The sequence below is a fragment of the Pediococcus acidilactici genome, assembly GCA_024970065.1.
In the GTDB taxonomy this organism is placed as follows: Bacteria; Bacillota; Bacilli; order Lactobacillales; family Lactobacillaceae; genus Pediococcus; species Pediococcus acidilactici_A.
In genome coordinates this window covers 980,415-1,095,757 of the sequence record CP103908.1, presented here as the reverse complement: position 1 = coordinate 1,095,757, position 115,343 = coordinate 980,415, and the positions used below count along the sequence as shown (strand labels likewise).

100 protein-coding genes, 1 other RNA gene and 2 riboswitches (1 of these 103 only partly in view) are annotated in these 115,343 nt (G+C 41.0%); of the genes, 70 read left to right on the top strand and 31 right to left on the bottom strand.

What is annotated here, in order from left to right; translation table 11 throughout:
* The first annotated feature begins 44 nt into the window (after positions 1-44).
* Positions 45-395: a hypothetical protein gene (locus NYR25_05105; GenBank protein UWF32984.1), complete on the top strand. Its 351-nt coding sequence runs from the start codon at positions 45-47 to the stop codon at positions 393-395.
* Between the two features lie 129 nt (positions 396-524).
* On the opposite strand, the gene NYR25_05100 is transcribed toward NYR25_05105, so the two are convergent.
* Complete coding sequence (locus tag NYR25_05100) at positions 525-941, bottom strand: TIGR02328 family protein (protein ID UWF32983.1); 417 nt, start codon at positions 939-941, stop codon at positions 525-527.
* Positions 942-1,213: 272 nt separating this feature from the next.
* On the opposite strand from NYR25_05100, the gene NYR25_05095 reads away from it, so the two are divergent.
* From NYR25_05095 to ndk, 8 genes are all read left to right on the top strand, one after another.
* Positions 1,214-2,671, top strand: coding sequence for a helix-turn-helix domain-containing protein (locus NYR25_05095; GenBank protein UWF32982.1), 1,458 nt, complete (start codon positions 1,214-1,216; stop codon positions 2,669-2,671).
* Between the two features lie 217 nt (positions 2,672-2,888).
* Positions 2,889-3,545 carry a WxL domain-containing protein gene (locus NYR25_05090; GenBank protein ID UWF32981.1) on the top strand — a complete coding sequence of 219 codons (657 nt, stop codon included), beginning with the start codon at positions 2,889-2,891 and terminating at the stop codon, positions 3,543-3,545.
* Positions 3,532-4,593 carry a DUF916 and DUF3324 domain-containing protein gene (locus NYR25_05085; GenBank protein ID UWF32980.1) on the top strand — a complete coding sequence of 354 codons (1,062 nt, stop codon included), beginning with the start codon at positions 3,532-3,534 and terminating at the stop codon, positions 4,591-4,593. The genes NYR25_05090 and NYR25_05085 overlap by 14 nt, the downstream gene beginning before the upstream one ends.
* A gap of 328 nt (positions 4,594-4,921) precedes the next feature.
* Entirely contained in the window at positions 4,922-6,964 is a 2,043-nt protein-coding gene (locus NYR25_05080; GenBank protein ID UWF32979.1) for a hypothetical protein, read from the top strand.
* A gap of 245 nt (positions 6,965-7,209) precedes the next feature.
* Complete coding sequence (locus NYR25_05075; GenBank protein UWF32978.1) at positions 7,210-7,680, top strand: hypothetical protein; 471 nt, start codon at positions 7,210-7,212, stop codon at positions 7,678-7,680.
* A 7-nt stretch (positions 7,681-7,687) separates the two neighbouring features.
* Complete coding sequence (locus NYR25_05070) at positions 7,688-8,740, top strand: DUF916 domain-containing protein (protein ID UWF32977.1); 1,053 nt, start codon at positions 7,688-7,690, stop codon at positions 8,738-8,740.
* Positions 8,741-9,001: 261 nt separating this feature from the next.
* The gene (locus NYR25_05065) at positions 9,002-10,438 is read left to right on the top strand and encodes a helix-turn-helix domain-containing protein (GenBank protein ID UWF32976.1); all 1,437 of its coding nucleotides are present in this window, start codon (positions 9,002-9,004) and stop codon (positions 10,436-10,438) included.
* 167 nt (positions 10,439-10,605) lie between these two features.
* On the top strand, positions 10,606-11,031 hold the full coding sequence (ndk, locus tag NYR25_05060) for a nucleoside-diphosphate kinase (protein ID UWF32975.1): 426 nt from the start codon (positions 10,606-10,608) through the stop codon (positions 11,029-11,031).
* 140 nt (positions 11,032-11,171) lie between these two features.
* On the opposite strand, the gene NYR25_05055 is transcribed toward ndk, so the two are convergent.
* The 5 genes from NYR25_05055 to thiS all read right to left on the bottom strand — a co-directional run bounded on the left by NYR25_05055 (position 11,172) and on the right by thiS (position 15,268).
* Positions 11,172-12,377: a dicarboxylate/amino acid:cation symporter gene (locus tag NYR25_05055; protein ID UWF32974.1), complete on the bottom strand. Its 1,206-nt coding sequence runs from the start codon at positions 12,375-12,377 to the stop codon at positions 11,172-11,174.
* Between the two features lie 18 nt (positions 12,378-12,395).
* Positions 12,396-13,616: a M20 family metallo-hydrolase gene (locus NYR25_05050; GenBank protein UWF32973.1), complete on the bottom strand. Its 1,221-nt coding sequence runs from the start codon at positions 13,614-13,616 to the stop codon at positions 12,396-12,398.
* A complete protein-coding gene (locus tag NYR25_05045; protein UWF32972.1) occupies positions 13,613-14,386 on the bottom strand; it encodes a thiazole synthase in 774 nt (257 codons plus the stop codon). The genes NYR25_05050 and NYR25_05045 overlap by 4 nt, the downstream gene beginning before the upstream one ends.
* A gap of 21 nt (positions 14,387-14,407) precedes the next feature.
* Positions 14,408-15,004 carry a sulfur carrier protein ThiS adenylyltransferase ThiF gene (thiF, locus tag NYR25_05040; GenBank protein ID UWF34719.1) on the bottom strand — a complete coding sequence of 199 codons (597 nt, stop codon included), beginning with the start codon at positions 15,002-15,004 and terminating at the stop codon, positions 14,408-14,410.
* A 66-nt stretch (positions 15,005-15,070) separates the two neighbouring features.
* Complete coding sequence (thiS, locus tag NYR25_05035) at positions 15,071-15,268, bottom strand: sulfur carrier protein ThiS (GenBank protein UWF32971.1); 198 nt, start codon at positions 15,266-15,268, stop codon at positions 15,071-15,073.
* A gap of 92 nt (positions 15,269-15,360) precedes the next feature.
* Positions 15,361-15,452, bottom strand: a riboswitch (TPP riboswitch).
* Positions 15,453-15,540: 88 nt separating this feature from the next.
* Between thiS and thiE the strand changes: the two genes are divergently transcribed.
* The 22 genes from thiE to NYR25_04925 all read left to right on the top strand — a co-directional run bounded on the left by thiE (position 15,541) and on the right by NYR25_04925 (position 37,497).
* On the top strand, positions 15,541-16,170 hold the full coding sequence (thiE, locus tag NYR25_05030) for a thiamine phosphate synthase (protein UWF32970.1): 630 nt from the start codon (positions 15,541-15,543) through the stop codon (positions 16,168-16,170).
* Between the two features lie 381 nt (positions 16,171-16,551).
* Complete coding sequence (locus tag NYR25_05025; GenBank protein ID UWF32969.1) at positions 16,552-17,352, top strand: DUF4931 domain-containing protein; 801 nt, start codon at positions 16,552-16,554, stop codon at positions 17,350-17,352.
* A gap of 200 nt (positions 17,353-17,552) precedes the next feature.
* Positions 17,553-17,753: a hypothetical protein gene (locus NYR25_05020; GenBank protein UWF32968.1), complete on the top strand. Its 201-nt coding sequence runs from the start codon at positions 17,553-17,555 to the stop codon at positions 17,751-17,753.
* Positions 17,754-18,433: 680 nt separating this feature from the next.
* Complete coding sequence (locus tag NYR25_05015; protein ID UWF32967.1) at positions 18,434-18,610, top strand: hypothetical protein; 177 nt, start codon at positions 18,434-18,436, stop codon at positions 18,608-18,610.
* A gap of 380 nt (positions 18,611-18,990) precedes the next feature.
* Positions 18,991-19,473, top strand: a complete 483-nt coding sequence (gene purE / locus NYR25_05010) for a 5-(carboxyamino)imidazole ribonucleotide mutase (GenBank protein ID UWF32966.1) — start codon at positions 18,991-18,993, stop codon at positions 19,471-19,473.
* Positions 19,457-20,617 (top strand): 5-(carboxyamino)imidazole ribonucleotide synthase, encoded by a 1,161-nt coding sequence (gene purK, locus NYR25_05005; protein ID UWF32965.1) that lies wholly within the window; start codon positions 19,457-19,459, stop codon positions 20,615-20,617. Before purE ends, purK begins: the two co-directional genes overlap by 17 nt.
* Positions 20,595-21,329, top strand: a complete 735-nt coding sequence (locus NYR25_05000; GenBank protein ID UWF32964.1) for a phosphoribosylaminoimidazolesuccinocarboxamide synthase — start codon at positions 20,595-20,597, stop codon at positions 21,327-21,329. Before purK ends, NYR25_05000 begins: the two co-directional genes overlap by 23 nt.
* Positions 21,316-21,576: a phosphoribosylformylglycinamidine synthase subunit PurS gene (gene purS, locus NYR25_04995; GenBank protein ID UWF32963.1), complete on the top strand. Its 261-nt coding sequence runs from the start codon at positions 21,316-21,318 to the stop codon at positions 21,574-21,576. Before NYR25_05000 ends, purS begins: the two co-directional genes overlap by 14 nt.
* Positions 21,573-22,247, top strand: coding sequence for a phosphoribosylformylglycinamidine synthase subunit PurQ (gene purQ, locus NYR25_04990; GenBank protein ID UWF32962.1), 675 nt, complete (start codon positions 21,573-21,575; stop codon positions 22,245-22,247). Before purS ends, purQ begins: the two co-directional genes overlap by 4 nt.
* Before the next feature lie 17 nt (positions 22,248-22,264).
* Positions 22,265-24,469, top strand: coding sequence for a phosphoribosylformylglycinamidine synthase subunit PurL (gene purL / locus NYR25_04985; GenBank protein UWF32961.1), 2,205 nt, complete (start codon positions 22,265-22,267; stop codon positions 24,467-24,469).
* Entirely contained in the window at positions 24,454-25,926 is a 1,473-nt protein-coding gene (gene purF, locus NYR25_04980; protein UWF32960.1) for an amidophosphoribosyltransferase, read from the top strand. The genes purL and purF overlap by 16 nt, the downstream gene beginning before the upstream one ends.
* Before the next feature lie 109 nt (positions 25,927-26,035).
* Positions 26,036-26,971, top strand: coding sequence for a phosphoribosylformylglycinamidine cyclo-ligase (purM, locus tag NYR25_04975; GenBank protein UWF34718.1), 936 nt, complete (start codon positions 26,036-26,038; stop codon positions 26,969-26,971).
* On the top strand, positions 26,971-27,552 hold the full coding sequence (gene purN, locus NYR25_04970) for a phosphoribosylglycinamide formyltransferase (GenBank protein UWF32959.1): 582 nt from the start codon (positions 26,971-26,973) through the stop codon (positions 27,550-27,552). The genes purM and purN overlap by 1 nt, the downstream gene beginning before the upstream one ends.
* Before the next feature lie 12 nt (positions 27,553-27,564).
* A complete protein-coding gene (gene purH, locus NYR25_04965; GenBank protein ID UWF32958.1) occupies positions 27,565-29,100 on the top strand; it encodes a bifunctional phosphoribosylaminoimidazolecarboxamide formyltransferase/IMP cyclohydrolase in 1,536 nt (511 codons plus the stop codon).
* Between the two features lie 12 nt (positions 29,101-29,112).
* Entirely contained in the window at positions 29,113-30,372 is a 1,260-nt protein-coding gene (purD, locus tag NYR25_04960) for a phosphoribosylamine--glycine ligase (protein UWF32957.1), read from the top strand.
* Positions 30,373-30,633: 261 nt separating this feature from the next.
* Complete coding sequence (locus NYR25_04955) at positions 30,634-31,134, top strand: isochorismatase family protein (GenBank protein UWF32956.1); 501 nt, start codon at positions 30,634-30,636, stop codon at positions 31,132-31,134.
* A gap of 408 nt (positions 31,135-31,542) precedes the next feature.
* A complete protein-coding gene (locus NYR25_04950; protein UWF32955.1) occupies positions 31,543-32,124 on the top strand; it encodes a TetR/AcrR family transcriptional regulator in 582 nt (193 codons plus the stop codon).
* A gap of 99 nt (positions 32,125-32,223) precedes the next feature.
* On the top strand, positions 32,224-33,018 hold the full coding sequence (locus NYR25_04945; protein UWF32954.1) for a DUF4097 domain-containing protein: 795 nt from the start codon (positions 32,224-32,226) through the stop codon (positions 33,016-33,018).
* 29 nt (positions 33,019-33,047) lie between these two features.
* Positions 33,048-33,287, top strand: a complete 240-nt coding sequence (locus NYR25_04940; GenBank protein UWF32953.1) for a hypothetical protein — start codon at positions 33,048-33,050, stop codon at positions 33,285-33,287.
* A 266-nt stretch (positions 33,288-33,553) separates the two neighbouring features.
* Entirely contained in the window at positions 33,554-34,570 is a 1,017-nt protein-coding gene (locus NYR25_04935) for a YdcF family protein (protein UWF32952.1), read from the top strand.
* 16 nt (positions 34,571-34,586) lie between these two features.
* Entirely contained in the window at positions 34,587-34,958 is a 372-nt protein-coding gene (locus NYR25_04930; GenBank protein UWF32951.1) for a YxeA family protein, read from the top strand.
* Positions 34,959-35,382: 424 nt separating this feature from the next.
* Entirely contained in the window at positions 35,383-37,497 is a 2,115-nt protein-coding gene (locus tag NYR25_04925) for an ATP-dependent Clp protease ATP-binding subunit (GenBank protein UWF32950.1), read from the top strand.
* 380 nt (positions 37,498-37,877) lie between these two features.
* On the opposite strand, the gene NYR25_04920 is transcribed toward NYR25_04925, so the two are convergent.
* Positions 37,878-38,510 carry a GyrI-like domain-containing protein gene (locus tag NYR25_04920; GenBank protein ID UWF32949.1) on the bottom strand — a complete coding sequence of 211 codons (633 nt, stop codon included), beginning with the start codon at positions 38,508-38,510 and terminating at the stop codon, positions 37,878-37,880.
* 456 nt (positions 38,511-38,966) lie between these two features.
* Here NYR25_04920 and NYR25_04915 point away from each other — a divergent pair, with 456 nt between their 5' ends.
* From NYR25_04915 to NYR25_04860, 12 genes are all read left to right on the top strand, one after another.
* A complete protein-coding gene (locus NYR25_04915; protein UWF32948.1) occupies positions 38,967-40,145 on the top strand; it encodes an acetyl-CoA C-acetyltransferase in 1,179 nt (392 codons plus the stop codon).
* Between the two features lie 344 nt (positions 40,146-40,489).
* Positions 40,490-41,860: an FAD-dependent oxidoreductase gene (locus NYR25_04910; GenBank protein ID UWF32947.1), complete on the top strand. Its 1,371-nt coding sequence runs from the start codon at positions 40,490-40,492 to the stop codon at positions 41,858-41,860.
* Positions 41,861-42,450: 590 nt separating this feature from the next.
* The gene (locus NYR25_04905; protein ID UWF32946.1) at positions 42,451-45,888 is read left to right on the top strand and encodes a MucBP domain-containing protein; all 3,438 of its coding nucleotides are present in this window, start codon (positions 42,451-42,453) and stop codon (positions 45,886-45,888) included.
* A 1,977-nt stretch (positions 45,889-47,865) separates the two neighbouring features.
* Positions 47,866-48,084, top strand: coding sequence for a preprotein translocase, SecY subunit, secY (locus NYR25_04900; protein UWF32945.1), 219 nt, complete (start codon positions 47,866-47,868; stop codon positions 48,082-48,084).
* Positions 48,085-48,854: 770 nt separating this feature from the next.
* Complete coding sequence (gene ylqF / locus NYR25_04895; GenBank protein ID UWF32944.1) at positions 48,855-49,718, top strand: ribosome biogenesis GTPase YlqF; 864 nt, start codon at positions 48,855-48,857, stop codon at positions 49,716-49,718.
* Positions 49,705-50,472 carry a ribonuclease HII gene (locus tag NYR25_04890; GenBank protein UWF32943.1) on the top strand — a complete coding sequence of 256 codons (768 nt, stop codon included), beginning with the start codon at positions 49,705-49,707 and terminating at the stop codon, positions 50,470-50,472. Before ylqF ends, NYR25_04890 begins: the two co-directional genes overlap by 14 nt.
* Positions 50,473-50,517: 45 nt before the next feature.
* The gene (gene dprA, locus NYR25_04885; protein UWF32942.1) at positions 50,518-51,387 is read left to right on the top strand and encodes a DNA-processing protein DprA; all 870 of its coding nucleotides are present in this window, start codon (positions 50,518-50,520) and stop codon (positions 51,385-51,387) included.
* Positions 51,388-51,559: 172 nt separating this feature from the next.
* Positions 51,560-53,632 carry a type I DNA topoisomerase gene (gene topA, locus NYR25_04880; protein UWF32941.1) on the top strand — a complete coding sequence of 691 codons (2,073 nt, stop codon included), beginning with the start codon at positions 51,560-51,562 and terminating at the stop codon, positions 53,630-53,632.
* A 71-nt stretch (positions 53,633-53,703) separates the two neighbouring features.
* Positions 53,704-54,609 (top strand): tyrosine recombinase XerC, encoded by a 906-nt coding sequence (gene xerC / locus NYR25_04875; GenBank protein ID UWF32940.1) that lies wholly within the window; start codon positions 53,704-53,706, stop codon positions 54,607-54,609.
* Positions 54,610-54,623: 14 nt separating this feature from the next.
* Positions 54,624-55,178: an ATP-dependent protease subunit HslV gene (gene hslV, locus NYR25_04870; protein UWF32939.1), complete on the top strand. Its 555-nt coding sequence runs from the start codon at positions 54,624-54,626 to the stop codon at positions 55,176-55,178.
* A gap of 3 nt (positions 55,179-55,181) precedes the next feature.
* Complete coding sequence (gene hslU / locus NYR25_04865; GenBank protein UWF32938.1) at positions 55,182-56,594, top strand: ATP-dependent protease ATPase subunit HslU; 1,413 nt, start codon at positions 55,182-55,184, stop codon at positions 56,592-56,594.
* Positions 56,595-56,606: 12 nt separating this feature from the next.
* A complete protein-coding gene (locus tag NYR25_04860; GenBank protein UWF32937.1) occupies positions 56,607-57,491 on the top strand; it encodes an aldose 1-epimerase family protein in 885 nt (294 codons plus the stop codon).
* 45 nt (positions 57,492-57,536) lie between these two features.
* Here NYR25_04860 and plsY read toward each other — a convergent pair whose 3' ends face one another.
* Complete coding sequence (plsY, locus tag NYR25_04855; GenBank protein UWF32936.1) at positions 57,537-58,148, bottom strand: glycerol-3-phosphate 1-O-acyltransferase PlsY; 612 nt, start codon at positions 58,146-58,148, stop codon at positions 57,537-57,539.
* A gap of 169 nt (positions 58,149-58,317) precedes the next feature.
* Here plsY and parE point away from each other — a divergent pair, with 169 nt between their 5' ends.
* The 9 genes from parE (at position 58,318) to msrA (ending at position 71,369) form a co-directional block, all read left to right on the top strand.
* Positions 58,318-60,363 carry a DNA topoisomerase IV subunit B gene (gene parE, locus NYR25_04850; GenBank protein UWF32935.1) on the top strand — a complete coding sequence of 682 codons (2,046 nt, stop codon included), beginning with the start codon at positions 58,318-58,320 and terminating at the stop codon, positions 60,361-60,363.
* Between the two features lie 19 nt (positions 60,364-60,382).
* Complete coding sequence (gene parC / locus NYR25_04845) at positions 60,383-62,836, top strand: DNA topoisomerase IV subunit A (GenBank protein ID UWF32934.1); 2,454 nt, start codon at positions 60,383-60,385, stop codon at positions 62,834-62,836.
* Between the two features lie 95 nt (positions 62,837-62,931).
* A complete protein-coding gene (locus NYR25_04840; protein UWF32933.1) occupies positions 62,932-63,918 on the top strand; it encodes a LysR family transcriptional regulator in 987 nt (328 codons plus the stop codon).
* On the top strand, positions 63,911-64,843 hold the full coding sequence (locus tag NYR25_04835) for a manganese-dependent inorganic pyrophosphatase (protein ID UWF32932.1): 933 nt from the start codon (positions 63,911-63,913) through the stop codon (positions 64,841-64,843). Before NYR25_04840 ends, NYR25_04835 begins: the two co-directional genes overlap by 8 nt.
* A 181-nt stretch (positions 64,844-65,024) precedes the next feature.
* The gene (locus NYR25_04830; protein ID UWF32931.1) at positions 65,025-67,553 is read left to right on the top strand and encodes an excinuclease ABC subunit UvrA; all 2,529 of its coding nucleotides are present in this window, start codon (positions 65,025-65,027) and stop codon (positions 67,551-67,553) included.
* Positions 67,554-67,741: 188 nt separating this feature from the next.
* Complete coding sequence (locus NYR25_04825) at positions 67,742-69,034, top strand: GntP family permease (GenBank protein ID UWF32930.1); 1,293 nt, start codon at positions 67,742-67,744, stop codon at positions 69,032-69,034.
* A gap of 15 nt (positions 69,035-69,049) precedes the next feature.
* Positions 69,050-70,204 (top strand): glycerate kinase, encoded by a 1,155-nt coding sequence (locus NYR25_04820; GenBank protein UWF32929.1) that lies wholly within the window; start codon positions 69,050-69,052, stop codon positions 70,202-70,204.
* 193 nt (positions 70,205-70,397) lie between these two features.
* Positions 70,398-70,850, top strand: a complete 453-nt coding sequence (msrB, locus tag NYR25_04815; GenBank protein ID UWF32928.1) for a peptide-methionine (R)-S-oxide reductase MsrB — start codon at positions 70,398-70,400, stop codon at positions 70,848-70,850.
* Between the two features lie 3 nt (positions 70,851-70,853).
* Complete coding sequence (gene msrA / locus NYR25_04810; protein UWF32927.1) at positions 70,854-71,369, top strand: peptide-methionine (S)-S-oxide reductase MsrA; 516 nt, start codon at positions 70,854-70,856, stop codon at positions 71,367-71,369.
* Between the two features lie 62 nt (positions 71,370-71,431).
* Here the strand turns inward: msrA and yjeM are convergent, their stop codons facing one another.
* Entirely contained in the window at positions 71,432-72,934 is a 1,503-nt protein-coding gene (gene yjeM / locus NYR25_04805; protein UWF32926.1) for a glutamate/gamma-aminobutyrate family transporter YjeM, read from the bottom strand.
* Between the two features lie 456 nt (positions 72,935-73,390).
* On the opposite strand from yjeM, the gene folB reads away from it, so the two are divergent.
* From folB to folP, 6 genes are read left to right on the top strand one after another with little or no spacing between them, the layout of a single operon-like run.
* Positions 73,391-73,732, top strand: coding sequence for a dihydroneopterin aldolase (gene folB / locus NYR25_04800; protein ID UWF34717.1), 342 nt, complete (start codon positions 73,391-73,393; stop codon positions 73,730-73,732).
* Positions 73,725-74,234, top strand: coding sequence for a 2-amino-4-hydroxy-6-hydroxymethyldihydropteridine diphosphokinase (gene folK / locus NYR25_04795; GenBank protein ID UWF32925.1), 510 nt, complete (start codon positions 73,725-73,727; stop codon positions 74,232-74,234). Before folB ends, folK begins: the two co-directional genes overlap by 8 nt.
* The gene (gene folE, locus NYR25_04790) at positions 74,215-74,787 is read left to right on the top strand and encodes a GTP cyclohydrolase I FolE (GenBank protein ID UWF32924.1); all 573 of its coding nucleotides are present in this window, start codon (positions 74,215-74,217) and stop codon (positions 74,785-74,787) included. The genes folK and folE overlap by 20 nt, the downstream gene beginning before the upstream one ends.
* Entirely contained in the window at positions 74,780-76,084 is a 1,305-nt protein-coding gene (locus NYR25_04785) for a bifunctional folylpolyglutamate synthase/dihydrofolate synthase (GenBank protein ID UWF32923.1), read from the top strand. Before folE ends, NYR25_04785 begins: the two co-directional genes overlap by 8 nt.
* Positions 76,065-76,661 carry a non-canonical purine NTP pyrophosphatase gene (locus NYR25_04780; GenBank protein ID UWF32922.1) on the top strand — a complete coding sequence of 199 codons (597 nt, stop codon included), beginning with the start codon at positions 76,065-76,067 and terminating at the stop codon, positions 76,659-76,661. Before NYR25_04785 ends, NYR25_04780 begins: the two co-directional genes overlap by 20 nt.
* Before the next feature lie 12 nt (positions 76,662-76,673).
* Entirely contained in the window at positions 76,674-77,804 is a 1,131-nt protein-coding gene (gene folP / locus NYR25_04775) for a dihydropteroate synthase (GenBank protein ID UWF32921.1), read from the top strand.
* A gap of 675 nt (positions 77,805-78,479) precedes the next feature.
* Here the strand turns inward: folP and NYR25_04770 are convergent.
* Both NYR25_04770 and NYR25_04765 read right to left on the bottom strand, forming a co-directional pair.
* Positions 78,480-79,049: an NAD(P)H-dependent oxidoreductase gene (locus NYR25_04770; GenBank protein ID UWF32920.1), complete on the bottom strand. Its 570-nt coding sequence runs from the start codon at positions 79,047-79,049 to the stop codon at positions 78,480-78,482.
* 336 nt (positions 79,050-79,385) lie between these two features.
* A complete protein-coding gene (locus NYR25_04765; protein ID UWF32919.1) occupies positions 79,386-80,561 on the bottom strand; it encodes a multidrug effflux MFS transporter in 1,176 nt (391 codons plus the stop codon).
* 428 nt (positions 80,562-80,989) lie between these two features.
* Positions 80,990-81,161, top strand: a riboswitch (M-box (ykoK) riboswitch).
* Positions 81,162-81,278: 117 nt separating this feature from the next.
* Here NYR25_04765 and mgtA point away from each other — a divergent pair.
* Positions 81,279-83,936: a magnesium-translocating P-type ATPase gene (mgtA, locus tag NYR25_04760; protein ID UWF32918.1), complete on the top strand. Its 2,658-nt coding sequence runs from the start codon at positions 81,279-81,281 to the stop codon at positions 83,934-83,936.
* A 78-nt stretch (positions 83,937-84,014) separates the two neighbouring features.
* Positions 84,015-85,040 carry an LCP family protein gene (locus tag NYR25_04755; protein UWF32917.1) on the top strand — a complete coding sequence of 342 codons (1,026 nt, stop codon included), beginning with the start codon at positions 84,015-84,017 and terminating at the stop codon, positions 85,038-85,040.
* 443 nt (positions 85,041-85,483) lie between these two features.
* On the opposite strand, the gene NYR25_04750 is transcribed toward NYR25_04755, so the two are convergent.
* Entirely contained in the window at positions 85,484-86,995 is a 1,512-nt protein-coding gene (locus NYR25_04750) for a YfcC family protein (protein ID UWF32916.1), read from the bottom strand.
* Between the two features lie 119 nt (positions 86,996-87,114).
* Positions 87,115-87,390 carry a hypothetical protein gene (locus NYR25_04745; protein ID UWF32915.1) on the bottom strand — a complete coding sequence of 92 codons (276 nt, stop codon included), beginning with the start codon at positions 87,388-87,390 and terminating at the stop codon, positions 87,115-87,117.
* A gap of 161 nt (positions 87,391-87,551) precedes the next feature.
* Between NYR25_04745 and NYR25_04740 the strand changes: the two genes are divergently transcribed.
* Positions 87,552-88,484 (top strand): LacI family DNA-binding transcriptional regulator, encoded by a 933-nt coding sequence (locus NYR25_04740; GenBank protein UWF32914.1) that lies wholly within the window; start codon positions 87,552-87,554, stop codon positions 88,482-88,484.
* Between the two features lie 101 nt (positions 88,485-88,585).
* Here the strand turns inward: NYR25_04740 and NYR25_04735 are convergent, their stop codons facing one another.
* The gene (locus NYR25_04735) at positions 88,586-88,942 is read right to left on the bottom strand and encodes a YisL family protein (GenBank protein UWF32913.1); all 357 of its coding nucleotides are present in this window, start codon (positions 88,940-88,942) and stop codon (positions 88,586-88,588) included.
* Positions 88,943-89,123: 181 nt separating this feature from the next.
* On the opposite strand from NYR25_04735, the gene NYR25_04730 reads away from it, so the two are divergent.
* Together NYR25_04730 and crcB are read left to right on the top strand one after the other, a co-directional pair.
* Positions 89,124-89,525: a CrcB family protein gene (locus NYR25_04730; GenBank protein UWF32912.1), complete on the top strand. Its 402-nt coding sequence runs from the start codon at positions 89,124-89,126 to the stop codon at positions 89,523-89,525.
* Positions 89,525-89,875 carry a fluoride efflux transporter CrcB gene (crcB, locus tag NYR25_04725; GenBank protein ID UWF32911.1) on the top strand — a complete coding sequence of 117 codons (351 nt, stop codon included), beginning with the start codon at positions 89,525-89,527 and terminating at the stop codon, positions 89,873-89,875. The genes NYR25_04730 and crcB overlap by 1 nt, the downstream gene beginning before the upstream one ends.
* A 5-nt stretch (positions 89,876-89,880) precedes the next feature.
* Here crcB and NYR25_04720 read toward each other — a convergent pair whose 3' ends face one another.
* Positions 89,881-90,744 carry a DegV family protein gene (locus NYR25_04720; protein ID UWF32910.1) on the bottom strand — a complete coding sequence of 288 codons (864 nt, stop codon included), beginning with the start codon at positions 90,742-90,744 and terminating at the stop codon, positions 89,881-89,883.
* Between the two features lie 85 nt (positions 90,745-90,829).
* The gene (locus NYR25_04715; protein ID UWF32909.1) at positions 90,830-91,240 is read right to left on the bottom strand and encodes a transcriptional regulator; all 411 of its coding nucleotides are present in this window, start codon (positions 91,238-91,240) and stop codon (positions 90,830-90,832) included.
* 142 nt (positions 91,241-91,382) lie between these two features.
* On the opposite strand from NYR25_04715, the gene NYR25_04710 reads away from it, so the two are divergent.
* Positions 91,383-93,098, top strand: coding sequence for an NFACT RNA binding domain-containing protein (locus NYR25_04710; protein ID UWF32908.1), 1,716 nt, complete (start codon positions 91,383-91,385; stop codon positions 93,096-93,098).
* Between the two features lie 61 nt (positions 93,099-93,159).
* On the opposite strand, the gene NYR25_04705 is transcribed toward NYR25_04710, so the two are convergent.
* The 12 genes from NYR25_04705 to NYR25_04650 all read right to left on the bottom strand — a co-directional run bounded on the left by NYR25_04705 (position 93,160) and on the right by NYR25_04650 (position 104,485).
* On the bottom strand, positions 93,160-95,622 hold the full coding sequence (locus NYR25_04705) for a carbamoyl-phosphate synthase large subunit (GenBank protein ID UWF32907.1): 2,463 nt from the start codon (positions 95,620-95,622) through the stop codon (positions 93,160-93,162).
* Position 95,623: 1 nt separating this feature from the next.
* Entirely contained in the window at positions 95,624-96,709 is a 1,086-nt protein-coding gene (locus NYR25_04700; protein ID UWF32906.1) for a carbamoyl phosphate synthase small subunit, read from the bottom strand.
* A 28-nt stretch (positions 96,710-96,737) separates the two neighbouring features.
* Positions 96,738-97,271 carry a bifunctional pyr operon transcriptional regulator/uracil phosphoribosyltransferase PyrR gene (pyrR, locus tag NYR25_04695; GenBank protein ID UWF32905.1) on the bottom strand — a complete coding sequence of 178 codons (534 nt, stop codon included), beginning with the start codon at positions 97,269-97,271 and terminating at the stop codon, positions 96,738-96,740.
* Positions 97,272-97,351: 80 nt separating this feature from the next.
* A complete protein-coding gene (locus NYR25_04690) occupies positions 97,352-98,254 on the bottom strand; it encodes an RluA family pseudouridine synthase (GenBank protein ID UWF34698.1) in 903 nt (300 codons plus the stop codon).
* A 9-nt stretch (positions 98,255-98,263) separates the two neighbouring features.
* On the bottom strand, positions 98,264-98,716 hold the full coding sequence (lspA, locus tag NYR25_04685; protein ID UWF34697.1) for a signal peptidase II: 453 nt from the start codon (positions 98,714-98,716) through the stop codon (positions 98,264-98,266).
* A gap of 12 nt (positions 98,717-98,728) precedes the next feature.
* Positions 98,729-100,396, bottom strand: coding sequence for a formate--tetrahydrofolate ligase (locus NYR25_04680; protein UWF34696.1), 1,668 nt, complete (start codon positions 100,394-100,396; stop codon positions 98,729-98,731).
* Positions 100,397-100,402: 6 nt separating this feature from the next.
* Positions 100,403-100,786, bottom strand: coding sequence for an EbsA family protein (locus NYR25_04675; GenBank protein UWF34695.1), 384 nt, complete (start codon positions 100,784-100,786; stop codon positions 100,403-100,405).
* Positions 100,786-101,892 carry an FAD-binding oxidoreductase gene (locus NYR25_04670; GenBank protein UWF34694.1) on the bottom strand — a complete coding sequence of 369 codons (1,107 nt, stop codon included), beginning with the start codon at positions 101,890-101,892 and terminating at the stop codon, positions 100,786-100,788. The genes NYR25_04675 and NYR25_04670 overlap by 1 nt, the downstream gene beginning before the upstream one ends.
* Positions 101,893-101,902: 10 nt before the next feature.
* A complete protein-coding gene (locus tag NYR25_04665; GenBank protein UWF34693.1) occupies positions 101,903-103,033 on the bottom strand; it encodes a class I SAM-dependent RNA methyltransferase in 1,131 nt (376 codons plus the stop codon).
* 89 nt (positions 103,034-103,122) lie between these two features.
* An RNA gene (rnpB, locus tag NYR25_04660) (RNase P RNA component class B) lies at positions 103,123-103,498 on the bottom strand.
* An 18-nt stretch (positions 103,499-103,516) separates the two neighbouring features.
* The gene (gene gpsB, locus NYR25_04655) at positions 103,517-103,858 is read right to left on the bottom strand and encodes a cell division regulator GpsB (protein ID UWF34692.1); all 342 of its coding nucleotides are present in this window, start codon (positions 103,856-103,858) and stop codon (positions 103,517-103,519) included.
* Between the two features lie 75 nt (positions 103,859-103,933).
* On the bottom strand, positions 103,934-104,485 hold the full coding sequence (locus NYR25_04650) for a DUF1273 domain-containing protein (GenBank protein UWF34691.1): 552 nt from the start codon (positions 104,483-104,485) through the stop codon (positions 103,934-103,936).
* 155 nt (positions 104,486-104,640) lie between these two features.
* On the opposite strand from NYR25_04650, the gene recU reads away from it, so the two are divergent.
* Complete coding sequence (gene recU / locus NYR25_04645) at positions 104,641-105,240, top strand: Holliday junction resolvase RecU (GenBank protein ID UWF34690.1); 600 nt, start codon at positions 104,641-104,643, stop codon at positions 105,238-105,240.
* Positions 105,241-105,273: 33 nt separating this feature from the next.
* A complete protein-coding gene (locus NYR25_04640; protein ID UWF34689.1) occupies positions 105,274-107,595 on the top strand; it encodes a penicillin-binding protein in 2,322 nt (773 codons plus the stop codon).
* Positions 107,596-107,641: 46 nt separating this feature from the next.
* Here NYR25_04640 and NYR25_04635 read toward each other — a convergent pair whose 3' ends face one another.
* From NYR25_04635 to NYR25_04625, 3 genes are read right to left on the bottom strand one after another with little or no spacing between them, the layout of a single operon-like run.
* A complete protein-coding gene (locus NYR25_04635; protein UWF34688.1) occupies positions 107,642-108,358 on the bottom strand; it encodes a DnaD domain protein in 717 nt (238 codons plus the stop codon).
* Positions 108,359-108,372: 14 nt separating this feature from the next.
* Complete coding sequence (locus NYR25_04630) at positions 108,373-108,864, bottom strand: DUF5590 domain-containing protein (GenBank protein UWF34687.1); 492 nt, start codon at positions 108,862-108,864, stop codon at positions 108,373-108,375.
* A 30-nt stretch (positions 108,865-108,894) separates the two neighbouring features.
* The gene (locus NYR25_04625; GenBank protein ID UWF34686.1) at positions 108,895-111,678 is read right to left on the bottom strand and encodes an exonuclease domain-containing protein; all 2,784 of its coding nucleotides are present in this window, start codon (positions 111,676-111,678) and stop codon (positions 108,895-108,897) included.
* Positions 111,679-111,796: 118 nt separating this feature from the next.
* Here NYR25_04625 and mvk point away from each other — a divergent pair, with 118 nt between their 5' ends.
* The 4 genes in view from mvk to fni are tightly spaced (at most 15 nt apart) and all read left to right on the top strand, a layout consistent with a single transcriptional unit that may run on beyond the window.
* Positions 111,797-112,717, top strand: a complete 921-nt coding sequence (gene mvk, locus NYR25_04620) for a mevalonate kinase (protein UWF34685.1) — start codon at positions 111,797-111,799, stop codon at positions 112,715-112,717.
* Between the two features lie 15 nt (positions 112,718-112,732).
* Positions 112,733-113,740, top strand: a complete 1,008-nt coding sequence (gene mvaD / locus NYR25_04615) for a diphosphomevalonate decarboxylase (GenBank protein UWF34684.1) — start codon at positions 112,733-112,735, stop codon at positions 113,738-113,740.
* A 1-nt stretch (position 113,741) separates the two neighbouring features.
* A complete protein-coding gene (locus NYR25_04610) occupies positions 113,742-114,824 on the top strand; it encodes a phosphomevalonate kinase (GenBank protein UWF34683.1) in 1,083 nt (360 codons plus the stop codon).
* An 8-nt stretch (positions 114,825-114,832) separates the two neighbouring features.
* On the top strand, positions 114,833-115,343 hold the 5' portion of the coding sequence (gene fni, locus NYR25_04605) for a type 2 isopentenyl-diphosphate Delta-isomerase (GenBank protein UWF34682.1). The gene runs 473 nt beyond the window's last position; only the first 511 of its 984 coding nucleotides appear in the window; its start codon is at positions 114,833-114,835; its stop codon lies beyond the right edge, outside the window.

Sequence of the window (115,343 nt, the reverse complement as noted above, 5' to 3'; positions counted from 1 at the left end):
AAGTAAAATTTGACTTTACGGATGGGAGGAGCGGGAGGAGCATTTTGGATAATGATAACGATTTTATCATGAAGCAAGTGAAGTCTTTCGCGGAAGGCTTGAGTTACGTCCTTGGGAAGAAAAGAAACGGGGATATAGAGGTTGTGTTTAAGCAAGAAAACCAACAAAAAAATAAATTTTTTGCAGAAATAGATCACAACTTTAATAAAGAAAAATATTTTGAGGCAATTCAATCTTTTTTTAAATTGAAATATGAACTTGAGCCCAAACACTACCTCCAAATTGGATATCAGCTTCTAGATAAATTAAAGGAACGATTAGCTGACGAAGATGACCGGGTTTTATTCTTAGAAAAAAGATTACAAAGTTTTAAAGCGCGATGGGTGGAAAAATAGAATTATTTCATGGAACCAAAGATTGCCGTATTAGAAGGTTAGATAGCAAAAAAATTCAAAAATATAGATGATTTTTAAATAAGATAAGCCCAAAAAGAAGATAGTATTCGGGTAGAATTCCTTAAGTCACTAGCGCAGACCAGTTTTGTCTGCGCTTTTTTTAGTCTTTTTACCTTTTTCAATCAATATCTGAATTCCCTTAGACCTCAAATTTTCCAAGCATTCTGTCAAATATTGTTGGTCATGTTCGGGATAAATTGGGTCGGTGAGCGGACAAGGTGCCAATGCTAAATAAGCTGGGCAATGTAACCCGCGATAAGTAGGGTCGAACCACTTGGCATCAGGGTGGTATCCCCGCGCCTGCATTTCAGCCATTACTAACAAATGAAATTGGTACAACTTGTATGGCGAATGGGTGAAAACATAATCGACGGTTGCATGTTTTTTGCCCCAACCCTTGCCGCGGAGCGCCGCGACTTCCCGGTGCTGCCCTAAAAGCTGGGCCCGGGGCAGTTTGGAAATTAATTTTTCGTGCCATAAGCGCATAAACTTGCCTCCTGCATTAATTTAGTTTAAGAATAGCCTAATCAAAGAATAAATGGAATTATCTTGACTGAGGAATTTTTACTTAAGCTTTACTATTCAGCCCAGTTAAACCAGAGATGTATTTTTTTGATGAATATGGTATAAATAGCTACAAAAATAGCAATATTTGACTTATTTTCAATAGATAACCCACTAATTAAGTGAAAGAGTGTCTTAAATGGTGGGCTTTAGCTTACTATATTCAATTTGAACTTGACTTTTGGGGGGGAAAAATGAAAACGTTTTTGACAGCATCGTCTTTAAAAAAGGTGATTTTATTAGATTATTTATTAGAAAGTACTACCTGGCGCTCAAGCAAAGAGCTTGCAAACGTAATCGGCGTAACGGAAAAGTCGATTTTAAATTACCTCGAAGAATTTCAGCAATTATTTAAGGAAACCGGACAAAAAATTCAGCTATTTAACGACCATAATAAAAATTTTCAAATTGTAAAGGAAGAGGATTTCCCCATTTATTCTTTTTATTTAAAATTTTATCGGTCTTCTTATAATTATAAGTTAATTGACTTCATGTACCACCATCCGAACCAGCGGTTAACTGATTATGCAGAAAGCCAGTTTACGAGTTTATCAACGGTTTTTCGATACGCCAAACTATTAAAGCCCTACTTCAAACGTTACCAATTACAATTTTTGCCGTACCGTTTAGAACTAAAGGGCAGTGAAACCAACATTCGGAGTTTTTATTACTATTTTTATTGGAACTCGACTCGGGAGATAAAGAATAATTGGCCGTTTAGTACTAAGTTACCGGAAATTGAAACGGTTATTGCTAACTTTGAAAGGGTGTATGAGATTGTTTTAGAACCCCTCCAACACAAAACTTTTGCTTATTGGTTAGCAATTACGCTAGAGAGAAGTAAGGTAGCCACTGTATTAACGGATGAAACAAAGCAAATGGTGATTGATAGCGATCCAAATTTCAACCTAATGAAAAAATGGAATAAAATGTGCGACCTTCCGTTAAGCAGAGATGAGCTGTATTTTCTATATCAAGTGATATATGATTTTGGGATTATCGATGGTAGTCCTAACTACGAAAACAGCTATGCGTTAGCTCATCAGCAAAGTCAAACGGATTCCTACCTAGCCGTAATGAATTTGGCTAAGGTAGTCAAAGAAAATTTTGGTTTCCAACTAGCAACTGACGATCTAGAATTGATGTTTAACTTTATTGCGTTTCATGAACGGAGCGTTTTTTTTCACGGTAATCCCGACGTGTTTTTTAATCGATCTTACATTACGGAATTAAAAACGGAGCGCCCAAGGGAGTTTCAAATAATGCAGGAACTTCGCCATCGACTTTTAAAGCGTGCCCAACCGGCAGTTAAAGCTTTACTAGCTAATTGGCAGCAGCTATTTCTAAATTATTACTTTATTTTAGATTATTACGATCTCTTTGCTAAAAAAGTTACGCCTATCAAAATTTTAGTGCAGGATGATTTGCATCACACCCACCGATTGTGGTTGATGAATAAGGTGCGTACTTACTTTGGCCATTCCTTTGCGTTTGAGTTTTACGATTACCAAACGCCCATTGCAGAAGTAGATTTAGTGATCTCTAACTATTACATTGACACTGGAGGTACACCATTAATCTTAATGAAGAATTTGCCTACGGAACGTAACTGGCGACAACTAGGAGCAAAGCTTTATCAATTAACTAAATAAATCCAAGGACGAATTGTTTTTGGAGATCGTAAACCCCAATAGTTTCCAAACCTCTCAAGATAATAAACAGTCTTGGGAGGTTTTTTGCAAATATTAGACAAACGCCCTTTAATTTTTTTCCAAAACAAGAAAAAAGTTGGACTAGTAACTAAAAAAGGAGCGTGCGAGAATGTTTTTAAATCGATGAGGTTGATTAAATTTAAGGAGGAAGTATTCAATGAATAAGAAAGCAATGATCACAAGTCTTGCGTTAGGAATGTTAGTTTTAAACGCGCCCACGGTGATGGCGTCGCAGATTTCCGAGGCAACTAATAAAACGGACGTAACTCTGACCGCTGGTTCTGGTAAAGATATTCATCCAGTCGTTCCTGATGATACCCATGATGATGATTCTGGAATGGGTGACGTGGGTTCGTTATCAATCCCGTATGCTTCAAACATCACGTTTGGACAACAGGAAATTAAGGCAGAAGATACGGACTATTATGCCTTAAACAAAAAGCCTCACGTACAGGTTAACGACACCCGTGGCGGCGCGAAGGGCTGGAGTTTGGGTGTAGCAATTTCACCTTTCGTAGGTGCTAACGGAAAAGAATTAGTGGGGGCCAAGATGTCCCTTACGAATGGAAAGGTAGTGACTAAAAATAACCAATCCGCCATGCCTAAAATCACCCAAAACACTTTTGAATTAAATAAGGAATACCAAGAAGTAATGACGGCTAAGGAAGGCCAGGGAGCCGGAGCATTTGCAGCCGTATTTGAAGGAAAAGATGGGGAAAACGAGAATGTTAAACTTCACGTACCGCGTGCTGGCGTAGAAGCACAAAGTTATTCAGCTGATTTAACTTGGGTGTTGACCGATGCACCATCTTAATCCACTTAAGCAAAATCCAAAGCGATATTTTCTGCGCTTTGTTCTAGTCTACGTATGCAGTGTTTTACTAGCGTTAGTTTTTTCCGGCACTATAAATGCAAACGCAAAATCAAATAACCGGGTAACTTTTGATGCGAAAGCGATTTTGCCGAAGAATCAACAATCTGATGCCAGCTATTATGATTTACGGGTGCGCCCGGGAGCTAACGAAACGTTATTTATCAAACTGCGCAATCTTACTAGCGAAAAGCAAACGATTATTATTAAAACTAATAATGCGGTCACCAACCAGAACGGTGCCATTGATTATTCGAAATCTAAGGCTAAGCTACTAGGAGAACCGGCTTTCAAGCAAATGATTTCGGGTCCGCAAACCGTTACGTTGAAACCTAAGGAAAGCCGCAAAGTGGACTATCGTTTGAAAATCCCCGCGAAGGGATTTGAAGGTACGGTTCTAGGTGGTTTTTATTGCTACGCTAAACCTACGAAAACAAGTACCAAGCAACAAAGCTTAAGTTTGATAAATAATTTTGCATATACTATTGGGGCAAAGTTGCGATGTTCAAATAATAAAGTACAACCCAAGTTATCGTTAAAAAAAGCTATTCCAGGATTAGAGAATGGTTACTTGACGGTGTTTGCAACTTTACAAAATTCAGCGCCGACGTTGTTAAGCAAGTTGGACATGCGGGCTACCGTAACCAAAGCGGGACATCAAAAGGTGTTAAAGGAAACTAATAAGCAAATCTCAATTGCCCCCCGGTCGCGTTTTCGATTGCCGATTAGCTGGGACAACCAGCCCTTAAAAAGTGGCAGATATGTTTTAAAGATTGTTCTAAAAAGTGCTACTGGTAAAAAATGGCAACTTAGTAAAGAATTTACAATTACGGGTGCCGATACCAAACTAAACCAAAAGGCGGTGGAGCTTAAAAAGCTCGCTAATAACCTGCTGATTTACCTAATCATGGGTCTTTTAATCGGAGTGATTTTACTTCTGAGTGGTTATATTTATCGGATGAAACGGAAAGATAATAAAACGGAGAAATAAGATGAAATTTTGGGGTGGGTTAGTTGTATTAACATTACTGTTTAACGTAAAGGGGGTGGTGCTGGCCAACGAGCGCACCAATAGTGAAGTAGGTATTACCTTTTACCAAAAAACGACCGCAAACCAAGTGGTACCAATGCAAAGGATTCCCCAACCAAGCCCAAATTACCTAAAGCGGCCTCCTGCAAAAAATCCTCGATTTCAATTTTTACCACAAACTAACGAAGAGATAGGTTTAGGGCTAGCTTGGGCAGGAATTTGTTTAGTTTGCTACGTTTTAGTAAAAAAAGCGTACCCAAAAATTTTTAAAAGGCAAGGGGGATGACGAATGAAAAAAGTTCATGGCTTAATTTTAGCAACTCTATTCGTGAGCTTCTGGTGGCTAACGGTTAGCGTGAAGGCTAGTCTAAGACCATTGCCCACTTTTGGAAATTTTCAGTGGGCTAACCAAACGGTCACCCCGGCTGATAACACCTTTATAATGCATAACGGTGCACATACGGTGGTGACTCCCTTGAGCGGAGATGCAACTGTAAATCGGTTAGTGGTTGATCAAAAAACTAACGAAAGCCGAGCGCTGGTAAAAAACGTTGGTTTTTACAAAGGTAAGTCGGTAAATTTACTAGTCACGTTAAAACGTAACAAAAGTAATTTAAAAGGGGGTTCGTTGAGCTTTTCTAAAACTTATTTTCTGGGTATTGACGTCGATGGGGAAGTAAAGGTGACCTATAATTTTGTTGATGAGCACGAAAATCCCTTAACCATTAAAACGGCCTTTAATTACTATGGACTCAATACAAATAAATATATTGGATACCAAAACCCCGATTCCGTCATTAGTGCGATTTACGCAAATAATCCCACCAACATTATGTATGACACGGAAGACCAGTGGATGTATTTGAAAAATATTACCGCCGGCGTCCCGTGGCGAGACCCGCGCCAAAGTTTTGAGGTGGTCACTAAGGCAATCTCGCAAGTCACGTTTGTGGTGCACAACAATGACAGTACGACTTCGTCACTAGTTTATTTGACCGAATTCTTAGCAAAACCGGAACTCGCTCCTGCTTACGCCGTGGATGGTAAGTTTGACCAAGCCGATCGAGATGTCTATTTAGCTGCACAACAAACGATTCCTAACACTAGTAACTTGGAAACGGAAGTTAGTTTTGATTTAACCCAGGTACAAAACTCTGAGCAGTATGTACCAGAACGCGTGGTAGTCACTAATTTTAACGGTGAGGACGTAACCAAATACTTTACCAGTCAAATTGAGGATCAAAAAGTTCAGATTAAAACCAAAGGATCTTCTGCTGATCAAATAAGCGATACAGCATTGAATTATAAAGTATATTTAAAATGGCGGGGAAAAGAAAAGCCAGTTGATCCCAAAAAAGTGATTGATGGTAAATTAACGCTTCCATTTGACATAACCGCCACCATAAATGGTCAATCCGTCGGTAAAAGCGGAGCAGTAACGGCAGTTAATTACATTGGTAAAGTAACGACCATGTTTTTAAACGAAGATGATGAAAGAATCCACGACGACCAAGTAAAAAGCGGGATCTTAACGACCAACTTTGACTTGGCAAACAACTATCCAGAAATCAAGGGATATTTTCCCCTTAAAAATGATCCCAAGAAGGATAAGGGGGTTTTTCAGCCTAGCGCCCAAACAGTCATTCACCGTTACCGGAAGGGCCAAGGGCTTAAATTTAAGCTAAAGGATGCCGACCTGGAACTTTATATTTCTCGTTTCACTAACAAAGGTAGACTTGCATTCACCTTTACGCACGAAGACAGCCAGCCGGTGAAGTTAATCGCCAGTTATGATGGAGAAAAGCGAGTGTTAAAGGATTATGTTAGCGCCGCTTCCTCAGTTAAGGATGAAGTCGAGTGGCAATGCCCCAAAAACTGGATAGATAAAAAAGTGAGTTTTTACATTGAAGACGACCATCACCAATCATCAAACAAGGAAGACCGGGTAGTTAGATTAGAATCCGGTCCGCAACTAACCTTACCATATGAAATTAACTTTGGTATTCACGAAATTCCCGGAGAAAAGCGTACCGTTCCGCTAGCCACCAAAGCAATTTTACGAATTAAGGATCGACGTAAAATTGATCAAGGTCGCTGGACTTTAAAGGTTCGCGAACGTCATCCCCTTACTAATCAAGATGGCCAAGTGCTTTCCCGGCGGCTTCTTTATCAGGGTACGCCAATTAACAAAGATGAACAGATTATTTATCAAACTACCGGAGACGCCACCTTAGATCTAAGCAAACTTCTCAAATTACAACTTAACCCTGCGGATCAAATCGGTGACTATCAAGGGGGACTGGGGTGGACCATCGAGCAAGCACCTAGTTAAAAAGTTGGTTATCTTAATCACGTGAAATTAGGGGATAACGTTGTCAGGATTATTAACCAGAAATGTCTTATATAAATATTACCAACTGTTAGACAAGGAATCCGCAAATAGCGGGTTCCTTTTTAAATTTCCTATCCTTTAATATAGAAAATTTGTAAAAAGAAGAGAATCATAAAAACGTTATGCATTTAAAGTAAGGGTAGAGGAAATGTCAATACGCATGATATTTTAGGAGGGCATTAAAAATGAGGAAATTTACTTTAGCAGCAACCCTATTGATTACGTTGTCGTCGTTAGGAATTGCGGGCGGTGCCAAGGCAGCGATAGTCACGGGGCCTACTGATGCAAACATTACGGTTAGTGAAGGTAATTCTACGATTGAACTGAGCGGTGTTAAGGACGTTGCTTTTGACTTCAATAACATCACTAAGGAAACCAAAACCTTTAATGAGACCGAACCGATTAACGCTGACGTCATCAACAAAACGTTTGGCGAAAAAGAATATACGCTATCCGCCGAAAAACACTTTGTTTCTGCGGGGCTGGATGCTCAACTTACTGGAAGTAAAAAAATCGGTCAGGCGTTAAATGACAACGTTAATGGAGACCTTGTAGTTAGTTTAGACGCCATTAAGTATACCGTTCCTGGAAAGGATCAAAGTAATACGGTAAAGGTAGTGGTAACGGAAGCGCCAGTAGAAGATCCAATTGAGTAACGAATAAATGAAAACGATATCAAAAGCAAAAACACACTCTTTTATTAGGGTGTGTTTAATATTATTAGTTTCGTTATTAGGGATGGAATTAGCTGGGCTTGCCGTGCATGCTGCTCAACAAAATGGTTCCGCACTTAAAGTAACCGTTCAAGCCGGAGAGCTTTCTACTTCCTCAATCGATATCCGATTTTCGCCGAAAGTAAACCATAAATACGCGTTTGAGGTTACCGTTAATAACACGAGTAATAAAAAAATGGACGTAGCCGTTTTTCCAAGCACCGGAATTTCTACTAGCAGCGGGATAACTTACGTAAAATCTACAAAAAACTTATTAAATAAAAACTATGCGATCCCAAAATACGTGAAGATAACCCCAATTGGTGGCCAGTTTAAAAATGGAACATTAAAACTACAACCTAAGCAGCGTAGAAAGATTCGAGTGGTTATTAACGTGAATCACAATCTTCGTGGGGAACTTTTAGGGGGAATAAACTTTGCCCAGACTATTGGAAAAAAGGTAAATCGACAGGTGGTTAACGTTGTTAAGGTCTACCAAAAAGTGGTTGTGATTCGGTTAAACATGGGTGATTTAACTAACCGGAAGAATCCGACGTACGCAAATTTTAAATTTACCAGCGCTAAAGATGCCGCGTTGCTCAGTTATGATTTGTTAAATAATAACCCGCTAGTTACTTACGCGACGGCCGGTTCGTACCAAGTACTAAATCCTGAAGGGAGGATGATTGCTAAAGGTAAGCTGGCGAAAAATAAGGTTGTTTTGACACCTTATACTAAAACCCAATTAAGCGTCCCCCTTCTTGACGGGGCCAAATTGATTCCGGGGAACTACAAATTTATGGTTAGTGGCAATGGCAAGCGCCAGTCGTACAAGTTTACCTACACTAAAAAGCAATTAAATGATTTTACGAAAAAGAACGGTAACCCAACGCACGTAACGATAAAGACGGGCCACACCGGAATAATTATTTTCTGGGGCGTGGTTGCGGTAGTGATGATCCTGGCCGGGCCGTGGGTTTATGTGAAAAGGAAAGATACTTAACGTTCTTTGAAATGAAGAAAACCACCGGGCGACTAGCTACTGATAACAACTCATCAGTAAGTAGTCGTCCAATTTTATTTAACTAATAACTACCAAGTTAGAGGGCTTTATGGGCAATTATTTTTAGTATCCAAAAAATGCTAAATTTTGCTGATTTTGGGTAGGTAAATAGGCTATATTTAAACGTGTATGCAAATTAGAGAAGTATAATGACGGGTAATTGGGTTAAACATAAACAGTTTAATAAAAGGAGCTTGGTTTATGGATTTATGGCAGTTATTTTTGTCTTCAAGACAGGTAAGAAAGGTTAGATTTCTTGAGCAAATCATTGCAAAATCAGCGGTCTCTCCCGATGACTTAGCAATCAGACTCGCAACTACCAACCGCCAACTAAAGGACCTGGTTGAAGAATTGAACCTTGAACAACAACAATTTTACAACAGCTCCATAGATTATTACCCGTTTGAAAATCGGATGATCAAGTTAGCGAAGAAAGTACCAGTGCGGACGTACGTCCAATTTTATCTGCGTTTAAAATCGCAATACGTTAATCAAAGTGCAGTTTTTAAATTTTTACGTTTTTTTTTAAACACTCGAAAGGTTGGAATAATAAAATTATCTCACCATTTTAATTATAGCCAATCCTATTGTTATAAGTTGATTAACAAAGCTAACGGTTTATTGCAACGCTTGAACTTTAACTGTCGGATTAATAAAAGGTTGAATTATTTATTGGCTGAAGGCGACGAGAATCAAATCCGGTTGTTGACTTATCTTCTTGAAATCACCGCTAACCAAGTCGTCGAGGCTACGATAACTCCCAATGGTCGTCCGTTGGCGCTTAGTCATCAGTTAAAAACGCAAACACTGTTAAACGTTTTTGATAACGCTATCAAAAAGGGTGGGCTTGCTAGACAAGTGCCCCGTGAAGAATTAGAAGTTATGGTCGGAGTTTATCAAGAATTACACTTAGGTTTCCGTAATCATTTTAGTTACCTAAGTAAAAATGCCTTTTCAACTGAAAAGATGTTTTTTTACTTGGCAACAATGTATTACTCACCAGAAATTTTAACGCCTGATTTAATGAGAAAAGTTGGTGAACGACTAGGAGAATACCAAAACAATCGAATCATAACTAAGGCAAAGCGTTTTTTAGACACACTAGTAGAAAAATATGCCATCCCTAAAAAGTATTACCAGCTTTTCTTGTTCCACATTACCTTGCGGCTATTGGTTACAAAACAACTGTCGTTAGAAGTGCTATTTTTGGCGACTAACTCAATTAGTGATATTAACGCAAACGTCCGGCAGCTTAGTAGAGATGTCCAAAGGGCGTACAAAAACGAGTTGCCGGAAAAAGCACTGGAGGTATTTAGTTTTCAAATCGCTGAACTTTTCTACTCGTACCTGAGCCATCTGGTAGTGGCACCAGTAAAAATTGCAATCTATTCCTCGTATAGCGCAAATTACTTGATGATACTGAAAAATATTCTTCACGGGATGTACAAAAAGAAAGCCGTTTTAATCGTGGAAAAACCAGCGGATGCAGAAATTATTATTGCGGATAGTGCGGTTGACATAAATGACCATCAAGTTCTTTTTTATTTTGAAGACGTGCACCATATCGAGACGTGGAAGAAGTTAGCGGTTTATATCCAAACGGTTTTGATTAAGCGAAGGGCGCAGTTAAATATCTAACTATCTAAGAAAACTTGCTTTTGGGGAAGGGGGGAACTAATTAGCAGTATTTAAGTCGCAATGATTATTTAAAATTTGAAAACCAAATTTAATTAAAGATGGGTGCCGAGTGATTATTTTTCTAGTACAATTGAAATACGCTTAAACGGAAAATGGAGGAGCATTTAATGGACCAAGAACGTATTTTAATTTTAGTAAAGCCTGATGGAGTCAGTTTAGGACACATCGGCGAAGTAATTACGCGTCTAGAACGGAAGGGTTACGAAATTGATGCGCTTAAAGTTACTAAGGCTACGGATAGTCAACTACAGCGTCACTACGCTAAGTTAGTTGATAAACCATTCTTTAAGGAAATTGAAACATACATGTTGGAAGGCAAAATCGTGGCCATGATTGCTAGTGGAACTCGGGTAATTGAAGTGTTCCATCGGATGGCGGGAGCTACGAACCCGTCCGAAGCTGCCTTTGGAACGATTCGGGGGGATCTTGGTCGGGAATGGCCAGATGGACTACTCCGAAACGTTGTACACAGCTCTGATAGCGTTGAAAGTGCCGAACGAGAAATTAAAATTTGGTTCCCCGAATTAAGTTAATTTGGTTATCCAACTAAGGCATGTTTATAAGTATTTATGAATGAAAAATCTAGCTAACTAGTGGGATTGATTCCGGCTGGTTAACTAGATTTTTTTGTATAGATTAAAAAATTAACTCCTGAAAAAGCCAACCTCAGCCATCAACCAGCTTCTTCATGATCAATGATTACTGCTGTAGTTACGTCCCCAATTACGTTGGCTACGGTGCGAAACATGCCTACAAACCAGTCTATGCTAGCAAATAGTGCGATACTTTCCGCTGGCAAATGGAGGGTGGTTACCGCAATGGTCAGTGCCATGATTCCGCCGCCGGGTGCCGTGATCGTTCCCACGCATAGGAGAACTGCCAAAAGAATAAATTCGACTAATTTAGGGGTAGTGAGGGGAAGGTGGTAGATTTGAGCAATGGCGGTGCAAACTAAAGCAAGATACATTGCTAGACCATTACTATTTAAGACCATCCCTAACGGCAAAACTAATTCGCTGACTGATTTACTGACGCCAAGCCGGTGCTGAACATCCATTAACTCAACCGGAAGGGTAACTGCTGAAGAAGTAGTGGTAAACGCCACGAGCAGTATGCGGTTGAGCCCCTTGAACAATTTAACAAGCGGGATTTGCGTGCGCCAAATGGTGAGTAACGTTAAGAATACTAAAAATACAACGACACCGCTCCCGTATAAAAACAAAAAGTAAAGTAGCGGTAATAGTAGAGTGATTCCGTGAGTGGCAGTAGTTTTGACCATCAAACAAGCAATTCCTAATGGGGCAATCCGCATAATTAAGGTTATCAATTGGATAATTAAATCATTTAGTTGGGTAACCAAGGTAAGCAATTGGTCATAATGGTGCTGGCGATTGCTATAGCTTAGCAGGGTACCCAGAAAAATTGCAAAAATAATAATCTGGCTAACGTTTCCTTGGGCAAAGGCGTTAAAAATATTTTGCGGAACTAAATTAAGTAGAGTTTTTTGCCAATTTACGGACAAAGTAGCCTGAACTGCGGGTGGGGAACTATCCGCAGGCAATTTGGCATGCATCAAGAAACCTAGTCCGATTCCGATTATCCCGGCAAAGAAGGTGGTCGTCGAGAACCAAAATAATATTTTTGCACCGACTTTTTTAAGATTAGCGGCATCAAGGTGACCAAGTGCGTTAACCACGCTGCAGAAGACTAAGGGAACAATCGTCATTTGGAGGAGATTTAAGAAAAGCTCACCACCAATATTCAAGAAGGATAGTTGGCGACCAAAACTTAACCCCAAAAGGCTCCCCACTAGTGTACCCATAAAGATTAACAAGGTGAATGACGGAGCAAATTTTCGAGTCAGTAAACGTTGTGCCAAACGACCACCGCCTTTTAATTAATTTAAATACGCTTGCTGATATAAACTCTCGGTTAGTACATGAAACCCAGCTTCGAGATCAGCTTGGTCAGTACATTCGGTAAAAGTGTGACTAATGCCGGCTTTACTGGGGACGAAAATCATGGCCGTTGGTACAGATGAACCCATGATTTGGCTATCATGTCCCGCTCCAGAAGATAGAATCATCGTGGAATAGTTTAAATGGTGGGCAATGGTTTGGTTTAAGCGCAGTAAATTGGAAGCTAATTTAACGGGTTTGGATTTCGATGCGTAATCAATTTTTAGTTTAATTTCGGCATCTATTCGCTGGGCGGCCGCCTTATGAAGAAGCTGGTCAAAGTATTTTAAGTGTTCTTCGTTGGGATGGCGGAAATCTACGCTGAACTGCACTTCTCCAGGAATTACGTTGGCAACGTTAGGAAAGGTTACGAAGTGGCCGATCGTAAAGCGAAAGTCCGGGTCGAATTTAGTGGCAAATTGGTTAAACTGGTTAATTAACTCAAGGGCAGCTTGAAAAGCATCGTGCCGAAATTTGGGAGGGGTAGTTCCCGCGTGGTTAGCCTGTCCAATTAATGTGAATAGCAACCGCCGTTGGCCTACAATCCGGTTAACTAATCCGATTTGACGGTGAGTGGCTTCTAAAACGGGACCTTGCTCGATGTGCAATTCGGTGAAGGTGGCTGGAAGGGCAGGTTGTTGATGGTTAACTTGCGGTAATGCTAGCAAACTTTGAACAGCATTTTGCCGTGCCTCGTTAAAATCAATGCCGTTAGCATCGACCAAATTATTTAAGCGGGCCTTTTGGACATAGTACCTTGAGCCGCTAAAAGTGGTGGGAAAGCGACTACCTTCCTCTTCGCTAAATGAAATTGCACGTAAAGAAAGCTGGGGTTGTCCATAGCGTTGTTTAAGCTTGATCAAGGCATTTATTCCGGCTAAAACACCGTATAGCCCATCAAAAATCCCCCCGTCTTTGACCGTGTCAATGTGCGAACCCGTCGCCACTACCTTTGCGTCGTCTTTTCCGACTAAATCAGCATAGACGTTACCATAGTCATCAACACTGACGGTTAATCCGCCTGCTAGAGCCCATTGGATGAGCTGTTGCTGGGCGGTTGTCCATGCTGGACTATAGACTAACCGATTTTGCTTAGGAAAAGTGGGTGAAGCGTGGGCGATTAATTGCAATTGGTCATTTAAATCAGGGATGATGGTCATTGCTTACTAATTCCTTGCAGTGGGGAAGAAGCCACGGCTTTATGGTTAACTACCCGACCTAAACCTGCTAAGTAGGCTTTCCGACCGGCTTCGATTCCTATCCGAAATGCTTCTGCCATTAGGGGAATGTTATCAGCAGTAGCGATGGCGGTGTTAGCCATTACCGCATCCGCGCCCATTTCCATTGCTTCTGCTGCTTGGCTAGGACTACCAATGCCCGCGTCCACAATGATGGGGAGTTCGATTTCATCGATTAAAATTTGGATTAAATTTTTATTGGCTAATCCTAAATTTGAACCAATCGGGGAAGCTAGCGGCATGACGGTGGCCGCTCCCGCATCCACCAGTTGTTTTGCGGTGTTTAAGTCAGGAAGCATGTATGGTAAGACAATAAAGCCTTCCTGTGCAAGTATCCGAGTGGCTTTAACCGTTTCTTGGTTGTCGGGTAGTAAGTACTTTCTGTCTGGAATTACTTCCAGTTTGATAAAATCACTGCCACTAAGTTCACGAGCTATATGGGCAATTCGAACAGCTTCTTCGGCATTGGTTGAACCCGAAGTGTTAGGCAAAATTGTAACTTGATCAGGCAAGTAATTGAGAATGTCTTCCGTTGCATTAGTGGTTCGGCGAAGGGCCATGGTAATAATTTCCGCGTGGGCGTTCTTTACGGCCGCCTTAATCAAGTTGTAGTCGTATTTTCCAGAGCCTAAAATAAAGCGAGAATTAAATTGATGGCCTTTAATGGTTAAGCAATCATTATTAGATGTCATTTGCTTAGTTCCTTTCTTGGTTTAATCGGATGAATTACCTACAATTAATCGAACAATTTGGTTAGCTTGGTGCCCAGCCGCAACCATTACACGAGGAGCCATTAGTCCTTCCTGACCGGTTGAAACGCCATCGCCAACGATATAAACATGTTGGTTAAGTTGCTTAGTCTTAATTTGGTTAGCCGGATGAATTCCCGCCATCCCGCTAGCCATTACCAGCGGCTTTTGAGGAAATAAACGGCTACATTCCCGTAAAAGCAGTGCTTTGGCGGCGGGATCATCAAACGCCTCACAGATTACGTCAGCATTGGTAAACAAATCCGTTATATTAGCCGCGTTAACCCTTACTTGCAGGGCAGTCAGGGAGATGAAGGGATTAAACTCTTCAATGTTTTGCTTGAGAGCCATCACTTTTGCCATTCCGACCTGGTTCAATTTATACTGTTGACGATTCAAGTTACTCAATTCTACTTGATCAAAATCAATTAAAGTTAAGTGCCCAATTCCAATTCGTGCTAAAGCAATTGCAATGTTTGAGCCCAACCCTCCTGCACCTGCAATGGCGACGTGTGCATCGGTGAGTGGTTGGGTAGCGTGGATAACGTTTCGACTGGTCATTTGAGCTTGTAGGCTGTGAATTGAATGACCATAAAGTTGAAGTTCTGGTTCCGTTGCTTTTCTCATTTAACCTCCTCCCACAAAAGCAATTATTTCCAAATGGTCCGTCGGTTGAATGGTAACGGTACTTAATTGCTGATTGGCAATTATTTCGCCGTTTAGTTCAACCGCCAGATTGTCAGTTTTCGTGTAATTGTCTTTTAAAAAGACGAGTAAATTTTGCTTATTAGCTTGTAAATTTTCTGTGCCGTTAACGATTGCCATACAAAAACCCCCTTTCTTATGGATACAACCAAAGAAAGGGGTACGCAATTATGGGTGGCGTAATTCACCAAAAGTGAGTTACAGAATTATGCTATTGCGGTATTCGGTCTTCCTTCGGTAGTACGAACTACATCAGGTTCAATGGGTATGATCTCAGCCAAAAATGGCACCCCAGACGAACTTTAAAGTTTTGATTTATGTGGTAAAATTATTACCACGTATATTGTAAACGCTATCATAAAGAAAGTCAAAATTAAATTGGGGTGGATAAAATGTTGGAAAAGCCGTTACTTTACCTCGTTACGGGCCGGCTAGAATTAGACCAACAACAATTTTTAGAAAGGATTGAGTTGGCTTGCCAGGGAGGAGTTGATTTACTCCAGCTACGGGAAAAAGAAATTAGCAGTGGTGAATACTATAAATTGGCGAGTCATGTAAAAAAGATTACCGACCGTTACCAAGTTCCGTTAATAATCGATGACCAGGTGGCGATTGCGCAAGCTGTTGATGCTGCGGGTGTTCATCTTGGACAAGCTGATTTACCAGTGGCGGTAGCACGGCGAATTTTAGGGCCCGATAAAATTATTGGAGCGACTACTAAAACTGTTGCGCAAGCACGGCGCGCGGTTGAAGAGGGGGCTAACTACTTGGGAGTGGGAGCAATTTTTCCCACTACGACCCACGTTAAAACCGTCCACACCAGTGTTGCAACGCTAAAACAAATTAAGCAGGAAGCGAAAATAACGGTTTTTGCAATTGGCGGGTTAAATGCGGAAAACCTGTCCGTTTTGCGGAATACGAATGTCGACGGAGTTGCAGTAGTTTCGGCAATCATGAAGGCACCAGACATTAAGCAAGCAATCCAACATTTAAGAACTGCACTTAGTGATTTTTTGAATTAGGGACTATATTAGAAAACGTCTTAGTAAATTTAGTGCAAACAAATAATAATTTATAAAAAAGTATATATGAAAAGATCAATGGCTGTCTTTGTTAACCTTTGATGACGGTAGTCTAAAAATTGATACTGGTAAAGCCAATTTATTTCGAAAAAGTGTAGAAGTAAAAGCACGAACTAATAATGAAACTGGGAAGTGACTAATTTAGTTCTCAAGATGTTTTAAAAAATAGAGTAGCAAGATGCATATTTAGTTAGAAAATGACTAATGAAAAAATTGTAAACATTTCGACAGGGTAACAGGCTAATATAAAACATTTACATTAATATTTTTTAAATATGAATTACTTTATAAAAATAATTTAGAATATAGAAGGAAAAATAAATGAACAAGTTGATTTTTAACCCACGAATTGCTAAAAACAAGCCTAATGACGTAAACAAAAGTAATGAGAAATGTCCCTTTTGCAACGTGGATAATTTGGAAAATATTTTGTGTAGTAACGGTTCCAAAATATGGCTTATGAATAAGTACAGGACTTTAGAAAATGCCACTCAAACTTTGATAATTGAATCGGCAAAGCATAGAGGTGATTTTTCAAATTATTCTGAAAAAGAATGCTTTGAAATAATAAGCTTTGCATTAAGTAAATGGGAGGAAATGAATCAATCCCAAAAATACCAGAGTGTGGCTCTATATAAAAATTTTGGACCATTGTCGGGTGGCAGTTTACAACATCCCCATCTGCAAATAGTAGGATTTGAGGATTTAAATTGTAATGCAAACGTATGTAAATTGAATTTCAAAGGTCCACTAATTTTTTCAAAAATTGGAATAAGTCTAACAATTTCAGATTCACCAATAATGGGATTTACAGAAGTTAATGTTTGTTTAGAAGATGAACGACGGGTTAGATTTTTTGCTGAAATGATTCGAAAAGTATGTAAATATTTTGTGCAAGAATATTACGATGGCCGGTGCAATTCATATAATTTATTTTTTTACAAAATTGATACTAAAGTATTTGCTAAAGTGATTCCTCGTTTCGTTGATTCTCCTTATTTTGTTGGATATCGCATTCCACAAGTTAACGATGAAGAACGAACGCAAAAAATTGTGGAAGAGTTACGTCAGTACGTGAATAATGATGAAAATGAGATAACACTATCTGAAAATTATTTGTGAAACTGAGTTTTCTTAAGATAAAGACAGAGTACTTATAACGCGAAATAATTGAATACTCTAAAGGATCCTACATACTTGTTGATTAAGCAAGCGTGAGGATCTTTTTTAAGCTAATTAGGAACTAAAACGGACTGTTCAGGAATAGTTAATTTACTTAGTTATTTAGCTCTTGCAAGATAGAAGCAAGGAGGACGGTAAAAATGTTTAAAATTACGAAAATGTGTTCAAAACAAGTGGGTTCAAAAAGGCTTGTGGGTACTTTAACCATTATTTTAGGTGCAGCTTTAGTAATTACTACAGTGATTTTACATGGGTTAGTTAAGGAAAATAAATTGATGGAATTGCTTCCGGATTCCTTTATAAACGTCCCGAAGCTAGTCCAATATTGGGCCGTCTATTAGTGTGGGGAAAAGCTCTGATACTTCAATAATGCCAGCAGTCTTATCCTTAGCAGGAATAACCCTTTTGGAGCAGCTGGTGTTAAATTACTACGTGAATCATTTTTGGGAGAGGTGATGGGATGCATAAACAGATGGTGGAAGCATTGGGGGCTGGTTATCAATGGCACTAATATTCTGCTTACTAGGCATCCAAACTAATTCAGTCAACGCAATGCTGTTTGTAATGGGACTTTTAGTCCCTAGCTTACTATATCTTCCCGCTATAATTAACAGTTCGACAAGCCCTCCGTTATTTATCAAGGCTAATTTGGTAATGAGTGATGTTATATATATTCTTGGATTAATTGCGGGTTGCGCAAACGTATTTCAACACGGAAACTATTTAAATTGGGGTCAAATTGTATTCAGCATTACCGGATTAGGATGTAGTGGGATAGTTTGGTTAGCAGTTAGAAAATGATTTAGCAATAGTAAAGAGTCTTTGTTGTGAGCTGGTGTGAATCGCGTTTCTGCTTGATGAAATGGGTAAGATGACTTATTTAAATAAGTGAACTAGGGGAAGTTGGATGGCTAAGTATAAGAAATTGACGATAGTTATTATTTGCGTTCCAGAAGTATTCACGATAAAATGAAAGCGTTCACATATATAATGCTTTAAAATTGAGAAAGAAGGGATCAATATGGGACAAAAAGATTTATTAACGCTGGCCGTAATTTTAGGAAGCTTAGGACCTCTGGTTAACAGCAGTCACGTATTCGCTGACGCAAAGTCGTCAGCAGTCGGGACGGAAAAATTTTTACTAGTGGCTGCGCAAAAAATGCAAGTTACTAGCGGCCAAGAAAAAATAGGTGGGTAGTACCTTAAGATTAGTGATGCAACTTTTTTGATGATTAGTTACTAAATAATAACTTAAAGGGACCTACGGATGCATACTTTATTAATTGAGTTAGTGGTGATTGTTTTTTTCTCCAGACCCAGTTTCTGGTCATTATTTTTTAGCACTTATTCAAAAATTATTTATATTGGACCTCCTCGAGCAGCGGTTAGCGCTGATTGGGGAGGTTTTTACGTATAATTCGGATGATTAATGATGAAATATCTGTTTTTATGAGTTATAAACGAACTATAAAATGCAATTAAATAAAAATAGTTCGTAAAATGCATTGATTAAAGTTAACTAAGTTGGTACACTAAACGTGAAAACTAACCTTGGTTTTGCATTTGAAAGGAGCTGTTATGAAAAAAATTGCGGTAGTGATGGGATCAATTTCCGATTGGCCCACGATGAAGGAAACGGCAGCGATGCTTGATAAGTTCGGGGTGGCTTATGAGCGACACGTAATATCAGCGCATCGGATGCCTAGTGAACTTCAAAAATTTGGTGAGCAAGCTCAAAAAGATGGTTATGGGGTAATAATTGCAGGAGCTGGTGGAGCTGCGCATTTACCAGGAATGTTAGCGGCCAACACCATTTTACCGGTGGTGGGCGTCCCGATTGAAAGTCATGCGTTGCACGGTTTGGACTCTTTATTGTCGATTGTGCAGATGCCCAGCGGGGAGCCGGTAGCAACCACGGCAATTGGAGAGGCCGGGGCTAAAAATGCAGCTTTACTGGCAATCGAAATTTTAGCGGTTGCCGAACCGCGGCTTGCTAATAAAATGGTTGAATTTCGTCAAGAACAAACACAGGAGGCCCAAAATAGTGAAAAGCAGTGGTGAAGCGGGTATATACCTACCGCCAGCAACGATTGGAATTATTGGCGGCGGCCAATTAGGCCAGATGATCGCTCTGGCTGCCAAGGCAATGGGATATAAGGTGGGCATTTTAGATCCGACCCCTAACTGTCCGGCTGGTCAGGTTAGTGATTTTCAAATCGTGGCCGCTTATAACGACCAGCAAGCGCTATTAAAGATGGCCGAACGTAGCGACGTTTTAACTTATGAATTTGAAAATGTCGATTTAACTAGCTTAGAGGCTGCACAAAAGTTAGCGGCTCTTCCACAAGGAACTAATTTACTATACGTAACTAGTGATCGTCTTCGTGAAAAACATTTTCTTACTAGCCACGACCTCCCGACAACGCCTTATCTACCCGTCAGCAATCCTACTGAGCTAAATGACGCGATTACTAAGCTAGGATACCCTTGCATTTTAAAATCTTGTGAGGGCGGTTATGACGGACATGGTCAGCAAGATATTAATTCGGAGGCCGATTTGCCAGCGGGCCGGAGTTTAGTATCCCAAACACCGTGCATTTTGGAAAAGCGTCAGAAATTCAGCAAAGAATTATCGGTAATGGTGACGCGAAGTCGGGATGGCCAGGTGCGATGTTTTCCAGTAGCGGAAAATATCCATCACAACCATATTCTCCATCAAAGCGTTGTCCCGGCGCGGGTAACAAAAGAGGTTCAGCAAAAAGCACAAAAAATTGCTCGCCAAATTGCGCAAGGTTTATGTTTACGAGGAGTATTGGGGATTGAATTCTTCTTGTTAGCTGATGATCGTTTGTTAGTGAATGAATTAGCACCTCGTCCCCATAATTCGGGACATTACTCGATTGAAGCCTGTAACATTTCACAATTTGAAGCCCACGTTCGCAGTATCTGTGGACTTGAAATACCGAAAATTACGCAACCCGTCCCCGCAGTGATGGTCAATTTACTCGGACAACATTTAACATTAGCCCGCAAAAGGCTAGCACAACGGCCGCATTGGCATTTTCACGATTACGGCAAAGCGGAAGGTCGGGTAAACCGGAAGATGGGGCACATTACTTTGTTAGGCGAACTGCAACCAAGCTTAGATTCAATTCAAGCGGAAAAGATTTGGGAGATTAGCAATGAAGAAAACGACGTTAATTAAAGAGGGTAAAGCTAAACGATTGTATAGTACGGATGAGGCGAACGTGGTGTGGGTTGAGTACCTGGATCAGGCAACGGCGTTAAATGGTAAACGAAAGGACCAAGTTATTGGTAAGGGAGCTTTGAACAATCAGATCGATTGCATCCTTTTTAAAATGCTGGATGCAAAAGGGATTCATACGGACTTTATTAAAAAAATTTCCGATAACGAACAATTAAATTATAAAGTAGACGTTATTCCACTAGAGGTAGTCGTACGTAATGCAGCAGCGGGCAGTTTTCAACGAAAATTTGCGGTGCCGTATTTACAAGAGTTCGACCAACCGCTTGTGGAATTTTTTTATAAATCCGACGAATTGGATGATCCATTCATCAACACTAATCAAGCCGTTGCTCTGAAAATTATTAGTTACGCAGAAGGTGAAGTCCTTGAAAGATTAGCGCTCCAAATTAATCGGTTGTTAAAGGAACGGTTTCGGCAAGCTTGTTTGCAACTGGTGGACTTCAAGGTTGAATTTGGCAAAACCGCAGATGGAAAAATTATTCTTGCGGACGAAATTTCACCTGATTCTTGCCGTTTGGTAGACCTAACCACTAAGACTTCCTTAGATAAGGATGTTTTCCGCAAAAAAACGGGCGATCTGGTGACGGTTTATCAAGAGGTGCTCCGGCGTTTAATAAATTCACGGGAGGAAGCGCATGTACAAAGCTAAAGTTTACGTCACTTATAAAGAATCTATTTTGGATCCTCAAGGAGCCGCCATTAAAAAAGCACTTCATCATTTGAATTACCAAGAGGTCCAAAAAGTGACGGTTGGAAAATATTTCGAAATCCAGGTGGTCGATGGCGGACAAAACGTTAACGAACAAATCCAAAAAATGTGTGATGAATTATTAGCCAACGTTAACATGGAAACTTACCGTTTTGAGATTCAAGACGTTCAGGAGGACGAAAAATGATATATAGCATCCTTCGTTTTCCGGGCTCTAATTGTGACTGGGATATGTATTACGTTTTACGAGACGTCCTTAAGGTCACCCCACGTTTTGTGGATTATCGCGAGACTGCTTTACCAGCTGAAACCGTCGCCGTCTTAATTCCGGGTGGCTTTTCGTACGGTGACTACCTGCGAAGCGGCGCAATTGCCCGTTTTTCGCCCATCATGTCCGCGGTGCAGGAATTTGCGGAGGCTGGAAATCCAGTGATCGGAGTCTGCAACGGATTTCAAATTTTAACCGAAGCCGGGTTATTACCCGGAGCATTGCGGCCTAACGAGAGCTTGAATTTTATTTGCCGACCCCAGAAATTGGTTGTTGAAAATTGCCAAACGCCGTTTACCCGCCAATTTAGTTTAAAGCAAACCGTAACGTTCCCTATTGCTCACGGTGAAGGAAACTATTATTGCGATGAAACAACTTTACAAGATTTAAAGGAACACAACCAAATTGTTCTGCGCTACGTAAACAACCCTAACGGCAGTACTGATAACATTGCCGGAATTACTAACCAAGGGGGCAACGTCCTTGGGCTGATGCCCCATCCGGAACGAGCTAGTGAAGCAGTTTTAGGCGGGGCCGATGGAAAAATATTGTTCCAAAGTTTAGTTGCTAGTATCACGCAGCACGTTTAATAAGGGGAGATTTTACGATGATGACGGAATTAACACCGACCGAAATTCGGGATCAAAAATTATATGTCCAGTGGGGACTAAGCAAAGACGAATTTAACCAGATCAGGAACACTTTGGGTCGACTCCCTAACTTCACTGAAACAGGATTATTTGCTGCCATGTGGAGCGAGCATTGTGCGTATAAAAACTCTAAGCCACTTTTAAAACAATTTCCCACAACGGGTCAGCAGATATTACAGGGACCGGGAGAAGGTGCTGGCATTGTCGATATTGGCGACGGGCAAGCGGTAGTTTTTAAAGCTGAAAGTCATAATCATCCTACAGCAGTGGAGCCTTATCAAGGTGCGGCAACCGGCGTGGGTGGCATTGTACGAGACATTTTTTCCATGGGTGCCCGACCAATCGCGTTAATGGACAGTCTGCATTTTGGTGAATTGACTGACGCCCGGACAAAATACTTAGTGGACCAAGCCGTAGCGGGAATTGGCGACTACGGTAATTGCATGGGGATTCCCACGGTTGGTGGAGAAACGACTTTTGATGCAATTTACCAGAATAACCCGGTGATGAACGCCATGTGCGTGGGCTTGTTGAACGTCGCTGACCAACAGCGGGGAGCTGCCGCCGGGGTCGGCAATTCAATCTATTATGTGGGCGCTAAAACAGGCCGAGATGGGATTCAAGGTGCTATTTTTGCTTCTACTGAGTTTAATGATGCACACGCTACACAACGGTCGGCGGTCCAGGTTGGGGATCCGTTTGCAGAAAAACAGCTAATGGAAGCTTGCTTAGAATTAATTCATAACCATGCCGAATGGTTGGTAGGGATTCAAGATATGGGGGCGGCGGGCTTAGTTTCCTCATCAGCAGAAATGGGTGCCAAGGCGGGGTTTGGAATGCGCTTGAACCTTGACTTGGTTCCTCAACGTGAAGCAGACATGATTCCCTACGAATTAATGCTTTCTGAATCCCAAGAACGGATGTTGCTATGCGTTAAGCAGGGGCACGAACGTGAAGTAGAGGAAATTTTTGCAAAATATGACAGTACCGCTGTAAAAATCGGGGAGGTCACCGAAGATCAGCGATATCAGCTGATTTTTAAAGGGGCCATCGTAGCCGATGTGCCAATTCATGCGTTAGTTGATGAAGCACCAACTTATCATCGACCAAGTCAAAAACCGCAACGTGTTAAGAGCGCTGGAAAGCAATTCCAACCGCAAGTTAAGGATTTGACGGCAACTTTTAACGCTATGTTGCGTCAAGCCACGATTGCTAATAAAGTAGCAATCTTTGAACGCTACGATGCACAGGTACAAACTAACACAATTTCAACCGTCCAAAGCGACGCTGCAGTAGTTCGAATCCGCGGGACCAAAAAAGCACTCGCAATGACTACCGACGCGAATCCCCGTTACTTATACTTGAATCCTTACCTTGGCGGACAAATTGCCGTTAGCGAAGCCGCCCGCAACGTGGTGGTAACGGGAGGAAAGCCTTTAGCAATTACCGATTGCCTGAATTTTGGGAGTCCAGAGGATCCGGAAAGTTACTACGAATTAGCCCAGGCCATTAATGGAATGACCGTGGCCTGCGATGTTTTTGATACTCCCGTGATTTCGGGCAACGTTTCACTGTACAACGAATTTAATCGGCAACCAATTTACCCTACGCCCATGGTGGGCATGGTCGGAATAATTGAAGATCCAGCTTGGATAACCACCTTAGATTTTAAACAAACGGGTGATTTGATTTACATTCTAGGTGAAACTACGGACGCCTTTAACGGCAGTGAGCTCCAAAAAATGCAATTAGGCCACGTGGAAGGTAAACTGTTCGACTTTGATTTGCAATACGAAATTGACCAACAACGCTTAGTAAGCGACCTAATTCATGAAGGACTTTTGGCTAGTGCACACGATTTGGCAGAAGGGGGATTAGCGATCGCCCTCGCAGAAAGTGCCTTCGCAGGAAAAATCGGGTTTAACGTGCAAACTGACTTAACGGCCGCCGAACTCTTTGCTGAAAACCAATCGCGGTTTCTCGTAACCGTTACGCCAGCAAATCAAGCACTTTTTGAAGCTAAAACTGCTGGCAAGGCGGTGCTACTCGGCCATGTAGGGGGTGATCGGCTTAAAATCTTAACCACCGATGACATGTTGAACGTTGATTTAACGGCGGCCGAAACTAGTTGGAAGGAAGCACTCGCATGGCAACTGAATTAAAGGGACTCAACGAAGAATGCGGCATTTTTGGGGTTTGGCAAGATCCAGATGCAGCGCAACGAACGTATATCGGATTACACAGCTTACAGCATCGCGGGCAAGAGGGGGCGGGCATCGTAACCCGCACTCCCACGGGAAAGTTTGCCATCCACAAAGGGCTGGGGCTTTTAGCGGACGTGTTCAATAACCCGGATGACTTAACGAACTTAATTGGGCGCAGTGCAATTGGCCACGTCCGTTACGGTACGGCTGGAAGCCGCGGGGTTGAAAATGTGCAGCCGCTGCTTTTCCACTACCTACAAGGGGACGTGGCGATGGCCCATAACGGTAATTTGACAAATGCAATTACGCTACGCCACCAATTAGAAGAGCAGGGCGCAATTTTTCAATCCAATTCGGATACCGAAGTTCTAATGCACCTGATTCAGCACCAAAAGCAGGCAAGCTTTAGGGAAAAATTAAAGGCTAGTTTGCGACAAATTAAGGGTGGGTTCGCGTACCTGATTCTTACGGAAAATGCTTTATACGCAGCATTGGATCCTAATGGTTTCCGGCCTTTGGTGATTGGGCAATTAACTAATGGTGCATTCGTGATCGCTAGTGAAACTTGCGCGTTAATGGCGGTGGGTGCCAAAGTTGTCCGGGACGTAGAACCTGGCGAACTGGTCCAAATTGATGACCAGGGAATTAAAATTAGCCACTTTACGACCGAGACTCAGCTAGCAATTTGTTCGATGGAATTTATTTATTTCGCCCGTCCAGATTCGAACCTTTACGGGGTGAACGTCCATCGCGCGCGACAACGAATGGGTAAGCGATTAGCCCAAGAAAATCCGTTAGACGTGGACATTGTCGTTGGGGTACCCAATTCTTCGCTATCAGCAGCGGCAGGGGTGGCAGAGCAGTTAGGAGTCCCAAATGAAATGGGTCTGATTAAAAATCAGTACAGTAGCCGCACGTTTATTCAACCCACCCCTAAGTTACGTGAACAGGGGGTCGAGATGAAGTTGACAGTGTTATCCGCGGTGGTTGCTGGAAAAAGGGTGGCTCTCGTTGACGACTCGCTTGTTCGGGGGACCACCAGCAAGTACATTGTAAAAATGTTGAAAAAAGCGGGGGCTAAAGCGGTGCGTTTGATGATCAGTTCACCACCGTTGAAATACCCTTGCTTTTACGGAATTGATATCGAACATACACGTGAATTAATGGCGGCAAACCTTACGGTAAAGGAAATGTGCGTTGCAATCGGGGCGGACTCGTTGCACTTTTTGAGCTTGCCCGGTTTGATTGAAGCCATCGGTTTACACCAAGATGCCCCTAACGACGGACTTTGCGTAGCGTACTTTGATGGAAAATATCCTACACCGCTTTACGATTACGCGGCCGGTTTTGAAGTTCCTAAAACCGTTAAAGACACTACGTTATCGGCAACGGGAGCCGCAAAGGAGAAATACTAATGACCAAAAATGCTTATGAACAAGCGGGAGTAAACATTGCAGCGGGCGAAGAAATTATTGAAGGTTTAAGGCAAGCGGTTGGTGAACAAGACCCCACATTCTAAATGGGATTGGCAATTTTGCCGGATGTTACCAACTCTCCGAAGATCAATTAGACGATCCGGTTTTAGTGGCGGGGGCTGACGGAGTGGGAACTAAAGTACTGTTAGCTGCCCAAACTGGAAAAGTCGAATCGTTAGGGCAAGATTTGGTAGCAATGTGCGTTAACGATTTGTTGGCGCAGGGCGCATTACCGCTATTCTTTTTAGATTATTTGGCGTTTTCACGTTTAGAAAGCGACCAAACAGCCGCAATTTTAAAAGGGATTTTGAAAGCTTGCCAGGCCCAATCCATCCCGTTACTAGGCGGAGAAACGGCCGAGATGCCGGGGCTTTATCAAGACCAGCGTTTTGATTTAGCCGGTTTTGCGGTTGGTTTGGCAGCTAAAAGAGAGCTCCTCAGTTCAGCCATGGTAAGTGAAGGAGATTACTTGATTGGTTTACCTTCGACTGGCTTACATAGTAACGGTTACTCATTAGTGCGTAAAATCCTTTTTACGGATCATCATTACCAATTTGACGACTATTTGCCAGGAATCGCCCGTCCATTAATCGAAGAACTTTTGGAACCGACCCGGTTATATGGTAACGTGATCCGACCACTGTTACAAAAAAGGTTATTAAACGGGATTGCCCACATTACGGGTGGTGGTTTACTGGAAAACGTACCGCGGATGTTACAACCCAATCAACAGGCTGAAATAAAGTTGGCTAGTTGGCCTAAACCAGCTATTTTTAACGTTCTCACTAAGCTTGGAAAACTTTCACAAACCGACCGTTACCAAACTTTCAATATGGGAATTGGAATGGTGTTGACCGTGAGTCCTCAGCAATATCAGCAAGTAAGGGACGAACTCGACCGCCAAAAAGAACCGTATTTTAAGATTGGTCAAGTGAAGAGGCGCCCAGAAAATGCACCAGCCGTCGTACTTTTAGGAGCTGATTAATGATTAAGATCGCAATATTTGCGTCGGGGACCGGCACCAATTTTGTTGCACTTGCCCGCCACATCGAAGAAACTAACGTACCAATTCGCATTGCATGTTTAGTTTGTGATCAACCAGATGCACCAGTAGTTGGAAAAGCGGTCAAATTGGGGGTTCCAGTTTGGACCCACCGTTTGGGCGAGTTTGCTGACAAAACGGCTTACGAACAAGCAATTCTGCTCGAGTTGCAAAAATACGATTTAAAACTAATTGTATTAGCCGGTTACATGAAAATTATTACGGGAGTGCTACTAGAAGCCTACCCACAGGCCATTATTAATATTCACCCTGCGTTGTTGCCTGCCTTTCCGGGACGACATGGAATTGAAGACGCTTTTGCGTACGGCGTGAAAATTACCGGGGTCACCGTGCACTGGATTGACGACGGAATTGATACCGGCCCCATCATTGCGCAGCGGGCGGTCCCCATTTTGCCCAATGATGATGTGACAAAATTAGCGCAAAGAATTCATCAAGTCGAGCATGAATTATATTTTGTTAGCCTATGCGAAGTTCTAAAACAACGAAAATTGATTAAATAAGGGAGCGTGCTCATGAAAACTGCATTATTAAGCGTGTCGGATAAAACTGGAATTGTTGAATTTGCCAAGGGCTTAGCGGCTCAAGAATATAGAATAGTCTCTACTGGCGGGACTAAGAAGGTTCTTGAAGAAGCGGGGCTAACGGTGACAGGAGTAGAAGAATTAACCGGTTTTCCAGAAATGCTGGATGGTCGGGTAAAGACGTTACATCCCGTAATTCATGGTGGACTATTAGCTCGACGCGATTTACCGAACCACTTGCAAGCGTTAAAAGAACAGCAAATTGGTCTGATTGACTTAGTCTGTGTGAACCTCTACCCATTCAAAAGCACCATTATGCAAGACGGAATCACTGAAGCAGAAGCAATTGAACAAATTGACATTGGCGGACCCAGCATGTTGCGTTCCGCGGCTAAAAATTTTGCGTCGGTTTGGGCGGTGGCGGATCCTGCAGATTATCAAGCAGTTTTAGACCAGCTGGCGCAACCGGACGATGCAATTGCTTTTCGGCGGGCGCTAGCTTTGAAAGTTTTCCAGCATACGGCCGCGTACGACACGCTAATTGCCCAATATCTGGGACGTGCGGATGAAAAATTTCCTACCCAACTCACGCTGACCTATACCAAGAAACAAGCAATGCGCTACGGTGAAAATAGTCACCAGAACGCCGCTTTCTACGAGAATGCCTTACCCGTGCCGTTTTCGATTGCCCAAGCTAAGCAATTACATGGAAAGGAACTTTCGTATAACAATATTAGAGATGCTGACGCGGCTTTGAAAATGAGTGCCGAGTTTGAACAGCCTGCGGTGATTGCCGTTAAGCACATGAATCCTTGCGGAATTGGGCTAGGCAAGTCGATTGAGGAAGCGTGGGATCGGGCGTACGCTGCTGACCCAATTTCTATTTTCGGCGGGATTATTGTATTAAATCGTCCAGTTGATTTGGCGACTGCCCAGAAAATGCACCAGCTCTTTTTGGAAATTATAATTGCTCCTAGTTTTGAAAGGGAAGCTTTTGCAGTGTTGGCGCAGAAGAAAAATCTACGAATAATGACGGTTGATTTTAGTAAAGAACAAGCGTCTAAGGAACTCGAAACAGTCTCCGTAATGGGCGGGCTTTTAGTACAAGAACCTGATGAAGTCGCTGAAAGCCAGGCTGATTTTAAGGTGGTTTCTAAGCGCCAACCGACAGAGGCCGAACTAAGAGCCATGGTTTTCGGCCAAACGGTGGTTAAACACGTTAAGAGCAATGCAATCGTGATTGCTACGGAAAATCAGACTTTAGGAATCGGCGCAGGCCAAATGAATCGGATTGGCTCGGTTGAAATTGCTATTGAACAGGCAGAAAAGGCTGCTGGATTTAAAAATGCAATTATGGCGTCCGACGCCTTTTTCCCAATGGATGATTGCGTCGAGTTTGCAGCTAAACACGGGATTAAGGCCATCGTCGAACCTGGTGGTAGCATTAAAGATCAAGCGTCGATTGACAAGGCAAACGAGTTAGGCATCACGCTAGTCTTTAGCGGTCGGCGTCATTTTAGACATTAGGGGGCTTAATTTGTGGTAAAAGTACTAGTTATTGGGCAAGGCGCCCGCGAACACGCAATTGGCCGCCAGTTATTGTTAAGTGAGCGGGTTGAAGAAGTTTATTGCGCGCCCGGAAATCCCGGGATGTTGCGCAGCGGAATTAAGACCGTTCCCATCAAGGAATTAAACTTTGAAAAGTTGGTTGAGTTTGCCCGCAAGCAAGCGGTTAGTCTAACGGTTGTCGGTCCGGAATTGCCGCTGCAACAGGGAATTGTTGATTATTTCAATGCGGCAGGGTTAGCCATTTTTGGTCCGACTCAAGCGGCAGCAAAATTAGAGAGTTCGAAGCAATTTGCCAAAAAGGTTATGCAGGAGGCGGGAGTGCCAACCGCGCGCTACGCCAGCTTTCAAGACGAAAGCTCTGCAATCCAGGCGTTATCCAAGGTCTCTTATCCGGTGGTAATTAAAGCTGACGGATTAGCCGCCGGGAAGGGGGTTACGATTGCTAAAAATCAAAGTGATGCCGTAGCAATAATTCATCAATTGCTAGGTGAGCACCAATTTAATACCACGTCGATCGTTATCGAGGAATACTTGGAAGGACAAGAATTCTCGCTAATGGCATTTGTTAACGGCGACCAAATTATCCCAATGCCGCTTTCCCAGGATCATAAGGCAGCTTACGATGGCGACCGTGGGCCTAATACGGGTGGAATGGGCGCATATAGCCCGTTACCTCAATTTCCAACAGAGCTGGGGAAACGGTGTGTGGATGAGGTTGTCCGTCCAATCATTCATGCTTTACGTCAACGGGATATTATTTTTTGTGGGGTTTTGTATGCCGGTTTGATTATGACTAAAACTGGGCCCAAGGTAATTGAATTCAACGTCCGCTTTGGAGATCCCGAAACGGAAGTTGTATTACCACAGCTGCAAAGTGATTTCTACGAGCTTATTCTGGGGTTACTGGATCAGCAACCGCCCCAAGTGAAATGGCAAAATAACGATATTTATTTAGGGGTGGTTGTGAGTTCAGAAAATTACCCACAATCTTCGGCTGCAGGGATTAGTTTATCCAGCTTTAATAGCGTTCCAGCAGACCTTACCGTCAACTATGCTGGCGTGGCACAAGATTTGAAGGGCGAATTGGTTAGCGACGGTGGCCGGATCCTCTGTGCAACGACCAAAGCTAGTAATATTACGCAAGCGCGAACAATTTTATATTCGTGGTTAAATCAACAGAAGTTAGTGGGGATGCGTTATCGGAATGACATTGGAAAACATGGAGAGTAGGCAGTTGGATTATTAGCGGATAAAAGGGCGAGCTATTCGAGTTTGAATAGCTCTTCTTTTTAAGTATTTCAACTACAAGTATTCTAGACACATTGTAATTAGTATAAAAACATCCCCTATAAAAACGGTTGCCATAGTGCCTGAACGGTGATAATATTTAACACTATTAACAATCTGACATCAATTTTACAACCTCCAGCATCTTTAAAAATTGTTCTTAGTAGTACTTAACGTCATAAAAAGAAAAGAAATTTTAAACCTATGGCTCAGGCTTTAATCGTTATTGATATGCAACGAGCATTAAGTAAAATAGCTAATCGCAATCAAGTTATATCAAACATTAACAAACGGATTAATAAATACCGAGAAAATAATCTCCCAATTGTATTTATTCAGCATACTGAACCGGGAATGGAAGTTGCAAGTGAACAATGGAGACTCTTTGAGGAGCTTAATTCGTTAGGTACTGATACTTATTTTAATAAAATACGGCCTGATGCTTTTTACCAAACGGGACTTGAAGCATTTCTTAAAATGAACCATCTGAATTATATAGAAATTTGCGGTGCACAAGTCGAATTTTGCGTAGATACAACCATTCGAGTCGCGTTCCATCTGGGCTTTAAAACCGATATATTAATTGATGGAGTTGCAACTATTAACGGGGATGTGCTGAATGCGGAACAAATGAAGAAGCACCACGCAAATATATGGGATAATCGATTTGGCAGGTTAATTACGGTGGCCAATCCGCTAAAATGACGAATCTATAATCGTTAATAAAGCGGTGAATTTTTTAAAGAGCTGCCTGAATGGGTAGGGAGTCCCTTAAAACGGGGCTTTTTGTTTTAAAAAAAATTCAGTATAAATGTTTACTCATCTACTAATGATTGATAGCCTTAAATTAACGCTAAGTTAAACTTGGAATTTTTAGTAATTGGCCTAGCGTAAAACGGAAGAAAGGTCTACAATTGATTAAAATAGTGAATGGGGTTAATTATTAGGTGGCGCGTATTGGATGGTGATGAAAAAAGAATGTGTAGATTACTTAAATTAGCAATAAAGAGATTGTTTAAATCGAACTAGATTCGTAGGAAATATTTTTTTAGCTATTTTATGACTACAAATTTAAAATTGGTCATACATTTTTAAATTTAGGAGGACTAAGGGATGACAAGAGGTTTTTCAACGGCAGAAAAAGCCCAAATTAAAGCTAACTTATATGCAGCATGTGAAAAAAGTTGGGTGAACGTTGGTTATCGAAAGACTAATGTTGACGCACTTTGTAATAAAGTCGGGATTTCAAAAGGCGCGTTTTATATTTTTTTTAATAGTAAAGAGGAGCTTTTTGCGGACGTAATGGACCGAGTGCAAAATCGGATGATTAACCGCATGAACGATGCAATCGCCGATTCTCCAGATAAAAGGGGATTTATCGAGGGATTTAAACGGTTATACGAAGAATACGATAAGGGAAATTGGATTAAAACTCTGGCTAGTGAGGATTTTAAAGCATTGTTGAGCCGCTTGCCGAGGGAAAGATTAGCTGCGCATAATGCTGACTACACACTAGAGGAATTAGGTGTTGCAATTAAGAAAAGCAATCTAGTTTGTAAGCAGCCAATGGAAAAAGTAGTGGGGATTTTATCCGCATTATTAGCACTATCTGCGGAGAAAGACGCAATTGCTTATGACCATGAAGAAGTATTTGATTATATGTTGAAACATCTTGTTGATTCGCTATTTGAGTGATTAGCATTATGGACGATCAGAACTGAAAAGATTGGTAATGTTACCAGTTTTAAAATTGTTGGAGATGAACCAATTTGGTTAATGAAAGGATGTTTAAAAATGAAAACGATTACATTGATTTCGGCATTATCATCGGTAACAATTTCTTGTTGGTTAGCAAAAAAGATTTATAAGAATCAGCAATTTCAGGGTGTGAACTCTGCAAAAAGGCACTACCACTACGATATATCTGCCGTTCACAAAATTAATTTGTATTTTGAAAGGGGAACGGGAACTATTGAACAGATTGCGGGGGAACAGCTTAAAATTGAGTATTATTTCGCAAATGCCGCACATGAAAATTCATTTGTGTATACGGAGAATGCGGAGTTTGGTCAGCTAGATTTACAACTAAAAAGGAAAAAACCTTTAGCTCCATTAAATTTTTTTGATGGCATTTTTGTTAAGGTGGGGGTTCCGGCGGCTTACAAGGGTCAAATAAATGTTAAAACGATTACCGGATCTCTGCGAGCCGAGAACTTAAGTTTAGAAAAGGTTTCATTAAAATCTGCTACGGGTGACATAGCGGTGCATACGCTACAAAGCAATCAGGTACTAATAAAAACAACCACAGGGGCAATTTCAATTGATGAGTTGGTTAATATCGGTCACTCCGCAAATTCGGCAACGTTTGTTAGCACTACCGGAGCGATTACCCTTATGCATAATAATAAGCTCTTTACTAAAGAATCCGTTAAAACCACGACTGGCAACGTTCATTTAGGTATTGATCAAAAATTAAGCGATTATTTGATTACCTACGAAGGAACGAGAAAAAAAGATTCTGAACTAGTTGGAAATCCGGTTAACAAGATTGTGGTGAAAACCATGGAAGGTAACGTAAGCAAATTTTAAAGGCGCATAGTCGAAATGGGGATCGAGAGATGAAATTATTTGGACTGACGATCTCGTTTTTGGGTTCAAAGGTGAGTTCTAAAACTATTCAAACGGGCAACCTTATTTTTATTGTTTGGGGGATTGGTTGTATTTTAATAGGTATAGTTGTCCTGCTGGGTAACCAAAAGAAGCGTAGTAAAGTTCAACATATCGTAGGCCTTGGTTTATTAAGCGTTGGCATTTTGGCGATGATCAATAATTTATTACAATACCTTTTCTGGAATTAAGCTGCGATGTAACCACTTAACGCCCTACCTTCTAATGAGCATTGCATTTAAAATCGAAAGCCAGCTAATAAGCGTATGGCCTTGGAATGGCTTATGACTGGAATGCGCAGAAAAGTTAACGGCGAGAAAAGATTTTTGCATATTTGTTCAAGCCTTTTTAGAGGTAAGAGCCTCCTCTAGTTGATATAATAACGTGTAGTCAATAGCAATTTACCAAAAGTTTTAATGGCTGCTTCGTATTTATTAAATAATTCGCGGAGGTTGCAATGCTTACTTACCTTTTTTTAATTCTTACTATTTTAGTTTCTAGCATTTACCTGTATAAAGATCGGCGTAATTTTATTGCAGGAATCTTTTTTGCGGGAAGCTGTATTAATTTAACTTTACTAACGACTTTAGGGATTGCCGCTTATCTAGCTGGGGATTCTAGGATTGGAATCATTAGCCTTGCAGTGTTTTTACTATTAGGGATCATCGTGGTTCCGTTACTAGTTGGATTTAGTTTAATTATTAATACTTACGTCATGCAAACGCGCGAAGGCAAAAGTTTGACAGCTAAATTGTCGCTAATTTTTGGGGTTAACCTGTTACTTGTATTGGGTGCGGGTGCGGCTATTTTACTTGCCAACCAGTACTTGGGTCGGTTAACAGGCATATTGTTCGTTTTTATAGGAATCGACGTAACTTTTACGTTTATCTTTAGTTGTTATTTGTTCTATTCTTTTCTGTATCAAATAATTCCTATAAGAGAAAAAGTTGATTATATTATTACGTTAGGCGCTGGAATAAGGTCAGAAACCGTAACTCCGCTCTTAAAAGGGCGACTAGACAAAGCGTTAGAATACTTTTGGAAACAGGATGGAAATCCCAAGTTTGTAGTTAGTGGTGGGCAGGGACCTGATGAACCCGTTTCAGAAGCCTATGCCATGGCGAAATACCTTAAATGTCAACATGTCCCCGAAGATAAAATCATTTTAGAAGACCAATCCACCACTACATTACAAAATATGAAGTTTTCAAAGCAAAAGATTGAAAAGGATTGGAAAAGGTCAGGAATGCCTAAGGTTATTTTTGCTACTAACAACTATCATGTATTGCGCAGCGCAATTTATGCTCGTAAGGCGGGGTTAAATGCAAACGGAGTGGGTTCACCAACTTCATTTTACTTTTTACCTAGCGCGCTAATTCGTGAATATATCGCTTTGTTAGTGATTTATAAGAAAACTACCATTGCGATTGTGTTAGGATGGATTTTGCTTGGACTCTTGTTAGCATTTTTTTAGAATGGGAGAATAGTTTATGCGTAAACGAGTTATAGCTAGCGGTATCGTTGTTGCAATATTTTTATTCATTTTCGGGGGTGCTTATTTCTGGTATAAGTCCAACTACGGCACCGAAAATTATTACACTCAAATAACTAATCAGGGAACCAAAATTGTTGAAAAAGATGGCTCGGGCAGCCAAGTCGTGGATTACATGTATCATCAACCGATCTATGATCAAAATGGCCAACAAGTAATGGCTAAGTTTAGAGGCGGGCTAGAACGGCCCTTAAAACTACATGCATATTTAAAGGTTGGATATAACACCAAGCGGCACCAAGTGATTTCTTGGGAAAAGGTTGCTAAAAAGGACGTCCCTAAAGCAGCTTTAAAACAGCTGCATGAGTAAGTTACTAAAAATATTCAATAACTAAAAGGAAATCATTTCGTCTAGTGACGAGTGGTTTCCTTTTTTATTTCCAAGCCAAATTTTTAATAGCTATCGATTGTAAAAGCTAGTGGCAGGTTGGAGATATTTCTAAATTTGCCAATGGGTTTCGACTTGCTGTACGAAAGTGAAATTTAAGGATCCAAAATGTTTAAATTTAGATATCAAGGCGCAATATTTAATCCTTACGGAAAACTTTTAAAGCCGGAAAATCCCGCTAATAAGGTATTTGACATCCCAAAATATTATACAGGGTAATATAATTAGCACTTTGCTTAACAGAGTGCTAAAAAGGGTGTATACTATAGTTGTAAGTGAAAAGAGTGCTTCTAATTAATATTGCAACACGATTTTTACTTCATTTAATTAACGGAGGTGTTGTTACATGGCCAATTTTTACGGAAATGATCCTTTTTTCAACAATGATATGGATGATATTTTTAATCAAGTTTTCAAACGGATGGGAAATCCCAACGCGGATTCCGCTCGTTACTTGGTCAATGGGCAGTCGTTAACACCAGATGAGTTTGCTCAATATCGAGCAACTGGCAAACTACCAGAAAATGCAAAAACAATCGAAGTATCCAAGGACGGACAACAGGCCCTTAAAAAGGGTGGTATTTTGGAGAAGTTAGGAACTAACCTAACGGAACAAGCCCGCGACGGTCTGCTAGATCCAGTTATTGGACGTGAAAATGAAATTCAAGAAACGGCGGAAATTTTGAGCCGGAGAACGAAGAATAACCCCATTTTAGTTGGGGATGCCGGAGTCGGTAAAACTGCAATTGTTGAAGGTTTAGCCCAAGCAATTGTAAATGGTAACGTTCCGGAAGCTATTCAAGGCAAAGAAATTTATTCAATCGATTTATCCTCTCTAGAAGCAGGAACCCAATACCGGGGGTCGTTTGAAGAAAACATCAAAGACTTAGTCAAGGAAGTTAAGGCAGCTGGGAATATTATCCTATTCTTTGACGAAATTCACCAAATTATTGGCGCAGGTTCAACCGGCGGCGAAGACGGTGGCAAGGGAATGGCAGATATTATTAAGCCTGCATTGTCCCGGGGTGAATTAACCGTCATTGGGGCAACTACCCAAGACGAGTACCGTAATACAATTTTGAAGAACGCAGCGTTAGCTCGTCGGTTTAACGACGTAGTGGTCAATGAACCAAGCGCGGAAGATACGTTTAAAATTTTGCAAGGTGTTAAGGACTTATACGAAAAACATCATCACGTAAAACTCCCAGATGATGTTTTGAAGGCAGCGGTGGATTATTCGGTTCAATACATTCCACAAAGAACTCTACCAGATAAGGCGATTGACTTAATCGATATGACCGCTGCCCACTTAGCAGCTCGGCAGCCTGAAAGTAATCAAGCAACTCTAAACGAGAAGCTCAATAAGCTTGAAAAAGAAAAGGAACAGGCTGTTAAAGAAGAAGACTTCAAACGTGCTGCTGACCTAAAGCAACGGATTGAAGAGACCAACAAGCAAATTAAGAATGCAGATAAGAAAGAAGAAGTCGTTGCAACAGTGGACGACGTTGCTCAATCGGTAGAACGGTTAACCGGAATTCCAGTTTCTGACATGGGTGCTAACGATATTGAACGGCTAAAGGATTTAGATAGTCGTTTGAAGAGCAAGGTCATCGGTCAAGACGAAGCGGTAGAAATGGTTGCTCGGGCAATTCGGCGGAACCGGGCTGGATTCTCCGAAGGTGAACAACCAATTGGCAGCTTCCTATTCGTCGGCCCGACCGGGGTTGGTAAAACTGAATTAGCTAAACAGTTGGCTTTGGATATGTTTGGCAATAAGAATGCGATTATTCGGTTGGACATGAGTGAATATTCGGACCGGACGGCGGTTTCTAAATTAATTGGTACGTCAGCTGGTTATGTAGGATACGATGATAACTCAAATACCCTAACCGAACGTGTACGGCGGAACCCATACTCAATTGTGTTATTAGATGAAATTGAAAAAGCGGATCCCCAAGTCCTAACACTTTTACTTCAAGTAATGGACGACGGACGTTTAACGGACGGTCAAGGAAACGTAATCAACTTCAAGAACACAATTATTATTGCAACGTCAAACGCCGGATTCGGTAACGAAAAATTAACCGGTGACGATGCTAAGGACCAATCCCTAATGGATCGACTTGCACCGTTCTTCCGTCCAGAATTTTTAAACCGGTTCAACGGCATTGTAGAATTCTCGCATCTAACCAAGAAAGATTTAAGTCAAATTGTTGATTTAATGATCGCCGATGTTCAAAAGACGTTGGCAAAGAAGGATTTGACTTTGGAAGTAACTAAACCAGCTAAGGATTGGTTGATGGAACAAGGTTACGATGAAGCAATGGGCGCTCGTCCATTAAGAAGAGTGATCGAACAACAAATTCGAGACAAGGTTACTGATTTCTATCTTGATCATTTAGATGTGAAGAACTTGAAAGCTGATTTGGTTGATGATCAAATCGTCATCGAAGCTAAATAATCATAGCTTAATTTAGTGTTTTCCACATTCAAAAGTCACGCTATTAGTAAGTAGTGGCTATCAAGGAAATCATTTCGTTTAACGACGAAGTGGTTTCCTTTTTTATTTTAAAAAATTCAGGGAGGGGCAATTTTAGATATTAACCAATGGAATTAAGGCTGGCTAATCGTTTAGCTGCGTGTATTAGTAGTCAGGTGAAATGGTAAAGCTAAGAATGGGTAGTATTTTGGCAAAAAACAAAAAAGACCTTAAAGATTGAAATAAAATCCTCAAGGTCTTTTCATTCGAAAAAATAGATACCTTACTTGAAAAATTGGGCATACTTGACTATATTCGCAGAACCAACAAGCGCTATTCAACTAAACTATCACCTTAACTAATTACTGTTTCTCCTGAATAGCCACTCGTAAAATAGTTTTGCGTTTAGCTTCCTCAACCCGGCGAAAATCGCTCATATAGATTTCCGTATGTTCTTTTTCACCACGTTGATAACCAGCTTCATCAATAAATTGTTCTAATTTTTGAAAACTTTCTGGTTCAGTATCAAATGAGCCAACGTGTACGATTTGGGCTACCAGTTGTGCTGGACGATGTTCGAAGTAGATTTGTTCAAACAGGGAAGCATCAATCTTAGGCTTGGCGCGTTCTAAAGCTTCCTTAGCAATCTCATCAGTTACAAAACTTGGTTGTTTAATGCTGATAATGTATTTAAAGTGTTCTTTCTTCATTACCGGAGCATTTAGATATTGGTCTTGAATTCCCCAGTATCCTTGGAGTGGGTACACCGTATATAGCTTAAAGTTAGGGATATCCCAACCTTTCTTTTGACTCATCCGAATAGTATAAGACACAGAATATAAGGTTTGGACCCTTTTCTGAAAATCTGGCAAATTAGGATCACCTTCGCCGGCAATACTAAAATAATTTTGTTCGGGGATGGTTAATATTTGAGGCTTTTTCCTAAGGGAAAAGCCTTTTTCTTCCTTCCGCCATTCAATTTTTTCACTACTCATAAAATTCTCCATTCACTTAAATAATATAGCTCAGCCTAGATGGACTAAGACGTTACAAAAATCAACAATTGCTGAACTTCCAGACGAGACGCATTAGTGTTTTGTACGCTACTATACACGTAAAAACTGTTACTACTGTGATTTTAGCATATTTTAGTTTATCGAATATGGGGCAAATTTCTGGGAGAACTTTTTGAAGGTTTAATGGAACTAAGAACGCGTTTTATAAAAAAACGTAATGATTTTGTTTGGTAGATAAATAATATATGTAAAGAAATATAACAAATGGTAATATTAATGCTTAATAATAGGGAATTAAATCGTTTTTTGAAAGAATTAGTTTGTCCTAGATAAAGGATAACAATAGTTTTTTATTAATATTGCAAATTTTTTAAGGTTAATGATGGTGCAGATTATTTTAACTGTATTTATCAAGATTTTTGGGGTGAACAAGGATTGGATGAAATTTATATAGTTGCAGCCAAACGAACTGCAATTGGCAAACTAGGTGGGAGTTTAAAAGGATTTACAGCCGCTGAACTGGGTGGTGTTGCAATAAAGGCGGCAATGGATCAGGCTAATTTAAAAGATGATTATATTGATCAAGTACTAATGGGAAACGTGATTCAAGCAGGTAATGGTCAAAACCCGGCAAGGCAAGCGGCGGTATCCGCAGGCATTAATTATTCTGTGCCGGCCATTACTATTAATGATGTGTGTGGGTCAGGTCTATCTAGTATTAATTTAGCGGCAAGCCTTATCGCTTCGAAACAAGCAAAAATTGTAATTGCCGGAGGAATGGAAAGCATGTCGGAAGCACCTTTAATTTCGCATAAATCGAGATTTGGGCAGCGACTTGGTAATCAAGTTTTAGAAGATGCAATTCTAAGTGATGCACTAACTGATGCCTGGGGCCACTATCATATGGGGATTACTGCTGAAAATGTTGCTTCGGAATACCACGTTAGTAGACGTGAAATGGATGAGTTTGCTTTAGCTAGTCACCGGAAGGCAGTTGATGCGCAAAATAATGGTCGCTTTGATAAAGAGATTGCACCAATAACCATTAAACAAGCCGGTGGTAAATATTTGTTTAACAAAGATGAGGCTCCACGAAAGGACACAACCATTGAAAAATTGGGAAATTTAAAACCAGCGTTTAAACTAGATGGGGAGGTTACTGCTGGCAATTCTTCGGGGATTAACGATGGGGCTGCAGCGCTAATCCTTGCTTCTAAGGAAGCGGTTATCGCACACGGATTAAAGCCATTAGCAAGGTGGGTGAACTGTTCCCTGATAGGTTTAAGCCCGGATATGATGGGCATGGGACCGTACTATGCTGTTAATGAAGTTTTAAAAAATGCAGGATTAACGAAAGAAGACGTTGATTTATATGAGCTTAACGAAGCTTTTGCAGCGCAATCGATTGCATGTATTAGAAAATTAAAGTTAAAAACAGAGAACGTGAATATTAACGGTGGTGCGATTGCTTTGGGACACCCAGTAGGTGCTTCGGGAGCAAGAATATTAGTGAGCTTAATATACGAGTTAAACGATCAAAAATTAAAGAGGGGCCTTGCTAGCCTTTGCGTTGGTGGCGGTATGGGCGTAGGTACAATAATTGAAGCTGTTTGATTTTTGTGATGAACAGCTTTTTTATTAGGAGGTTTGCTTGCTACTTCTATGCTTTTTAAAAGATAATTTTTAGCGTGCAGCTACCTTTGTTTAGATAAGGGCGTGATTACTAAACGCTGGTGCAAAAAAAGATGTTTAGGACTCTCATCCAAACAGTAACAAGTAACCCATGTTGGTTTAGTTTTAACTTATCTAATAATAAGTACTTTATAACTACATTTAAACGATTGCTTTTAATACATTAAAGTATATTTTTTGGTAAAATTACTGTCGTTTTGTTTGTAAGCGGTTTACAAAAAGAGTTACACTATAGCTGTAATATTATGAATAGGGGGATATTATAGATGGATAAAGCAAAAGTTATTATTGTTGGGGCGTCACACGGCGGGCATGAGTCGGCAATTGAGCTGTTGGATAAATACGATAACGTCGATGTTACGATTTATGAAATGGGTGATTTCGTATCGTTCATGTCCTGTGGGATGCAACTTTACTTAGAAGACCAAGTTACAGATGTTAATGACGTAAGGAACTTCCGACCAGAAGACATCACTTCCAAAGGCGGAAAGATTTTTAATAATCATCAAGTTACAGCAATTGATGTTGACCAAAAACAGGTAACCGTTAAGGATTTAAAAGAAGGTACAGAAGAACAAGTTGCTTATGATAAATTGATTCTTAGTTCAGGAGTGACGCCTAAGAATTTGCCAGTCCCAGGTACAGACCTTGAAAATGTATATTTAATGCGTGGTTACGACTGGGCTACAAAGATTAAGGCAGCGCTAACCGATGATAGTATTAAAAATGTTGCGGTGGTTGGTTCAGGATACATCGGGATTGAAGCAGCTGAAGTATTTGCTAAGAAAGGTAAACATGTCACTTTATTTGATTTTATCGATCGTCCCCTCGGCAATTATCTCAACCCTGAAATGACTGAAATTATCGATAAAACGTTGACTGACAACGGCGTCCAAGTAGAAATGAGCCAGAGCATTACCGCATTTAAGGGTGACGGAAAAGTTGCCAGTGTGGAAACTAAGAAAGGCAGTTATCCTGCGGACCTTGTAATTCAAGCTGCCGGGGTACAACCTAATACAGAATGGCTCAAGGGCGTAGTGGACCTGACAGATCGCGGATTCATCAATGTGGATGGCTACTTGAGAACCAACGTGCCCGACGTATTTGCAGTCGGAGATGCCATCTTACCACTATCTATCCCGGCTGGAAAACCATCTCCAATTGCTTTAGCTACAACTGCACGGCGTGAAGCTCAATACGTTGTAAATCATATTTTCGAGAAGAAACCAACCCAAATCTTTAAAGGCGTAGTTGGCTCATCAGCATTGCATGTATTTGACGAACACTTTGCTTCTACGGGTGTAAATGAATTTACTGCAGAACGTTCTAACGTTGAAATTGTTAATTCACACTATGTCGATCACATTCGTCCGGCATACGTTCCTGAGTCAGAGGGAAATGTTCGCGTGGATGTCGATATCACATTTGACCCCCATACTCACATCGTTTTAGGCGGCGCAGTTCTTTCAACATGTGATTTAACTGCTCAAGGTAATGTTTTGGCTTTAGCGGTAGAACACCGGCTGACAGTTGAAGACTTAGCCGAAGCTGACTTCTTCTTCCAACCTGGTTACGACCGGCAATGGAGTTTAATTAATTTGGCTGCGCAACATGCTTTAGGATATGCACGCTTCTAAAGTAAATTAATCGGTTTATACGTAGTATGAAGTGTCCGAGAAAGTTAGATTATTGATCTAGCTTTCTTGGACATTTTTTATTTTTAAAAATATAACAGTATTCTTCGTTTGCGAATGAAGAGTAATTCAAACCGGTATACGATAGGTAAGTAAATGTAATTATCGATTGCTTTATTTTTTCTTATAAAGTATATAATAAAAGTTTAATTGCCCAATTAACGCACTTCAGCAAGTGCTTTTACATAAAGTTTAGGCTCAATACATTTTAATTAGTTATTTTGAATAAATAAGACAGGGTTAATCATTTGTAAAATTTTCCTTTTGGAGTGGTAATTTTTATACATTATTAAGATTAGGACATTTGATACACCTTAAATTATATATGGTTAGATGATAGATGTTTTGGTAGTGATGAGCTTTTATTAAGATAATTGAAGTTTTAGTTGATATTTGTCTAATATGTGTTATTAATAATATTGTTTATACCAAGCTTGTTTATTTTTATGCTTTCGAAAGTGGTTTAAACATATTGTGCAGGTGCGGTAGTAAAAATTATATCTTTTTAAAATACTTTATGGGAGGTTGATAATTTGTTGCAAAAGAAATACGGTTTTGAAAGGAAGACCCATTATAAGCTCTACAAACGAGGAAAGAAATGGGCTGTAATGGCCATCACAGTACTTTCAATAGGAATTGGGGACATTATAGTTAGTGAACCCAAAGTTTTTGCTGACGTTGTTGTAAAAAACAGCTCCAGTAGTATAAATAAAACCGTATTAAAGCCCAGTTCATCTGCTTATGTTTCTAAAGCAAGTAACGAACTTCATACTGAGTCTGATTTGAAAGCTCATAGTTCTAGTGCAGCTGCTGATTCCCAAGCTAAAACTAAAGCCGTAGCTCATAGTTCTAGTGCAGCTGCTGATTCCCAAGCTAAAACTAATATTGGAGATCATAATTTCAGTTTGGGCCATAGTTCTAATAAACTTAACAAAACTACAGTTAATGCTAATTCACCAATTCATACCGGTAAAATTGATACGAGTACTAACAAAAAAAGTAAAGTATTACTCCCCAATTTTGCTAAGCAGCTCCCTAATAGTGTTACCGTCACGAAAGATAACTTTTTAAATTACTTCCAATTATTAAATGGGGCTACTTACGACTCCAAGACTGGAATTATTACTTTGACCGAAGATGTAGGAAGTAAGGTTGGCGAAGCCGTTTTAAAAAACAAAATTAACTTAAACCAAGATTTTACTTTAGAAGGTAAAGTTTATTTAGGGTCTCACAATGGTGCCGATGGATTGGGGATTTTTTGGCATCCCGGGGAAACGACGTCTATTGGAGGAGCTGGAAATGGATTTGGCCTGAATGGACTAAAAGATTCTTTTGGTTTTAAATTAGATACTTATAAAAATCCAGAAGATCCAAGCAGTGTCAACGGTCCCTTCGGCAGTTATTACTACACTGATTCCAAAGGTCAATATAAATCTTACGATGGCAAAGATGCACCAGCCCAAATGTTTGGCAAAGTCGATGGTACTTGGAATCCAATTGTCTTTAATTATTCTGGTCAGACTAATGTATTGTCAGTTACGCTAGTACGTGGTAATAAAACTTACGAGTGGTCAAAAGATATTACGAAGTTAACGGACATAACTAATTTTGCGTATGCTTTTGGTATAGTGGGTTCTACAGGAAGTTATCATAATTTACAACAATTTCAGTTAATTGATTTTTCTTACGTTGCCTATGGGATAACACATATAAAATATGTCGATGATACTACGGGTAAAGAGATTATCAGGCCTAATGAAATAAGTGGAGATATTGGATCTACTGCTGATATAACAAATAATATAAATTCGGAAAATAATATTATATTAAATTTAGGTAAAGGGTATAAATATGTTAAGACGTCTGCTAAAGCCGGTACTTTATTTGATGAAAAAGATAATATAATCACTTTTGCAACTTATCCGGGTGAAATTATTGTTCATTATACCCGGACCCCCGCTGCCGATGTTTATGTACAATATGTTTCTGATAATGGCAATGTGTTACGTAAAGGCATTGTGAATTATCCAGATGGAACCAAATATGTAGGCGATAGATACAGTACTGATAAAATAAATTTTGAGGGCTATACATTTAAGCGGATGGGAAGCGGTAGCTTAGCTAAGAGTGGCATCTTAACAGAAAGTGGAGGCACTGTAACGTATGTTTATGAATTAAATAAAGAAAAAGCAACTGTGACTTATATTGATGACACAACTGGACAAATTTTGCATGTTCAAAGCTTGTCAGGTTCTTATGGCACAACGGATGCCTATCGAACAAATAAAAATATCGAAAATTATATAAAACAAGGTTATAGTCTGAACTCAGATAATTATCCAGTCAATGGAGTAGTCTATGATCAAGATGGAATAATCAAAAGTTATCAAGTTCACTTGAAACATGATATGGTACAAAGTAAAGATATTAGACAAGTAAATGAAACAATTCATTATTTATTTCAAAACGGTTTAAAAGTTACAGAAGACTATCATGCTAATTCAGTAGGATTTGTTAGAAACGTTGTTACAGATAAGGTAACTGGGGAAAAGACCTATGGTTCCTGGTCGGCAGCCCAAACGTTTGCGGCCGTAGATAGTCCAGTTATTAAAGGTTACACGGCAGATCAAGTACGAATTGGTGCCCAGACGGTAACTGGTGACAGTAAAGACCTTGAGTTTACCGTAGTGTATAAAAAGAAAGCGCCAGTCGTGACGACGGAAAGCAAAACCATCAATGAAAAAGTTCATTACGTATACGCAGATGGCCAGCAGGCCCATCCAGATTATGTAGCAAAACCGGTCACCTTTACCCGGACAGTTTCCACTGATGCAGTAACGGGAGTGAAGACCTATGGTGCTTGGTCGGCAGCCCAAACATTTGCAGCCGTAGATAGTCCAGCTATTAAAGGTTACACGGCAGATCAAGTACGAATTGGTGCCCAAACGGTAACTGGTGACAGTAAAGACCTTGAGTTCACCGTAGTGTATAAAAAGAAAGCGCCAGTCGTGACGACGGAAAGCAAAACCATCAATGAAAAAGTTCATTACGTATACGCAGATGGCCAGCAGGCCCATCCAGATTATGTAGCAAAACCGGTCACCTTTACCCGGACAGTTTCCACTGATGCAGTAACAGGAGTGAAAACCTATGGTGCTTGGTCGGCAGCCCAAACATTTGCAGCCGTAGATAGTCCAGCTATTAAAGGTTACACGGCAGATCAAGTACGAATTGGTGCCCAAACGGTAACTGGTGACAGTAAAGACCTTGAGTTCACCGTAGTGTATAAAAAGAAAGCGCCAGTCGTGACGACGGAAAGCAAAACCATCAATGAAAAAGTTCATTACGTATACGCAGATGGCCAGCAGGCCCATCCAGATTATGTAGCAAAACCGGTCACCTTTACCCGGACAGTTTCCACTGATGCAGTAACGGGAGTGAAAACCTATGGTGCTTGGTCGGCAGCCCAAACGTTTGCGGCCGTAGACAGTCCAGTTATTAAAGGTTACACGGCAGATCAAGTACGAATTGGTGCCCAGACGGTAACTGGTGACAGTAAAGACCTTGAGTTTACTGTAGTATATAAAAGTAATAAACTTCCAGTCAAAACAGTTCAAACATTCATCCCTGATAAACCTGTTAAATTGACTAAGCTAACAAATCCTACTAGGACAGTTGAATCAACTCAACCAAGAAAATCAACTAGGATGGATCAGCTAACAAATTCAAATAAATTAGTTATAGAAGATTCAACGGCAAATTCAACTAATCTATCTAAAACTGTTCAGCCAGTTGTTTTGACCAAACCGAGAGAAGTAGGCAAAGCAGCAAAAACAAAATTTACACAAAGCAAGTTACCACAAACTGGCGAAAAAAAGGAAAATACTGCAACGCTGAGCGGAGTTATATTGATATTTATAAGTAGCCTACTTGGAGTTGTGAGAGTATGGAAAAAACAACGTAAAGATTAGAATAAAAAATAGCGTAATTTCGTTTTCTTTTAAACTAATTTTTATAAAATAATTAAGGGAACCACTTTATCTGATGATGAATTGGTTCCTTTTTTAATAAAATACTTTCATCGGATAATAATATTATTATCAAGGATTGCAGCACAAATTAGGTGATTTGCCTGTTAGGGATGACGACAGAAGCTATTAAAAAACCGATAGTTAGTGAATTAAAAGTAGGCTACAAAGGCGGTTTTGCCAAATTAATTTAAGAGGTGTTTTGGTGTAAAATGTTGGACCAGAAGCGTTTAATACTGAATTCAGTGACATGGCGCAAGAAGCGGTTGAAACAATGCAAAAGAATGCAGAATTAAATTCTTCTGGTTTAATGGGCTCCTGTTTGGTAAAGCGACACTCGATATGGTATAGTTACATTTTAAAATATTGATATCATCGCGTAAGGAGGCGTTTAGTAAGTGCAGATGTTATTGCTTGGTGCGTCTATTTTTCTTTTATTACTGTTGACATTTAGTTCAATAAGTATAGACAAACGGATAAGTTCAAATATAGAGGAAGAAAAGAAGACAATTAAAGATTTTGAAAAAACTCTAGAAAAGTTGCAAGATTAGGAGATTAATATGGAAGTTGATTTAGTTTGCTAGTGAATTTTCTTGATTTTTTGTTTTTAATAGCAATGCTGGTTAATTTAAGAAAAGGAATTCGGCTAGCAAAAGAATTACAAGAACTACGTACAAAAAAACTAACCTTGAAGGAAAAATTTTAGCTAAAATAGTTGAAAATTTAAATGAAAGGTAATTCGTATTAATTACCATAAAAAAATTTATTCTGAATAAAAAGTGCTGATACATATATTGGCTTTTTGCCAAGTACAGGTAATAGTAGAACCTGTTAAGGAAATCACTTCGTCTAACGACGGATTGGTTTCCTTTTTTAGTTTTGAGTAAAATTCAAAAAATATGTAATACTTAAGTACTACGGATCTAGTCGTCTATAAGCTAATTCACTAATCTATCTAAACTAAAGTATATTTATAGTTTTTAACATCATTAGCAAATTTCCGCAATTCATTTGCATGTTCGGTAAAGCTTAATTTATCAAGAGGTTGAATTGTACTATCAACATTTGAAACAATTCCCAATTCTCGACTTAATAATACTTGGTAAAAATTACACATTAAGCAATCATAAATTTTTCTGGGGGATTTGGAGGCTATTCTTCTTAATTGTTTAATGTAGTACGCTGCATTTGAAAAGCGACCTCTTTCTAATTCGAGGACAATGCAGTTATTTAGGAAAATAGATATATCGTTTTGATAAGTTGGAATTGAACTAACTAGTTTAGTACGTCTAAGTATGGTAGTGAAGGATCCACGAATATGTTCATTAGAGAAAATGTACAAACAATTAGAAAAGATTGAGGTTTCAAAGTATCTCCATCTGTTGAACGCGGTTTAAATGTACTTTGATTATATGCATATCTTACTCAGTGTTAAATACAGGTTTATTACGCTGTTTAATAACCTCGTTAAAAAAATACTAAGATAGAACTTTCTTTTCAGGAGTAACATTATTATTCAAATAAAGGGTGTATCCTTGATTATTGACGATGGTTAATCAAAAATGTTTGATAAATAAAAATAAGATGTGGATTCTTTTTAGTGGCTTAAAAGTTATTGTAAAAAGCATATTTGACTAAATGTTAAGTTTTTTTCTAAAATACGAAGCCTTATGTTCATGCTGAAAAAACGCTTGCAAACGCATGAAGAAAGATTACAATTAAAGCGGAAAAGTAGGAACGGTTTTTAATTCAAAAATGTACTATATAAGTATGGATAGGATAAAAGACAAATTTTAAAAGTCGAAATTCAGCAAATATTTGAACCTAATAGAAGTTTCAATAACAATTGTTAAAAGGGGCTTTGTGAATTAAGAAATATTGGAATAGTTAGCATGTATGAAGTAAAGAGAGTGATTCATCATGAAATTAAAAAAGGCAAATCTAACGAAAAGAACTAAAAAGTTGTATATTGTTTGGATAATTGCTAACTCATTAATGTTAGTAATGACTACGTTTACGCCACTTAAGGAAAGTGCAGATTTTGTGGTTGGATCATTTTTCGTAATGTTATTCTTTTCCGTTTACGTGTTTTGTATGGCAATGAAGGATGAGTTTGGTAATAAAGACCGCTTAGGATAGAAAAATCAATTTCACGAGTGAAGGGAACGATTTCGGTTCTCTTTTTGTTTGTCCTAGTGTATGTATGAATCTTTATGAATAGACTTGATGCACACAAAAACAGAAATCAGATTGTCGAGGAATTGATTTCTGTTTTTTGATTTATTTAGGACTAGTAAAAATTAGTTAACCGCTAATTAAATATTGAACATCGTGTAAACAGCTTATTTTCGACTTACTTAATTTGCCCAATGCTCGTTATTAGAAACAATATGGATGCTCAAGATGTGGTAGCAAACAGCTTTGAAGATGGTAAAATTGATTTGGCGATTACTAGATTTGAGGTTTGCCCAATTTTTGCCCAATTTCAATTAATACATCCCCAATGGGTATTCGGATTTGAAAATTTCAATAAATTAGGTAACATAGGTACTTGATGCTAAAAAAATAATTAGCGATCCGATGACTCACGGATCCATTAAAGAGTTAGTTTATTTTTTTTAGACAAATTTGCCCAATTTTTGCCCAATTTCCCAAGAAATTAAATAAAAATAGGGCTTAGTACCTTGATATAAAAGGGATTAGAAAATATACCTATTATACAGTGAACGTATTAGTGTTTTTAAGTGTAGTAAAAGGTTGCTGATACAATAACGTTTAGCTAATCTAAGCAATGCTAATCAGCAAGTTTAAGCGGGCTAATTTAACGGTTTAAAACCGGATTGCCCAATTTTTAAAAAAATAAAACAAACAAGGTGTTTAAAGTCTTGATATAAAAGGAGTTAGAGAATATGCCTATTATACAATGGTATCCGGGCCACATGGCCAAAGCTATTCGGCAAGTTGAGGAAAAGTTAAAGCTCGTTGACGTTGTTTTTGAACTGGTTGACGCGCGGATCCCGGTTTCGTCACGCAATCCGATGATTGAGTCGGTTATTAAGGATAAGCCGCATTTGTTAATTTTAACCAAGGCGGACCTAGCCGATCCCCAAGAGACCCAACGGTGGTTGGAGTACTTCCGCAAAAACGGCGAACATGCCGTGGCGTTGAATTCCAAAGAGCCTTCAACGGAAAAAATTATCCTAAAACATACTCGCGCAATTCTAGCGGATAAGCTTGAAAACTGGGAAAGTCGGGGCATTAAGAAGAATGAGATTAAATCGATGTGTATCGGGATTCCTAATGTAGGAAAATCGACCTTACTAAATCATCTGGTTAACAAAAAAGTTGCCATTACTGGGGACCGTCCTGGCGTTACTAAAAAACAACAGTGGCTTAAATCACGGCAAGGTTTGTACCTATTAGATACTCCCGGAATTTTATGGCCGAAGTTTGAAGACCAATCGGTTGGCAGCAAGTTAGCATTTACGGGGGCAATTAAGGACAACTTATACGCCAATGATGACGTGGCGTTATTTGGCTTGCAAATTTTTGGCGAAAAGTATCGCAGTGGCTTAATGGAGAGGTACCATTTAACGGATGAGGACTTTGACCAGCCGTTGCCAGAACTTTTGCTGTTGATTACCCAGAAGTTAGGAATGCGAGACGACTACGATCGTGCTAGCCAACGAATCCTATTGGATGCCCGAAAAGGCAAACTGGGTCGTTTTAACTTAGATTTTGTGGAGGAGCTTAACGACCGTGGCGACGATTAAAGAAATTAAGGAACGCTTAGTAACCGTTCAAGACGTTAATGATCCTTACTTTTTGGCTCTAGCTGACGATAGCCGGGCCGGAGTACAAAAACTATTACGGCAAAAGGAAAAGGCGCTCCAAAAAGTGGCTGAACAACGCCTCGCTTTTCAAAAGCGGTTTTCCTTGGAAAATGAGTTATGGCAGTCCGGCAAGCAGTTTGTGGCTGGAATTGATGAAGTAGGCCGCGGATGTTTAGCTGGACCAGTGGTGACGGCGGCAGTGGTCTTAGACGACCGTTTTGATTTGGTAGAAGTTAACGACTCCAAACAGTTGTCCTTAAAACTTAGGGAATCTCTGTACGCCCAAATTCTATCTGAAGCAGTTAGCGTTGGTATCGGGGTGCGTTCTAACCAGCAAATTGATCAAATGGGAATTTTGAACGCCACCAAAGCGGCGATGAACGACGCAATTAGCCATTTAAACGTAACGCCGGAACACTTGTTAATTGATGCAGTTCAGGTTCCTACGAGCATCCCTAAGACGGTGATGTATAAAGGGGATGCTAAGAGTATTAGCATTGCGGCAGCTTCAATTGTGGCTAAGGTGTACCGGGACCATCTCATGCGCTCGTACAATAAAATTTACCCCGGCTACGGTTTCGACCAAAACGTGGGTTACGGAACCAAGCAGCACTTGGAAGGTTTAAGGGAGTTGGGAGTTACCCCGCTACACCGGTTGACTTTTGAACCGGTTCCGGAATTTGTCCGACAATAAAATATTATTTACTAAAATCACGTACTGTACATTCGAGGTGAAAGAATGGAACTTCGTGATTTTTTAATTCGCATTAAAATCGGTACTAACTTTAGTATTAAAAAGCAATCCCAAATTTATCAAGCAGTCCACAATCAAGCAGAATTTTCATTAACTGAGTGGGTTCAAACAAGTCCGTTAATTGCTGATGAACAGCGAAGTGATTTAGTTAACTGTTTGCATAGTGCAAAATTAAAGCGTAAGATTCATGAAAATGAGCAAAACGGGGGAATCCTAACGATTGCGGATCCAGCATATCCCGACCTTTTACGTGAGATTTATTGTCCGCCGACCGTATTGTTTTACCGGGGCCGGTTAGATTTACTCCAAGAACCGCGAACGGTTGCGATTGTCGGTGCGCGAAACATGACCCGATACGGAATGGCGACGGTTAAAAAACTGGTGCCAGGGCTTCTTGAGCACCAGCTGGTTACCGTTAGCGGTTTGGCGCGCGGTGTCGATGCGATGACTCACCAAGCTACTGTGGATGGAGCCGGGAAAACAATTGCGGTAATTGGCAACGGCTTAGACGTTGTTTATCCCAAGCAAAACGCAATTTTACAGGACCAGGTGCAACAAACTGGGCTATTAATTAGCGAGTACCCTCAGGGAGCACGTCCGTTACGTCATCACTTTGTGGAACGCAATCGAATTATTGCTGGTTTAGCTCAGGCTACCTGTATTATTGAAGCTAAACAAAAATCGGGCAGTTTAATTACTGCTAGCTTAGCTTTAGGGGAAAACCGCAACGTTTTAGCGGTGCCCGGAAGTATTTTTAGCGAAAATAGCCGGGGAACTAACGAGCTAATTGCTGCGGGAGCGCGGCCATTAATCTCTTTAAATGATGTTCTTGAAGAGGTCGGTTTACAAAGATAAATATACATTTTAAAAAAGTCGTGCTAAGATGTAAACTTGATTAGCACCGTTGTAGTAGTGGCGATTAGACACTACGTCAATTGTTTAGGGTGGTACCCGTTATTTGACAATATAGATTCTAATGCAATAACATGGTGACTATAAATTCTAATTCAAGGCAAAGGAGCAACAAATGCCGACTACTAAAAAAAACCTGGTGATCGTGGAATCACCTTCTAAGGCAAAAACCATTGAAAAATACTTGGGTCGCTCTTATAAAGTCGTGGCTAGTTTAGGCCACATCCGGGATTTACCGAAAAGTAAAATGGGAGTCGATATTGAAAACGACTACGAACCCCACTACATTTCGATCCGCGGTAAGGGTGACACCATTAAAAATTTACGTAAAGAAGCCAAAAAGGCTAAAAAAGTTTACCTTGCTTCTGACCCGGACCGGGAAGGAGAAGCAATTGCGTGGCACCTTTCCTACCTATTAGGATTAGATCCGAAAGATAAGAATCGGGTGGTATTTAACGAAATTACTAAAGACGCGGTTAAAAACGCCTTTAAAACCCCTCGTAGCATTGACACAACCTTAGTTGATGCCCAACAAGCGCGCCGAATTTTAGATCGGTTGGTAGGTTATTCAATTTCACCATTACTTTGGCAAAAGGTTAAAAAGGGCCTCAGTGCGGGCCGGGTACAATCCATCGCCTTAAGTTTAATCATCAAACGGGAAAAGGAAATCAACGCCTTTAAACCTGAAGAGTACTGGTCAATTGATTCCGAATTTAAAAAAGGTCGTTCAAAGTTTAAGGCTAGTTTTTATGGCATGCATCACAAAAAGATGAAGCTGCCAAATAACGAAAGGGTTCAAGAAGTCCTAAAGAACATTGACCCTAAAGGCGACTTTGACATTACGGAAGTTAAACGGCGTGAACGGAAGCGGTACCCAGCAGCGGCGTTTACCACGAGTTCTATGCAACAAGAGGCTAATAAAACCCTTAATTTCCGGACTCGTAAAACCATGATGACTGCGCAACAGCTTTATGAAGGAATTAACATTGGTAAAGAAGGAACGGTTGGGTTGATCACCTATATGCGGACGGACTCGACCCGAATTTCAGAAGTTGCTAAGCACGAAACTTCCTTATTCATTCACGACCAATACGGCGCGGAATACGCGGCTACTAAGCCACGGAAGGGGAAGATGCCGGAAGGAGCGCAAGACGCCCACGAAGCGATCCGTCCTTCTTCGGTCAAGCGGACTCCTGAACAAATTAAAGAGTACCTTAACAACGATCAATATAAACTCTACAAATTAATTTGGGCCCGGTTTGTCGCAAGTCAAATGACGCCCGAAGTTTCCGATACAATGACCGTTACAATTGAACAAAACGATGTTCAGTACCGAGCAAACGGTTCGAAGACCAAGTTTGAAGGATTCACGAAAGTATATAAAACTAATAAGGACAAGGATAACGTTTTGCCGAACCTTGCCGAAGGTGACCAAGTTAAGTTGGTTAATAATAATCCAAACCAACACTTCACCCAGCCACCAGCCCGCTATACTGAAGCTGCTTTGATTAAGGCTTTGGAAGAAAACGGGGTCGGTCGGCCATCTACCTACGCACCAACCCTGGATACGATCCAACGTCGCTACTACGTCAAGTTAGTTTCTCGGCGCTTTGAACCAACGGAACTAGGAGAAATCGTCAACGAAATTATTTACGACTTCTTCCCAGACATCGTTAACATTGACTTCACCGCTGGTTTAGAAAAGGATCTTGACTCTATTGAAGAAGGTAAGGAAAACTGGATTAAGGTAGTTGACCGGTATTATAAGCCGTTCGCTAAAGAGCTGGAAAAAGCTCAAGGACAAATTGAAAAGATTCAAATTAAAGACGAACCAGCCGGCTTTAACTGTGAGATCTGTGGGGCACCAATGGTGGTTAAAATGGGGCGCTACGGGAAATTCTTTGCTTGTAGCCGGTTCCCTGATTGTCGTAACACCCAAGCAATCGTTAAGGAAATTGGGGTAACCTGCCCACAATGCCATAAAGGACAAATTATCGAACGCAAATCCAAGCGTGGACGCGTATTCTACGGTTGCTCGCGTTACCCAGATTGTGAATTTGTCTCGTGGGACAAACCAATCGCGCGGGAATGCCCCGTATGTCACAGCTTCTTAATTGAAAAGAAAATTAAGGGCGGTAAACAAATCGTTTGTCCAAACCATGACTATGAGGAAGAACCTCAAAAATAGCTTAAAAAACAATAAATAAATTGAGTTTCCCTCCACAATTTGCTACAGTGTCAATTGTTGGAGGTTTTTTTATGGACTGGATAGAGCAATTTAAAAGGTATTTAACCGTGGAGCGGCAATATTCTGATAAAACGGTTACAGCTTATCTGGAAGACTTGCAGGAATTTCAAAAGTTTCTTCAGACTACCGGAAATAAGCCGGAGCTTTTAGCGGTGGATCGTTTTGACGCGAACGTCTTCATGAGTTACCTCTTTGACCAAAATTTAAAACGAACCTCAATCTCACGGAAAGTTTCGTCTTTACGTGCTTTTTACCGTTTTTTAATAAAAAATGAGGTAATTGATAAAAATCCTTTTGAATTTGTTCAATTAAAGAAACATGCCGATCACCTTCCACGCTTCTTCTATGAAAAGGAAATGAACCAGCTTTTTGATACAGTTTACCAAGCACAAGGACCATTGCATTTGCGAGACGTTGCTTTGCTAGAGGTGCTTTACGGTACCGGAATGCGAGTTAGTGAGTGCACCAATTTGCGTTGGACGGACATTGACTTTTCTATGCAAACCATCTTGGTTTTAGGGAAGGGAAACAAGGAACGCTACGTGCCCTTTGGACGCTATGCTAAGCATGCTCTAGAAGACTACCATCAAAATGAATGGACACCATTACTGGCAAAATACCATCAAACGCACCAGTACGTCTTCGTTAGTCATTACGGGCAGCCAATTACCGCGTCGGGGGTTGAATACGTCTTAAATCAAATTATTAAAAAAAGTAGTTTGACCGGCGAAATTCATCCCCACATGTTGCGGCATAGCTTTGCGACCGCCATGTTAAACAATGGCGCAGACCTTCGAACTGTTCAAGAGCTCTTAGGCCACGCCAGCCTATCAACAACCCAAATTTATACACACGTTACTAAAGAAAAACTACAAGAGAGTTACCGGAAATTCTTTCCACGCTCGACTAAGTCTTAATTAAGGAGAACATTATGCCAGTAAAATTTGACGCAACAACCATAATTGCCATTAATCACAATGGAGAAAACGCTATGGCCGGGGATGGTCAAGTTACCATGGGTGAAAAATTCATTATGAAAGGCACTGCACGAAAAGTTCGTAGAATTTACGATGGAAAAGTCATCGTGGGATTTGCGGGTAGTGTAGCCGATGCTTTCAACCTGGAAGAAAAATTTGAAAAGAAATTATCCGAGTATAGTGGCAATTTACAACGTGCTTCCGTTGAATTGGCCAAAATTTGGCGGGGCGACCAACAATTACAAAAGCTGGAAGCCATGTTAATCGTAATGGACCAAAAGGAAATGTACTTGGTTTCCGGGAGTGGAGAAGTGATTGCCCCAGATGATGGTATCTTAGCCATTGGCTCGGGTGGTAACTTTGCTTTGGCAGCGGCCAAGGCTCTAAAACAACATGCTAAAGACATGACCGCTAAAGAAATTGCTAAAACCGCAATTAACGTTGCTGGTGACATCGACATCTTTACTAACCATAACGTGATCGCTTTAGATTTCAAGGAGGAAGATTAAGCAATGTTAAAAGAAAACTTAACCCCACAAGAAATTGTTAACCAATTAGATGAATTTGTAATTGGTCAAAAATCAGCTAAGCGTGCCGTTGCGGTTGCTTTACGGAATCGTTACCGGCGGCTCCAGCTTTCTGCCGATATGCAAGAAGACATCACCCCAAAGAACTTACTAATGATTGGACCAACCGGGGTCGGAAAAACTGAAATTGCCCGGCGATTGGCCAAAATCGTTAACGCTCCCTTTGTGAAGGTCGAAGCAACTAAGTTTACCGAAGTTGGTTACGTCGGACGGGACGTCGAGTCGATGGTGCGTGACTTAGTTGAAAACGCCGTGCATTTAGAAGAAGAACGGGCCTTTAAGGACGTCCGGATGGAAGCAGCTAAAAACGCGGATCACCGCATTGTCGAATTGCTTGTACCAGTGCCAGAAGATCCTAAGCAAAATTCAGCGGTAGACTTCCAAAACATGATGAACATGTTTACGCAAATGCAACAGGGAAAGACACCAACTGATTTTCAACCAAGTGGACAAAATGTGCCGGATGACATCAAGGAAAAGCGGATGGACACGGCAAGCAAGTTAGCTAAGGGACTCCTCGAAAACGAGATGGTCACCATTGAAATGGACGATCCTAAGCAAAATAATAATAACAACATGATGAATCAAATGGGCATCGACCTTAACGAATCGTTGAGCGGGCTCTTGCCAAAGAAGAAAATTAGTCGAACGGTACCCGTGCGGGAAGCTCGTGAAATTCTAATTAAAGAAGAGTCCGACAAATTAGTTAACCATGGGGATTTATACCATAATGCAATCCAACGGGCGGAAAATACCGGAATCATCTTCATTGACGAAATTGATAAGATTACTGGTTCAGGACAAAACACTTCTAGCGACGTGTCCCGGCAAGGTGTGCAACGAGACATTTTACCAATTGTAGAAGGGTCTCAAGTTAACACTAAGTATGGTTTGGTGGACACCAGCCACATCCTCTTCATCGGTTCGGGGGCGTTTCACGAAAGTAAGCCTAGCGATTTAATTGCTGAATTGCAGGGCCGTTTCCCAATTCGGGTTGAACTAAACGACCTTTCGAAGGACGACTTTGTTAAGATCCTTACCGAACCAAAGAATGCATTGGTTAAGCAATACATTGCCTTAATTGGCACGGATAACGTGAAAGTTACCTTCACTATCGAAGCGATTGAACGAATTGCCGAAATTGCTGAACAAGTTAACCACGAAACGGAAAACATTGGTGCACGGCGTTTGCATACCATTCTAGAAAAACTATTGGAAGACATCCTTTTTGAAGGACCATCCATGGAAATGGGCGAAGTAACCATTACCGAAAAATACGTTGATAGTAAGATTGGTAGCATCGCGGGTAACAAAGACTTAAGCGAGTTTATCTTGTAGGAGGCAACTTTTATGACGGCAGTTTTAAAAAATGAGTTTTTAACGGTCACAATTGATGAATTAGGTGCGGAATTAACCAGCGTTAAGTCTAACGACGACCAAATTGAATACATCTGGCAAGCTGATCCCCAAGTCTGGGGAAGACACGCTCCCGTTCTTTTTCCGTTCGTGGGTCGCTTAAAAGACGATCAATTTAAGGTCAACGGCAAGCGTTATCCGATGGGGCAACATGGGTTTGCTCGAGACATGCGCTTTACGGTGATTTCAGCAAGTGCCGACCAAGTGGTAATGGAATTAAAGAGCACCGCGGAAACGCGCGAAAAATTCCCGTTCGATTTTGAATTACGGTTGCATTTTGAATTACAGGATCACGAGTTAACCGAACGTTACGAAGTACGTAATCCAGCTGCAGAGGACGACCTCTGGTTTGCGATTGGCGGGCACCCTGGATTTAATCTTAACTTAGGTGATCCAAGAATCGGGATGGCGGAAAGTCAAATGCGGATTGCTCCTAAACAGGTATTTAAGCAAATTCCGTTGCAAGCTCCGTACACGGATCCCAAGCACCTGCAGGATCTAGATGCTACCCAGCCGTTAGCCTTAAGCCATGAACTTTTTGCTAACGACGCTTTAATCTTAGATTTGCAGCAACGATCAACAACCGTAATGTTAGAAAACGACGTTAACGACCACGGGGTGGCCTTGACGGTGGCGGATGCTCCTTATCTAGGAATTTGGTCTCCATATCCTGCTGAAGGTGAATTTATTTGTTTGGAACCTTGGTGGGGAATTGCGGATACCGTTGATTTCAATGGTGAATTGAACGAAAAGCTAGGAATGAACCGGTTGGCTGCTGGAGCAACCTTTAACCACGAATTTACAATTTCATTCTTTTAAAAATTAAAACCCCTGAAACTATTTTAAGTTTCAAGGGTTTTTAGTTTAGCCTTTGTGCTTAAGGCGATAGTAGATTCCAAAGGGAACCAGATTTTCATTGCCGCTCAAAATGCGCTTAATGTTGGAGCGGTGGCGATAAATGATAAAACTAGTTAGTCCAATGGCCACTACTGAAAGCACCCAATCATGGTAGAAAAACGAAATAATAACGAGTAAGATTGCCGAAACGATGCTCGAAAAGCTAACCATGCTGGAAATGTAAATGAAACCGACGAATAGGCAACAAGCGGTAATAAAATAGCTAGGATTATACGCTAGCAGCATGCCCGCACTGGTGGCCACTGCCTTTCCGCCCCGGAATTCATCGAAAACCGAAAAAGTGTGCCCTAAAATGGCCGCGAGACCAATAATAAGGGGATTAATCGTGGTGACGTGAAAGACAATCGGCTGTAGGGTGGCTAAGGTTCCTTTTAAAAGATCCATTAACAAGACTAGTAAACCAGGTTTAACGCCGAGAACCCGGAACGTATTGGTCGTCCCGGTGTTTCCACTACCTTCTTTATGTAAATCTTTGTTAAAATGTTTGGCGACCAACACTCCCGAGGGAATCGAGCCTAACAAGTAGGCAATCACCAACATGATGAAAATTTTTAACATGGGACTTCCTCTTTTCTGATTAATAATTTAAGTTTCAATAAATTTTAGCACGGATTTTATGAGTGATAAAATTTCAGTCACAATGCAGTATTATAACATTTATCGAAATGTTTTCATCAGAATAAAAATAAGTTATGATAATAGTACTGACCTTAAAGGAGTAACGTGAATGGCAAAAACAAGTAAAACAACATATGATGATTCTTCCATCCAGGTGCTTGAAGGGCTTGAAGCCGTTCGAAAGCGTCCCGGAATGTACATCGGATCTACCGATGGACGTGGATTACATCATCTCGTTTATGAAATTGTTGATAATGCAGTCGATGAAGCGTTAGCTGGGTACGGAAAAGAAATTAATGTCACAATCCGCCCAGATAACAGTATTACGGTCGTGGACCACGGGCGCGGAATGCCGGTCGGGATGCATAAGTCTGGCAAACCCACTGCCGAAGTAATTTTTACCGTCTTACATGCCGGAGGAAAGTTCGGTCAAGGTGGTTATAAGACTTCCGGTGGATTGCACGGGGTTGGTGCAAGCGTCGTTAACGCGTTGTCCGAAAAATTAACGGTCGAAATCGTCCGCGACAAGATGAAGTACGAAGAAAATTTTGTGAACGGCGGTCATCCTGTCGGAACGTTAAAAAAGGTGGGAAAAACTAAGGAATCGAATGGAACTACGGTAACTTTTAAACCGGATCCAGCGATTTTTACCACGACGGTTTTTAACTTTAATACGTTAGCGGTTCGGCTACGTGAATCAGCCTTCTTATTGAAGGGAGTTAAGATCACCCTTACTGACGAGCGGGCGGGCCATGAACAAACCGAAGAGTACCTTTATGAAGAGGGAATTAAAGAATTTGTTGAGTACCTTAACGAAGATAAGGATACTTTAGGCAACATCATGTATTTTGATGGTTCTAAGCACGGCATCGAAGTCGAAATTGCTGGACAATACAACGACGGTTACTCTGAAACCGTGTTATCGTTCGTTAATAACGTCCGGACCAAAGATGGTGGGACCCACGAAGTCGGCATGCGTTCGGGATGGACCAAGGCCTTCAACGAATTTGCCCGAAAAGTCGGCCTCTTAAAGGAAAAAGACAAAAACTTGGAAGGCTCCGACGTTCGGGAAGGTTTGTCAGCAGTGATCTCTATCCGGGTTCCCGAAGAGCTGCTTGAATTTGAAGGACAGACCAAGGAAAAATTAGGAACTCCGGAAGCCCGTCCAATTGTTGAAGCCGTGGTTAGCGAACAACTAGGGTTCTTCCTGATGGAGAATGGGGAATTTGCCCAACAGTTAGTCCGTAAAGCCATTAACGCCCGGGATGCCCGGGTAGCGGCACGTAAAGCGCGTGACGAATCCCGGACCGGAAAACGGCGGAAAAAACAAGACCGGATTTTATCCGGAAAACTAACTCCAGCCCAATCTAAAAACGCGAAAAAGAATGAATTGTTCCTTGTCGAAGGGGACTCGGCGGGAGGCAGTGCCAAACAAGGACGTAACCGTAAGTTCCAAGCCATTCTACCGTTACGTGGTAAGGTTTTAAATACGGAAAAAGCCAAGTTACAAGACATTGTTAAAAATGAAGAGATCAATACAATCATCTACACCATTGGCGCTGGCGTGGGTCCTGAATTCAAAGTAGAAGACAGCAACTATGATAAAGTCATTATCATGACCGATGCCGATACTGATGGAGCCCACATTCAAACGTTATTATTAACGTTCTTTTATAAATACATGCGCCCAATGATTGACGCAGGCAAGATTTACATTGCCTTGCCACCCCTCTACAAATTGCAGAAGGGCGTCAATAAGAAGGCTAAAATTGAATACGCGTGGACCGATGAGGAACTTGAAGAAGTTAGCAAAAAGATGGGCCGCGGTTTTTCCCTGCAACGCTTTAAGGGGCTTGGTGAGATGAACGCCGATCAGCTGTGGGAAACTACCATGAATCCGGAAACTCGAACCTTGGTACGGGTGCGGATTGATGATGATACCTTAGCCGAACGCCGGGTAACCACGTTGATGGGTGATAAGGTCGAACCCCGCCGGAAATGGATTGAAAGCAACGTTTCCTTTACCTTAGAAGAGGATGGCAGTTTGCTAGACAATGAGGCGGTTAAGGCTGAACACGACGTTAAGCAAACGTCCCCCAAGGAAAAGGGAAACGAAACGTTTGAAGAACTAAAATTAGATTTAGAAAATAACTAAGAGTAAAAGGGGAATCCGAATGGCTGATAATCAATCAAAAATTCAAGAATTAGCACTTGAAGATATTATGGGCGACCGCTTTGGACGGTATTCTAAATATATCATCCAAGAACGCGCGTTGCCTGACGTTCGCGATGGCTTAAAGCCGGTGCAACGGCGCATCCTCTTTGCGATGAATAAAGATGGCAACACTCATGATAAAGCCTTTCGTAAATCGGCTAAATCAGTTGGTAACGTAATGGGTAATTTTCATCCGCATGGTGATAGTTCGATTTACGAAGCCTTAGTGCGCATGAGTCAAGACTGGAAGTTGCGCGTACCGCTAATTGAAATGCATGGTAACAATGGTTCAATTGATAACGATCCTCCGGCTGCAATGCGGTATACCGAAGCGCGGTTGAGCCAAGCTGCCGAAGAGATGCTTCAAGATATCGACAAAGACACGGTTGACATGGTGCTAAATTTCGATGATACGGAATACGAACCAACCGTTTTACCAGCACGTTTTCCAAACCTACTGGTAAACGGGGCAACCGGGATCTCTGCTGGATACGCAACGGAAATCCCCCCACACAATATTGGGGAAGTAATTGACGCCGTTTTATATACCATCAAACATCCGGATCCTTCGTTAGAAAAACTGATGGAATTTGTTAAAGGTCCCGATTTTCCCACTGGTGGAATTGTCCAGGGACGTGACGGCTTAAAACAAGCTTATAAAACCGGTCGGGGCCGGGTGGTAGTGCGTTCCCGTACCACTATTGAACAACTTCGGGGAAGCAAACAGCAAATTCGGGTTACGGAAATTCCTTACGAAGTTAATAAGGCGCAGTTGGTTAAGAAAATTGACGAAATTCGGGTAATGAAGAAAATTGACGGAATTGCTGAAGTCCGTGATGAATCTGATCGCGAAGGTTTGTCAATTGCCATTGAGTTGAAAAAGGACGTCGATGCACAAGGGGTTCTTAATTACCTCCTAAAGAACACCGACTTACAGGTTTCGTACAACTTTAACATGGTGGCCATTAATAACTTGCGTCCGGAACGAATGGGACTTAAACCCATTATTCAAGCTTACGTGGACTTTCAAAAAGAAGTGATTACCAAGCGGACGCAATTTAATTTACAAAAAGCGGAAGCACGGCTACACATCGTTGATGGTTTAATTAAGGCCCTTTCAATTCTGGACCAAGTAATTAAAACTATCCGAGGCAGCAAAGACAAGAAGGATGCTAAGCATAACTTAGTGGAACGGTTTGATTTTAGTGAAAAGCAAGCCGAATCTATCGTTTCCTTACAACTTTATCGCTTAACCAATACCGACGTGACGGAATTGAAGACGGAAGCTCAACAGTTAAACGATTCAATTGCTGAGTTTAACCAAATCCTCAACGATCCGGCGAAATTATCGCGAGTTCTTTCGGCAGAACTGCGCAAAGTTAAGAAACAATACGCCACACCACGCTTATCAGAAATTCAAGATCAAATCGAAGAAATTAAGATTGACCGCACGGTAACCGTACCAGAAGAACAGGTAATGGTGTTGGTCAGTCAAGCCGGTTATCTAAAACGCAGTAGTTTACGTTCTTACAAAGCTTCTGCTGATGAAGATGGGCTGAAAGACGGCGATCAACCGGTATTTAAGCATGAATTGAGCACGTTAGACCATCTATTAATGTTTACCAACAAGGGTAACCTGATTTACCGGCCGGTATACGAAATTACCGAAGCGCGTTGGAAGGATACTGGTGAGCACGTTTCTCAAACGATTGGGTTGGCAGATGATGAAATTATCTTAAAGGCTTACGACGTTAAAAACTTTGCTCAATCAATTAATTTCCTAATTGCAACAGACGATGGGTACATTAAGCAAACCGCTTTGCAAGACCTCAAACCGGGGCGAACTTACCGTAAAAAGGCCATTACTTACGCTAAACTAAAGAGTTCAGATGCTAAAGTGGTTAACGTTGTCCAAGTGGATCCAAAAGCGACACCAGCGACCATCCTATTGGCAAGTGAACACGGATACGGTTTAAGATACGATTTAGTTGAAATTCCGACCGTAGGACCACGAGCTGCCGGGGTTAAATCAATGGATTTGCGGGATGACCAAGTGGCCAACTTCGTTTTGGTTAATGAGAATGATCAAATTGGTTTAATTACTAACCGGGGATCCTTCAAACGAATGAAGGTAAGCGAAATCAGCGTAACGAGCCGGGCCCGTCGAGGAGTACAAATTTTACGTGAACTTAAGAAAGATCCTCACCGGGTGGTCGATATCGAGGTAGTTAACGAACATCAAGCCTTTGAGGTGTTGACTTCCCGTGGGTTAGTTCATGACATTCTACCGATGGAACATCCACTAAACGAACGCTATTCCAACGGTAGTTTTGTGATTGATATTGACTCCGAGGGTTATCCGCTTTCAATGCGCTTGAAAACATTGGATCCAGCAGTCAACGAAGCGAAATAAAGCGATTACCCCTTGCTCTTTATAGGGAGTAATATTAAACTTAATTATAATGATTATTAGACGATTAAGCTTAATGAAACTCGAGGTGTACGAACATGCGGACTAAACAAGAAAAGATCTTTTCTTCAAAAGCGTTGACATATTTTTTGCAACTTTCAGATACGATGAACTACACGCAAGCTGCGCAAATTCTTGGAATTACGCAGCCGGCGCTAACCCAGCAAATTAAAAAGCTAGAGCACACCATTGGGGCACCGTTATTTTACTCAGTAGGGAAAAAATTACGGCTTACCGATGCGGGATATACCATGTTAAGTGCTAGTCACGAAATTAACCGCGTTTTGAACAATGCGACTGATGAAATTCAACAGTCGTCAAACGCTAGCCAAGGTGAGATTTCAATTGGAATTCTGTCGTCGATTGAAACCCAAATTTTCGAAGACTTTATTGCACACTATTACAAAAAAGAACCCGGCATTAAGATTATTGTCCACATGTTGACTAGAAAAGAAATTTGGGAAAATCTAGAAAATAACAAAGTGGATCTAGCAATTATGTATTTGCCAGATGACAGCATTAAAAACTGGAAGCCATATCAATCGCGGAAAATCACGAGCGAAAGTTTAGTTTTTATTCATCATGATGAAAAAATCGCGCGCCAAAAGCGGATCAAACTGCAAAAAACTATCAACTATAATTGGGTAACTTACCCCGAAGAATTCTATTTAGACGGGGTAATTAAAGAGGCGTACAAGAACGCCCTCGTCAACCGTCCGCACAGTGTCGCTTGTTTTACCACCCCGGATCAGATTCGGCACTTTGTTAACGCAACCGACGTTGTAACTGCATTGCCAGAATCATACGTAATGGCCCACCCCCGGAAGAAGGGAGTCTTTACGGCTAAGTTAGATCCAGTGATTTCGTTTGATTTAGATTTCGTCTTTAGAAGGGATAAAGATAGCATTCCCCGGATCGAAAGCTTTTTAAATGAATTTGAAGCATACTTAGCCAAAAAAGGGTATACTGAAAGATTAGAAGAGATAACTAATAATAGATTAAAGGAGCATTCAGATAATGACTAAACAACTTATTTTTGGACATTCTAACCCGGATACAGATGCCATTGTTGCGGCAAAGGCGTTTGCATATTACCAAACTCAAATGGGCGTAAAGGACGTTGAAGCCGTTGCATTAGGTAACCCTAATCCAGAAACGGAATACGTTTTAAATCACTTTAACGAACCAGCTCCTCGGGTAGTTGAAACCGTGGCTAACGAAGTGGACTCCGTAATGTTGGTTGACCACAACGAAAAGCAACAAAGTGCCCAAGATGTAGATCAAGTTACGGTAACGGCCGTAGTTGACCATCACCGGATTGCTAACTTTGAAACTGCTCAACCACTTTTCTACCGTGCTGAACCAGTGGGTTGCACAAGCACCATCTTAACCAAGATGTTCAAAGAAGCGGGGATTGAAATTCCAGCTAAGATTGCGGGACTAATGCTTTCAGCAATTATTTCCGATACGCTTTTACTTAAGTCACCAACCACTACGGATGACGACCGGAAGGCTGTAGAAACCTTAGCTAAGATTGCGGACGTTAATGTTGAAGAGTACGGTTTGGCAATGCTAAAAGCAGGTACTGACTTATCAAGTAAGAGTGAACTTGAACTAGTTGATGGCGATGCAAAGAGCTTCGACATGGGCGGTAAAAAAGTTCGTATTGGTCAAGTAAACACCGTTGATTTAGACGACGTATTCGCTCGTGAAGCTGCCTTAGTTAAGACAATGGAAGACGAAAACCAAAAGAACGGTTACGACATGTTCTTACTTTTGGCAACTAACATTTTGACAAGCGATTCACGTCTATTAGTAGTTGGCGAACCTAAGGAAATGGTTGAAAAGGCCTTTGACGTTAAGTTAAGTGACCATAACACTGCCGACCTTCCTGGCGTTGTATCCCGGAAGAAGCAAGTGGTACCACCACTCATGAAGGCTTTCGAATAAGCATTAATAGCAAAAATTATTAAACAGGCCCCGAAATTTAATTTCGGGGCCTGTTTTTAATGACGCAATAAAGATTTATTGCTGGTTTTTCTTTCCTGTAATAAAGTGGGCTTACTTTGGATAAGTGCTAATTTTAGATATAATGAAGGTGTTGTATTTGAAAGGAGATCCATAAGCAGTAATGGAAAATCAAGCAGTCTTACCAACCCAAATTAATGTTCGGGGAGGACGGGTTCATAATTTAAAAAATATCGATGTAGACATTCCTTTACACCAATTTGTCGCGATTTCGGGCCTTTCCGGATCCGGGAAGAGCTCGTTAGCTATGGGAATTCTCTACGAAGAAGGTTCTCGAAGGTACTTGGAAGCCCTGTCGACCTATACAAGGAGACGGATTAAGTTAGGTTCACAAGCGGACGTCACTAGTGTGGAACACATCCCGTCTGCCTTGGCGCTTCGTCAGCGACCGAGCGTTCCATCCGAAAGGGCGACGGTCGGGACGATGAGCGAAACTTTAAACGTAATCCGGTTAATTTTTTCTCGTTTAGGTTCGCCCGTTTGCCCCAATGGTCACCGAGTAAAACCTAGCTTAGCGATTGCCCAAGCAATGAGTGAAAGTGGTGATGCAATGGGAAGAATCACCTGTCCCGTCTGTGGGGTTGCCTTTTACGTTCCCAGCGCGGAACAGTTCTCCTTTAATAGTGAGGGAGCTTGCGAGCGTTGCCAAGGAACCGGAAGAGTACGCCAGCTAGACGAAGATAAGTTAATTGGAGACCCTAACCTTAGCGTTGCTGATGGCGCAGTCGCATCTTGGCATCTTCCTGGTCGAAATTTTATGCCCAAGGTCGCCGAACAGGCCGGGGTGCGAATTAACGTACCTTACAAAGAATTAACCCCTAAGGAAAAGGACTTTATCCTAAACGGCCCGCAGAAAAAATACCGGATGGACTTTCATTCGGGAACTGGTCGAGTTTTCCACGATTTTAATGCACTATACGAAAATGCCCATCAAGCCGTGCTTGAATCAGCAAAAACAAGTAAAAGTGAACGGGCACAGGCCCGAATCAGTCAATTCTTTAACTATTCAACTTGTCCCGTTTGTCATGGAAGCCGTCTCAAACCGGAGTTAATGAAGCAAACGGCCGGCGAGAAAAATATTGCGGAAGTTTCGGACCTCGCGCTTGGCGACCTAAACGTCTGGATGGAAAGGGTTCTTGCCGAACTTCCGGAGGATATGCAAAAGATGGCGGATAGTTTATTTGCGGAATTTAGCCATAACTTACGGCCCTTATTGGATCTTGGCTTAGATTATCTAACCCTTTCCAGAAATGGGAATAGCCTTTCAACTGGGGAATTGCAACGGATTCAATTAGCCCGAACCCTACGTACGAAAACTACCGGAGTTTTATACGTGCTTGACGAACCTTCCATCGGGTTGCATCCGGACAACGTCAGCGGACTGTTAAAGGTTTTTCGCGAGTTAGTTGATCAAGGAAATTCACTGGTGGTAGTTGACCACAATCTCGCCGTCATTCGCGCTGCTGACCAAATTATTGAAATCGGACCTGGTTCCGGTAGGGAAGGTGGTTACGTTTTAAATCAGGGAACGCCAGCTCAGCTAGCCGCAAATCCCGATTCCCTAATCGGTCCTTATCTCAAAGGAACGGCAAAAATTCACGTCCGTAAAATAAATAAGCGCGAGTCCGCTGAGTTAATTGATTTTACCGTAAAGAACTACTATAATCTGCGAAAAGTGCGGGCCCACATCCCCGTTAACCGACTCACCACGGTTACCGGATTTTCCGGAGCGGGCAAAACTAGCTTGATATTGGATAGCTTAGTATCCGCTATTACAGCACAAGCTAAAAAACAGCAATTGCCAAAGCAAGTTGCTCAACTTAAGACGCCACTTAAAAAGGTGGTCAGCGTCAATGCTGAACCGATTGGTAAAAGCGTACGGTCGACAGTGGCTACGTACACTAATATTATGAACAACCTTCGGAAGCTATACGCTAGCCAACCCGCAGCGAAGAAACGGAAGTACACGGCAAGTTACTTCTCTTACAACAACAAACAGGGTGCCTGTCCAACTTGTGGCGGAACGGGGAGTATTACGCTAGATATTCAATTCCTACCGGATATGCAACAAGTGTGTCCAACTTGTCATGGAGAGCGGTATAATCCTGAAATCCAACAAATCAAATGGCACAACTTATCCATTGTCGATGTTTTGAACCTAGATGTAAAATCTGCAATAGACGTCTTTAAAGACGTACCTAAAATTCAACAAGACCTCCAAAATTTAATTGAAGTTGGGTTAGGTTACTTGCATTTGGGTGAAAACACCCCTAGCTTATCGGGCGGGGAAGCGCAACGCTTAAAATTGGTAAAGCATCTTAATCAGCAACAAGCCAACACCCTATTTGTTTTTGACGAACCAACCATCGGCTTACACCCGTTAGATGTCCGCGTACTTTTACAAGTCATGCAGCGTCTAATTGATCGACAGGCAACCATTATTGTAATTACTCATGATCTTGATCTGATGGTAAACGCAGATTATCTAGTTGATCTAGGACCTACCGGGGGACAAAATGGCGGGAGAATCGTTGCTACGGGAGCACCAAAAGATTTAATTAAAAGCCCCCAAAGTTTGACGACCCAGTATTTAGCTAATTATTGGCATCGCTTTACAGAAGAGTCTATTTAAAATATAACGAAAATGGTTCCGGGCGACCTCGAATTCACAAAAATGTGTTTTAGAGGGGCCGCGGGACCATTTTTTGCTAAAAAATATTATTTCATTAGTTAAGCGCTTACTTTTAAAAAGGAGGTTATTTTACTTTGTGATTAGCTGTATAATATTATGTGAATTAGTTGACAAGAAAGGAGCATTTTATGCACTTATTACCATGGTGGGCAGCGCTAGTGGGGTTAGCCGCTGCCATTATTCTTATTTTACGGAAATTAAACCCTGTTTATTCGTTAATGTTAGGAGCGATTTTAGGATGTCTATTAGGCGGAGCTGGGCTTAGTCAGACGCTCGACGTACTCATTCAAGGTTCACAAAGCGTGATGGGAACTGTTCTACGGGTGATTGCTGCCGGAATGCTTGCCGGGGTGATGATGGAATCTGGCGCAGCTGACGTGATCGCTAAGACCATTGTTAACAAATTGGGCGATCAATTAGCGTTATTTAGTTTAGCGTTAGCAACAATGGTGATTACGGGAGTAGGGGTTTTTATCCCGGTTGCCGTCTTAATCGTTGCACCGATTGCACTCGAAGTTGGTCAGCGCATGCACATCTCGAAATTAGCCCTCCTCGTTGCCCTTTCCGGAGGTGGCAAAGCCGGAAATATTATTTCGCCTAACCCAAATTCAATTGCTGCTGCAAAAGGATTTGGCATTAATCTAAGTCAAATCATGATTGCCGATTTTATTCCCAGCGTGGTGGGATTAATTGTGGCTGTTTTAGTGGCCTCCTTTTTGAAACATCGGGGAAGTGCCGTTTTGGATACTGACATTGCAAATTTAACCAAACCTAAACAACCTGCAGAGTTACCATCCTTAACCACGGCACTGGTAACTCCTATCTTAGCAATCGTGTTGTTACTGCTAAATCCGTTAAGCTCACTTTTACATATTCATGGTTTAGCTAGTTTGAATTTAGATGCTACCTACGTGCTTCCGTTTGCTGCCGTAGTGGGTACCTTAGCAATGCGGAAAGGCAGCCAGTTAAAAGCCTATGCCCAATCTGGAATTGCCCGAATGACCGATGTAGTCATGATTTTAATTGGTGCTGGAATGGTTGGAGCCTTGATTACCACCTCTAGTTTGCCAAATAAAATCATTGATTTAATCAAAATTAGCCACGTTTCCGGAATTTTCTTGGCGCCGTTAGCCGGAATCTTAATGGCGGCGGCAACTGCTTCAACATCGACCGGGGTTATCCTCGCGACCGGTTCCTTTAGCAAAGCTATCTTAGGTTTTGGGGTAAGCCCGTTAGCTGCCGCAGCAATGGTACATACCGGAGCAACGGTAATCGACCACTTACCACACGGCAATTATTTCCACGTTACGGCCAACGCCATGCATATGGAAATTAAGGAACGTTCTCGTTCAATTATTTACGAAACCCTAGTGGGACTATCAATGACCATTGTCGCAACCGTAATGTACGGATTCTTTTAACAAAGGAGTAAAATAATGAAATTTGTAATTGCACCCGATTCATTTAAAAATGGTATGACAGCTAAGCAAGCTGCTAAAGCCATTAAAAAGGGGCTTCAGCGCGTTTTCCCAGAAGCTGCTTACACGCTGGTTCCCATGGCCGATGGTGGTGAAGGGACCGTGCAATCTTTAGTGGACGCGACTAACGGCCGTTTATTAACTGCTCAAGTCACTGGCCCACTTGGTACGCCGGTAAACGCAACTTATGGTATTTTAGGTGACCGTCGTACCGCGGTAATCGAAATGTCCCAAGCAAGTGGGATTCAGTACGTTACTCGCGCGACCCGCAATCCGTTAAAGACAACCACTTTTGGAACCGGAGAGTTAATTTTAAAAGCGTTAGACCAAGGCATTGAACGTTTGATTATTGGGATTGGTGGCAGTGCAACTAACGACGGCGGAGCCGGAATGGCGCAGGCACTCGGTGCTAAATTACTAGATAAAAACGGAAAATCCATCCCGTTAGGCGGGGGGAATCTAAACCGGCTTAACCAAATTAAGACCGCCGCAATGGATTCCCGAATTAAAAAAACGGAAATCATCATCGCTTCCGACGTAACTAATCCCTTAGTTGGTGAAAAAGGAGCCTCCGCCGTTTTTGGTCCGCAAAAAGGGGCTACTCCTGAGATGGTTAAGCTCTTGGATCAAAATCTTACGCACTACGCAAAAATTTTGCAACGTGATTTAGGTATCGACTTGGCTAACCGCCCAGGTACTGGTGCTGCGGGTGGTTTGGGAGCTGGTTTAATTGCTTTTACCAACGCCGATATGCAAAAGGGAATTGATTTAGTAATTAAATACAGTGGTTTGAAAGACAAGGCCCAAAACGCCGATTACGTATTTACTGGTGAAGGTGGAATTGATTTTCAAACTAAGTATGGCAAAACTCCCTATGGGGTGGCGTTGACGACTAAGACAGTTGCCCCTCAGGCACCCGTAATTGTAATTGCTGGTAACGTTGGTAAGGGAATTGACGAGCTTTACGCGGATAACGCAATCGACGCAATCTTTACCAGCGTATCCGGAGTTAAAACATTACGAGAGGCCTTAGCAACCGGACCCCACGACGTTGCTCAAGTTGCTGAAAACATTGCCCGCTTAATCAAAAAGAGTTCCGGTTCTACCAAGTAAGCCGCATTTGACTAGCCTCGTCCTAGCCAAGCCAAATTATTTGCTTTTTGGAAGCTTCAGTCTATAATGTAGCCACAATGGGTGATGGTTTAATTTGTTCTTAATGTTCAATTTGTATATTTAGGGGCTTAATTAGGCAAATTTACTCATAATTATGTATTTATATTCATTTTAGTGGTTAGGAGAACTGCAAATGGCAAAGAAAAAACTTTCTAAAGCAGAGTTAAAGGAAAAACTTAGCCCTGAAGAATATGCAGTAACACAAGAATCAGCTACTGAACGCCCTTTTAGCGGGAAATACGATAATTTCTATGAAAAGGGTATTTACGTCGACGTGGTCAGTGGAGAACCGTTATTTAGTTCTACCACCAAATATGACGCCCACTGTGGTTGGCCAGCTTTTAGTCAACCAATCGACCCTCAATTAGTTGTCGAACACCGGGACCGATCCTGGGGAATGGAGCGGGTGGAAGTGCGTAGCAAGGAAGCCGATTCGCATTTAGGTCACGTATTCCTCGACGGTCCCGCAGAAACCGGTGGGACGCGCTATTGTATCAATTCGGCTGCCCTGAAGTTTATCCCGTATGATGAGTTAGAGCAGCATCAGCTAGGTTATTTGAAAAAAATTTTTGATAAAGAAGGGTAATTTATGACATCAACGGCTATTTTTGCGGGCGGTTGCTTCTGGTGCATGGTTGAACCATTTGAAACTCAGCCTGGGATTTTGCGCGTAGTTTCTGGCTATACTGGCGGACACGTACCAAACCCTACGTATGAACAGGTAGCATCCCATACCACGGGCCATACGGAAGCAGTACAAATCACTTTCGATCCAGAAATTATTTCCTACCGACAATTAGTGGAAATTTATTGGCAACAGACTGACCCTACGGATGCCATGGGACAGTTCCAAGATCGGGGAGATAGCTACCGTCCGGTAATTTTCGTTAACAGTGAAGAACAGCGTCAAATTGCGTTGGCCTCCCGCAAAGCACTTGCGGAATCAGGTAGGTTTGATGAACCAATCGTAACTAAAATTGAAGATGCACAGCCATTTTATCCAGCAGAAGAAGAACATCAACAATTTTACAAGAAGAACCCTTGGAGATACCAAATTGAAGAAGCTGGTGGGCGAAGTCAATTTAAACAAACCCACTGGCAATAAAAATGGTCAACAAAAAAAATCGTAAGTTTCAAGCAAATGCTTGAACTTACGATTTTTATTTATTAAATGTTCTTATTCTTTTCACGTCTAACCAAGAATGCCCAAGCAATTAGACCGAAGAATAGTGGTCCAGCCACCGTCCATAATCCGGTAAACAAGTCTCCGGAAATGAATGGTGAAATTGCGGTAAAGACAATTCCGACGCCGACGGTAATCAGTACGACCGTGACGATGGTTAACATCCAAGGCCGACTACGGTAAACTTCAAACGGCCGGTCAAGGTCTTTTTTAGCCTTGAAGAATGGGAATGCTCCTACTAAGAAAATGTATGGCAAAGTAGTAGAAACGTTACTCATTGAAGTCAACACATTGTAGAAGAAGGTTGCTTCTTTATGGGTAATGGAAGCTAGAATAGAAATTCCTGCGATAAATACACTAACCACGATTGCTTGTAACCACATTGAGTTAGCAGGCATTCCGTTTTTATTTAGTTCAGTCATTTTCTTTGGCCACAATTCTTTAGGTGAACCTAAGATAAATGATTTTAATGGAGAGTAGCTTAAAACGAAGAACGAACCAACGTAAGCTAACAACATACCTAAACCAGAGAATCTTGAGAACGCCGTTCCTAAGGCAACTGCACCCGAGCTACTCAAGCCCATTGCCTTACCTAATTCTAAACCTAAGTTCTGCATCATTACGTATGTAATGTTACCTAAGTTAGCTTTTTGTTCCAAAATTACGGTATGCCAGTTTGCTGAAACACCCCAGAGGAAGATTGCAAATGAGTAGCCAACCGCAATAACGATTCCACCAATCATAACGCCCTTAGGGAAGGTTTTTTCAGGCTTATCCAAACTATCAGTAATTCCACCCATAGATTCCAAACCACCGTAAGCAAAGATCGCGTAAATTACGAAGGAAATCATCGCGATGGGGTTCTGGAATTGAACGCTTGGCGATGTTGCAAAATCACTCAAGTGGTTAATTGGTTGCGCCAAGTGACCGTGGTTAGCGATTAAAATGAACACACTAGCTAATAGTAAGATTACGTTCATTGCCATTACGGCTAAACCACCTAATGAGGAAACCTTTGCTAAGGTATTAATTCCCCGAGAAGCAGCCCAAGTTACAAACACTACCCATAGAATGGCAAGCAACCCAATTGTCATGGTCGAATTCATCCCAAATAGTGACCAGCTGCCAGTAGTATCATGACCTGAGATAATGGTTGCCAAGGTGATCCAAATCTTTTGCGCAATCATTACCATCCAAATAATCCAAGAAGCTAACCACATAAACGTGGCGATGAAGGCCCATTTTTCACCAATTGATTGTTCCAACCAAGAGTAAAGGCCCCCCTTAGCTTCCTTAAACGTAGCCCCGTATTCCGCAAACATTAAGCCAGCGGGAATAAAGAATAAAATTGCACCTAAAATGTACCAAAAAATTGCTCCGTATCCCATTTGCTGGAAAGCAGTGGGGGTATTACCAAATCCAAAGATAGTGGTAAATATCATTAAAACTAAAGCGCCGAGCGATAGTTTTTTCTTTTGTTCACCCATATTGAATATCTTCTCCTAACTTTTCCTTTTATGAATAAAAATAAATTAAATATGAGTATAATTGTAGCAGAAAAAAAAGTCAATAGAATGTATGTAATTAAATTTTAATCTTTCGTGAACTAAAATCTAATTTTGCGGATACTTTTTTAATTTATACGGTTGGAATATGCCCGATTAATTAAAATTTGCTTATATAAGCTACCGCTAAAAAGGTTTTTAGTAGGTATTTTAAATGATTTATTGAACTAACATCTTCATCTGCCACTTTCTTTAGAGCGTTAACTAATAAAACGTATATGCTGGTCCCTTGATAAGGAGAAAATCATTAACTTAAATTTTTAGCCACAGCATCCCCAGAAGGCAACATAGTTTTTAGGGCCTATTTTTAATGGTATCATTATAGCTATTAACGAAGATTGGATGTGAGTTTTGTTGGGGAAGATTAGAATTAACAACATGCAGTTTTATACTTACAACGGTGTTTTACCGGAAGAAAAGAAGCTAGGACAAAAAATCGAGATTGATGCCGAGCTAACTTATCCAATTGAAGAACGGGTTAAACACGACGATTTAACCGAAACGGTTAGCTATTCGGCGGTTTATAAAACGATTGAAGAATTTGTTTCAACGCATAACTACGACCTGATTGAAAGTGTGGCTAATCATCTATTAAGATTGATTTTACGTGAGTACCCCAGTCTTCAGGCCGTGCGGTTGAAAATTAGAAAATATAGTGTTCCCATTAACGGGCATTTTGATAACGTAGAAATAGAAGTGAGTGGTCAGCAAAATGGTTAATACTGCTTATTTAAGTATTGGCAGCAACTTAGGGGATCGTGAAAACAATTTAAGGTTAGCAATTGAGAAGTTAAAACAAGTAGCCCAGGTTAGCCGACTTTCCCATATTTATGAAACTGAACCAGTGGGTGGTGTCAAACAAGATGACTTTCTTAACATGGCAATCCGGATCAAGACCCCTAAGAGTGCTGTCGAACTACTAAATGATTTACACGCCATTGAAAAGGCTTTAAAGCGTAAAAGGATTATCCACTGGGGACCGAGGACGATCGACTTAGATATTTTATTTTTCAATAACGACCATATATCCTCTCCAGAATTGACGATTCCCCACCCGGAAATCCCTAACCGGCGATTTGTTTTAATTCCAATGTTAGAAGTCAGTCAGGATGACCCGGAACTTCACCGGACAATCCAAGCTTTGCTTGACGTAACGCCGGACAATAATATGGTCAGAATATATAATTCAGGAAGTGAAGATATTGAACCTACCCAAAATTGAAAAAGCAGTTAGTGATTTATTAGAAGGGATTGGAGAAGACCCCCAACGAGAAGGCTTGGTGGAAACGCCTAAAAGAGTGGCAAAAGCTTATGCAGAGCTTTTTGCGGGGCTAAACCACCAGGCGACCGATTTTACCGATTATAAGATCTTCCACGTAGACGAAGAGCCCGAAATGGTTTTAGTTCAAAAGATTCCGTTTTATTCGGTATGTGAGCACCATCTGTTACCGTTTTTTGGTAACGTCGACGTCGCTTACGTCCCTAAGGATGGTAAGGTCATTGGCATTAGCAAAATCCCCCGGTTAGTTGACTTTGTTGTTAAACGGCCCGGCATGCAAGAAAAAGTAACTACCCAAATCAGCAGCGAATTAACTAAGATTTTAGATCCTCAAGGGGTCGCAGTCACCGTGTCAGCACGGCATTTATGTATGGAAATGCGTGGCATTAACCAATCAAACTTGTTTACCTATACTTCAAAAATGACCGGGGTATTTAAAAATGACCAAGCCTTACGGGCTAACTTTTTCCAACAGGTCGGACAACAAAATGCCTAAAATGACTTATGAAGACTTAATTCAAAAGCTAAATCATAATATGCTGGTTAGTTACCAAGAGCGCGTCCCGTTGCTAAAAACAGTCCTCGCAGCCCTAGGACATCCCGACTTAAATTATCGAATCATCCACTTAGCGGGGACCAATGGGAAGGGGTCTACAGGCGCCATGCTTGCAAAAAGCCTCGAAAACGCGGGCTACCGCGTGGGTCATTTTTCAAGCCCGGCAATGATTGACCAACGCGAACAAATTCAAATTAACGGCTCGATGATTGAAAAAGAAGCTTTTGTGGCTTTATACAAAAAAATCACGCAAAAACTTCCCCAAACTATCACACCGGCAAGTATTTCAATCTTTGAATGGTTTACGTTGATTATGTTGGAATATTTTGCTGAAAATGGTGTGGAGTGGGCAATTATCGAAGCAGGACTCGGCGGTGCAAATGACGCAACCAACATTATTGAACATCCCGCAGCGGTCGTTTTCACCCACATTGATTACGACCACGTACAAATTTTAGGTGATACCCTAGAACAAATTGCGCAAAATAAGGCGGGAATTATCAAAAAAGGTGCGCCAGTCTTTATCGCTCCCAAACAAACCCAGCAGGTACGCGTAACCCTTGAGAAAGTGGCAGCCCAAAAACGTGCTACCTCAGTAACCCAAGCAGCTCCGGGAACAATTCAAGTGATTAACCGTGCGGTAACTGGTTTCAAAGTCAATATTCATACCAAGACCACTACCATTGCAGAAACGGCGTTTAAATTGCTGGGCGATTACCAGATTGATAATTTAACGACCGTGGTAACGGTTTACGAATGGCTGTTTAATCAGCAAGTAATTAACGATTGGCAACCACTAATAGAAATGATGCAGCAAATTCAGATTCCGGGTAGATTTCAAGTTTTGCAACGGAATCCGTTGGTTATTTTAGACGGGGCTCATAACGTGGACGGCACTCAAGCCCTGATTAAGGGATTATCCAATTTGAACGCCAATCACAAATTATTTTTTATTTTAGGGTTCTTAAAAGACAAAGATTACTCAGGAATGTTGCACTTGTATGCTAAAACGGCCGATCGGATTTTTGCGGTTCAACCAGACAATCCATCCCGAGCACTACGTCCGACAACGATTCAGAGCATGTTAGGCAATAAAGTCGGGGGTAGTTATCGGAACCTACATACCGCTTTGCAACAGGCTTTGACATTAGCTGATGCAGATACGACCATTGTAGTTACCGGTTCGTTTTATTTGATCAAGGATCTGGAGGTACCGAATGTTTCCAATGCCAACTAACTTCATAATTGCTTCCAATAATAAAAATAAAACTAGGGAACTGATTCAGATTTTTGAATGGTTTGGGCAGCAGGCAATTTCTTACCAGTCTCTGATAGGGCGAGTTGACTTTCCGGCGGAAGGCACCACAAGTTATTATGAAAATGCACTTACCAAGGCCAACTGGATTGCTCAAAAACTTCCGGGAAAGTGGATCGTGGCTGACGATACTGGGATGATGTTAGAAGCGTGCCCCCAAAGTTTAGGAATCACTACTTCGCGAGATTTACACATGGACCAAACTACGGATTCGGCGTTAAACCAACAAATTTTAAAGATGGTTGCCAATCAAAGTAGGGCAGTAACCATGCAGTCTACTTTGGTGGCGGTAAACCAACCTCACGTCCTTAAGGCAACCGGGAAATTTGTTGGGCAAATTAGTGCCGAGCCCCGCGGAAACAATGGGAAAAGTTTTGATTTGATATTGGAAGTTCCGGGAAAAAACGCTACGCTAGCGGAACTGCCTAACGACGAAAAAATACCGCTACTGCACCGGGCAAAGGCGGTTCAGAATTTATTGAACAGCTACTTTATATAAAGGAAATCAGTCATGGAAATCTACGAACGGCATTTGCAATTTAGCAGTCAATTGGAAAATAAAATATGGGATGACCTACTTAACCGGCAGCGTAATTTAGCGTTAAAGGTAATTGCTGATGACACTACGAAGTTAAGGTTGTTAGCCAAACTATTAGACCAGATGGACTTAATTCATACAGTGGAGGGGCTGAAAGTAGACCTGCTTTTACCACGGGTTAACTTAGCCCTTTTTAAGAAAAAGTTGACGGAAATTTTTAATGACCCGAGTTTAGATCGACAAATCGACGAACTAAATCAAAAATATCGGGTACTTTGGCAAGCTGGTCGTTTTGAATTTAACCTTACTGAACGTCCCGTAATTTATGGGATTTTAAACGTCACTCCCGATTCTTTTTATGACGGCGGCTGGTACCAAAGCAAAACTGCAATCTTAAAACGGGTCACTGAAATGGTTAACGCCGGAGTAGACGTTATCGAAGTCGGTGGTCAAACTACTCGGCCAGGCTTTGTAGAAATCACCCCGGAAGAAGAGCTCAAACGAGTTACCCAGGTACTTGACCTAATTCAAAAGAACTTTAATCAAGTGGCGGTGGCAATTGATACTTACAAATACGCGGTAATGGAACGGGTGATCGATTATGTCGACATCATTAACGACGTCAACGCCTTTACCGATGATCACCGAAAGCTGGAACTGCTGCGTAATTCTAATGTTGGACTGCTAACGATGCACAGCGCGCGTAATAAAGATTACGATAACCTTACGGCAGAAATGAAGGCGTTCTTTGAAGAAAATATTGCTACGCTAGTTCAAAACGGAATTAATATTAATCGAATTGCGTTAGATCAGGGGATTGGTTACGCGAAAAAAGCGGATGGTTACCAAGACTACGCAATGATGAAAAACATCGACCAGTTTAATTACCTAAACCGGCCCATGATGATTGCCATTTCGAGAAAAGGGTTTGGGGCTAAATTGTTCGGGTTACCAAAAGAAGATCGGCTCCCGGTAACGCTGGTGGCTGAGGCATATATGTATCTGCATGGCGGCCGGATTCTGCGAGTCCACGACATTGCCGAAACGGTTCAACTAGCTAAAATGTTGGACGTCATCCAAAATGGGTATTGGTTTGGTAGTTAGCTTTAATCACACTAAATGATGAGTAATTGGATAAAAATCTTAAAAAGCTATTTCAGTGAGAGTGAGACAAAAGTTAGTTTGTTTCGCGCTCTTTTTTATTTAATAAAGCTGGGAAGATTTAAAAAGCAGAAGGGAATGTGATCAGCCGGAACAAAATGATATAATCGGATACGTAATTAAGTAGGGGATCTGCAACCCCCGAAAAATTACCGCCGTTTGAGTTTTTATATGGCACCCCTCAAAAAATCCAGAGGCGTGGAGGTGTCAGATATGAATAACTTGAAAGGGATTGTTAATGGCGTGGGCGCTTGCTTTCTACGTGGTATGCCGGGGCATTTTGCTTCTGGCTAAAGCTTACGAGATAATAAAAAAAGCTAATCACATTAAGTAATTAGCTCGCACATTAAAACCCATCGGCGTGGCAAGGGAGGCACCCCTTGCCTTTTCTATTATGATATCATCAATCAAAATAAAATCAAGCAAAGGGAGCGTGAGTTAAATGCCAGGTATCATTACCGGAGCTTTAATATTTTTAGGGCTATCTTATTTAGTATTTTTTGGCGCTCAGGTGTATTTTAAAGTTAAAACTGGTCACTGGAATAGGTAAGCATCGTTATAAATAGTAAAAAAAACAACCCCAGTCATTATTTCTAATGGCCAGGGCTGTTTTTATATTTAATCAAGTATTTTTTCTAAGAACGCAGTATGTTCTTCTGGAGATGCAGTTTCCACGTTTCCGAAATGCAGCCAGTTAACTTTATCAGGCGTGATCCCAACGGATCCTAGGGTACCGTTAATAAACAGTCCTTGAATTGGATCACCGCTAGCTTTTAAAATTTCCTTAGTCATGGAAGCCGTGGTAATGACGGTTACTTTCTTAATATTGGTTAAGAGTCCCGTCCAGGTGCCTTGCTCGTCGACTTGGTAAGCAAACTTTTTCAACATTACTTTGTCAAAGAAGCCCTTTAAGATTCCTGGCAGGTAGAACCACCAAATTGGGAAGATGAAGACCAATTCTGAAGAATCTTTGATCATTTTTTGATACTCTTTAACCTTTAGATAAGGAGTATCTCCAGCATTGAACATGCTCAGTTCTTCAGCGGAAAAAGTAGGGTTAAATTGATCCTTATACAAATCGATTACTTGGTAATCCTCATGTTTTTGGTCAAATTTCTTTTTCACATTTTCAAGAATTGCGTGATTAAAACTACCTTCCCAGGGATGTACGTAAATGATAGTTTTCATGAAATGTCGCCTTCCTTTTTGTTTATATCCTAAGTGTATCCCTTGAAAGCGTTTCATTCAATAGAGGGTATTGTTTTTATTTTATGTTCTAAATGTCAACTAGGCACTTTTTGTATAAAGTCTTAGAATCCAAAAATCATCTACCGTTTTAATCTAATATAAAAAGACCATCCCCGAACAATATCCAAAATTATAAGCCGTAAAAAGGACAACTTAGGAGCACGCAAGGTACTTACTAATTAATCCATTTGCTTAATAATTTGTATATCCTCAGTTGATGGTCTTTCATTAACCAAATTAATAGCTAATCATTATTATTTTTAAACGAATTAGGCTTTACTGATTATTAAACCTAAGCCAATAAACCAGGGTCATGATCCCAACTACTATAAGAATATAAATTGGTAAGGTGCCGACCCAGCCGGTGTGGAACATGCTAATTAGATAGGTTAGAAAACTAATCACGAGGTAATAAGCAAAGCTAAAAATTCCACTAGCCACCCCAATGATTTTTTCATAACCTACTAAAGCAAGGTTTAAGGAAAGGGGGAGTACAGTGTATAAACCTAAGAAAACAATAAAGGTACCAATAATAAATCCAATTATTGAATCTTGTAAAACTGTTAAGAACATAAATAGTCCGCCCAATAAAGAAAAAATCAAACCTAATTTAATAATCTTAGTGGGCGACCAGATTAAGACTAACTTGTTAACCATTATGGCACCAATAATGCTGGACAGGGCAATAATAATCCCTATGATTCCATATTGGACTGGTGAGAAACGAAAATGATCAATAAAAATAAACGGTGCTTCCGCGTAGAAACTAAATAAAATTCCGTTAATTCCGCTGATCAATAAACCATAGGCCAATACATTACGATCTGTAAAAAGACGCCGAACTACCGCAATCAAAGAAATTTTGGGCCCTTTCACACCGATTGCCGGATTGGTTTCTGGCAACCGCGCCCCGGTATAAATTATCAATGAAACTGCAATAACGATTAGCACACCAAAAACGCTTCGATAGCCAAAGTAAGTTTGGGCGTATCCACCAAGCAGTGGGCCAATAGCAGGGGAGAGGGCTAAGGCTGCGCCCACGTTTGCGAAAACCTTAGCTCCCTTACTTCCCGAGAAACTTTCTCGCATGATTGTTTGGGTCACTACCGAACCCACGCTAGCTCCGAAAGATTGGATCAATCTAAAGAAAATTATCGTTAGAAAATTAGGCGCAAAAAATAGTCCGACGTTGCCGACAAGGTAGACTAATAAGCCTTCTAACATTGCAGGTTTGCGGCCCTTAGTATCCGAACGCTTACCCCAAAATAATACCCCCACCGCAAAAGCAATAAAGTAAGTGCTCATTACTAACTGACCAGTCCGATCGGCTACATTTAAATTAGCGCTCAAGGCAGGGAGGACGGGAGTGAAGATGGATTCACTAATTTGTGGGAAGCCCACTAATGCGATGATAATCATTAAAGATGGAACTTGTTTTTGGACGTTTTTCATTTTTATACTTCCTTTATTTATTATTTTTTAAGAAAAACGTCCTAATTTAATTACTGTCACACATGAGATAAAGTCTTTATATTCGATTATTCAAACCTTCTTTCTACACTTATCTTCACGTTTTGCATATCTTTATTAGGGTAACAATTAATTATTTTACATGCAACAGTTGCCAGGTCCCGCGAGTGAACCTCTTGGAGAGCAGCTTTATAAAAACTAAAAAACATAATCAAAAAAGTGTTTTTTTAGTCAGTCTTTTTATATAATTTAGGCGGGATTTAGCAGGGAAGGCCCCCTTTCCCAAAATTATTACTATTAATAACCGTCAAGAAAAAAATATAAATAATTAGTTAAGTGTTTGGTTTGCATTAGTTTTATTTGCGAATATAAAGTATGATGAAACCATGACAGGGTACTCTGTTTTAATTGAATACATTTGTTAGGTGAGGCTCCTATACAAACATAGGCTACTGCCCAAAAATGTCGAGAGACACTAATGGGTAGAACAGGAATTGTCGAATTCAAGGCTTTTCTTAAGGTAGCTAAAATTGGAAAATTTTTACGTTGTATAGTGCTAAAGCTCAACGAATAGATCAGCGTTTACTTACTATAAACTAAATGCGGCTTTTTGCTGAGCTTCAGGGCAAAAAGTCGTTTTTTATTTGCCCTGAAGTCTCCACCTCAACAACTTTTATAGGTTTTTAAGGAGGGAGAAAAATGAGAAATGTAGGTAAAACCAATTTAAAACCCAATTACGAAAAGTTTGCTAAGGCAAGTATTCGTGAGTTGTTTAAAGATTTTGATATCACGACGACGGGCCTTAATCAAACCCAGGTTCAAAAAATGCGCAATAGATTTGGTCCTAATAGACTAACGGATAATGCCAAGAAATCAATTCTTAGTGCTATCTTAGGAGCTTACGTCACGCCGTTCACAATCGTTTTAGTTTGCATTGGCTTAGCGTCTTTTACTACCGACGTGGTTTTAGCTCCACCTGGGGAACGTAACTATTTGGGCAGTGGAATAATTTTTGGAATGGTAATTATAAGCGGAACGATGACCCTTATACAGTCATTACGATCTACAAAAGCCGTAGAACAACTAAAAACCATGATTAAATCCGTCACCAAAGTTAAAAGAGCGCACGGAACCCAAAAAATTCCAGTAGATCAAGTGGTTTGTGGGGATATCGTACGACTTTCTGTTGGAGACATGGTTCCTGCTGACATGCGATTAATTAAGTCGAAAGATTTATTGGTTTCTGAAGCATCACTCACCGGCGAAAGCTATCCAGTGGAAAAGAACCATTTGCAATCTAAAAAAACCGTCAAAAGCGAAACGGACTATGAAAATTTAGTTTTTATGGGAAGCTACGTTACTAACGGGCAAGCTGAAGGTCTGGTAATAGCGACTGGAAACCAAACTTTGTTCGGTGGGATTGCTCATTCGGCATCAGTTACGCCAACCGAAACTAATTTCGACCTAGGAATACGAAAAACTTCGTATCTATTTATAAAATTCACTGTAATAATGACTACCGTTATTTTCTTGATTAACGGACTAACCAAAGGGGATTGGCTAGAAGCGTTATTATTTGGTCTTTCAGTAGCAGTCGGACTTACCCCCGAAATGCTACCAATGATTGTTACTACCAATTTAGTTAAGGGAGCAACTAAAATGGCCAAAAGTGGAACGATTATTAAAAATTTAAAAGCCATTCAGAATTTAGGTGCGATTGACGTTTTATGTACGGATAAGACGGGTACGTTAACCCAAAATCAATTTGCCTTAAACCATTATTTAAATTGGCAAGGGACGACGGACGAGGAAACTTTAAAATGGGCGTATTTAAACAGTCGTTACCAAACTGGTTTTAACAATCCGTTAGATCAAGCCGTTATCAACGCAGCTATCCCGGAAGTTAAGGCTCAAGCAGCTAATTACCAAAAGATTGACGAAATTCCTTTCGATTTCGAACGTCGACGGATGACAGTTATCCTCAAAGATCAAGCTAAGCAACATTACGAATTAGTTACCAAAGGTGCGGTTGAAGAGATGCTTGAAATCACCAGCACAGTTTACGCTGCAGGCAAGTTAGTTCCGTTAACAAACGACGTTAAACATAAAATTTTACGGCAAGTTAGGCAACTAAACCAAGCTGGTTTGCGAGTAGTGGCGGTTGCTCATAAGCGGTTAGAAACCGCCCCGAACACTTGTTCTGTAAAAGATGAAACCAACCTGAGTTTTATTGGAATCCTTTCTTTCTTAGATGCTCCTAAGCCAACTGCTAAACAAGCCCTATCAGCTTTGAAGGCAAAGGGGATCACCATCAAAGTTTTGTCGGGGGATAATGCGATTGTCACTAAAGCGATCTGTCAGCAAGTCGGTTTAAGGATAACTGGTATAGTGAGCGGAGAAAATATTGGTCACTTAACCGACCAAAAACTAGGGAAGGTGGCCACCGAAAATAACGTTTTCGTAAAACTGACCCCGCAAAACAAACGGAGAATCATAAAAGCGTTGAGGGAAAATAAGCATACCGTGGGCTTTTTAGGCGACGGAATTAATGACGTCCCAGCAATTAAAGAGGCTGACGTTGGAATATCCGTCAATTCGGCCACGGACGTAGTAAAAGAAACCGCGGACGTAATTTTAACGGAAAGCGACTTAGTTATTTTGAAACATGGGATATTAATTGGCCGGGAAGTATTTGGCAACATCATGAAGTATATTAAAGCAACCGCGAGTTCTAACTTCGGGAACATGTTTTCCGTATTAATCGCAAGTATCTTCCTACCATTTTTACCGATGCTACCTCTGCAAATTCTTTTATTAAACTTCATTTATGACCTTTCCTGTATGTCAGTTCCTTGGGACACGATGGATAAAGACTATTTACAAAAGCCTAAAAAATGGCGGGTTAACAGCATTGGCAAATTTATGGTTTGGTTTGGTCCAACTAGCTCCATTTTTGATATTACCACCTATTTACTAATGTTTTTCGTGATTGGACCCGCAATTGTGGGCGGTGATTTTACAAGTTTAACGCACACAAATCAGATTTATTTCATCGCACTTTTCCAAAGTGGATGGTTTATCGAATCACTCTGGTCCCAGACCATGGTTTTACACGCACTAAGAACTGATAAAATTCCTTTCGTTCAAAGTAGCGCTTCGGCCACTTTAACGATCGTAACTAGCTTGGGCATGGTCGTTGGAACCATTATTCCATTCACTCCAATCGGCAAAGCACTAGGCTTAACTGCTGTCCCAGGTAGCTACTGGATTTGGTTAATAGCAACCATTTTTAGCTATCTTTTGCTCGCTACAATCGTTAAATCAGTTTATATCCATCGTTATAAGAATTTTATCTAACGGGCAACACCTAAGCTTTAATCTGATGAATCGATTCAAAGATGGTTTAGTTTTCCTAAGAACAGGAGGGAAAATACTATGAGAACGAAAAAAGCATTTATTTATGCAGGGTCAATCGTACTAACAATTTTAGTGGTGGGAATTTTACTTTTTAAATTTTACGAATATAAAGCGTTTAAAACCATAAAAACGAGCTCTTTTTCGGTATCTAATAAAATTAACCGGCGTAAGCCGATTTCTGTGCTGTTATTAGGTGTCGACACGGGCTCTGATGGACGGATTGACCGAGGGTTATCCGATTCGATGATGATTACAACGTTAAATCCGCAAACTAAACAAACGCTAATTTACTCAATTCCAAGAGATTCATTAGCCGAAATTAAAACTAATGGTACTAAGAAGGACGTTCAGAAAATTAATGCAGCTTATGAAATCGGTAAAGCCCCAATTGCTAAGAAAACTGTTAGCGCTTTTTTAGGTGTTCCGCTTGATTATAGCGTAACCATTGATATGGGAGCTTTAAAAGATTTAGTTGATTTTGTGGGTGGGGTAACCGTTAAAACTGATATTGACGTTAGTTTTGATGGCCAAACAATTCCCAAAGGTACCCATCATTTAAACGGTAAAGAAGCCTTAGCTTATACCAGGATGCGCTACCAAGATCCGCGTGGTGATTATGGCCGTCAACTACGCCAGCAAGAAGTTTTAATGCAAATCGTGCATAAATTACAGGCTCCGCAATATATGCTAAGGATACCGTCTTTAATGAATAAGTTAGGCTCACACATTAGTACTGATTTAACTACGCAGCAAATCGAGAAGTTAATTAAGCATTATCACCAATGTACGAAACACGTGGTAACAAAACAATTAATCGGTCGCGAAGCATGGATCAACGGAAGCTCTTACCAAGTAATTGCCACCAGCAACTTGCAAATGGCTTCAAACCAGCTCCGAAAAACACTTGGACTAACGTCGAAAAAGTTAAACAATACAGAGACAAGGCTGAATGCTTTAAACAAGGATTATTTTAGTGATCCTAACAGTACCATGTACGATACTGCAGGATTGGATACCACTTACTATACGGACAATACTTATTAGTATAGTGGTTGGTGTGGAACTAGTACTGAAACAACGTTCATAAACTTAAATAGAAAATCTATGGCGACTTACGGCACGAACAAAACGCCGTTAGCAACGACCATAGATTTTTTGTTTTTTACAAATATTCTTCATAATTAAATTCTAGGTCTACTTTGTATAATATATATTATGTAAACTAGAAAAAGAAAATTAGTCTATAGCGATTCATTTACAACTTTATCTACCTCCCTCTTACTTTTGATAACGTTTTGCCGAATTAGCTAATTGCTCCTCAAACAGTTTTACTTTTCTTATGTGTAATTTATTTAAAATCCTTAAATTTACCAATTAACGATGGTCGTAGCTCTTCAAACACTATTGCAATATAAAAAACACGTACTTACCAGTGCACAATTTGATTCACTGATAAAGTACGTGTTTTTTATTTAATTAAGATAACTTTAGATAATTGCTAGTACTGCTAAATATACACACGTGGCGATCAATAAAACGACCATTAATTTAGCCATCCATTTCCACCAAATTGTAATGTTAACATGTGCGATTCCTAGCGCACCAACTACGATTCCAGACGTTGGCGTAATCAAGTTTACCCAGCCGGATGCTGCTTGAAACGCAGTTACTACGGTACTTTCAGCAACGTGGGCAAAGTTTGCCATTGGACCTAAGATACCCATCGTTGCGGATGCTAATCCAGAAGTCGACGGAATTAGGAATGACATTGGGATGTAGAACAAGTAGGTTAAAATAATGAAAACGGTCTTAGGTAACGACTTGAGCCCCATTTCGCCCCAATGAAGGACGGTATCCGTAATTGCAGCGTCGTTCATGATAACTTGAATCCCCCGCGCAACCGCCACAATGATTGCTACGCTTAATAACTCGCTCATTCCATTCATAAAAGCTTCAATAAATTCGCTTTCCTTCATGTGGGTCACAAACATAATTACAACCGCCATCACGATGAAAAGCATGGTGATTTCATTGAAGTACCAGCTCCCAAACGGAACGATGTCCGTTCCGAGCAGCTTACCAATAAATGGAATGCCAGTTAGCCATTTTACCGATTGATCCCAGAAAGTGAAGTTCGGGTTAATTGAACTCCATGGAATTAAGGCGATTATCATAATCACGAAGGTTAAACAGAAAATGAAGAGAACTCGTTTTTGTGCTTTGGTTAATTGCTCGGTTTCCGCAGCTTTACTTTCGTCAAATCCTTGCAAAAAGCGTTTTTGATCCGCCTCTCGTTGTCCGTAAACCAAAGATTTAGTAGGATCCTTTTTAATTTTAGTAGCGTAGCGGTAAACAAACGTAATACTAATCACGTCGAATAAAACTAACAAAAGAATCCGGGAAAATAATCCGTCTCCCATCGAAATATTAATCGTTTGAGAAGCAACTCCCGTAGCAAACGGGTTAACTGTTGAAGCTAAACACCCAATTTGGGTCCCAATTAACGCAATCCCAACGGCAGTAAGCGAATCAAAGCCTACCTTCATCATCACCGGAATTAGTAAGGGATAAAACGCAATCGTCTCTTCCCCCATGCCAAAAGTTGTTCCACCAAGGGAAAATAGGATCATTAGAATAATAATGAGTGCTTTTTCTCGCCCCTGTAACTTATAGACGATTTGATTAATCCCCTTATCTAAGGCCTCGGTTTTATTAACAACTCCTAGAAATCCTCCGATTACCAAGATAAATAACGAAATTGAAATGGCGCCATCAGTATATTTGTTTCCAATCATTCCAATAATGGGTGCCATACAAATATCCCAAATTCCTTGCGGACGGTATCCAGTTTGCTGGTAAGTTCCAGCAATAATGCGCCCGGCTTTATCCATCGCGTAGTGACCACTAGGAATAAACCACGTTAAAATACCAATCATAATAATAATAAATACTAAAACGGTATACGCGGATGGCATTTTGAACTTAAACTTTTTGCTCATTGTCATCTCATCACCTTTCATTCAAATTGAACTTTACAGTACCTAGAATGATGATAAGTTTTTTTGAGCAAAAAAACAATTATTAGCCTACAAATTATAGCCTTTCAAGTGTATTAACTTTAAAGTTTAACTAAAATGTCTTTGAATTGTTTTCGGAGGTATTCACCAATTCCCAGGCCATTTTCAAAGAATTTTAACTGATTTCCCTGGTAATTAAACGAATATACTTTAGTTCCTAAAAAGTCACTTTCGGCAACGTAAATGATATCGCTCAACTTTATCGAACAATTAAATTTACTAGTGCTTGAGATAATTAAATAGCCATCCTGACATTTAAGGTTAGCGTAATACATTTGCCGGTGACTCCCCGCAATTATTTCAAAATAGGTATACATATAAACCTCCCCTTTCACCTTAAATTTTAAGGGAGGAAATCGGTTCCACAGCAAGCTCTGCGCCCTTTTTTCAAAATGGAACGGGTTCCTTTTCGCCTAATTTGTTATGAAACGCGTTTCATATATTAAAATAGACTTATCAGGGTTAGGAGATGGACCACATGACCAACATCAGAGACATTGCCAAAAAATCTGGATACTCGGCATCCACCGTTTCCCGGTTTCTTAATCAAACCGGTTACGTATCTCAATCAGCAAAGCAGGCTATCCAACAGGTGATTGACGAGCTAGACTACGTACCTAACGCTCTTGCCCGGGATTTAAGCAAGGGCAAGTCAAACACGATTGGCATCGTAATCCCAGAAATGCAGCATCCTTTTTTTACAGAATTAATTAATGGAATCATGGACACCGCTTTTGCCGCGGACTACCACGTTTCTGTTTTAGAATCACACTACGATGAACAACTTGAAATAAAATACTTAGAAAAATTGCACCGAAAAGCTTTTGATGCCCTCATTTTCACTTCGCATAAGCTACCGTTGGCTCGTTTAGCAACTTATCAAAAGTATGGCCCGGTCATTTGTTGTGAAGACCCGGGGATTACTAATATCGCGGCAGCCTATGTTTTACGGCAAAAAACTTACATAGCCGCCTTCAAATGGATTAAAAAAAATCAGTACACTAAAATCGCGATTACCTTAAGCCGTTCTTACCAACTGAGTGCGACTAGCAAGGTAACTTTACAAGCTTATCGGGACGTTTTCGGTGCTTTTCCAGATGATCAACTGATTTTTGCCGGGGTAGATAGCCACCCAGTTGCATATCAAGCCGCTGCTAGAATTGCTCAGTTACAACCCGACTTCATTTTTGGCAATATTGATGACGTAGTCGCCGGTGTTTATCAATACTACGTGGATAACCGCATAGCACTGCCGAAAATGATGGGACAAGAAAACCAAATCTCAGGGAAGCTCTTAAAAATTTCCACTATTGATCACCACCTTCGTCAGTTGGGACAAGCAGCAGGCCGCCTTGCTATTTCAGGAGAAGTCCGTCAAATCGCAATTGAATCTGACTTAATCATTCGCTGAAAGCTTAAAATTATAAAATACAACACAAAAAAACAGGCTGCACACTACCAGCCTGTTTTTTGATCGTATGTTGCTTAAAGATGACTTTATGTAAAATTTGATTAACCATAAAAGTACTGAATCACCACGGCAAGCAATGACGTGAGTGAAAATGCAAAGATAAGTAAAATTACAAAACTACTTTTAAAGCCACGTTTATTTCGTTTATAGGTCAATAAGAAGTCGAATAAACCAATGGTAATAATTTCTAAAATAAATTGTACCCACACTAATAATGGTGACATGGCAACCGTATGAACCACGTTAAATAGGCCCGTAAAAATAGCGAAAATGTATAACACTCGCGAACTGTACTGTGCAATTAGAGTCTGTTGGAATTGATCAATTGTTAATCCGTACGCACAAATCATTCCGATTAGAATCCACACAATACTATGAAGAAATTCAATTGTTGACATGCAAAGTAACCCCTTTAATTTTAAGCTTACTCAAGTAGTTTAGCATAGATGAACCTATGAGGTAGATACGAGTGCTTAAATGTAACCATACTGAAATCTTATTTACCGCTATGCCGAAGTCTTAATTTATGATACTTTATTTAAAGTTGCTTATTTTTATTTGAAAGGAATTGAAATAAAGTTGTTTAAGACAAGTATTAGCGTAGCATTCTTTGGTGCCGTTGGTGGGGGCCTTCGGATGCTTTTACAATCTGTCTTTCAAAGCAGTGCCTCGACTTTTCCGTTTGATCTAATAATCATTAATCTTTTAGGTTCTTTCTTGCTAGGTGTTTTAACGGGTGGGTTATTAACTGCATTGGAAACTTCAGATTTCATTAACGTCGGCCTCACCACCGGGTTAATGGGTGGATTTACAACGTTTTCCACGTTTATCCTCTCTTCAGACAAATATCTGATACATCACCAATGGCTGAATGGCGGTAGTTTCTTGGTTCTCTCCGTTTTTTTAGGGATACTCTGCGCTTTTGTTGGCCAAGCTAGTGGAAAACAAATTCTTCATCATTATCGAAAGGATTGGGAATAATGAATTTATTAATTGTTAGCATTGGCAGTGCCCTAGGCGCTCTTTTTCGCTTTTGGACCACTACCTTTATCAACCGAAAAACTCTTTCAAAAAGCTTTCCCTGGTCCACCTTTATAATTAACATGCTCGCTTGCTTTGGAATTGGTTATCTGACCACCGTAATTGCTAATCCCCTCGTTCAAGTGCTGTTAATTAGTGGCGTGTTAGGCGGATTTTCGACCTTTTCGACCTTTGCTAATGAGGTAGTTACCCTTTTCAAGCAACCAAATACCAAAAAACTCGCGATGCTTTACGCACTCACGAGTTTACTAGGCGGATTATTTTTGGCAGCCCTTGGCAGCCAACTTTGATCCGTTTATTTTTTTGTATAATCAATTAACCAAGCTAAAGCAATGGCCTTTTCTCCCAAATGGGTTCCAATAACGGGGCCAAAATAAGAAATATCAATTGGCAAGCTCGGATACTTTTCTTTTAAACTTTCCCGCCATTTGATTGCACCTTTTTCATCATTAGCGTGGATCACTACGGCACGCAATGGGTAATCAACGGATTTATAGGCTTCCGCAAATAATTTTTCTACCCGTGCCATCGCTTTTTTACGAGACCGGACCTTTTCAAAGGCCACGATTTCATGCTTATCATTAAAAGTCAAAATTGGCTTAATTTTCAATAGACTTCCCACGAACGCCGACGCATTTGAAAGTCGTCCACCGCGAACTAAATTTTGTAAGTCGTCCACCACAAAGTATTCGTCGAAGGTGGAACGCAAGAAATCTAGCCGGGCAATGATGTCATCAATTTCAGCATCTTCCTTTGCCATCCGTGCAGCTTCTAACGCTAAAACTCCCATTAAGCGGATGGTTAACTGTGAATCATATACTACTAAGTTAACCCCGTCGATGGTGCCTTCTAAGCTCTTCAAACTGGCTACTAAACCAGAAATTGTGCTAGCTAAGTGGATACTAATAATATTTTGATAACCTTGCTTAGCTAAGTTTTGATACAACTCAATCATTTCGCCAAGTGGTGGCTGAGATGTGCTAGGAAACGATTGTGAGGTCCGAAGACGTTCATAAAATTCCTCAGTAGTGATATCAACGCCTTCCTTGTAGCTTTTACCGTCAATAATTACTGGGATTGGTACAACGGTGATATTATTTTCTTCAATTTCCTTATCCGTTAAATAACAAGTACTATCAGTAACAATAGCTGTTTTCATTAGTACACCTACTTCATTTAAAATCCATAACAATCACTATACCATAATTCTTGGCTGAATGCTCTCATAACTTAATAGAATAACCCTATTTTAACGCGTTTTTTAATACCCGGTTAATTAAGATTTGAAACATGGCAGATTCCTCTTCGCTCCAGTTATCAAAAAGCCGTTGATCGAACTTGGCCATCTGCTGATTAACATAGGATTTTAAGGTACTACCCTTATCAGTAATTGTAAAAGTACTTTTACGTTGGTCAGAATCGTTACTGTGCTTCTGTAAAAAATTATGCTGAGCGGCGTGTTTCAATTGCCGACTAACGGTCGACTTATCTAGGCCGCTCAATTCAACCAAATTCAAAGTCGTTAAGCGAGCGTCATTAACATAATTAACCATCTTCCAATCTGCAATGGTTCCCGCCATTTCACTACAGTATTTTTTTAGATAACTATTACGAATATGAGCAATTTCTTCTAGAGCAGTTAAACTTGCTTTCATGAGCGATCCTCTCCTTCATTACCCTTTATTTGTATTATACAACTTTATTTGTTGTATGATACAAATAAGCAATTCTTTGCAACTAAAATCTATAAACGGTATACTTGGAATTAGTAACTAATTATTAGAAGGGACTGATTACATGGCTTTTGATGGTTTATTTACCCATGCCATGGTTAATGAATTGCGCAGCCTTGAAAGTGGCCGCGTTGCCAAAATTTACCAACCTTATCAAAGTGAACTTGTGCTCACTATTCGAGCAAACCGAAAGAACGTTCCTTTACTGATCTCTTCACACCCTAATTATGCGCGTGTTCAGGTGACCAACCAAGCCCTCTCTAATCCAGCGACTCCAAGTAATTTTGTGATGAGCTTGCGAAAACATTTGGAAGGGGCGATTTTAAAATCAGTTAACCAGCTAGATAACGACCGGATTATTAACTTCTCCTTCTCCCACCGAAACGATATTGGTGATGAAGAAGACGTAATCTTGTCAGTTGAAATCATGGGTCGCCGGAGCAACGTGATTTTATATCTGGGCGATTCACGAAAAATTATTGATACGATTAAACACATTTCCGCTGATCAAAACCGGTACCGGATGCTAATCCCCGGAGCGCAGTACATTACCCCGCCCGCTCAAGATTTATTGAATCCGTTTGATAATGTAGCTCACCCCGTCTGGAAAGACTTATTACGGGATTACCCAAATTATGAAGTTTTAGCCAAGCAAATTCAAGCTACTTTTCAAGGATTTGGTAAGGAAAGCGCGTTAGAGTTAGCTTACCGGCTAATTAATGGTCAAGACCATCAAAGGGTTGTTAGTGGCTTTCTTAAGGAATTTAACGATAATCCTCAAGGCTTTATTTACGAGTCTAAAGCCGCAAAATTGACCTACTCTGCAGCTCAACCAACGTTAACTGCTGATCAATCGAATCTTCAAAGCTTCGACAGTCTTTCAACGATGTTGGACCGCTATTATTTCGAAAAAGTTCAACGTGACCGCGTTCAACAACGGGGCCACCAACTAATCCGGGTGGTACGTAACGAACTAAAAAAGAATCGTAAAAAACTAAAAAAACTTCAAAGTACTTTGGCCCAAACCCAATATGCGGATGGTTACCGTGTAAAAGGAGAAGTTCTGACTACCTACTTAAGTCAAGTTAAACGGGGCATGACCTCTGTAGAACTGCCAAATTTTTATGATCAAAACCGGCCCATCACAATTAAATTGTCAAATCAATTATCACCATCGCAAAATGCTCAAAAGTATTTCAAGAAGTATCAGAAGGAAAAGAACGCTGTTAAATACGTTAGCGAACAGATTGAGCAAACTGAAAGTGAAATTGCCTTTCTCGACAATATTGAAACACAAATTGACTTAGCTAAACCAGAAGATTTGGCTGAAATTAAAATCGAGTTGGAAAACGAAGGTTATCTTCGTAAGCAAAAGAATCCAAAGCGGCGCGTCAAAAACGTCATTAGTAAACCAGAACAATTTATCTCTAGCGACCAAACCCAAATTTTAGTGGGTAAAAATGACGCCCAGAACGATCGTTTAACACTTAAAACTGCTAAAAAAGATTACTATTGGTTGCACGCTAAAGATATTCCTGGGTCTCACGTTATCGTCGAAAGTAACCACCCTTCAGAGCAAACATTGTTGGAAGCTGCCACAATAGCTGCGTACTACTCAAAAGGGAAAAATTCGGCTAACGTTCCCGTTGATTACGTACCAGTGAAAAACATTCGCAAGCCTAATGGAGCTAAACCCGGGTTCGTAATTTACGAAGGACAACGCACTCTAAAAGTTACGCCGCAAATTACCCTTGTCCAAAAATTGATGCACCAAAAATAGTTCAAAAAAACTGTCATGTAAGTCAACCAATTGACTACTATGACAGTTTTTTTTTGAAGTTTTAGTCCTTTTTAGCTTGCTCTAACTTGGCACCGATTGCCAAAGAATAAGGTGCCTTTTGGGGCTGTGGTAAGCCAAATTGTTTGTATGGATAAACGTGCTCATAATGATAACTAGCGTGTTGAACCGGTCGATCTTTAATTTGATACGTGCCGGTAAGCGTAATTTCCGTAATCATTCCCGCAAAATCTTGGTTAAACGCCAGTGATAAGAATGGTAGATCCTGGATTGCCACCGGTACACAACTGATGACTTTTAGGATATTGGCTTCCTTTTTTAACATTACCGAAAAGATGCCGTCATGCCGAATTTGGCGTGCCTCTTCGTCAATCGCGGACGTATCTAACTGGGGCTCCACAGCAGGATTTTCGTCAAAACTAAATAAACGGCTTTGATCCACCCCAATGATTCCAAACAGGTGTGTCTTCCCATTAATTTTGCTAATTACGGCCATGTAATCAGCACCGATATTTTCGGACCGAGTTGTCCGGCTTAACGGAATCTGTGCAATTTTAATATTTTGCTCAGTTAATTGGGTAACAATTTGCCATTTCCCTTGGGCAAGTACCTTATCAGGTTTCTCGCGATGAATAATGTTCAAACAATTTTCCACGGTTAACGGCTCTAAATAAACTTTATCCGCTAATTGCTGGTTAAAAGTGACGGCGTTAGGGTTATTGTTAATTAAAATTACCTTGTACCCCAATGCTTTACAGCGACGTAAAGTTTGGAAAGTCGTGTATTCTGCAGCGCTGTTGGTTCCCACCTGACTATTTGCAGTTCCCAAAACTAGTACTTTCTTACCAGAAATTTGGACGACTTCGTCTTCATCTTCGAAAGTCGAATAGTAAGTGTTAGTAAGGTATGGAAATTCACCAGCAGTCGGCTCAACCCCCTTATAGGTAGGAAAAACTTTTGCCATTTCAGTACGAAATTTGCGCACTTCACTTGGCGTTACCTGCCAGAGGTGAGCAATCTGCGTATCCCCAAAACCAAAGTACTTTGCTTCACGCAAGGCATCGGCGTCAAAATGGTGCGCCTTTAGCCGATTTTCCACCTTAATTAGATGTTGTAACTTGTGAAAGTAAAAGGCATCAATGTGGGTCATTTCTGCGAGCTCATCTACGGTGTACCCGCGTCGTAAAGCCTCTAGTAGATAATAGACTTCTCCCGCGCGTTCATGAATTAACACGTTAATTAACTGGGCTTCACTTAACTGAGACTCGTCAAGCGCCGCTTGTTCTGCGGCCGTGGTTGAGTCAACGGAGCGAATCGCTTTTTGAAGCGCTTCTTCCGCGCTTCTTCCAAAGGCCATTACGGCTCCGGTAGACTTCATTTTCGTATTTAGTTCTTGATCCGCGTTTTTAAAACTAGCAAATGACCACGTTGGGAAACGTACGGCAATGTGGTCAAGCGTAGGTTCAATCAATGTTAATGCATCATGCTTCTGTACGCCAGTAAGTTCGATTTCACGCAGGTTCTTGCCTAGTAAAATCTCAGCAACCACCGTGGCAACTGGATAACCGGTTGCCCGTGCGGCAAATGCCGTAGTGCGATCAAAGAACGGGTTGATTCTAGTTACAAAGTATTTTCCATTGGTAGGGTCAAGTGCATATTGAACGTGACACACACCCTTAATTTTTAATACTTCGGTAATTTTTAATGCTGACGCGCGTAGTTCCTGAAATTCAGTATCGGTCAACGTTTGGGTAGGACTAAAGATAATCGAATCCCCTGAATGGACCCCAATTGGATTGAGATCCTCCGCACCATTAATGAGTAATTTCGACCCTTCCGCGTCCCGAATGGCGGTCATTTCAATTTCTTTATAGCCCACCACACTCTTTTCTACGGCAACCTGGTTAGTTGTAGACACTTTAAAAGCCGTTTCCAGCACTTCTTGTAGCTGGTGTTCATTATCGCATTTAATCCGGTTGGTTTTAGTTAAAGAAGCAATTGGCTTAATTAACACTGGGAAACCCACTCGCTTAGCAAACATTACTGCGCTTTTTTCTTTTTCTACCACCGTGGTTGGGATAATTGGTTCCTTAATGTGTCGCAAAACTTTATTCATTAACTCAGGGTTATTGATGTTATGGATGGTGGTAGTGGTAACTCCCATAGTCCGAATATTAAGCTCTTTTAAAATTCCGGACTCATTTAGCTGCTCTGCCAGTTGTAAACCGCCGGTATTGCCCACTACGGGCAAAATAACATCAATTTCATGTTCCCGAAGAATTTGGATTAAATTATTTACCGTTAGTTCAGTAACGATAAAGTTGATTGGTACGTCTAATTGTGGTATCACGGAGTTAGCATCGTTAGTGACGTAAAAAAGGTTACGTCCCTTTTTTGCAAAAATTTCTACAATTTGTGCTGCTGCAGCTTCACTTTCCGTATCTCGACCAATTTGAGTTGGTCCATTGCCAATAATTAAAACATTTCTTGCGTGAAATCTAGCCAACTTAACGGCCCCCTCTTGTCGTCATCATTTCCATAAATTCATCAAACATTTCGGTTGCTTCATGAGGTCCTGGTGAACTATCAGGGAAGAATTGAACGCTAAATGCGGGGAAATCCCGATGACGTAATCCTTGAATCGAGTGATCAATCATATCGTAGTGCGTAACAATTAGATCTTTACGGTTAACCGTTGCTGGATCCACCGTATATCCTTGCCCGTGTGCTGCATACATTATTTCATCGGTAATTACTGATAAAATTGGGTGATTAGCGCCGTGGTGTTCGGACGTTAATTCACTAATTTGACAGCCGTTAGCAATCGCAAACGCTTCGTGTCCCAAACCAATCGCAAATAGTGGAATGTTGTTACGCTGAACCGTCTGAATCATTTCAATAACCTCGGCTGGTAAATCATTAGGATTTCCGGGGCCCGTAGAAATAATTACTCCGTCAGGGTCTAAACTAAAAATTGTATCGGCAGTTGCCGAATAAGTTAAAACCGTGACGTTACAGTCCCGTTGATTTAACTGGCGTAAAATCCCATATTTTAACCCTAAATCAATTACCACCACGTTTTTACCATTCCCAGGATTCGGAAATGGTTTTGGAGTCGAGACCTGGTTTACCTGCTGATTCGTTAACACAATTGCCCGTAGTTGGTCGAAGGCATGTTCTAAATCCTTAACGGGATCGATAATACTTCCCTTCATTTTACCGTTAGTGCGCAACTTTTTAATTAATGCACGGGTATCAATTCCAGAAATTCCGGGTATATTTTGCCGCTTTAAGTATTCGTCTAACGAAAGCCGCCGCCGTCGGTTAATAGAAACGTCAGCAACGTCGCGGACAATTACCCCCTTACAAGTTGGATCAACTGATTCATAACTCGAGCGGTCAATGCCGACCGCACCAATGGTTGGTTGAGAAAAAACAATAATTTGATTATGGTAAATCTGATTAGTAATAACCTGCTGATAGCCGGTCATTACGGTGTTAAAAACAACTTCGCCAAAGGTGGTTGCTCGTGAGCCAAATGCTTTGCCTTTAAAAACAGAACCATCTTCTAAAATTAAGTAACGGTCTGCCATAATGCCACCTCCACAATTTAGTGCACCTTTAATTCGTTAATAACACAACGTCTTCGTCGTCAATTTCTCGTACAGAAACGTTGATTTTTTCGTTTTGGGCAGTTGGTATATTTTTGCCTACAAAGTCAGCCCGGATTGGCAATTCACGATGTCCCCGGTCAACCAAAACGGCCAAACTAATTTGAGCAGGCCGGTTAATATCCATGATGGCGTCCATTGCTGCCCGGATAGTCCTTCCAGTATACAATACGTCATCAATTAGGATAACCTTCTTATCTTTCAAATCGATTTTTGATAAGTTAGCATTCGATTTAGTTGGACGCTTTCCAGCTCCATCACGCTGATCGTCCCGATATTCCGCAATATCTAATTCACCGACCGGAATATCGATATTTTCTAATTGCTTTAAACGCTCGGCAATTCGTTTGGCAATGTAAACTCCCCGCGTTTTAATGCCAATTAAAACAATATCTTCCACACCTTTATTCCGTTCGATAATTTCATATGTAATCCGGGTTAACGCCCGTTTCATCGCCATTGCATCCATAATTTCTTTTTCCATAATGTCAGCTCCTCCGTAATTTTGATGTCAACGCCATATTCACGTTATCTAAATCTTTTTTTAACCTATTCCAAAAGTTCTTAATGTGTCCGTAATTTTTTTAAAGTAGCTTGAAAAATCGCTGGCGGATCAACTTCAAACACCATTTCCTTGTCAGTTCGCGGATGTTTAAACCCTAGTAATTTTGCATGTAAAAACTGGCCATTCCCCTTTAGCGTCTTTCGAGGGCCATATAACGGGTCTCCTGCTACGGGATGGCCAATATACTTAAGATGTACCCGAATTTGATGGGTGCGTCCGGTTTCTAATTGGCATTCAATTAAGGTGTATTCACCAAACCGTTCCAAAACTTTAAAATGGGTAACCGCTGGTCGGCCATCTTCAATAATCGCCATTTTTTTGCGATCTTTTTTAGAACGACCAATCGGAGCGTTAATGGTACCGGTGTCTTCTTTAATGTTGCCATGGACGATTGCCCAATATTTGCGCTGGTTGGTTTTATCCTTTAACTGTTTACTTAAGCTTACTAACGCTTGGTCATTTTTAGCAACCATTAGCAATCCGGACGTATCCTTATCAATCCGGTGCACAATTCCAGGCCGTAACTCACCATTAATGGTCGCCAAGGGCGTATGTGCTAGAAGTCCGTTCACTAGCGTCCCGTGATCGTGCCCTGGAGCAGGATGTACAACCATGCCCTGTGGTTTATTTACAACAATTACGTCATCATCTTCATAGACAATGTCCAAGTCCATTTTTTCTGGTTGTACGTCAATTGCTACAGGATCAGGTAATTTAATTACCACCTGATCAGCTGGTTTAACTTGGTAGCGGTTAGTAGTTGGAGCCTCATTAACTAAAATTTGTCCTTTTTTAATCAGACCTTGCACTTGGGAACGGGTTAAGTCAGCTACGTGTTCCGTAACCACTTTGTCTAACCGTCCCTTTGCCTGGTCGTCAATCGTAAAATTAATTTCTTTCATAAAATCCCCTTATTCTTCAATTCGCTTATCCCGAATGATTGCAATCATTAAAATGAACACCCCGATGGTCAAGCAGCTATCAGCAATGTTAAAAATCGGAAAATTAAACCACTCCATTTGAAACATATCAACGACGTATTTTAAACGAATGCGGTCAATAAAATTACCCAGCGTCCCACTAATCATTAAACTTAGTCCCCAACGGTACCAAACGTAGTTTCGCTGCGTAATTAGCAAATAGCCTAAAACTAATAAAGCGAGAATTGTAATCAAGATAAACAAAGTCTGATTTCCTGCCAAAATACTCCATGCTGCACCATCATTACGCAAATTAGTCAACGATAGTACGCCAGGGATTAGTGACCGGACCTCACCTAAGGGAATCGTTTGGTTAATAAATAATTTAAATACTTGATCAGCTACTAAAAGTGCCAATCCTACAATATAAGCAATGTATTTCATAACTTCTAATCACTAAAATAGTCCGGTGATTTCTCCTTTATCGTTCACATCGATATTTAATGCTGCAGGTTGCTTAGGTAAACCAGGCATGGTTAACACTTTCCCCGTCAATACCACTAAAAATCCCGCTCCTGAGCGAATGTTGATGTCGTTTACGTGCATAGTAAATCCAGTCGGTGCTCCTAATTGTTTAGGATCATCCGTAAAGGAGTACTGGGTTTTCGCCATACAAATTGGCAGCTTATCCCAGCCATACTTTTCACATTCCTTAATTTTTTTCAGAGCTGTTGCAGAATACTGAACTTCCGCCCCGCCATATATTTTTTGTACAATGGTTTTAACCTTATCTTGAATTGGTGCTGCCACGTCGTATAGTGGCTGCATCGTAGTCTCAGGGTCTGAATTAGTGGCTGAAATTACGGTTTGTGCTAGTTCTCGGCAACCCGAACCACCTTTTGCCCATGCATCGGTGACTACTGCTTGTACACCCATTTCTTCAACTAAGCGTTTTAGTTCGGCAAGTTCTTGATCCGTGTCAGAAGTAAAGTGGTTTATTGAAACCACCACTGGCACTTGATAACGCTGCATGTTTTCAATATGGCGTTGTAAATTTACGAATCCCTTTTGTAATGCAGTAAGATCTTCATTTTGCAAATCTGCTAATTTAGCACCGCCGTTGTATTTCAATGCCCGTACAGTAGCTACAATCACGATTGCATCAGGATTCTTGCCTAATACTGGCGTTTTAATATCCAAAAACTTTTCAGCACCTAAATCTGCACCAAATCCGGCCTCCGTAATTGCGTAGTCGGCGTGCTTAAGTGCGGTCTTCGTCGCTAAGACACTATTGCACCCGTGCGCAATATTCGCAAATGGGCCACCATGAATTAACGCTGGTGTATGCCCTAAGGTCTGTACAAGGTTAGGTTTCAAAGCATCTTTTAAAAGGGCGGTAATTGCGCCGCCAACTTTTAAATCACGAACGAAAATTGGATTACCCGAGTAGTTTTTAGCCACCAAAATCTGATTAATCCGGTCTTTTAGGTCTGGTAAGCTCTTTGCCAAGCATAGAATTGCCATTAGCTCACTAGCTACGGTAATATCAAAGTGGTCTTCACGCGGTACTCCGCTAAAGCGACCTCCCATTCCAATTACGATGTTCCGCAAGGCGCGATCGTTAATATCCAAACAGCGCCGCCAAACAATGGTCCGCGGATCGATATTGAGCTGATTTCCCTGCTGAATGTGGTTATCAATCAAGGCAGCCAACGTGTTGTTAGCGGCTGTTAGCGCATGCATATCGCCAGTAAAATGTAAATTGATTTCTTCCATGGGAACCACTTGGGAATATCCGCCACCAGTTGCGCCACCTTTCATGCCCATTACGGGACCTTGAGAAGGTTCTCTTAACGCAACCATTGCGGAGCCGGTTATTTCATTTAGCGCGTCACCCAGACCTACGGTAACCGTTGACTTACCTTCCCCAGCAGGAGTTGGGTTAATTGACGTAACCAAAACTAATTTACCTAAAGAGTTAGTTTGCTCGTCCTCGGCAAAAATATCAATCTTTGCTTTGTAGCGCCCATACGGTTCCACAGCCTTTTCAGCAAAACCTGCTTGCTGGGCAATTTCTTGGATGGGTAACATTTTAGCGTGTTGGGAAATCTCAATATCGTTCATGGTGATCTACTCCTTTGTCAGAATTTCGTAAAGGCGATTTACTGAGCGACGCCTCATCAATAGTTTATATCTTTTATGATCATATTGGAAACTTATCGACATTTTTCCGCGACTAACATCTTTAATGTTAGCAATGCTCAGTACGGTAAAATTACTTTTAATCACTCGGTTAATAATTAACTCTGATCCAATCACTTCCACCGTTCGACTCACCGTCTGGATACTGATTACCATCACAAAAACCGCAAAGAAAACCGCGGTAATCCAGTTGAAGATCGTAACTTCAAGCCAGAAAATGACCCCCACAATTAAAATCAAAAATGTCCAACACCACGAGATTATATTATTCAAAAAATCAGGCTGGTAATAAAAACTCTCCACTTTTTTCATTAGTTTCCTCCTAATTTCACGTAGTCGGCGACTGGCTTTGTTAAAGAGCTAACGTCGAGTTGCGGATCCGCAATTAAGTCTACCAGTAATTTTCCGATGATTGGTCCCGTGGTTAGACCCGAAGAACCTAAACCAGACGCCACCATAATCTCAGGGAAATCTGGTAAATAACCGAAAAACGGAGCAAAATCTGCTGTATATGCCCGCGTCCCTACCCGAACGGTTTTAACCATTTCTTCAGTTAGTCCAGGAATTACCCGCTGTCCACTAGCTAACAAATCTTCCACAATTTGCGAACTGACTTGTAAATCAAATCCTTGATCATTTTCGTGAGTGGCCCCAATTAACAAAGTTCCATGATTAGTTGGAATAAAATCTCGCTCACCTTCGGGCATTAAGACTGGTGCATCTGCAGGAACTTGCGCATGGTTAGGCAGTTTGACTTCAATAAGTTGTCCTTTTTGAGGACGAGTTAGCGCCGTTACGCCGAGGGGCGCCAAAGTTTCTTTTAACCATGCTCCACAAGCCAAAATTACCAAATCAAAGTTTTCGTTATTGACCAGTATTTGTGTACCTTGCCGACTTAATTGAGCTATTTCACGTCGTAGCTCAACCTTTCCCTGGTTGCGTTTTTGTAAAAAATCAATAAAATGTTGCCCATCGATTCGGGCTCCACCCTTTACAAACAGCCCGTCATTGGTTGTTTGGATAAAATTAAATTGTTTTTGAATTGTTTGGTGGTCAATAATTTTAAACTCTTCCATTTGGGGAGCCTGTTTAATTCTTGTTTCCGCAAGTTGGTAGAGTTCCCTTAACTTATCATCCTGATCCCTTGTATAGATGACCCCACTTTGATAATAAACATCTTCGGGCATGGCGTATTTTCTAGCAAGCCCATTTATATATTCAGCACCTAACCGCGCTAAATGGTACCATTTCTGGTTTCTCCGTTTTGACAGCCAAGGAGCAATGATTCCAGCAGAAGCAATGGTCGCCGTTCCTTTAATTCCATCAAATTGAATGATTCGGTTTTGAGGATACCGTTCCAACATTTCGTTGACGAACGTGGCTCCCACAATTCCGTTACCAATAACCGCAATTTTCACTAATTAAGACCTACCTTTCACGTCTACCCCAAAATTGGAAATAATCCGTTCTTAAAGCTCCGTTATATAATTTGCGCTTCTTAGTGGCGGACTGACCGTAATACTTTTCGAAATCTAGGTCACTAGTAATAAAGTATTTACTCCAGGTTGGAATTGGCTTAGTTACGTTACCTAACTGCCGATAAATTTCTCGGGCAGCTTTTTGATCACTTAGCCGTTGACCATAAGGCGGGTTGCCGATCAACACTCCATTTTTTTGATCCGTTTTGAAATCCTTAACAGCCTGTTGCTTAAACTTAATGATTCCGGCTAATCCAGCCTCCTCGGCATTCTTATTCGCAATCTCAATCATTTTTCCGTCAATATCGTATCCGGTAATATCGAGTTCAACGTCGTAATCCGCTTTTTCGTCCGCCTCCGCACGAACCCGCTCAACCAACTCTTTGTCAGCCATTTCCCAACTTTCACAGGCAAAACTACGGTTAAAGCCTGGCGCGATATTTTGTCCAATCAAAGCTGCTTCAATTGGGATGGTCCCTGAGCCACAAAATGGATCTACTAATGGTTTATCGGCGTGCCAGTTAGTTAACATCACTAACGCTGCAGCCATCGTTTCTTTAAGTGGCGCAGATCCCTTATATAAACGGTATCCCCGTTTAAACAAACTATCTCCGGTAGTGTCTAGAGTGATTAAGACGTGGTCCTTATCGATACTTACCTCTAAACCGTACTTAGCCCCGGTTTCTGGCAATTGATTACGCCAATGATAAACTTCACGTAATTTTTCAACAATCGCCTTCTTAGTAATCGCTTGAACGTCGGGCACACTATGTAATTGTGATTTTTTAGATTTTCCGTTCACCGGAAATTCGCCATTAATGGGAATTAACTCGTCCCAAGGGAGTGCTTTAACCTGTTCAAACAGTTCGTCAAAAGTGACCGCTTTAAATTCTCCCACAATAATTTTGATTCGATCGGCAGTCCGTAGCCATAAATTAGTACGGATAATGTCTTCAAAAGTTCCTTCAAAACGAACTCGTCCATTTTCCGTTTGGACAGCGTAGCCTAAATCTTTGAGTTCATTTTTAGTTAAACTTTCTAAACCACTTGCCATGGTTGCTAATAATTTGTAATTTTTCATGATAACTTCCCTACTAGAATTGTTTATTAGTAAAATAAAAGGCTAGGATAAAAGTAAACTTTCACCCTAGCCTCCCTGAATTTGTAAACCTCTATAAGCCATGTTTTGTCCAAAATAAATTCTCAGGAAAAATTTAAATTTGGGTAATCATCTATCTGCAGATTTAAAATCTGCCCCCACATCTTAGTTCATTTCCACGATGTGAAGCTCCCCTACCATAGTTTGGGTTTCCCGCTCGAGGGGTTTACCGCGTTCCAACTTATTAATTTCTTAATAAGATCGTCTCTGTGGCACTTTTCAAAGCTACTAGAGCATGGCCGAAGCTTTAGCTCGTTGGCTTGCCGTCATCTGAAAACAGATGCCCCAGCTTATTTTTTCACCGGGCACGAACACTACAAGCATCGCAGCTTGTGCGAGCATGGACTTTCCTCAGCTAACCGATGTTAGCCGCAATTACCCGAGATTTACAAAATGATATTTAATTTAGATTCGATGCGAATCGTTGCCGTTATCTTCAAGTTGAGCACCAAACACGCGACGTTCAAGATTGGATAAACGTTTCAAGACATCCACATTAGTTGCCCCACTAACGGGTGCTGATTCTTCAACGGTTGCACCAGCGGAAACTTGCTTACCTAATTCGTCAACCTTATCTGATAACCGTTCATTTTCGTCTTTAAGCCGTTCGATTTCCTTCCCAAAGTTTTCGTAATCCTTAATTACGGAATCTAAGAAAGTATCGACATCTGCCGGGTCATAACCCCGCATCTTCGGTTTGAATTCTTTTTGCAAAATATCCTTTGGAGTAAAATTAATGTTGTCCATTGCTGCACCTCGTTGATTACTATTGATCAAATAACTGTATCCTATTGTATCAAAACTTCTTGGAAATTCAAAGAATTATTCATGGTTTTCTGCGTATGCGTTAGCTTCATCTTCTAAATCATAAAAATCGATGGTGGTAAGGTCATACGCATTTTGGTTTTGGTATCTTTGAATTGCCGTTAAATCATATTTAGTTTTTCCTTCCCGCTCACTATCATATAACAAAAGTGCTTCATCGGTATGTTCTAACATAAAACTTTGATAATTTTTTAATTGTTGGGGACTTTGGTATGGCAAGTCGCTGACCTGACCGTAAAAATTTACTTTGGATTTTAACGCGGATAACTGTTCTTGCTTTTCTGGCTTCCACTGCTTACCGAAGTCTGCGAAAGGGGCCATTAGTGCCGTTTGTAATTCCGGATAGTCTTTTTTTAATTCATTAGCGACCGTGAGTCCCCATTGTTCAGTTCCTAACTGCGGACCCGCAATGACCCAAGTAGTCCCCGTTTCCACTTTTTCAATCAACCTATTTTTTAAAGCAAACTTAATTACCTCTAATTTAGGATCACTATCTGAAAAAATTCCCAATTCATAACTGCGGTATCCCGTTAACCATAACCGGCTCATTTTCTCGCTCCCGTTTCTTAATATCTACAGTTGAAGTTTACTACATTATAGATACGTAAAAAAATAAAAATGTTTTTTATCAACCTCATTTTTAAGTCTTTTGTAATCTAAAGGACTAATTAGCATAGTATAATAAGCTATCAGGAGGATGAACCGTGAAATTTAAGTACCCAACTGGCTCGACGCTTAATAACCATTCAAGTGCCGACCATTCACAAAAACCAACCGTACCCATTTACGGAAAGCGGGGAATGTCTTTAGAAGAAGAAATTAACGAAAGCAACCGTTACTACTTATCGCGTGGGGTTGCCGTAATACATAAGAAGCCGACCCCTATTCAAATTGTAAAGGTGGATTATCCTAAACGAAGTGCCGCGCGAATTAAAGAAGCATACTTCAGCAAGGCTTCTACTACCGATTATAACGGCGTATATCAGGGTAAATACATTGACTTTGATGCAAAGGAAACTACTAATAAAACTTCCTTTCCATTAAGTAACTTTCACGAACATCAAATTACCCACATGGAACAGTGCCAAAAAGTCGGTGGCGTTTGCTTTACCATAGTAAAATTTGTAAAATTGGATAAGATATTTTTGCTACCGGCAACAGACTTATTCAAGTTTTGGAAAAATATCAAAAATGGTGGTCGAAAATCGATTCCGCTTTCTGAATTCGAAAAAAGTGGTTACGAGATTAATTACCAGATCAACCCGTTGATTCCATACCTGGATGCGGTAGATCAAATCATATAGCGAATCGATTTTTAAAGAGCAAGGAGATTAGATATGAATAGTAGAAATAACAATCGTGAGCAGCCCCTGCGGCGAACGCAACATTCGGAAATGCAACGTTCCCATTCTAATAAAGGGGGCCCCTCTTCGTGGGTTAAGAAATTACTACTGACGGCTTTAGGCTTTTTAGTTGCTTTAATTGTGTTTGGGGGCGGTTTATTTATGTATTACGCCCAAAGCGCACCTAAGATTACTGAAGCGCAGTTGTCTAGTGATAATGCTACCGTGATTTACGATAAAGATGGTAAGGTGTTAACTCGCTTAGGTTCTCAGAACCGTGAGTATGTAAAAAAAGAAGACATCCCTAAAACCTTAAAACACGCCATTGTTTCCATCGAAGATCGGCGTTTCTATAAGAACAACGGGATTGACCCAGTTCGGATCGTGGGGGCTGCACTGGCTAACTTTACCGGCTCCTCACTAGGTTTACAGGGTGCCAGCACCCTTACCCAGCAATTAGTAAAGCTCTCCGTCTTTTCTACGGATGCTTCGGATCGAACCTTAAAGGTTAAAGCCCAAGAAGCATGGCTAGCCTTACAAGTAGATAAGAAGTACAGCAAGGACCAGATTTTGGAATTCTACATTAACAAGGTCTACATGGGTAATGGTGTTTACGGAATGGAAACCGCCGCAAAATACTACTTTGGTAAGTCATTGGATAAGTTAGACTTAGCCCAACTAGCATTACTTGCTGGAATGCCACAATCCCCTACCAACTATGATCCAATCAGTAATCCTAAGTATGCTAAATCACGACGGGATACCGTTTTGGAAGCCATGGTAAAGAATAAGGAAATTTCACGGCAACAAGCAGACCAAGCAGAAAAAGAAAGTATTCAATCTGGATTAACCGACACTCACGAAACCAGTTCGGAATCCACTGAGAAAAATAAGATTATTGACCCATACGTCAAAGAAGTATTAACCGATCTTAAGGATAAAGGTTTTGACACAACCAAGGGCGGTTTAAAAGTTTATACCAATATGGACTACGCCGCCCAGAAGAAACTGTATGAATTGGCAAATGATGACCAGACCGTTAACTTTAATGACGACGAGATTCAGGTCGGTGCCACTATGGTTGATAACAAAACCGGGAAAATCGTCGCAATGCTCGGTGGTCGCAAAACTGGTGACGTCACCTATGGTTTAAACCGGGCTGTTCAAACTGACCGTAGTTCGGGTTCCACTGCTAAGCCGTTGATGGATTACGGTCCGGCGTTTGAATACTTGAAGTGGCCAACCTACCGAAAAGTTAAGGATATTCCGTTTACCTATCCGGGAACGAACACCAAACTTTACGACTTTGACCACCAGTTTAAGGGAACCATGACCGTCCGGGATGCATTAATCCAATCCCGAAACGTTCCTGCCATTCGGACTTTACAAGACGTAGGAATTTCTAAGGCAAGCGACTTCCTAGAGGGACTTGGAATCACCAATAAGGATGGTTACACCCTAAGTAACGGGATTGGCCTATACGTTTCTACCCTCCAAGAAGCAGCCGCGTATGCTGCATTTGCTAACGGTGGGATTTACCATAAGCCAACTTACATCCATAAAGTAGTTACTAACGACGGTAAGATTTACAAGTACAAGTCTAAGGGTAGCCGGGCAATGTCAAAAGCGACCGCCTTCTTGATGACTTCAATTCTTAAGGGGGTTACTACTGACAGTAATGGTTCTGGTCGAGCAGCTAACCTTCCAGGTATTAACATGGCAAGTAAAACTGGGACCGTTGCCTACTCGAAAAAAGCTACTGAAGCATACGATATTCCAAGCAATGCTTCAAGTGACTCTTGGATGACTGGTTATACTAAGGATTACTCCCTTTCAGTTTGGACCGGATTTGATCATCCTAACTCCACTACTGGGTATCTAACCCAAGAGCAAACCAACTTGGCACAGTACCTGTGGAAGTACATGATCTATTACATGTCTCAATTTTCATCTAACGCCGATTGGAGCATGCCATCTTCGGTTGGTAAGAAAGGTGAAAATGAGTACTACCAAATTGGTGAAGATTATGACGACTCTGGAAAGAGCGATGATTACGCCAAGAATAACAAACGTTCTTACTCATCAATCTTCAGCAGCTCTTCAAGCTCTAGTCATTCTAGCAAGTCCTCTTCTTCTGATAAGGATGATGATCAGGACAATCAAGATGAAAGCAAAAATGAAGATGATAATTCCTCTAGCGTAGCTTCTTCATCGTCAAGCAGTTCGTTCAGTAGCAGTGAACCATCTAGCAGTGCAGGAGTTAGCTCTTCAGCAACCCCTTCTGCTGAGACCACGGCCGCTAGTTCTAACAATTAACCGTAATAAAAAGACCTCCTTTTTAGGAGGTCTTTTTATTATGCTTTTAGTTATTTTCTTTGTGCTCCGTAAGCTTGATTAGCGGGATGTATATGTTGGAACCGTGCGTTTTGTCATTTTGCGCATGCTTCTCCGTTTCACCATGGGGCCGCTGCTTTAAACTGTTTTCTACCTGAGCCGCAGTCGTGAGGTTTCGCTGCTGCCAATTCAGCAAAATTCGGTCCATGTATTTTAAGTTATACGCTTGGTTTAAAACCGCTTCTTTTAGCGCTAACCGAATCAAGTCCGGAGCAAAATGGTCATTATTAATCCATTGCGTGATCGTTTCAATTTCAATTGGCGATAAGGCTCGCCCAAACTCAACCTGGATCTGGTCGTAAATATTATTAGTGTCTGCTTGCGACTTGGTTTCTACTACCTTTGCAGCTTTACCGTCTAATAGTGCAATTAACTTTTGATAAAACAAGCTAAAGTCGTAAAAATCGGTTAATTGTCCTTGACCATCCCGCCTCTGTTTAATTTCCAGCATTTTCTTGTCTTGCAAGGATTGAATAGTCGCAAATAAAGTTTGACTATTAATGCCTAAACTTGCGGCAAGCTTATCCATTGGCGGAAATCCATTTCCGCGGGCCTGTTCTTTCTTGATTTGCAAATAGAGTAAAAATTCATCATTGGTCATCCCCATTTTTGCGTAGTTATCAAGCAAAAAGTTAGGAATGCTAGTGTCACCATCTTGTAGTAACTTTAATAATACGTCTTGCATATTTACTCCTTAATCTAGTACGTGGATACGTGTTTGATTTCTTGTCCCGTCTTAAAGTCAATCAACTTAATCACCAAATGATCCTTCTGGTTAATGTACGAAATCATCCATACCGGACGCTTCTTGACAATCCCAAATCGACTCGACGTGATTTCTTTTAACGAAGAGTCCTGTTCAACAGTTTTAATGGCGGCTTGTTCGGACACTCCGGCTGATTGAGGGTACACGGTGATTTTTTTACCATGGTCAGCAATCACCACGAAAATGTTCGTCCCGTCTTTCTTTGATCCTGAAACAGTATATTCGGTTTGGTTATAAACAAACCGGGTGACCCGGTCAACTTTGGCCAAATCAGTATTGTCCAACGCAATCGTCTTAGCCACGTGCGTGTCGCCGCGGATGGGCCGGTTGATTTCATTAAAGATAATCGCGGCCGAACCAATAATTGACGCAGCCACAATAAAAATAATCAACAAAAATGGGTGTTTAAGTCTACTTTTTTTCATAATCTTCCTCAACTAATATAAACCACGGGCTCACTTAAAAAAGTCAGCAACCCTCGTTTTAATCTCATTAATTTTGCCGTAGTGGGCTTCTACTCCGTTAGGGAGCTGATGGATAAATTGTTTACCGTAACGGCGTTTCATAATCCGGTTATCTAGCATCACGACCGCACCCGTATCATCACTATTCCGAATCACCCGTCCAAGGCCCTGTTTAAACGTCAATAGTGCATCCGGTAACGTAAACTGGCGGAATGGGTTTCGGGCCCGCTTAGCCGCTAACTGAACTAGCTTATCACCGGGCGAACGAAATGGAAGGCGGGTTACAATTAGGTATTCCAGCCGGTCCCCAGGAAAATCGATCCCTTCCCAAAACGATGCCGCTCCCAAAAGGATGGCGTTATCTTCGTCATTAAATTCCCGAATAATTTTAGCGCGGGAACCATGCACCCCTTGAGCTAAAATTTTACGTGAACGTTCTGGGTTCTCCTGCATCATTCTAGTATAAACCTTTTCAATGGTATCTAAGGAATTAAAAAGTACCAAAGTCTGGCGATTAACATCTTCCGTCAGTTCCGTAATTGCGTTTGCTAAAAAGCGTTCGTACGCCTTTGGAGAGGTGTCTGGATCGAGGGTAAAGTCGGAATCCAACACTTCAAAATCAAGTTGTTTAGCAAAGTTAACCCCGGTATTAAAGGAACGAATGATCGCATTTTCCTTACTCAACGCGTACTTTTCTAAGAAGTAATCCCGGTGATTGCCAACAAATAGTGTACCACCAATTAACAATATTTGAGCAAACGCCGGCACAATTTCTTTTTGGTAAAATTCTCCCGGGTTTACGACTCCCCGACCAATTCGAATACTGCCAGCATCGTGGTTAGGTCCTAAAGTAATCCAATAGTAGCTTTGTTCAGGATCGTTCTTCAAATTACGAATAGCATCGTAAAATTTGGTTAAGTTCCCCTGAAAGGCCCGAATTTGGCGCCACGCTTCATTAGTCACCGAACCCAAATCGTGTTGCTTAAAGTAACGATCCAGCGTGTCAAATTCAATAAAGGTATTGGCCAATTCTTGAGTAAGGAAGTTGAATTCATTTTGGTTTAGTCGTCGAATAGCAGCTTCGTCAATGGCAATTTCAGCAGGCTGGTTTTCAACCAGGTCGGCCTTCTTTCGTTGAACAAAGCTTTCATATAAATTACCTTGAATTTGGGAAATTAGGCGGTTAATTTTTTCTAAGCTATTCACAAACCGGCGGATATGAAATCCGGCCAACGGGTGTTTCATAACCGAACGCATTAAGTTATCGTGATGGTTCATTAGTAACCGGCTGACCAGACGGTGGGCTTCCATCATCAATTCGTTTAAATCAAGATACTGCTGGTTTAAATTAGCCAACTCTTGGGCAAAATGCTGGGCCTCGTCAATCACCAAGTATGGTGCTCGTTCTTGCACGTTAAATTTGGCACTATGGTGTGCAAGGTAGGCGTGATTTGTGATAATAAAATCAGCAAACTTTAGCTTGGTTTTGGCCCGGCGATAAAAGTCATAGCTATAAAATGGTGAACTCGTCGATAACACCGTAGCTCCTGCATGTCGAAATTGGTCGATACTATTACCAAAACCAACGTGATAGTTGATTTCGTCAAAGTCCCCGGTCTCGGTAGTGGTCAACCAGACGAGAATCTTCATTGCCAGTAACCGTGCGTCCTTACTTAGGTTCTGCGGTTTTGTAATTTTTTTGGCAAATAAATCCAAGTCTAGGTAATTATTACTCCCCTTCAAAACTGCGTATTGCCGAGGATACTTTAAAAGCGGATTTAGCTGTTTTTTACCAACCTCGAATACCTGGTTCTGTAAAACGGTTGTTGGCACGCTAATTACCACTTTACGCGCCCGTTGCCGGCCCACATAGCTAAGGGGCAATAGATACCCCAAGGTTTTGCCCATCCCCGTAGGTGCTTCAACCACAACGTTTCTTTCTTCGTTTTCTTGACTGAATTGTTGGTAAACGTAATTCATTAAGGTTGCTTGGCTCTTCCGCCATTTTAATTGCTTGTTATACAATTTAATCTTACTGCGTTTAGTTTGCGGATAGCTTTCTTTTTTAACATCGCTTTGTTCCCCCGTATTTAAGGGAGTCGGGCGTTTAAGCGCTAGGCCATCGACAACCAGTAAATCGTTCGCCAACTTGCCCGGATGCCGCTTGTTTTTCCGTAAAGCTTCGTCTAAAATCGTCGCCGTTTGTAGGGGTAATTGGTCCCCTAACTTAGCCAACCGTTCCAAGGTGACAATGGGTAGTTCATCGAGAGCTGCCTTAATTTTGAGAAATAAGTGTGCAGTTGCTACTGCATCGCTGTCAGCAGAATGCGGGTCATCATGCTCAATATGCAAATAGTTGGTCAGGTCCCGTAATCGGTAGCCCCGGGTGCGGGAAAAAAGCACTTGGCTTAGCGTGACGGTATCAATCGCCTTTATGGTTAGCTCCGGATACCCACTGCGCACCAACTCCCGATTCAAAAACGGAAAATCAAAGTTGACGTTATGCGCAACGAACACCGTTCCCGCGAGCTTTTGGTAAATTTTATCCGCAATGTCCACAAATTTGGGTGCGTGGCGAACTTGTTGGTCCGTAATTCCGGTTAAGCGCGTGATTCGCTTGGGAATCGCCATTTGGGGGTTAATTTTTGTTTGATAAGTTTCAGTAATTTGGTCGCCTTCAATAAAAGCACAGCCAATTTGAATAATTCGACTTTCTTCAGCCGGTCCCGTACCGGTTGTTTCTAAATCTACAACAGCATACCTTGTTTTTTTCATTACTAAATCTCCAACCTTAGTCTCTAATTACTAATTTTACCAAATGTTTACCTTCTCTACATCGAAAATTCCTCTGATTTAGAGTATCATTTACTTTAGGTCAAAAAGGAGGAGCATCGTGAAAGAAGTAATTAAAACCAGTAACGCTAAAATTATTTTAATGGGTGAACACAGTGTGGTGTATAATCAACCCGCGATTGCCCTTCCCATTCGCAATGTGAAAACTACCGTAAAAATTCAATCCATTCCCGGCGACATTCAAATACGGAGTCGCTATTTTAATGGCTTCTTAAATGATATTCACAGTAATTTGCTGGGAATTAAACAACTAATTAACCAGACGCTAACCACGTTAGGCAAGCCACACTACGGTTTATTGTTAGATATCGACAGTCAAATACCGGCTGAACGGGGAATGGGTTCTTCGGCTTCAACCGCCGTGGCAATTGTTCGGGCCCTTTACGCTTTTTTTAACCGGCCCTTAACTAAAAACAAATTATTAAAGACGGTCAATATTTCGGAAAAGATTATTCACGGAAATCCTAGTGGTCTTGATTCGGCTACCGCCAGTGCGGATCGCCCCATTTGGTTTAAACGAAACGGAACTATTAAAGCTCTCCCAATTAATTTCAACGGTTACTTGGTAATTAGTGATTCTGGTATCAAAGGCAAAACCAGCGAAGCGGTTGAAATTGTAAAAAACAAGCTACGTATCGATAATGATAGTAGACTTTTAATTGAAAAATTGGGAGAATTAACTAGTCAGACTGCAGTTGCCTTGAAGGATAACGACCTCCCTGCCTTAGGTACCATCATGAACGCGGCACAAACTTGCTTACGCCAATTGGGAGTCAGTCATCCGGCAGTCGAAAAATTAATCCAAACGGCCAACCAACACGGTGCGTTAGGTAGTAAATTAACCGGGGGCGGCCTAGGAGGCTGCGTGATTTCCTTAGTTCCCGATGCTAAAACCGCCCAAAAAGTTAGCACCCAGCTGCAAGAAGCGGGCGCAACCGCCACTTGGATTGAAGAATTATAGGAGTAGATTTTAGTTTTGAAGACAACTGACGAAAAGCGTGGATTTGCCCGCGCACATACCAACATTGCGCTAATTAAGTATTGGGGAAAGGCTGATTCGAAGTTAATGTTACCTGCCAATGATAGTGTTTCGTTAACGCTAGATGAATTTTATACGGATACCATCGTGGCCTTTTCTGAAAAATACTCGGCCAACGAATTTTGGCTAAATGGCAACTTAATGCCCACTAAACACATGAACCGAATTGAACGCGTAATTAACGCCGTAAAAGAACAGTACAAATACCCTGGATTTGCAAAAATCCGGTCTTTTAATCATGTCCCCACTTCGGCTGGACTCGCTTCGTCTGCGTCTGGAATGGCTGCTTTAGCAGGAGCCGCCGTCAATGCTTTAGGTGACACAAATGACCTAACCAACATTTCGCGGATTGCCCGGTTGGGTTCTGGATCAGCATCACGGTCAATTTTTGGGGGCGTAGTTCACTGGCACCGTGGTACTGACCACGCATCTTCCTTTGCGGAACAGGTGGTTAGTGAAAAAGATATTGATCTAAACATGGTTACCGTCGTGGTAAATAAACACCAAAAAAACATTAAAAGTACTAGCGGGATGAAGCGAACGGCAGAAACCTCCCCTTTCTATCCTACGTGGGTAGCAGAATCTAACCGCATGGTCCCTGAAATGCTTCACGCAGTCAAGGAAAATGACTTCACTAAAATTGGGGAATTAGCTGAACATAGTGCCATGATGATGCACGCCACTACGCTTGCGGCAATTCCCGCATTCACCTACTTTCAACCAGACACTTTAAAAGTCATTCAATTAGTTAAACAGATTCGAGAAGTTTATGGGATCGAATGCTACTACACCATGGATGCGGGTCCAAACGTGAAGGTTTTATGCCAAAGTAAAGACGTTTTAGCAGTTCGAGATTTTTTGAGGAATCACTTTGACGAACGTCAATTAGTCATTGCCCGACCAGGCAGTGGAATTAAATTCACAAAAACTGAAAGGGATTTTTAAATTGATAACACAAAAAGCTCCGGGAAAATTATACGTTGCTGGTGAGTACGCAATCGTAGAACCAGGTAACAGTGCAGTATTAGTAGCGGTAAACCAATTTATTACTGCTAGTATTGAACCTAGCGAGTTAACTTTTGGAAACATCATTTCTAAGCAATATCACGACAACGTGGTCTCGTGGCGCCGAAAAGGTGGCCAGCTAGTAGTTGATAATCGTGATAATCCGTACCATTATATTTTAGCGGCCATTTCCATTACTGAAGAATTAGCCGTTTTAATGCACCGTCAACTAAGAACTTATAATCTCTACATTAACAGTGACTTAGATAGTAGTGACGGTAAAAAATATGGTTTAGGTAGTTCCGCGGCCGTCACCGTCGCTACAATTAAGGCATTGGCCAAATTTTACCAAATTCCACTAACTAAAAAGCTACTCTTTAAGTTGGCTTCAATTGCTCATTTAGACGTTCAAGGTAACGGCTCCCTAGGTGACATTGCCGCAAGCGTCTATGGTGGATGGATTGCCTACCGCTCTTTTAACCGTGAATGGTTGAATAGCATGCGGCGCACTAAAGACTTAGGCACAATTTTAAGAACGCCCTGGCCCGAGTTAAAAATTGAATTATTAACCCCGCCAGCCGATTTAAAGTTGTTGATTGGATGGACCGGCTCTCCCGCTTCTACTTCGGATCTAGTTGACCAAGTTGCAACTACTAGTTACCAAGAAACTGATAGTTATCATGAATTCTTGGCAAACAGCGCCGAATGCATACGCAAAATGATCGATGGTTTTAAAAATGGCGATAGCCAACTAATTAAACAACAAATTACTGCCAACCGGCTTCTCTTACAACAACTGAGCCTGTTAAGCGGCGTTTCCATCGAAACCCCCGCTCTAACTAGCCTATGTGACATTGCCGAACAATTCGGCGGAGCCGCAAAGTCGTCGGGTGCTGGTGGTGGTGACTGCGGAATCGTAATTACCGAAGAAAATGATAATACTGAAAAAATCATTAACGAATGGCAAAAAGAAGATATTCAACCGTTAGATTTAGATGTCCATGATATCGATGAATTGAGTTAGGAGTACTTATGAAAAATATTCAATCCCACCGTAAAGATGAACACGTCTCACTCGCTGAAAAATTTTACCAGCCCGTAGCTTCCGCGGGTTTTACAGAAATTCAATTGCGCCCGAATGCTTTACCAGAGATGGGGATTGATGACGTTAGTCTCCAAACTAAGTTAGCAGGACTTCCCGTAGAAGTCCCCTTCTTTATCCAAGCCATGACGGGTGGCAGCCCAACGACTGCAAAACTTAACCGTCGTTTAGCCATCATTGCACGCGAAACGGGGTTAGCCATGGCAGTGGGTTCCCAATCGGTGGCTTTAAAATACCCGGAACTAGCCGATTCCTTTCAAGTCGTCCGGGAAGAAAATCCTCACGGGCTAATTTTAGCTAACTTAGGAGCAGATGCTAGTGTGGTGGCGGCAAAAAAAGCAATCACGATGATCGGGGCAAACGTTTTGCAATTACATATTAACGTTGCTCAAGAATTGGTTATGCCCGAAGGCGACCGTAACTTTAATTATTTAGATCAAA

Coding starts and splice junctions, on each gene's coding strand:
- NYR25_04710 (UWF32908.1), top strand. CDS start 91,383: ATGGCTTTTGATGGTTTATTTACCCATGCCATGGTTAATGAATTGCGC.
- NYR25_04930 (UWF32951.1), top strand. CDS start 34,587: ATGCGTAAACGAGTTATAGCTAGCGGTATCGTTGTTGCAATATTTTTA.
- NYR25_04675 (UWF34695.1), bottom strand. CDS start 100,786: ATGAAAAAAGTGGAGAGTTTTTATTACCAGCCTGATTTTTTGAATAAT.
- NYR25_04840 (UWF32933.1), top strand. CDS start 62,932: ATGCGGACTAAACAAGAAAAGATCTTTTCTTCAAAAGCGTTGACATAT.
- NYR25_04755 (UWF32917.1), top strand. CDS start 84,015: ATGAGAACGAAAAAAGCATTTATTTATGCAGGGTCAATCGTACTAACA.
- purH (UWF32958.1), top strand. CDS start 27,565: ATGAAAACTGCATTATTAAGCGTGTCGGATAAAACTGGAATTGTTGAA.
- hslV (UWF32939.1), top strand. CDS start 54,624: ATGCCAGTAAAATTTGACGCAACAACCATAATTGCCATTAATCACAAT.
- NYR25_04925 (UWF32950.1), top strand. CDS start 35,383: ATGGCCAATTTTTACGGAAATGATCCTTTTTTCAACAATGATATGGAT.
- hslU (UWF32938.1), top strand. CDS start 55,182: ATGTTAAAAGAAAACTTAACCCCACAAGAAATTGTTAACCAATTAGAT.
- NYR25_04940 (UWF32953.1), top strand. CDS start 33,048: ATGAAATTATTTGGACTGACGATCTCGTTTTTGGGTTCAAAGGTGAGT.
- gpsB (UWF34692.1), bottom strand. CDS start 103,858: ATGGACAACATTAATTTTACTCCAAAGGATATTTTGCAAAAAGAATTC.
- NYR25_05090 (UWF32981.1), top strand. CDS start 2,889: ATGAATAAGAAAGCAATGATCACAAGTCTTGCGTTAGGAATGTTAGTT.
- msrA (UWF32927.1), top strand. CDS start 70,854: ATGACATCAACGGCTATTTTTGCGGGCGGTTGCTTCTGGTGCATGGTT.
- NYR25_04780 (UWF32922.1), top strand. CDS start 76,065: ATGTTTCCAATGCCAACTAACTTCATAATTGCTTCCAATAATAAAAAT.
- purF (UWF32960.1), top strand. CDS start 24,454: ATGGCAACTGAATTAAAGGGACTCAACGAAGAATGCGGCATTTTTGGG.
- thiS (UWF32971.1), bottom strand. CDS start 15,268: ATGGCAATCGTTAACGGCACAGAAAATTTACAAGCTAATAAGCAAAAT.
- NYR25_05065 (UWF32976.1), top strand. CDS start 9,002: ATGGATTTATGGCAGTTATTTTTGTCTTCAAGACAGGTAAGAAAGGTT.
- thiF (UWF34719.1), bottom strand. CDS start 15,004: ATGACCAGTCGAAACGTTATCCACGCTACCCAACCACTCACCGATGCA.
- purN (UWF32959.1), top strand. CDS start 26,971: ATGATTAAGATCGCAATATTTGCGTCGGGGACCGGCACCAATTTTGTT.
- NYR25_05100 (UWF32983.1), bottom strand. CDS start 941: ATGCGCTTATGGCACGAAAAATTAATTTCCAAACTGCCCCGGGCCCAG.
- NYR25_05075 (UWF32978.1), top strand. CDS start 7,210: ATGAGGAAATTTACTTTAGCAGCAACCCTATTGATTACGTTGTCGTCG.
- ylqF (UWF32944.1), top strand. CDS start 48,855: ATGCCTATTATACAATGGTATCCGGGCCACATGGCCAAAGCTATTCGG.
- NYR25_04630 (UWF34687.1), bottom strand. CDS start 108,864: ATGAAAAAAAGTAGACTTAAACACCCATTTTTGTTGATTATTTTTATT.
- NYR25_05050 (UWF32973.1), bottom strand. CDS start 13,616: ATGACCATCATCCCTGATTTAAATGACCAATTGCAATTAATCGCCCAC.
- NYR25_04770 (UWF32920.1), bottom strand. CDS start 79,049: ATGAAAACTATCATTTACGTACATCCCTGGGAAGGTAGTTTTAATCAC.
- NYR25_04910 (UWF32947.1), top strand. CDS start 40,490: ATGGATAAAGCAAAAGTTATTATTGTTGGGGCGTCACACGGCGGGCAT.
- NYR25_04745 (UWF32915.1), bottom strand. CDS start 87,390: ATGTATACCTATTTTGAAATAATTGCGGGGAGTCACCGGCAAATGTAT.
- folB (UWF34717.1), top strand. CDS start 73,391: ATGCAGTTTTATACTTACAACGGTGTTTTACCGGAAGAAAAGAAGCTA.
- NYR25_04700 (UWF32906.1), bottom strand. CDS start 96,709: ATGGCAGACCGTTACTTAATTTTAGAAGATGGTTCTGTTTTTAAAGGC.
- ndk (UWF32975.1), top strand. CDS start 10,606: ATGGACCAAGAACGTATTTTAATTTTAGTAAAGCCTGATGGAGTCAGT.
- NYR25_04715 (UWF32909.1), bottom strand. CDS start 91,240: ATGAAAGCAAGTTTAACTGCTCTAGAAGAAATTGCTCATATTCGTAAT.
- purQ (UWF32962.1), top strand. CDS start 21,573: ATGATATATAGCATCCTTCGTTTTCCGGGCTCTAATTGTGACTGGGAT.
- NYR25_04785 (UWF32923.1), top strand. CDS start 74,780: ATGCCTAAAATGACTTATGAAGACTTAATTCAAAAGCTAAATCATAAT.
- NYR25_04640 (UWF34689.1), top strand. CDS start 105,274: ATGAATAGTAGAAATAACAATCGTGAGCAGCCCCTGCGGCGAACGCAA.
- dprA (UWF32942.1), top strand. CDS start 50,518: ATGGAACTTCGTGATTTTTTAATTCGCATTAAAATCGGTACTAACTTT.
- NYR25_05070 (UWF32977.1), top strand. CDS start 7,688: ATGAAAACGATATCAAAAGCAAAAACACACTCTTTTATTAGGGTGTGT.
- topA (UWF32941.1), top strand. CDS start 51,560: ATGCCGACTACTAAAAAAAACCTGGTGATCGTGGAATCACCTTCTAAG.
- NYR25_04955 (UWF32956.1), top strand. CDS start 30,634: ATGGCTCAGGCTTTAATCGTTATTGATATGCAACGAGCATTAAGTAAA.
- NYR25_04765 (UWF32919.1), bottom strand. CDS start 80,561: ATGAAAAACGTCCAAAAACAAGTTCCATCTTTAATGATTATCATCGCA.
- folK (UWF32925.1), top strand. CDS start 73,725: ATGGTTAATACTGCTTATTTAAGTATTGGCAGCAACTTAGGGGATCGT.
- NYR25_05045 (UWF32972.1), bottom strand. CDS start 14,386: ATGACATCTAATAATGATTGCTTAACCATTAAAGGCCATCAATTTAAT.
- NYR25_04935 (UWF32952.1), top strand. CDS start 33,554: ATGCTTACTTACCTTTTTTTAATTCTTACTATTTTAGTTTCTAGCATT.
- parC (UWF32934.1), top strand. CDS start 60,383: ATGGCTGATAATCAATCAAAAATTCAAGAATTAGCACTTGAAGATATT.
- NYR25_04900 (UWF32945.1), top strand. CDS start 47,866: ATGAAATTAAAAAAGGCAAATCTAACGAAAAGAACTAAAAAGTTGTAT.
- NYR25_04950 (UWF32955.1), top strand. CDS start 31,543: ATGACAAGAGGTTTTTCAACGGCAGAAAAAGCCCAAATTAAAGCTAAC.
- lspA (UWF34697.1), bottom strand. CDS start 98,716: ATGAAATACATTGCTTATATTGTAGGATTGGCACTTTTAGTAGCTGAT.
- purE (UWF32966.1), top strand. CDS start 18,991: ATGAAAAAAATTGCGGTAGTGATGGGATCAATTTCCGATTGGCCCACG.
- msrB (UWF32928.1), top strand. CDS start 70,398: ATGGCAAAGAAAAAACTTTCTAAAGCAGAGTTAAAGGAAAAACTTAGC.
- NYR25_05020 (UWF32968.1), top strand. CDS start 17,553: ATGTTTAAAATTACGAAAATGTGTTCAAAACAAGTGGGTTCAAAAAGG.
- NYR25_05000 (UWF32964.1), top strand. CDS start 20,595: ATGAAGAAAACGACGTTAATTAAAGAGGGTAAAGCTAAACGATTGTAT.
- NYR25_04635 (UWF34688.1), bottom strand. CDS start 108,358: ATGCAAGACGTATTATTAAAGTTACTACAAGATGGTGACACTAGCATT.
- NYR25_04625 (UWF34686.1), bottom strand. CDS start 111,678: ATGAAAAAAACAAGGTATGCTGTTGTAGATTTAGAAACAACCGGTACG.
- NYR25_04740 (UWF32914.1), top strand. CDS start 87,552: ATGACCAACATCAGAGACATTGCCAAAAAATCTGGATACTCGGCATCC.
- NYR25_04690 (UWF34698.1), bottom strand. CDS start 98,254: ATGAAAGAAATTAATTTTACGATTGACGACCAGGCAAAGGGACGGTTA.
- purS (UWF32963.1), top strand. CDS start 21,316: ATGTACAAAGCTAAAGTTTACGTCACTTATAAAGAATCTATTTTGGAT.
- NYR25_04665 (UWF34693.1), bottom strand. CDS start 103,033: ATGAAAAATTACAAATTATTAGCAACCATGGCAAGTGGTTTAGAAAGT.
- plsY (UWF32936.1), bottom strand. CDS start 58,148: ATGTTAAAAATTTTCATCATGTTGGTGATTGCCTACTTGTTAGGCTCG.
- NYR25_04945 (UWF32954.1), top strand. CDS start 32,224: ATGAAAACGATTACATTGATTTCGGCATTATCATCGGTAACAATTTCT.
- mgtA (UWF32918.1), top strand. CDS start 81,279: ATGAGAAATGTAGGTAAAACCAATTTAAAACCCAATTACGAAAAGTTT.
- pyrR (UWF32905.1), bottom strand. CDS start 97,271: ATGGAAAAAGAAATTATGGATGCAATGGCGATGAAACGGGCGTTAACC.
- NYR25_04735 (UWF32913.1), bottom strand. CDS start 88,942: ATGTCAACAATTGAATTTCTTCATAGTATTGTGTGGATTCTAATCGGA.
- NYR25_04860 (UWF32937.1), top strand. CDS start 56,607: ATGACGGCAGTTTTAAAAAATGAGTTTTTAACGGTCACAATTGATGAA.
- NYR25_05085 (UWF32980.1), top strand. CDS start 3,532: ATGCACCATCTTAATCCACTTAAGCAAAATCCAAAGCGATATTTTCTG.
- thiE (UWF32970.1), top strand. CDS start 15,541: ATGTTGGAAAAGCCGTTACTTTACCTCGTTACGGGCCGGCTAGAATTA.
- purL (UWF32961.1), top strand. CDS start 22,265: ATGATGACGGAATTAACACCGACCGAAATTCGGGATCAAAAATTATAT.
- NYR25_04750 (UWF32916.1), bottom strand. CDS start 86,995: ATGAGCAAAAAGTTTAAGTTCAAAATGCCATCCGCGTATACCGTTTTA.
- NYR25_04920 (UWF32949.1), bottom strand. CDS start 38,510: ATGAGTAGTGAAAAAATTGAATGGCGGAAGGAAGAAAAAGGCTTTTCC.
- NYR25_04835 (UWF32932.1), top strand. CDS start 63,911: ATGACTAAACAACTTATTTTTGGACATTCTAACCCGGATACAGATGCC.
- NYR25_04650 (UWF34691.1), bottom strand. CDS start 104,485: ATGAGCCGGTTATGGTTAACGGGATACCGCAGTTATGAATTGGGAATT.
- NYR25_04720 (UWF32910.1), bottom strand. CDS start 90,744: ATGAAAACAGCTATTGTTACTGATAGTACTTGTTATTTAACGGATAAG.
- parE (UWF32935.1), top strand. CDS start 58,318: ATGGCAAAAACAAGTAAAACAACATATGATGATTCTTCCATCCAGGTG.
- xerC (UWF32940.1), top strand. CDS start 53,704: ATGGACTGGATAGAGCAATTTAAAAGGTATTTAACCGTGGAGCGGCAA.
- crcB (UWF32911.1), top strand. CDS start 89,525: ATGAATTTATTAATTGTTAGCATTGGCAGTGCCCTAGGCGCTCTTTTT.
- NYR25_04820 (UWF32929.1), top strand. CDS start 69,050: ATGAAATTTGTAATTGCACCCGATTCATTTAAAAATGGTATGACAGCT.
- yjeM (UWF32926.1), bottom strand. CDS start 72,934: ATGGGTGAACAAAAGAAAAAACTATCGCTCGGCGCTTTAGTTTTAATG.
- NYR25_05025 (UWF32969.1), top strand. CDS start 16,552: ATGAACAAGTTGATTTTTAACCCACGAATTGCTAAAAACAAGCCTAAT.
- folP (UWF32921.1), top strand. CDS start 76,674: ATGGAAATCTACGAACGGCATTTGCAATTTAGCAGTCAATTGGAAAAT.
- NYR25_05015 (UWF32967.1), top strand. CDS start 18,434: ATGGGACAAAAAGATTTATTAACGCTGGCCGTAATTTTAGGAAGCTTA.
- NYR25_04830 (UWF32931.1), top strand. CDS start 65,025: ATGGAAAATCAAGCAGTCTTACCAACCCAAATTAATGTTCGGGGAGGA.
- NYR25_05095 (UWF32982.1), top strand. CDS start 1,214: ATGAAAACGTTTTTGACAGCATCGTCTTTAAAAAAGGTGATTTTATTA.
- NYR25_04680 (UWF34696.1), bottom strand. CDS start 100,396: ATGAACGATATTGAGATTTCCCAACACGCTAAAATGTTACCCATCCAA.
- NYR25_04825 (UWF32930.1), top strand. CDS start 67,742: ATGCACTTATTACCATGGTGGGCAGCGCTAGTGGGGTTAGCCGCTGCC.
- NYR25_05080 (UWF32979.1), top strand. CDS start 4,922: ATGAAAAAAGTTCATGGCTTAATTTTAGCAACTCTATTCGTGAGCTTC.